This window comes from Labrenzia sp. C1B70 (genome assembly GCF_000475395.1).
GTDB classification, from domain to species: Bacteria; Pseudomonadota; Alphaproteobacteria; order Rhizobiales; family Stappiaceae; genus Roseibium; species Roseibium algicola.
In genome coordinates, this window is record NZ_AXCE01000002.1 from 114,934 (window position 1) to 229,374 (window position 114,441).

Annotated in this window: 104 protein-coding genes and 1 tRNA gene (2 of these 105 cut by a window edge); 60 read left to right on the top strand and 45 right to left on the bottom strand. The window is 59.1% G+C overall.

All coding sequences use genetic code 11. The features are described from left to right. From Q666_RS35240 to Q666_RS65825, 5 genes are all read right to left on the bottom strand, one after another. Positions 1–369: the start of an MBL fold metallo-hydrolase gene (locus tag Q666_RS35240; protein WP_022999239.1), read on the bottom strand. The gene continues 525 nt to the left of window position 1, outside the view; 369 of the gene's 894 nt are visible here — the first part of the coding sequence; it begins with the start codon at positions 367–369; the stop codon falls past the left edge of the window. A gap of 36 nt (positions 370–405) precedes the next feature. Next, positions 406–840, bottom strand: a complete 435-nt coding sequence (locus tag Q666_RS35245) for a DUF6691 family protein (RefSeq protein WP_022999238.1) — start codon at positions 838–840, stop codon at positions 406–408. 4 nt (positions 841–844) lie between these two features. After that, positions 845–1,273: a YeeE/YedE family protein gene (locus tag Q666_RS35250; RefSeq protein ID WP_031268741.1), complete on the bottom strand. Its 429-nt coding sequence runs from the start codon at positions 1,271–1,273 to the stop codon at positions 845–847. Between the two features lie 329 nt (positions 1,274–1,602). Continuing rightward, the gene (locus Q666_RS35255; RefSeq protein ID WP_022999236.1) at positions 1,603–3,678 is read right to left on the bottom strand and encodes a bifunctional DedA family/phosphatase PAP2 family protein; all 2,076 of its coding nucleotides are present in this window, start codon (positions 3,676–3,678) and stop codon (positions 1,603–1,605) included. A gap of 37 nt (positions 3,679–3,715) precedes the next feature. Next, on the bottom strand, positions 3,716–3,901 hold the full coding sequence (locus Q666_RS65825) for a hypothetical protein (protein ID WP_152533245.1): 186 nt from the start codon (positions 3,899–3,901) through the stop codon (positions 3,716–3,718). Here Q666_RS65825 and pap point away from each other — a divergent pair. Then, positions 3,900–5,366, top strand: coding sequence for a polyphosphate:AMP phosphotransferase (gene pap, locus Q666_RS35260; protein ID WP_022999235.1), 1,467 nt, complete (start codon positions 3,900–3,902; stop codon positions 5,364–5,366). The two genes, Q666_RS65825 and pap, sit on opposite strands and share 2 nt — an antisense overlap. A 255-nt stretch (positions 5,367–5,621) precedes the next feature. On the opposite strand, the gene Q666_RS35265 is transcribed toward pap, so the two are convergent. Continuing rightward, the gene (locus Q666_RS35265; RefSeq protein ID WP_031268739.1) at positions 5,622–6,800 is read right to left on the bottom strand and encodes an aminotransferase class V-fold PLP-dependent enzyme; all 1,179 of its coding nucleotides are present in this window, start codon (positions 6,798–6,800) and stop codon (positions 5,622–5,624) included. A 388-nt stretch (positions 6,801–7,188) separates the two neighbouring features. Between Q666_RS35265 and Q666_RS35270 the strand changes: the two genes are divergently transcribed. After that, positions 7,189–8,277: an N-formylglutamate amidohydrolase gene (locus Q666_RS35270; protein WP_022999233.1), complete on the top strand. Its 1,089-nt coding sequence runs from the start codon at positions 7,189–7,191 to the stop codon at positions 8,275–8,277. 11 nt (positions 8,278–8,288) lie between these two features. On the opposite strand, the gene Q666_RS35275 is transcribed toward Q666_RS35270, so the two are convergent. Further along, a complete protein-coding gene (locus tag Q666_RS35275) occupies positions 8,289–9,470 on the bottom strand; it encodes an FAD-binding oxidoreductase (protein WP_022999232.1) in 1,182 nt (393 codons plus the stop codon). Positions 9,471–9,591: 121 nt separating this feature from the next. Beyond that, a complete protein-coding gene (locus Q666_RS35280; RefSeq protein ID WP_022999231.1) occupies positions 9,592–10,809 on the bottom strand; it encodes an acyl-CoA dehydrogenase in 1,218 nt (405 codons plus the stop codon). 157 nt (positions 10,810–10,966) lie between these two features. Between Q666_RS35280 and gcvA the strand changes: the two genes are divergently transcribed. The 3 genes from gcvA to Q666_RS35295 all read left to right on the top strand — a co-directional run bounded on the left by gcvA (position 10,967) and on the right by Q666_RS35295 (position 13,897). Then, positions 10,967–11,890 carry a transcriptional regulator GcvA gene (gene gcvA / locus Q666_RS35285; protein ID WP_022999230.1) on the top strand — a complete coding sequence of 308 codons (924 nt, stop codon included), beginning with the start codon at positions 10,967–10,969 and terminating at the stop codon, positions 11,888–11,890. A gap of 266 nt (positions 11,891–12,156) precedes the next feature. Next, a complete protein-coding gene (gene yegS / locus Q666_RS35290; RefSeq protein WP_022999229.1) occupies positions 12,157–13,065 on the top strand; it encodes a lipid kinase YegS in 909 nt (302 codons plus the stop codon). Positions 13,066–13,162: 97 nt separating this feature from the next. Then, positions 13,163–13,897: a hypothetical protein gene (locus tag Q666_RS35295; RefSeq protein ID WP_022999228.1), complete on the top strand. Its 735-nt coding sequence runs from the start codon at positions 13,163–13,165 to the stop codon at positions 13,895–13,897. Between the two features lie 39 nt (positions 13,898–13,936). Here Q666_RS35295 and Q666_RS35300 read toward each other — a convergent pair whose 3' ends face one another. Continuing rightward, the gene (locus tag Q666_RS35300; protein ID WP_022999227.1) at positions 13,937–14,680 is read right to left on the bottom strand and encodes a hypothetical protein; all 744 of its coding nucleotides are present in this window, start codon (positions 14,678–14,680) and stop codon (positions 13,937–13,939) included. A 37-nt stretch (positions 14,681–14,717) separates the two neighbouring features. Then, positions 14,718–15,020 (bottom strand): hypothetical protein, encoded by a 303-nt coding sequence (locus tag Q666_RS35305; protein ID WP_022999226.1) that lies wholly within the window; start codon positions 15,018–15,020, stop codon positions 14,718–14,720. A 57-nt stretch (positions 15,021–15,077) separates the two neighbouring features. On the opposite strand from Q666_RS35305, the gene gmd reads away from it, so the two are divergent. From gmd to Q666_RS65410, 7 genes are all read left to right on the top strand, one after another. Then, positions 15,078–16,118, top strand: a complete 1,041-nt coding sequence (gene gmd, locus Q666_RS35310; RefSeq protein WP_022999225.1) for a GDP-mannose 4,6-dehydratase — start codon at positions 15,078–15,080, stop codon at positions 16,116–16,118. A 29-nt stretch (positions 16,119–16,147) separates the two neighbouring features. Continuing rightward, positions 16,148–17,071 (top strand): GDP-L-fucose synthase, encoded by a 924-nt coding sequence (locus tag Q666_RS35315; RefSeq protein ID WP_031268738.1) that lies wholly within the window; start codon positions 16,148–16,150, stop codon positions 17,069–17,071. Position 17,072: 1 nt separating this feature from the next. Then, entirely contained in the window at positions 17,073–18,242 is a 1,170-nt protein-coding gene (locus Q666_RS35320; protein WP_022999223.1) for a DegT/DnrJ/EryC1/StrS family aminotransferase, read from the top strand. 100 nt (positions 18,243–18,342) lie between these two features. Next, the gene (locus Q666_RS65400) at positions 18,343–19,332 is read left to right on the top strand and encodes a glycosyltransferase family 10 (RefSeq protein WP_081713159.1); all 990 of its coding nucleotides are present in this window, start codon (positions 18,343–18,345) and stop codon (positions 19,330–19,332) included. Between the two features lie 13 nt (positions 19,333–19,345). Continuing rightward, positions 19,346–19,906, top strand: a complete 561-nt coding sequence (locus tag Q666_RS65830; RefSeq protein WP_152533246.1) for an antibiotic acetyltransferase — start codon at positions 19,346–19,348, stop codon at positions 19,904–19,906. A gap of 131 nt (positions 19,907–20,037) precedes the next feature. Continuing rightward, positions 20,038–20,793 carry a glycosyltransferase family 25 protein gene (locus tag Q666_RS65405; protein WP_081713160.1) on the top strand — a complete coding sequence of 252 codons (756 nt, stop codon included), beginning with the start codon at positions 20,038–20,040 and terminating at the stop codon, positions 20,791–20,793. A gap of 49 nt (positions 20,794–20,842) precedes the next feature. Beyond that, a complete protein-coding gene (locus Q666_RS65410) occupies positions 20,843–21,700 on the top strand; it encodes an alpha-1,2-fucosyltransferase (RefSeq protein ID WP_081713161.1) in 858 nt (285 codons plus the stop codon). A gap of 60 nt (positions 21,701–21,760) precedes the next feature. Here Q666_RS65410 and Q666_RS35325 read toward each other — a convergent pair whose 3' ends face one another. From Q666_RS35325 to Q666_RS35335, 3 genes are read right to left on the bottom strand one after another with little or no spacing between them, the layout of a single operon-like run. Then, entirely contained in the window at positions 21,761–22,600 is an 840-nt protein-coding gene (locus Q666_RS35325) for an FkbM family methyltransferase (protein WP_022999222.1), read from the bottom strand. Between the two features lie 37 nt (positions 22,601–22,637). Beyond that, on the bottom strand, positions 22,638–23,699 hold the full coding sequence (locus Q666_RS35330) for a glycosyltransferase (RefSeq protein ID WP_022999221.1): 1,062 nt from the start codon (positions 23,697–23,699) through the stop codon (positions 22,638–22,640). Continuing rightward, positions 23,689–24,636 (bottom strand): glycosyltransferase family 2 protein, encoded by a 948-nt coding sequence (locus Q666_RS35335; RefSeq protein WP_022999220.1) that lies wholly within the window; start codon positions 24,634–24,636, stop codon positions 23,689–23,691. The genes Q666_RS35330 and Q666_RS35335 overlap by 11 nt, the downstream gene beginning before the upstream one ends. A 184-nt stretch (positions 24,637–24,820) precedes the next feature. Between Q666_RS35335 and Q666_RS35340 the strand changes: the two genes are divergently transcribed. From Q666_RS35340 to Q666_RS35365, 6 genes are all read left to right on the top strand, one after another. Further along, complete coding sequence (locus Q666_RS35340; RefSeq protein ID WP_022999219.1) at positions 24,821–26,449, top strand: long-chain fatty acid--CoA ligase; 1,629 nt, start codon at positions 24,821–24,823, stop codon at positions 26,447–26,449. Beyond that, a complete protein-coding gene (locus Q666_RS35345) occupies positions 26,439–27,257 on the top strand; it encodes an SDR family NAD(P)-dependent oxidoreductase (protein ID WP_022999218.1) in 819 nt (272 codons plus the stop codon). Before Q666_RS35340 ends, Q666_RS35345 begins: the two co-directional genes overlap by 11 nt. After that, positions 27,258–27,755, top strand: a complete 498-nt coding sequence (locus Q666_RS35350; RefSeq protein ID WP_022999217.1) for a MaoC family dehydratase — start codon at positions 27,258–27,260, stop codon at positions 27,753–27,755. Beyond that, entirely contained in the window at positions 27,749–28,735 is a 987-nt protein-coding gene (locus Q666_RS35355; RefSeq protein ID WP_022999216.1) for a nitronate monooxygenase family protein, read from the top strand. The genes Q666_RS35350 and Q666_RS35355 overlap by 7 nt, the downstream gene beginning before the upstream one ends. A 9-nt stretch (positions 28,736–28,744) precedes the next feature. Next, positions 28,745–29,980, top strand: coding sequence for an acyl-CoA dehydrogenase family protein (locus Q666_RS35360; RefSeq protein WP_022999215.1), 1,236 nt, complete (start codon positions 28,745–28,747; stop codon positions 29,978–29,980). Positions 29,981–30,200: 220 nt separating this feature from the next. Beyond that, positions 30,201–31,244, top strand: a complete 1,044-nt coding sequence (locus Q666_RS35365; RefSeq protein WP_022999213.1) for a phosphotransferase family protein — start codon at positions 30,201–30,203, stop codon at positions 31,242–31,244. 108 nt (positions 31,245–31,352) lie between these two features. On the opposite strand, the gene Q666_RS35370 is transcribed toward Q666_RS35365, so the two are convergent. The 3 genes from Q666_RS35370 to Q666_RS35380 form a co-directional block, all read right to left on the bottom strand. Continuing rightward, on the bottom strand, positions 31,353–33,467 hold the full coding sequence (locus Q666_RS35370; protein WP_022999212.1) for a 3-hydroxyacyl-CoA dehydrogenase NAD-binding domain-containing protein: 2,115 nt from the start codon (positions 33,465–33,467) through the stop codon (positions 31,353–31,355). A gap of 99 nt (positions 33,468–33,566) precedes the next feature. Then, complete coding sequence (tsaA, locus tag Q666_RS35375) at positions 33,567–34,031, bottom strand: tRNA (N6-threonylcarbamoyladenosine(37)-N6)-methyltransferase TrmO (RefSeq protein ID WP_022999211.1); 465 nt, start codon at positions 34,029–34,031, stop codon at positions 33,567–33,569. Between the two features lie 46 nt (positions 34,032–34,077). Continuing rightward, entirely contained in the window at positions 34,078–34,986 is a 909-nt protein-coding gene (locus tag Q666_RS35380; protein ID WP_022999210.1) for a helix-turn-helix transcriptional regulator, read from the bottom strand. A 287-nt stretch (positions 34,987–35,273) separates the two neighbouring features. On the opposite strand from Q666_RS35380, the gene Q666_RS35385 reads away from it, so the two are divergent. From Q666_RS35385 to Q666_RS35445, 13 genes are all read left to right on the top strand, one after another. Then, on the top strand, positions 35,274–36,209 hold the full coding sequence (locus Q666_RS35385; protein ID WP_022999209.1) for a branched-chain amino acid ABC transporter permease: 936 nt from the start codon (positions 35,274–35,276) through the stop codon (positions 36,207–36,209). A gap of 3 nt (positions 36,210–36,212) precedes the next feature. Continuing rightward, positions 36,213–37,547: a high-affinity branched-chain amino acid ABC transporter permease LivM gene (gene livM / locus Q666_RS35390; protein WP_031268733.1), complete on the top strand. Its 1,335-nt coding sequence runs from the start codon at positions 36,213–36,215 to the stop codon at positions 37,545–37,547. Then, positions 37,544–38,389: an ABC transporter ATP-binding protein gene (locus Q666_RS35395; protein WP_022999207.1), complete on the top strand. Its 846-nt coding sequence runs from the start codon at positions 37,544–37,546 to the stop codon at positions 38,387–38,389. Before livM ends, Q666_RS35395 begins: the two co-directional genes overlap by 4 nt. Continuing rightward, a complete protein-coding gene (locus Q666_RS35400) occupies positions 38,386–39,117 on the top strand; it encodes an ABC transporter ATP-binding protein (protein ID WP_022999206.1) in 732 nt (243 codons plus the stop codon). The genes Q666_RS35395 and Q666_RS35400 overlap by 4 nt, the downstream gene beginning before the upstream one ends. A 9-nt stretch (positions 39,118–39,126) precedes the next feature. Next, positions 39,127–39,495 (top strand): DUF6867 family protein, encoded by a 369-nt coding sequence (locus tag Q666_RS35405; RefSeq protein WP_022999205.1) that lies wholly within the window; start codon positions 39,127–39,129, stop codon positions 39,493–39,495. A 146-nt stretch (positions 39,496–39,641) separates the two neighbouring features. After that, positions 39,642–40,742 (top strand): branched-chain amino acid ABC transporter substrate-binding protein, encoded by a 1,101-nt coding sequence (locus Q666_RS35410; RefSeq protein WP_031268732.1) that lies wholly within the window; start codon positions 39,642–39,644, stop codon positions 40,740–40,742. Positions 40,743–41,225: 483 nt separating this feature from the next. Beyond that, positions 41,226–42,320 (top strand): ABC transporter ATP-binding protein, encoded by a 1,095-nt coding sequence (locus Q666_RS35415; protein WP_022999203.1) that lies wholly within the window; start codon positions 41,226–41,228, stop codon positions 42,318–42,320. Positions 42,321–42,401: 81 nt separating this feature from the next. Further along, a complete protein-coding gene (locus Q666_RS35420) occupies positions 42,402–43,502 on the top strand; it encodes an extracellular solute-binding protein (protein WP_022999202.1) in 1,101 nt (366 codons plus the stop codon). A gap of 107 nt (positions 43,503–43,609) precedes the next feature. Beyond that, complete coding sequence (locus Q666_RS35425) at positions 43,610–44,875, top strand: ABC transporter permease (protein WP_022999201.1); 1,266 nt, start codon at positions 43,610–43,612, stop codon at positions 44,873–44,875. 8 nt (positions 44,876–44,883) lie between these two features. Next, positions 44,884–45,738: an ABC transporter permease gene (locus tag Q666_RS35430; RefSeq protein WP_031268731.1), complete on the top strand. Its 855-nt coding sequence runs from the start codon at positions 44,884–44,886 to the stop codon at positions 45,736–45,738. A gap of 201 nt (positions 45,739–45,939) precedes the next feature. Continuing rightward, on the top strand, positions 45,940–47,169 hold the full coding sequence (locus Q666_RS35435) for a M24 family metallopeptidase (RefSeq protein WP_022999199.1): 1,230 nt from the start codon (positions 45,940–45,942) through the stop codon (positions 47,167–47,169). Between the two features lie 198 nt (positions 47,170–47,367). Next, positions 47,368–47,787 (top strand): hypothetical protein, encoded by a 420-nt coding sequence (locus Q666_RS35440; protein ID WP_022999198.1) that lies wholly within the window; start codon positions 47,368–47,370, stop codon positions 47,785–47,787. 29 nt (positions 47,788–47,816) lie between these two features. Further along, positions 47,817–48,590 carry a MinD/ParA family protein gene (locus tag Q666_RS35445; protein ID WP_022999197.1) on the top strand — a complete coding sequence of 258 codons (774 nt, stop codon included), beginning with the start codon at positions 47,817–47,819 and terminating at the stop codon, positions 48,588–48,590. Between the two features lie 36 nt (positions 48,591–48,626). Here Q666_RS35445 and Q666_RS64650 read toward each other — a convergent pair whose 3' ends face one another. Continuing rightward, positions 48,627–50,081 carry a serine/threonine-protein kinase gene (locus Q666_RS64650; protein WP_022999196.1) on the bottom strand — a complete coding sequence of 485 codons (1,455 nt, stop codon included), beginning with the start codon at positions 50,079–50,081 and terminating at the stop codon, positions 48,627–48,629. On the opposite strand from Q666_RS64650, the gene Q666_RS65835 reads away from it, so the two are divergent. Next, positions 50,080–50,328: a hypothetical protein gene (locus tag Q666_RS65835; RefSeq protein ID WP_152533248.1), complete on the top strand. Its 249-nt coding sequence runs from the start codon at positions 50,080–50,082 to the stop codon at positions 50,326–50,328. The two genes, Q666_RS64650 and Q666_RS65835, sit on opposite strands and share 2 nt — an antisense overlap. Positions 50,329–50,563: 235 nt before the next feature. Continuing rightward, a complete protein-coding gene (locus Q666_RS35450; RefSeq protein WP_152533249.1) occupies positions 50,564–52,327 on the top strand; it encodes a hypothetical protein in 1,764 nt (587 codons plus the stop codon). On the opposite strand, the gene Q666_RS35455 is transcribed toward Q666_RS35450, so the two are convergent. Further along, positions 52,303–53,028 (bottom strand): PP2C family serine/threonine-protein phosphatase, encoded by a 726-nt coding sequence (locus Q666_RS35455; protein WP_081713163.1) that lies wholly within the window; start codon positions 53,026–53,028, stop codon positions 52,303–52,305. The two genes, Q666_RS35450 and Q666_RS35455, sit on opposite strands and share 25 nt — an antisense overlap. Positions 53,029–53,387: 359 nt before the next feature. Between Q666_RS35455 and Q666_RS35465 the strand changes: the two genes are divergently transcribed. Next, entirely contained in the window at positions 53,388–53,744 is a 357-nt protein-coding gene (locus Q666_RS35465) for an STAS domain-containing protein (protein ID WP_161633217.1), read from the top strand. A 52-nt stretch (positions 53,745–53,796) separates the two neighbouring features. Next, positions 53,797–54,222 carry an ATP-binding protein gene (locus Q666_RS0132700; protein ID WP_022999190.1) on the top strand — a complete coding sequence of 142 codons (426 nt, stop codon included), beginning with the start codon at positions 53,797–53,799 and terminating at the stop codon, positions 54,220–54,222. A gap of 27 nt (positions 54,223–54,249) precedes the next feature. Here the strand turns inward: Q666_RS0132700 and Q666_RS35470 are convergent, their stop codons facing one another. Beyond that, a complete protein-coding gene (locus tag Q666_RS35470; RefSeq protein ID WP_022999189.1) occupies positions 54,250–55,110 on the bottom strand; it encodes a SpoIIE family protein phosphatase in 861 nt (286 codons plus the stop codon). 315 nt (positions 55,111–55,425) lie between these two features. Here Q666_RS35470 and Q666_RS35475 point away from each other — a divergent pair, with 315 nt between their 5' ends. The 7 genes from Q666_RS35475 (at position 55,426) to Q666_RS35510 (ending at position 62,892) form a co-directional block, all read left to right on the top strand. After that, complete coding sequence (locus Q666_RS35475) at positions 55,426–55,947, top strand: hypothetical protein (RefSeq protein WP_022999188.1); 522 nt, start codon at positions 55,426–55,428, stop codon at positions 55,945–55,947. Continuing rightward, positions 55,944–57,122, top strand: a complete 1,179-nt coding sequence (locus tag Q666_RS35480; protein WP_022999187.1) for a class I SAM-dependent methyltransferase — start codon at positions 55,944–55,946, stop codon at positions 57,120–57,122. The genes Q666_RS35475 and Q666_RS35480 overlap by 4 nt, the downstream gene beginning before the upstream one ends. After that, positions 57,119–59,503 carry a SpoIIE family protein phosphatase gene (locus Q666_RS35485; protein WP_022999186.1) on the top strand — a complete coding sequence of 795 codons (2,385 nt, stop codon included), beginning with the start codon at positions 57,119–57,121 and terminating at the stop codon, positions 59,501–59,503. Before Q666_RS35480 ends, Q666_RS35485 begins: the two co-directional genes overlap by 4 nt. A gap of 3 nt (positions 59,504–59,506) precedes the next feature. Next, complete coding sequence (locus Q666_RS35490; protein ID WP_051990044.1) at positions 59,507–60,052, top strand: ATP-binding protein; 546 nt, start codon at positions 59,507–59,509, stop codon at positions 60,050–60,052. A 31-nt stretch (positions 60,053–60,083) separates the two neighbouring features. Further along, on the top strand, positions 60,084–60,422 hold the full coding sequence (locus tag Q666_RS35495) for a hypothetical protein (RefSeq protein ID WP_022999184.1): 339 nt from the start codon (positions 60,084–60,086) through the stop codon (positions 60,420–60,422). Positions 60,423–60,963: 541 nt separating this feature from the next. Next, positions 60,964–61,659 (top strand): ribonuclease activity regulator RraA, encoded by a 696-nt coding sequence (locus tag Q666_RS35505; protein ID WP_022999182.1) that lies wholly within the window; start codon positions 60,964–60,966, stop codon positions 61,657–61,659. Positions 61,660–61,707: 48 nt separating this feature from the next. Next, a complete protein-coding gene (locus Q666_RS35510) occupies positions 61,708–62,892 on the top strand; it encodes an ATP-grasp domain-containing protein (protein ID WP_022999181.1) in 1,185 nt (394 codons plus the stop codon). Here Q666_RS35510 and Q666_RS35515 read toward each other — a convergent pair. The 7 genes from Q666_RS35515 to Q666_RS35545 all read right to left on the bottom strand — a co-directional run bounded on the left by Q666_RS35515 (position 62,877) and on the right by Q666_RS35545 (position 70,232). Further along, a complete protein-coding gene (locus tag Q666_RS35515; protein ID WP_022999180.1) occupies positions 62,877–63,866 on the bottom strand; it encodes a Rieske 2Fe-2S domain-containing protein in 990 nt (329 codons plus the stop codon). The genes Q666_RS35510 and Q666_RS35515 overlap by 16 nt on opposite strands. Continuing rightward, positions 63,863–65,011: a hypothetical protein gene (locus tag Q666_RS35520; RefSeq protein ID WP_023014430.1), complete on the bottom strand. Its 1,149-nt coding sequence runs from the start codon at positions 65,009–65,011 to the stop codon at positions 63,863–63,865. Before Q666_RS35520 ends, Q666_RS35515 begins: the two co-directional genes overlap by 4 nt. Then, positions 65,008–66,279 carry a coenzyme F390 synthetase gene (locus Q666_RS35525; protein WP_022999178.1) on the bottom strand — a complete coding sequence of 424 codons (1,272 nt, stop codon included), beginning with the start codon at positions 66,277–66,279 and terminating at the stop codon, positions 65,008–65,010. Before Q666_RS35525 ends, Q666_RS35520 begins: the two co-directional genes overlap by 4 nt. Beyond that, entirely contained in the window at positions 66,276–67,091 is an 816-nt protein-coding gene (locus Q666_RS35530) for an MBL fold metallo-hydrolase (protein WP_286133754.1), read from the bottom strand. Before Q666_RS35530 ends, Q666_RS35525 begins: the two co-directional genes overlap by 4 nt. A gap of 5 nt (positions 67,092–67,096) precedes the next feature. Continuing rightward, positions 67,097–68,083: an NAD(P)-dependent oxidoreductase gene (locus Q666_RS35535; RefSeq protein WP_022999176.1), complete on the bottom strand. Its 987-nt coding sequence runs from the start codon at positions 68,081–68,083 to the stop codon at positions 67,097–67,099. A gap of 2 nt (positions 68,084–68,085) precedes the next feature. Further along, on the bottom strand, positions 68,086–69,042 hold the full coding sequence (locus Q666_RS35540) for a 3-oxoacyl-[acyl-carrier-protein] synthase III C-terminal domain-containing protein (RefSeq protein WP_022999175.1): 957 nt from the start codon (positions 69,040–69,042) through the stop codon (positions 68,086–68,088). 212 nt (positions 69,043–69,254) lie between these two features. Next, entirely contained in the window at positions 69,255–70,232 is a 978-nt protein-coding gene (locus Q666_RS35545) for a GlxA family transcriptional regulator (RefSeq protein WP_022999174.1), read from the bottom strand. Between the two features lie 128 nt (positions 70,233–70,360). Between Q666_RS35545 and Q666_RS35550 the strand changes: the two genes are divergently transcribed. The 4 genes from Q666_RS35550 to Q666_RS35565 are packed head-to-tail and all read left to right on the top strand — an operon-like array spanning position 70,361 to position 74,841. After that, positions 70,361–71,071 carry a GntR family transcriptional regulator gene (locus Q666_RS35550; RefSeq protein ID WP_031268723.1) on the top strand — a complete coding sequence of 237 codons (711 nt, stop codon included), beginning with the start codon at positions 70,361–70,363 and terminating at the stop codon, positions 71,069–71,071. Positions 71,072–71,096: 25 nt separating this feature from the next. Continuing rightward, entirely contained in the window at positions 71,097–72,002 is a 906-nt protein-coding gene (locus Q666_RS35555) for a dihydrodipicolinate synthase family protein (protein ID WP_022999172.1), read from the top strand. Positions 72,003–72,004: 2 nt separating this feature from the next. Next, the gene (locus tag Q666_RS35560; RefSeq protein ID WP_031268722.1) at positions 72,005–73,504 is read left to right on the top strand and encodes an aldehyde dehydrogenase; all 1,500 of its coding nucleotides are present in this window, start codon (positions 72,005–72,007) and stop codon (positions 73,502–73,504) included. Continuing rightward, positions 73,501–74,841: an FAD-binding oxidoreductase gene (locus Q666_RS35565; RefSeq protein ID WP_022999170.1), complete on the top strand. Its 1,341-nt coding sequence runs from the start codon at positions 73,501–73,503 to the stop codon at positions 74,839–74,841. Before Q666_RS35560 ends, Q666_RS35565 begins: the two co-directional genes overlap by 4 nt. A gap of 22 nt (positions 74,842–74,863) precedes the next feature. Here Q666_RS35565 and Q666_RS35570 read toward each other — a convergent pair whose 3' ends face one another. After that, on the bottom strand, positions 74,864–75,886 hold the full coding sequence (locus Q666_RS35570) for a permease (protein WP_022999169.1): 1,023 nt from the start codon (positions 75,884–75,886) through the stop codon (positions 74,864–74,866). 90 nt (positions 75,887–75,976) lie between these two features. Between Q666_RS35570 and Q666_RS35575 the strand changes: the two genes are divergently transcribed. Then, positions 75,977–76,822 (top strand): LysR substrate-binding domain-containing protein, encoded by an 846-nt coding sequence (locus Q666_RS35575; RefSeq protein ID WP_022999168.1) that lies wholly within the window; start codon positions 75,977–75,979, stop codon positions 76,820–76,822. A gap of 15 nt (positions 76,823–76,837) precedes the next feature. Here the strand turns inward: Q666_RS35575 and Q666_RS35580 are convergent, their stop codons facing one another. From Q666_RS35580 to Q666_RS35595, 4 genes are all read right to left on the bottom strand, one after another. After that, positions 76,838–77,572: an SDR family oxidoreductase gene (locus tag Q666_RS35580; protein ID WP_022999167.1), complete on the bottom strand. Its 735-nt coding sequence runs from the start codon at positions 77,570–77,572 to the stop codon at positions 76,838–76,840. Beyond that, positions 77,569–78,300, bottom strand: a complete 732-nt coding sequence (locus Q666_RS35585; protein WP_022999166.1) for an SDR family oxidoreductase — start codon at positions 78,298–78,300, stop codon at positions 77,569–77,571. Before Q666_RS35585 ends, Q666_RS35580 begins: the two co-directional genes overlap by 4 nt. A 13-nt stretch (positions 78,301–78,313) precedes the next feature. After that, on the bottom strand, positions 78,314–79,417 hold the full coding sequence (locus Q666_RS35590; RefSeq protein ID WP_022999165.1) for an enolase C-terminal domain-like protein: 1,104 nt from the start codon (positions 79,415–79,417) through the stop codon (positions 78,314–78,316). Positions 79,418–79,479: 62 nt separating this feature from the next. Continuing rightward, positions 79,480–81,027 (bottom strand): trimethylamine methyltransferase family protein, encoded by a 1,548-nt coding sequence (locus Q666_RS35595; RefSeq protein WP_022999164.1) that lies wholly within the window; start codon positions 81,025–81,027, stop codon positions 79,480–79,482. Positions 81,028–81,447: 420 nt separating this feature from the next. On the opposite strand from Q666_RS35595, the gene Q666_RS35600 reads away from it, so the two are divergent. The 4 genes from Q666_RS35600 (at position 81,448) to Q666_RS35615 (ending at position 86,930) form a co-directional block, all read left to right on the top strand. Then, positions 81,448–83,058: an ABC transporter substrate-binding protein gene (locus Q666_RS35600; protein ID WP_022999163.1), complete on the top strand. Its 1,611-nt coding sequence runs from the start codon at positions 81,448–81,450 to the stop codon at positions 83,056–83,058. 185 nt (positions 83,059–83,243) lie between these two features. Next, a complete protein-coding gene (locus Q666_RS35605) occupies positions 83,244–84,200 on the top strand; it encodes an ABC transporter permease (protein ID WP_031268720.1) in 957 nt (318 codons plus the stop codon). 10 nt (positions 84,201–84,210) lie between these two features. Then, a complete protein-coding gene (locus tag Q666_RS35610) occupies positions 84,211–85,275 on the top strand; it encodes an ABC transporter permease (protein ID WP_022999161.1) in 1,065 nt (354 codons plus the stop codon). A gap of 2 nt (positions 85,276–85,277) precedes the next feature. Next, the gene (locus tag Q666_RS35615; protein ID WP_022999160.1) at positions 85,278–86,930 is read left to right on the top strand and encodes an ABC transporter ATP-binding protein; all 1,653 of its coding nucleotides are present in this window, start codon (positions 85,278–85,280) and stop codon (positions 86,928–86,930) included. Positions 86,931–87,025: 95 nt separating this feature from the next. On the opposite strand, the gene Q666_RS66665 is transcribed toward Q666_RS35615, so the two are convergent. Then, the gene (locus tag Q666_RS66665) at positions 87,026–87,148 is read right to left on the bottom strand and encodes a hypothetical protein (protein ID WP_022999159.1); all 123 of its coding nucleotides are present in this window, start codon (positions 87,146–87,148) and stop codon (positions 87,026–87,028) included. A 391-nt stretch (positions 87,149–87,539) separates the two neighbouring features. On the opposite strand from Q666_RS66665, the gene nspC reads away from it, so the two are divergent. Further along, positions 87,540–88,637 carry a carboxynorspermidine decarboxylase gene (nspC, locus tag Q666_RS35620; RefSeq protein ID WP_022999157.1) on the top strand — a complete coding sequence of 366 codons (1,098 nt, stop codon included), beginning with the start codon at positions 87,540–87,542 and terminating at the stop codon, positions 88,635–88,637. Positions 88,638–88,686: 49 nt separating this feature from the next. After that, a complete protein-coding gene (locus Q666_RS35625; RefSeq protein WP_022999156.1) occupies positions 88,687–89,925 on the top strand; it encodes a saccharopine dehydrogenase family protein in 1,239 nt (412 codons plus the stop codon). Positions 89,926–90,247: 322 nt separating this feature from the next. Here the strand turns inward: Q666_RS35625 and Q666_RS35630 are convergent. Beyond that, positions 90,248–90,324 (bottom strand) — tRNA-Arg (locus Q666_RS35630). Positions 90,325–90,634: 310 nt separating this feature from the next. Between Q666_RS35630 and Q666_RS35635 the strand changes: the two genes are divergently transcribed. Continuing rightward, positions 90,635–92,191 (top strand): cryptochrome/photolyase family protein, encoded by a 1,557-nt coding sequence (locus Q666_RS35635; RefSeq protein ID WP_022999154.1) that lies wholly within the window; start codon positions 90,635–90,637, stop codon positions 92,189–92,191. A 359-nt stretch (positions 92,192–92,550) separates the two neighbouring features. Here Q666_RS35635 and Q666_RS35640 read toward each other — a convergent pair whose 3' ends face one another. After that, positions 92,551–92,967, bottom strand: coding sequence for a septal ring lytic transglycosylase RlpA family protein (locus Q666_RS35640; RefSeq protein ID WP_031268718.1), 417 nt, complete (start codon positions 92,965–92,967; stop codon positions 92,551–92,553). 341 nt (positions 92,968–93,308) lie between these two features. On the opposite strand from Q666_RS35640, the gene Q666_RS35645 reads away from it, so the two are divergent. Next, positions 93,309–95,402, top strand: coding sequence for a GGDEF and EAL domain-containing protein (locus Q666_RS35645; protein WP_022999152.1), 2,094 nt, complete (start codon positions 93,309–93,311; stop codon positions 95,400–95,402). Between the two features lie 65 nt (positions 95,403–95,467). Here the strand turns inward: Q666_RS35645 and gyrB are convergent, their stop codons facing one another. The 8 genes from gyrB to mutM form a co-directional block, all read right to left on the bottom strand. Beyond that, complete coding sequence (gene gyrB / locus Q666_RS35650; RefSeq protein WP_022999151.1) at positions 95,468–97,921, bottom strand: DNA topoisomerase (ATP-hydrolyzing) subunit B; 2,454 nt, start codon at positions 97,919–97,921, stop codon at positions 95,468–95,470. Between the two features lie 132 nt (positions 97,922–98,053). Beyond that, positions 98,054–99,202, bottom strand: coding sequence for a DNA replication/repair protein RecF (recF, locus tag Q666_RS35655; RefSeq protein ID WP_022999150.1), 1,149 nt, complete (start codon positions 99,200–99,202; stop codon positions 98,054–98,056). A gap of 38 nt (positions 99,203–99,240) precedes the next feature. Then, positions 99,241–100,359, bottom strand: a complete 1,119-nt coding sequence (gene dnaN, locus Q666_RS35660) for a DNA polymerase III subunit beta (protein WP_022999149.1) — start codon at positions 100,357–100,359, stop codon at positions 99,241–99,243. A gap of 260 nt (positions 100,360–100,619) precedes the next feature. Further along, complete coding sequence (gene dnaA, locus Q666_RS35665) at positions 100,620–102,095, bottom strand: chromosomal replication initiator protein DnaA (protein ID WP_022999148.1); 1,476 nt, start codon at positions 102,093–102,095, stop codon at positions 100,620–100,622. Between the two features lie 154 nt (positions 102,096–102,249). After that, on the bottom strand, positions 102,250–102,660 hold the full coding sequence (locus tag Q666_RS35670) for a rhodanese-like domain-containing protein (protein ID WP_081713168.1): 411 nt from the start codon (positions 102,658–102,660) through the stop codon (positions 102,250–102,252). Positions 102,661–103,334: 674 nt separating this feature from the next. Beyond that, entirely contained in the window at positions 103,335–103,601 is a 267-nt protein-coding gene (gene rpsT / locus Q666_RS35675) for a 30S ribosomal protein S20 (protein ID WP_022999146.1), read from the bottom strand. A 175-nt stretch (positions 103,602–103,776) separates the two neighbouring features. Then, a complete protein-coding gene (locus Q666_RS35680) occupies positions 103,777–104,550 on the bottom strand; it encodes an enoyl-CoA hydratase (protein ID WP_022999145.1) in 774 nt (257 codons plus the stop codon). Positions 104,551–104,705: 155 nt separating this feature from the next. Continuing rightward, positions 104,706–105,599 (bottom strand): bifunctional DNA-formamidopyrimidine glycosylase/DNA-(apurinic or apyrimidinic site) lyase, encoded by an 894-nt coding sequence (gene mutM / locus Q666_RS35685; RefSeq protein WP_022999144.1) that lies wholly within the window; start codon positions 105,597–105,599, stop codon positions 104,706–104,708. Between the two features lie 241 nt (positions 105,600–105,840). Here mutM and ubiE point away from each other — a divergent pair, with 241 nt between their 5' ends. After that, positions 105,841–106,644: a bifunctional demethylmenaquinone methyltransferase/2-methoxy-6-polyprenyl-1,4-benzoquinol methylase UbiE gene (gene ubiE / locus Q666_RS35695; RefSeq protein ID WP_022999142.1), complete on the top strand. Its 804-nt coding sequence runs from the start codon at positions 105,841–105,843 to the stop codon at positions 106,642–106,644. 3 nt (positions 106,645–106,647) lie between these two features. Then, positions 106,648–108,228: a 2-polyprenylphenol 6-hydroxylase gene (gene ubiB, locus Q666_RS35700; RefSeq protein WP_022999141.1), complete on the top strand. Its 1,581-nt coding sequence runs from the start codon at positions 106,648–106,650 to the stop codon at positions 108,226–108,228. A gap of 23 nt (positions 108,229–108,251) precedes the next feature. On the opposite strand, the gene Q666_RS35705 is transcribed toward ubiB, so the two are convergent. After that, positions 108,252–108,872: a GntR family transcriptional regulator gene (locus Q666_RS35705; protein WP_022999140.1), complete on the bottom strand. Its 621-nt coding sequence runs from the start codon at positions 108,870–108,872 to the stop codon at positions 108,252–108,254. A gap of 81 nt (positions 108,873–108,953) precedes the next feature. Here Q666_RS35705 and Q666_RS0132710 point away from each other — a divergent pair, with 81 nt between their 5' ends. Continuing rightward, a complete protein-coding gene (locus Q666_RS0132710; RefSeq protein WP_031268715.1) occupies positions 108,954–109,424 on the top strand; it encodes an OsmC family protein in 471 nt (156 codons plus the stop codon). Between the two features lie 4 nt (positions 109,425–109,428). On the opposite strand, the gene Q666_RS35710 is transcribed toward Q666_RS0132710, so the two are convergent. Beyond that, the gene (locus Q666_RS35710; protein WP_022999138.1) at positions 109,429–110,052 is read right to left on the bottom strand and encodes an alpha-ketoglutarate-dependent dioxygenase AlkB; all 624 of its coding nucleotides are present in this window, start codon (positions 110,050–110,052) and stop codon (positions 109,429–109,431) included. A gap of 19 nt (positions 110,053–110,071) precedes the next feature. Further along, positions 110,072–110,905 carry a hypothetical protein gene (locus tag Q666_RS35715; RefSeq protein WP_031268714.1) on the bottom strand — a complete coding sequence of 278 codons (834 nt, stop codon included), beginning with the start codon at positions 110,903–110,905 and terminating at the stop codon, positions 110,072–110,074. 355 nt (positions 110,906–111,260) lie between these two features. Here Q666_RS35715 and dnaK point away from each other — a divergent pair, with 355 nt between their 5' ends. Together dnaK and dnaJ are read left to right on the top strand one after the other, a co-directional pair. After that, a complete protein-coding gene (dnaK, locus tag Q666_RS35720; protein ID WP_022999135.1) occupies positions 111,261–113,183 on the top strand; it encodes a molecular chaperone DnaK in 1,923 nt (640 codons plus the stop codon). A gap of 162 nt (positions 113,184–113,345) precedes the next feature. Next, a protein-coding gene (gene dnaJ / locus Q666_RS35725) for a molecular chaperone DnaJ (RefSeq protein WP_022999133.1) crosses the window boundary here: on the top strand, positions 113,346–114,441 show its 5' portion. Its footprint extends 35 nt past the window's final position; the window shows 1,096 of its 1,131 coding nt (coding positions 1–1,096); it begins with the start codon at positions 113,346–113,348; its stop codon lies off the right edge, out of view.

The following is a 114,441-nucleotide window of genomic DNA, read 5'->3' on the forward strand; positions in this document are numbered from 1 at the left end:
CTCCGTGCCTTCGTTGAACACCTTGCCGAAGGTTTCCTGGACGACGGTGATCTTGTCGCCGATGCCCAGCTTGCCGCCCAGTTTCTGCTGGATATACGGCGCTGCCGACAGGTGATCGGCATGAACATGTGTCTCGATCAGCCATTCCAGCTTGAGATCCTTCTCGCGGATATAGGCGATGATCTGATCGGCATGGTCATAGGTGATGCGGCCAGCGGCGTAGTCGATATCCATCACGCTGTCGACAACGGCGCAGGCGTTGGAAGCCGGGTCCTTGACCACGTAGCTGATCGTGTTGGTGGCCGGATCGAAAAAGGGTGTGACGTCAGGTTTGACACCCATGTCGACCGGATAGTTTGAGTTGCTCATAACAATCTCCCGTTTGTTTTTGCCGGCCGAGCCGGGTCAGGCTTTTGCGGGTTGCTGGCGATGGCCGAGGGCGATCATCCATCTTGCGGTCAAGATGCCGGCAACGATAGCACCGGCGGTCAGCATAGGCTCCATGCCCAGACCCAGCACCGGAACGAGACCACCCGGACAGAAACCGCTCAGGCCCCAGCCGATGCCGAAAACCGCGGAGCCGCCGATCAGTTTGGCGTCGAGATCGGTTCTCGAAGGCAGGTTGAAGCCCTGTGCCAGCAGCGGCGTGTTCATCCGGAAGACCAGACGATAGCCGATGGCCGTCACAAGCAGCGCACCGCCCATCACGAAGGCAAGGCTCGGGTCCCAGGTGCCGGCCACATCGAAGAAGTTCAGGACCTTGGCAGGGTCGCCCATGCCCGAGATCAGGATGCCGCAGCCGAAGAGGAGGCCAATGGCAAAAGCGGAAAGAAGTTTCATGCCGTTATCCTCCAAAGACGTGGCGGGTCAGGTAGACGGTCACACCCGCGGTTGCCATGAACGTGACGGTTGCCACGATGGACCGTGCCGACAGGCGCGAGATGCCGCAGACACCATGGCCGCTCGTGCAGCCGGAACCATAGGTCGTGCCGATACCGGTCAGAAAACCGCCGACCACCAGCAGCAGCGGTGAGGACGGCACGGTGATTTCCGGCAGCTGCCCGGTTACGCCAAGCATGATCAGCGGGCTGGCGACCATGCCGGCCAGAAAGGCGGCGCGCCAGGCCCAGTCCTGGTTGAACTGCGTGGTCAGAAAGCCGCTGGCAATGCCGTTGATGCCGGCAATGCGCCCGAGCACGGCCATCAGGGCAACCGTGGCAACGCCGATCAGCGTTCCACCCAGGAAACTCATAAGGGGTGTAAAGTCAGTCATGATGTGCCCTTGATTACGATATATTCAAATATATGAATATACGAAAAAAGTATCAAGGGGTAATTTTCGATCGCGCTTCCGGGACCGGGGAGCGGACACGCGAAAAACAAACTCGACCATTGGTGCCTAACCCGCTGGAATAACGGCATCTTTCGGCGTGAAGCGAAGCCTTGATCCGAATATGTCTCACAAGAGAATGGCGGCCCATTAGGACATTTTTGGGACCGCGTTGTGTGGAGGCTCAACAGATCAACCGTCTCTAAACCAGCGCAAGGGGCTGGTCCGGAACGTGTTGCAGGCACCAGACCCGAACTGCTGCGATGGCGAGATTACTGAGCCTGCGGTGCAGCCACGGGCGTATCTTTGGCAGGCACCCCGGACGCAGCCGGAGGTACCGGACCATAGCTGAAGCCGAGCACGACTTCCGTCCCGTCCGCTCGCTTTCGCGTTATCGCGCCAGGCAGCAGATGGGCCGGATTATCGGTCGGGTCCGGAGTTTCGATATCCGTTTTTGGACCGGAGAACTCGCCCATCGGGCGCAGGATATCCTCATGTACCACGCTGCCGAGGTAAAGCGGATGCAGGCTGCCCGCTTGCAGGATGGCATAGCGGCTCGGCCAGAGCCGCAGCACCCAGCGTCCGCTTTTGTCTGCGTCGGCGGAATGATCCTTGCGGATGAGAACGAGAGACGGTTGGCGACCGTTCTGGCTTCGGGGCAGGATCGGCAGGGAATCCGGCGGTGTCTTGCCTTCCACGAACCCGCCTGCACTCGAGAGGGACCATTTTGGCGGTTTCTGCCAGCCATCGGCTTCTGCTGCCTGGGCAAAGCGGTCCAGGGACCCGGTGTACTGGATCACCAGAGGTTCCTCGGTATCGCCATTCAGTTCGATCCGCTCAGCAGGCAATGCCCGCCAACCGCCTGCAAGCCAGCCCGTTGCTGTCAGAGCTTCGGTGTTGGTGCGCGGCTCGTAGATCTGAAGTGCCTTGTCATAGGTACCTGAAAGGTGCCAGGTGCCGAAGATGCCGAGTGTAGCAACGACGATGACGGCAAGTGTCGTCCGGCCGATCTTCTCGTTGTGGATCGGGCCGAACACGAAGGCGAAGGCCGAAACCATACCAATGCCGAACAACAGTCCGGCCAGGACGTCCGACATCCAGTGGGCGCCAAGGTAGACACGCGAAAAGCCGATGGTAATGACCAGTGTCGCGGTGATGGTGAAAATGCTGGCCTTGGCCCAACGGCTGAGATCGTGGGCGATCAACACGGCGCAAATGCCGTAGAGCACCGCGTTCAGCGTCGCATGGCCACTGGGGAAACTGTAGGCGTCGGCACCCGCATAAAGTTCGATCGGCCGCGAGCGATGCAGCATCAGCTTGAACAGGGGCACGAACATGGCGGTGCCGGCCATCGCGATGACGAAGCCGATGCCGCGTCGCCAGGCTTTCCTCAGGAACAGATAGGCGGCAACCGCAACTGTGACGGCGGTAACGACGATCCCGTCGCCGAGCGATGTCACGAACACCATGATCCGGTCGCCGACCGGCGTGCGCAGGCTGTCGAACAGGTTCAGGATGGCAAGGTCGGCCCGCACCATCGGTTCGCCGGGGGCGATTTCTCCGACGATCCAGAAGAAGGCCGGCAAGGAAATCAGCAGGATCAGCGCGGAGGCCAGCATGCCTGCCGAGCGTGGATGCGCGGGGTCGAAATTGCGCGCAATCCATTGGGATACCCGGTCCTGACGCCTGGCGAAGCGTTTGACGATGGCCGCATGGGTGTTGGGAAACAGCGGCAGGACAATCAGGATAAGCCAGCGGCCGAGCATCACCGCCAGGAAGACGATGACCAGGAGAGCGCCGAGCACCAGGGCCAGCCGTCCGCTGATCTGGCCGATGGCATCAAGTGCAGAACCTGCAATGATACCGGGGGCAATATGCACGATCGTCCAGGCGAAGGCGGAGGTGACGTTGACCACCGAAAAGCGGGTGAAATTCATGCCGGCCATGCCGGCGATGCCTGGAACCACCGATTTTACACCAGGCACGAAGCGGCCGATGAAGACGCTCTTGCCGCCGTGTTTCTTGAAGAAATTCTCGCCGCTTTCCACAATGTCCGCATATTTGTTCAGCGGCCACATGGTCTTGATCTTGTCCTTGAAGGTGTAGCCGATCCAGTAGGAGATCGCATCGCCTGCGGTCGCTCCCAGGGTCGTCCAGATGAACAGCGGCACGGGATCCAGCTTGCCGAGCCCGACAAGCGTTCCGGCGCCAACCAGCACCACCGTCGTCGGCACGAAAAGGCCGATCAGGAACAGCGCTTCGCCCATGGCGGCCAGAAAACAGATCAGACCTGCCAGGGACGGGTTTTCCGCGATGAAGGTCAGAACAGGATCAAGAAATTCGGTCACGGGGTCGGTCGTGTTGGTCGAGAAAAGTGAAAAACTGTCAAATGCCGGGTGCCTTCAAAGACGTGAAGGAAACGGTTACCGCTTCATATAGTTGCGCCTTCTTCCATCCGATAGCGAAAAATTGGAATCTCCTGCCATTCGGGAACATTGAAGCAAGAGATGGTTTTTTAAGTGCGGGTGTTTCAAGATGCAGCCAGTGCGTCTTTTCTTTTGAGGTCTTCATGTTTGAATCCGCCCGCCTGCCGCAGAACATGGACAAGAAAACCTTCAAGAAACTGGAGCCGCAGTTGCGCGAGGCGCTGCTGGCATCCCAGCTGCCCGTTGTCGAGAAACAGCCGTTCTCGACGATGATCCTGGTTGATGGCCTGGATGGCGCGGGCAAGGGCGAAGCGGTTGCCCGGCTCTATGGCTGGATGGATGCGCGCCATCTTGTCTGCAACGCCTATGGCGAATTGATGGACGAGGCCCGGCTACGCCCGCCGCTGTGGCGCTACTGGCGCGATCTGCCGCCCAAGGGCGAGACGGCCATCGTGTTCGGGAGCTGGTATCAGACCGTCCTGCGGGACTGGATCTACAAGAAGATCGACGAGGACGCGTTCGACAAGGCCCTGACCCGGATCCGCCGGTTTGAGGAAATGCTCGCCAACGAGGATGTGCTGATCCTGAAATTCTGGTTCTACCTGCCCAAGAAGGAACAGGAAGAACGGCTGAAGCGCATCGAGAAAAAACATGCCGCGCGCCATGTGCTGGCCGACTGGGCAGCGTTGAAGCACCACAAGAAGGCGAGTGAGGCCGGCGAAAAGATCATTCTGGAAACCAGCAAGGGCTACGCGCCCTGGTTTGTCATCCCCTCGCAGGATCCCGAGTACCGGGATGCCGCGCTGGCACAAACGGTTGCCAATGCCATGAAGCTGAAGCTGGAGGACGGCGAACCGCATTCGATTGCAGCACCTCCCGTGGTCGGCGGGCTGAAGCGCGAAACGGCGGTCGACACCATCGACCTGACGGAAAAGCTGGAGAAGTCGGAATACGAAGAGCTTCGCGACAAGTACCAGAAGCAACTGTCCGATCTGTCGGACATGAAGTCCCTGTCCAAGACGGGTGTTGTTCTGGTGTTTCAGGGCAATGATGCCGCCGGCAAGGGTGGTGCGATCCGCAGGGTGATCCGTCCGCTCGATCCGCGTATCTACAAGGTTCACCCGATCTCGGCACCGACCGACGAGGAAAAGGCTCGCCCCTATCTGTGGCGCTTCTGGCGGCGCGTGCCGGCCAAGGGACATTTCGCCATCTTCGACCGGTCCTGGTACGAACGCGTGCTGGTGGAGCGTGTCGAAGGCTACGCCGGACACGACGACTGGCTGCGCGCCTACAACGAAATCAACGAGTTCGAGCAGGAACTCACGGACTTTGGCTACATTGTCTGCAAATTCTGGCTCGCGATTTCCGAGGACGAGCAGCTGCGCAGGTTCAAGGCGCGCGAGGACACGGCCTACAAGCAGCACAAGATCACGGATGACGACTGGCGCAATCGCCTGAAATGGGACCAATACGCCATCGCGGCCGGCGACATGATCGATCGCACATCAACCCACTACGCCCCCTGGACGCTGGTCTCCTCCGAAGACAAGCGCCATGCCCGGATCAAGGTTCTGAAAACGATCTGCGACCGGCTGGAGGAGAAGCTTTAGGAAGAAAAAGACTTCAAAACGACCCTCATCCTGAGGAGGACCAGTCAGGTCCGTCTCGAAGGATGGGCCGCTTGTACCGGATTATGCTGCCATCCTTCGAGACAGCGCTGCGCGCTTCCTCAGGATGAGGACCGTTTTGCTGAAGGGACTGGTGAAAATGCCGCGCAGCAAGCATTGCCAGGCATTTGAACCTGTGTGGAAGGCGGTCGATCGCGCTCAAAATTCCGACATTTTCCAGGACGCGTGCCACCGTTCTCAGAGAGCCCCAGCCAGGTAATCCATCGCCGCCTGCACTCCGCCCCGCCCATGGGGAATGCCCAGTTTCTGGAAGCCGAGTTCGATGGATGACAACGTGCCGAGCAGCATGACGGCGTTGACGTGGCCCATGTGGGCAATGCGGATGCCCTTGCCGGACAATTCGCCGATCGTTCCACCGATGGTGACCCCGCAGACTTCCTTGGTGAAGGTCCTTAGCGCCGCTACGTCGCCTTCGTTGAACCGCACAACAGTGACGGAGTTCGAGCGGGCATGCGCGTCGGTGATGTTGAAGTCGACCGCGCCCTTTTCCGCCCAGACCGCAACGGCCCGCCGGGTTGCCTCACCCAGAAGGGCATGCCTGTGCCAGGTCTTCTCCAGCCCTTCCTCGAAAATGAGATCGAGAGCCTTGTGAAAGGCAAACAGAAGGTGCTCGGGCGGGGTTCCGCAGTATTTCTGGTAGTGCTCCGGCCCTTGCCGGAAAGTCCAGTCGGTGTAGTTGGTCCGCAGCTCCGCCGTTTCATGTGCCTTGTCGGCTTTCGGGCCGGCGGCAACAAAGGAGAGGCCTGGCGGGCACATCAGGCCCTTCTGCGATCCTGTCAGCGCCACATCGACACCCCAGGCGTCCATCTCGAACGGCATGCAGCCTAGTGAGGCAATGGTGTCGACCATGAACAGGGCAGGGTGTGAAGCTGCGTCGATCGCCTTGCGCAAGGCGGCAATGTCATTCCAGACCCCGGAGGCCGTATCGACCTGAACCACCAGGATGGCCTTGATCTCGTGGGCGGTATCCTGTTTCAGCCGTTCCTGCAGGTGGGCAGGGTCGACCCCCTTGTCCCAGGCACCCGGCAGAACCTCGATATCGAGGTCCAGCACGTTGGCAGCTTCTCCCCAGCCAAGGGCAAAGCGGCCGGACTCCAGCACGAGCACCTTGTCGCCACGCTTCAGCGTGTTGCACAGGGCGGCATCCCAGGCTCCATGACCGTTGGCTGCGTAGATGTAGGTCTTGCCTTCGGTCCGGAACAGACGCTGCAAACCGTGCAGGCAGAACCCGGTCGTTTCCAGCAGAGGGCCTTCATAAATGTCTACCGCCGGCCGGTGCATGGCCCGCAGGACTTCCTCCGGCACATTGGTCGGTCCTGGAATCATCAGAAATTCTTTGCCATTGCGAAGCGTCATGGCCGGGTCCTCGTTTGAAGGCAGATCCTGAACGGAAGGGGATGGGACGGCCTTGGCCGCCGAAAGATGTGTTGCTGTGAAAATTGCCCGCCTGCAGGCATCCGTCAAGACGCCAGTTGGTCAGCTCGCCGGATTAACATGCGCGATACGATGGTTTGTGCGACCGCGAAATAGTGTGGGAAAGAGAGCTTCGGACCGGAAACGGCTTTCACCCGGAAGCGGTGCAGGCAATAAGGGTTGGCAAGCTGCTGGAAACAATGATCTATTCGACCATGCCTTGTCGCGGGTGTGGTTACGTGTCTTCTGGTTGTAAAGAAAATGTCTTGTTTCCGTTAAGTAAATTCTCCAAGTTAGAGGCCGTTTGGTCTCGTCGTTTAGGCGTTGCAGCATGATCCTGGTTGAAGAAGGACAAAGCCCGCTGATTGTCTGCCTGCCCCATTCGGGCACGGAGATCCCGAACGCTGTCGAAAAAAGACTGAACGCCACGGGCCGTCTTCAGGCCGATCTCGCCTGGCGCCTGGAACGCGTGTTCGACTTTCACGGAGAGTTGAGCGCGACAGTGCTGCGCTCCACCATTTCCCGCTACGTTGTCGATCTGGACCGCGATCCCAAGACACCTGTCAGCGCTGCGCAGGATCCGACGCGCGCCTTGTGTCCCGCCACCACGCTGGATGGCAAGCGCATCTATCAGGAAGGCGAAGAGCCTGGCCCGACCGAGATCGAACAACGCACGCTGCTTTTCTATACGCCCTTCCACAAGGCCCTGCGCCGCCAGATCGACCGGCTTTTGCGAAGTCATCGCAAGGTGATCGTGCTGGATTGCCAGTCCATGCGTTCGAACATCAAGGGCGTTACCGAAAATGGACTGCCGCTGGTCAGTATCGGCACGGCGGGCGGAAAGTCGTGTGATCCGGACCTGCGCAATGTGCTGGTCGGCTCGTTCAAGGGGCGGGAAGGGTATACGGTCAGCGTCGATGAGCAGACCCAGGGTGGTTTCATCACCCATACGTTCGGTCGACCGGACCGCGGCCTGCATGCGATGACGTTGCTACTGGCACAACGCTCTTACCTGCGCCATGAGTCACCGCCTTTCGAGCCGGACAAGGTGCGAATGGCCCGTCTGACGGCCGTCCTGCAGGATGCAATGACGCGGCTGGTGGACTGGACGTCGGTGGGCGGTGCTTCATCTGGTCAGAACCAGATTGAAAGCCTGCCCTTGCCGGTGGAAGAGCCTCTGGTGGAGACGACGGACGCTGAAGACAGCGGCAGCAACGCTGGCCCGGTTACCGACAATGCCGAAGCGTTGACGGAAGGCGCGGCAGAAATCCCGGACGATATTTCGGCAGAAACGCCTGACGCGGCACTGGAAAAGGCGGAGATCAGCCCCGCCAATCCATTGACCCTGCCCAAGGTATCCAGCGCCCAGACGAGCAAGGTCGAGGACGGACCCGTCACGCCCTTGCTGGTGGCCGAGTAAGCTTCAGACGGTCAGACCACGTTCTTTTCGATAATCGGTGTTCCGGCAGCCAGCCGGTCGAACGCCAGCGGTGAGAGATCCAGCGTCTGATAGCCGCCTGTCACGACCAGTTCCGCAAGGCCGCGCCCAACCGCGGGTGACTGCTGCAGACCATGTCCTGAAAACCCGAGTGCCAGATAGAACCCGTCCAGCCCCTGCACTGCGCCGACAAAGGCGTTGTGGTCGAAGAGGTTCATGTCATAGCAGCCGGCCCAGGCAGCCCCCGGCCGGATTGCCTCGAAAGCGGGAACGCGCGTTGCCAGTGTCGGCCAGATATGTTCTTCGAAAAGGCCATAATCGACGTCGAAATCGTGGCAGTCCGGATCGCGATCTTCAGGCGGCGCCGAACCGCAGATATAGCCGGTACCTTCCGGGCGCGCATAGGTGCCGTTCGGATCGATCAGCAGCGGAAAACGCTCCAGCTTGTCCTTGCATTCAAAGGTAAAGACGCAGCGCTTTTTGGAAACGATCGGAACGTCCATTCCGGCCTGACGGCAAAGCTCGGCCCCGCCGGAAGCTCCGGCGCAATTGACGACGACAGGTGTCGACAGTCTCTCGCCCGTCGATAGCTCAACGCTCCAGCCGCCATTGCCGTCGGATGCCACCCTGGCCTTTGCGGCAATGTAGTCGACATCCAGCGACCGGGCCTTCTTGCGGAAGGCCTGCATCAGGCCATAGCCGTCGAACCAGCCTTCGCCTGTAACGCCATGGCAGCCTGCGGCGAGGTCGGAAACCTCCAGCCAGGGGAACTTTGCCTTGAGACCGTCCGGGTCAAGAAAGGCGATATCCGCGCCGAGCTGCTGCTGCAGGCGGTGATTTTCCTGAAGGATATTGAGCTTGTCGGGCGTTGCCAGGAACAGGTAGCCACCCTCGTGAAGATCGATAGCGGGCCTGTCGCCGTTCACGTTGAGCGCTGCTCCGATCTCCCGCAGAAAGCGGATGCCGTAAAGCGAAATCTCGATGTTGATGGCGCTGGAGAACTGCTGGCGAATGGACGCTGCCGAACGCGCGGAAGCGCAGGTTTCATAGGCGGGATCCGCCTCGATAACGACGATGCGTCCGGAAAAATCGTCGCGCATGGCCAGGTGGCAGGCGACGGACGAGCCCATGACGGCTCCCCCTACGATGACGACATCCGCAGTCTGGTCCGCCATGGAGCCTCCTCAAGCGCTGTCAGGAAAAACAACGGGCCTGCTGACGCAAACCCTTTTCAAGAGAACCGAACGAGAGACGGGCGGCTTGGCCGCCCGCGTCAAATGTCATGACTTCAGGGTCTTAGAAGAACGCCTGCAGGCCGGTCTGTGCACGGCCGAGGATCAGCGCATGAATGTCATGCGTGCCTTCGTAGGTGTTGACCGTTTCCAGGTTCTGGGCGTGGCGCATGATGTGGTATTCTTCCTGGATGCCGTTGCCGCCGTGCATGTCACGAGACTGGCGGGCGATATCCAGGGCCTTGCCGCAGTTGTTGCGCTTGATCAGCGAGATCATTTCCGGCGCCACCTTGCCGGCGTCGAACAGCTGGCCGACACGCAGCGCTGCCTGCAGGCCGAGCGTGATTTCGGTCTGCATGTCCGCCAGCTTCTTCTGGAAGAGCTGGGTCTGTGCCAGCGGGCGGCCGAACTGTTCGCGGTCGAGGCCATATTGACGGGCGCGGGTCCAGCAGTCTTCTGCAGCGCCCATTGCGCCCCAGGCAATGCCGTAGCGTGCGCGGTTGAGGCAGCCGAACGGGCCTTTCAGGCCGGAAACATTCGGCAACAGGGCATCTTCCCCTACTTCGACGCCGTCCATGACAATTTCACCGGTGATGGAGGCGCGCAGGGAAAGCTTGCCGCCGACCTTCGGTGCGGTGAGGCCCTTCATGCCCTTGTCGAGCACGAAGCCGCGGATGGCACCATCATGAGCTTCCGACTTCGCCCAGACGACGAAGACATCTGCGATCGGAGCGTTCGAGATCCACATCTTCGAGCCGGTCAGCTTGTAGCCGCCGTCGATTTTTTCCGCGCGGGTGCGCATGCCGGCCGGATCGGAACCTGCATCGGGCTCGGTGAGGCCGAAGCAGCCGACAAATTCGCCGCTCGCCAGTTTCGGAAGGTATTTCTGGCGCTGTTCTTCCGAGCCGTAGGCATAGATCGGGTACATGACCAGCGAGGATTGCACGCTCATCATGGAGCGATAGCCGCTGTCGACACGCTCGATCTCGCGGGCAACGACGCCGTAAGCGACATAGGATGCACCGGCGCAGCCGTAGTCCTCCGGCAGGGTAACACCCAGAAGGCCGAGTTCACCCATTTCGTTGAAAATGCCCCGGTCGGTCTTTTCCTCGCGGTAGGCTTCAATGACGCGCGGCAGCAGCTTTTCCTGGGCAAATGCGCGAGCCGTATCCTGGATCAGCTGTTCGTCTTCCTTCAGCTGTTCGCGCAGGTGAAACGGGTCCTGCCAGTCGAAGGAGCCGCCACCGGCCGGTGAGGACTTAACATTCGCGGGTGCGTTCATGGTCGTGTCTCCCAGGCCGTGATCCGGCCAATGATGTGCGGCCGCTTGACGGCCAGGGTCATTCTATTTCCTCTAGTCTTGCCTCAAATCCGTTTGCGTAAAAGCGAAACCTCGTCCATCATTCATGACAAAATGGAATGAAGTAGGGGAATTTGCCATGCGGCGCGCCTTCGTCCCGCCGGCAGACACGCTGATCGCGTTCGAATGTGCCGCCCGGCATCTGAGCTTTACCCGCGCCGCGGAGGAACTGCACCTGACGCAGGGCGCAGTGTCCAAGCAGGTTCGCCAGCTGGAAGACAGGCTGGGCGTCGAGCTGTTTCGGCGGGTTCGCCAGCGCATTGTCCTGACCGACGCAGGCCGGATCTACCTTCACGATATCCGAGGGGCGCTGGAACAGATGACCGCGGCCACGCGGCAGGTGATGTCCTATGCCGGCAGTGCGGACGTCCTCAACCTTGCGGTTCTGCCGACCTTTGGCACCCGCTGGCTGGCTCCGCGGATTGCCGATTTTGGGCGCCGGTATCCGGACGCAGGCCTCAATCTGAGTGTGCGCCTGCAGCCGTTCGATTTCGACGAGGAGCCGTTTGACGGCGCCATTCACCACGGCGACCCGGTCTGGGCGGGGGCGATCGCCGAACGGCTGTTCGACGAGGAAGTCATCCCCGTTGCCTCACGCGTCTTTCGCGATCGGCACCAGATCCGCACACCTGCCGATCTTGCCCGCGTGCCGCGCCTGCAGCTTGCAACACGCCCGCTTGCCTGGCGGCAGTGGTTTGATCTTGCAGGCGTGGAAACAGATGCCGCCTTCCAAGGCGCACGTTTCGAACAATTCGTCATGATCTCCGAGGCTGCGATCCACCACGCCGGAGCCGCGCTGATCCCGCGATTTTTCGTCGAGGCGGAACTGGCCTCAGGACGTCTCGTCCGGCTTTTCGACCTCTCCCTGTCACAGCAGACGGCGTATTATTTCGTCTATCCGGAGGGCCGGACGATGCGGCCGGTGGTGTCTGCATTCCGAAAATGGCTGATGGAGGAAGCCCGCACCGCACGGACGCGCCGGGAAACAATGCTGCCGGGCTGAAACAGGCGTCAAGACAGGGCGTCCCCACGACGGTTCCCCTGGACCCGACTTTTTAGTGATCGGCAGAAATTGAAACTGGTGGGCACATGGCCCACTTTTCGGCGGAACGATTGCACCTTGCCGGCGTTTTGCTCAAAGGCACCATTCGGAGAGACCAGTCCCGCTTTCAAACTGCCATAGCCCCGCCCCGGGTTATGATCTGCTGCCATGCCTGATGGCAATTTTCCCTGCTCGTGTAGGAAAGCAGCAGGGACAAGGAGACGTAATTGGAAAAGCACCATCTGCGCCTGATCCTCAATGGCAAGTCCGCCGGCCGCGACGATGTCCGCAGTGCGGTGGAGGCCGTACGGTCCATGGGCCACAATGTCTCCGTTCGCGTGACCTATGAGGCCGGCGATGTCGAGAGACTGGTTCGCGATGCCCTGCGCGATCACGAGAGCGAGCGGATCGACACGCTTGTCAGCGGCGGAGGCGATGGCACCTTGAACGAGGTTCTGGATGCGGCCCTGCATGATTTGCCCGAAGGGGAAAAGCCTCCCTTTTCATTTGCGGTTCTACCTCTGGGAACGGCAAATGACTTTGCCAATCACATTGGCCTTGATCCGGCGGACATCACCTCCTGCCTGCGGTTTGCCGTGCGCGCATCCGCCAAACCGACCGACATTGGCGAGGTCAACGGCTGTGTGTTCATCAACATGGCAACTGGCGGCTTCGGTTCACAGGTGACATCACAGACCGACCCGAACCTGAAGCGCGTTCTTGGCGGGGCTGCCTATCTCTTCACAGGTCTGCAGCGGTTTTCGGAACTTTCGGCCTGCGAAGCCCGTATCGAGGCGGACGATTTCTCCTGGGAGGGCTCGTTCCTGGCCCTCGCCGTGGGCAATGGCCGCCGCGCTGGCGGCGGCATTCGGCTGTGCCCCGATGCCAAGCTTGATGACGGCTTCCTCGATCTGACCATCGTTCCCTTCCCGCAGTCGGGCAAGGTCATCGACCTTTTGTCGGTGCTGCTGGACAGCGGCGTTGACGACATCAACGGCGGCCCGATCCAGCGCAAGGTGCGCAATCTGAAAATCGAGACCCAGCAGCCCGTGCAGTTCAATCTGGACGGCGAGCCGATGAATGGACAGTCCTGGCAGATTGGGATAAGGCACCACCAGATCGACCTCAGGCGCTGACGGTCGCCGCGCCCGGCAGCAGGCTGAAACGACGTCTTTCCGTCAGCCGTGCAAGGTGCGGGAAGGCGCAGGGCACGGCTTTCAAGAGACGGACAGCATGGACGAATACCAGCTCAAGAATTTCCTCAAATTCGCGCCTGCCAGGCTGGGGCTGGTGCCGAAAAAACACCTGCTCGTCCACATTCCCAAGAACGGCGGCATGTCGGTGCGCCATGCCAAGGCGCTGGAAGGCAATCTGGTTCTTGCCAACCGGCGCCGCCTGAAAAGCAAGGCTTATGCAAACGCGCTGATGACCTTCATGAAGGATCGCGGGCTTCATCCGGGCTACGAACATGCCCGGCTGCGGGATATCGACCTTTCGGTGCGTGCCGGCACGGTGCCGTTTGCCGTTGTCCGCAATCCGTGGGCACGGACGTTTTCCAGATTCAAGTTCTACCTGCAGACAAGCGGATCCCACGAGGCGGAATTCGATTTGACGGTGAAGGGGTTCGAGGAATTTCTGGAGACGCGCCACGAGTGGGGCAAGGTTGATTTCTTTTGGCACCGCGCCTCGCTCGGCTGGTACCCGCAAAGCGACTATGTGATCGACGAGAGGGGGCAGGTGGCGGTCAATATCCTGCGTCAGGAAAAACTGGGTCCGGAACTGGCAAGATATCTTGGGGCAGATGACACGCTCGAACAGCGCAATATCTCCCGCAATGCCCGTGCCGACCAGCGAAAATTCTACACCGACAGGAATATCGGGATCGTCGCCGACTGGTACAAAACCGAAATCGAACTGTTCGGCTTCGATTTCGATACGCCGGCAACACGGAACGTCTTTTTCAGCTGACCCAAGTGCGACAGTATATTGTGTGCTTGAAGATGCGCCTTACCCTGTCCGGGTCCAGACGCTGTTTCCATCGATAACTTCCTTGGTTATCCCAAGTGCATCGCGGTGTTCCCGGCCGATGTCGATCGCCACATAGTCGCGCCGCGCGCCGATGAACCTGTTCCTGAATTGTGCGGTAAAGGCATTCAGATCTGGGTTCATGTAGTTCAGCTGTTTTTCCGGATCGAGTGTCTCATCCATCAGCTCGGCACATCTTGCGGCGAAATCGCTGCGCAGGAAGGAAGGGCTGGTTCCGAAGATCGGCCGCTTCTTGTTGAGACCCTTGCCAAGATCCATTCCGAGGAATGTCCTGCGGCCGGGTTCATAATGATAGAAGGACCGGTAGCCCCAGTTCTTTTCCCGGGTCATCAGGCTGATCTGGCGAACGTTGCGTGTCATTGCCTTTCTGACTTCTTCGGGACGGACCTCCCGGTTCAGCACCCAGTCGTCTTCCAGGTGGAAGCACCAGTCCGCAACCGGCTGTCGCCAGAGCCAGCGGATTGCTTTTGTAAAGTGAGGCTTGTCAGGCTTGCGGGTGACGACATTGGCAAAATGCTGTTTGCAGATCTCCTCGCAGGCATCAACCTCCACAGGCCCGCCTTCAAAGGGATCGATGTTGACGTAAAGCGTTCCGATCTCGAAATGCCTGAACAACCGCTGTGAAAAGCTTGCCAGAGTTTTCTCCAACAGCTCAGGCCTTGCCCCCGAAACGAGGAGTACGTCGATTTTCACTGCGTCTGTCATCAAACCTGTCTGCAAATGAAGCCGGAAGTGACCACCTTTAATCCACCCGTGCTTGAAATCGCCTGAATGGGTCCGGCGGTTCGTTGCCGTCGCGGTTATGCCAAGCCATCAGCTCGAACGCCAGCGATCTTTGACCTGCGCGCTGCCATATCATTATGACTTTTGCTGTTGCCAGTGCATGTTCAACGCACTCGGAGGTCAGGGTTCTCTTTCTTTTGATTTTGGAACCGACTATAACGCCGGAATCTTCGGTGCGAATTGAGGTGCCGGTCGGACGCCAGCGAATGACCCACCGTTTGCGAACTCTCTCAAACACCAGCGCCGCAGAAATGAAACTCACGTCCGCATTGCTTCTTGAAGAAGCTCTCACGGAACTGGATTGAGACAAAAGAGTCCGATGCAAAAAACAGCTCTCATCACGGGGATCACTGGCCAGGACGGCGCCTATCTCGCAGAACTGCTGCTAGAGAAAGGCTATACGGTTCACGGCATCAAGAGACGGTCATCGTCGTTCAACACAGGACGGATCGATCATCTCTATCAGGACCCGCACGACCGTGATGTGAAGCTGCACCTGCACTATGGTGACATGACGGATTCCACGAACCTCATCCGCATCATGCAGGAAACGCAACCGGACGAAGTATATAACCTCGCCGCGCAGAGCCACGTTCAGGTATCTTTTGAAACCCCGGAATACACGGGAAACGCGGACGCTCTCGGTACCCTGCGCCTGCTTGAGGCCATCCGGCTTCTTGGATTGAGCGAGAAAACGCGCTTCTACCAGGCCTCCACGTCTGAGCTCTACGGCAAGGTACAGGAAGTTCCGCAGTCGGAAACCACTCCTTTCTATCCAAGAAGCCCCTATGCCGCGGCAAAGCTCTACGCCTATTGGATCGTCGTCAACTATCGTGAAGCCTACGGCATGCACGCCAGCAACGGCATCCTCTTCAATCACGAAAGCCCGATCCGCGGCGAAACCTTCGTGACCCGCAAGATCACCCGCGCCGCCGCCGCGATCAAGTTGGGCCTTCAGGACAAGCTATACCTTGGCAACCTGGACGCCGAACGGGATTGGGGGCATGCAAAAGACTACGTCCGCGGCATGTGGCTGATGCTGCAGCAGGACAAGGCGGATGATTATGTTCTGGCGACGGGCAAGACTACCTCGGTGCGTGATTTTGTTAATTGGTCATTCTCTGAAGTGGATATCGCGTTAGATTGGCAAGGTTCCGGGGTAGATGAAAAAGGGATCGATGCGGCAACCGGAAAGGTTGTTGTTGAGATCGACCCTCGGTACTTCCGTCCGACCGAAGTCGATCTACTGCTTGGTGATGCCACGAAAGCATTCGAAAGACTGGGCTGGAAGCATGATCGAAGTGTTCGCGATCTCATTTCGGAAATGGTTACAAGCGATCTTCGGGAAATGAAGCCTTAGTCTTAAATGCTTCAGGGATTCAGACTATAATGCCAAGAGTTTTGCTGACCGGCGGTTCCGGTATGGTTGGGAAGAATTTGCTCGCTCATGAGCGACCCGACAACCTTGAATTTATTGCTCCCGACAGCTCGAAACTCAATCTTCTGGATTTCTACCAAACCGAAGCTTTTCTGAAGCGAGAGAAGCCGGACATCATTGTGCACGCCGCCGGCGTCGTTGGCGGAATTCAAGCCAATATCGCGAGCCCAGTCCGCTTTTTGACCGACAATTGGAATATGGGCAGCAACTTGATTACGGCTGCTCGGTCTGCAGGTGTTCCTCAACTCCTGAATATCGGCAGTTCTTGTATGTATCCCAAGGATCAGGACACGCCCCTCAAAGAAGCTCAAGTTCTCAGCGCCTCATTGGAACCCACCAATGAGGGCTACGCTCTTGCCAAGTGTGCCGTTGCAAGGCTTTGCGAATACATCGTTCGTGAAACGCCAGAGTTTCAATATAAAACAATAATTCCATGCAACTTGTACGGACGCTTCGATAAATTTGATCCTGCTGTCTCCCATTTGGTCCCTGCTGTCATACGCAAAATTCATCAGGCAACAGTTGCCAAAAACAAAACGGTTGAGATCTGGGGAACAGGAGAAGCGCGCAGAGAATTCATGTTTGCAGAGGACTTGGCGGACGCAGTAGTTTTCTTCTTGGGTAAGTTTGAGAAGCTGCCGAATGTAGCAAATGTTGGTGTTGGAAAAGACTTCACCATTAATGAATACTACGAAATAACATCTAATGTTATAGGCTATTCCGGCAAATTTACGCATGATCTGACCAAGCCGGTAGGCATGAAGCGAAAATTGCTAGATGTCAGCCTGCAGTCCGAAATGGGCTGGAAGCCCAAGACGAGCCTGAATGACGGTATTCGCCAGACCTACGAATATTTCCTGTCCCTTGGAGAATGAAATGAATTACCCACTTGCAAGTACAACCTGGGACGAGCGTGAATATGAGGCGCTTCAGCGAGTAATTGAGTCCGGCATTTTCACAATGGGGAAAAAAGTCGCTGAGTTTGAACAGGAATTTGCAAGATTTGTAGGCAGCAATCATGCAGTCATGGTCAATTCCGGCTCTTCTGCAAATTTGCTCATGGTTGCGGCGTTGCGATATAGGTCGAACGCACCCATTCTGCCGGGCACGGAAGTAATTGTCCCCGCAGTGTCCTGGAGTACCACCTACTATCCCCTTTATCAGTATGGGCTGAAACTTAGGTTCGTTGACGTCGACGCTGAAACTCTGAATTACGACCTGGAACAGTTGGAAGGGGCAATCACGCCCGCAACTAAAGTCATCATGGTTGTAAATCTACTCGGAAATCCCAATGACTTCACAGCTATAAACAAAATTGTCGAAGGCAGGGACATCTTGCTACTAGAAGACAACTGCGAGTCTTTAGGTGCACTTTTTGATGGCAAACAAGCTGGTACGTTCGGACTCATGGGAAGTTACAGTTCGTTCTTCAGCCATCACATCTCCACAATGGAAGGTGGCTTGATCACTACCGACGACGAAGAACTATATCATATTCTTCTTTGCCTTCGTGCACACGGTTGGACGCGAAACTTACCAAAAGAAAATCATGTCGCTCCAATGAGCGATAATCCTTTCGAGGAATCGTTCCGGTTCATTTTACCTGGTTACAATGTACGCCCTCTGGAGATGAGTGGCGCAATAGGGCTTGAACAACTTAAGAAGCTTCCAGACATGGTGCTTGAGCGTCGGAGGAATGCTGAAAAGTTTCGTGATTTGATGGAAAAGTACCCATTCCTGAGAATTCAACGGGAAATTGGCCAGAGCAGCTGGTTTGGGTTCGCATTCACCGTCAGATCAGACATGGGCTATGATCGAGGGCAGATCATTGCTGCAATGAACAAGTCAGGTATCGAAGTACGCCCTATCGTCGCCGGTAATTTTACAAAAAACCAAACGATGAAGTGGTTTGACTATTCAATTTATGGCGAGCTCAAAAATGCAACCGAACTAGACCGCCATGGTTTCTTTATCGGAAATCATCATTATCCGATGAATGAGGAGTTGAATCTACTGGAATTGATTTTAAAACAAATAAACAAATAGAAGAATTTTTCAATAAGTAAAAGCATTCAATTTTTTAGGGGGATGTATATAGCATGTATTATACTAAATATTCTAATTCAAGTTTCTGTTGGAGCCAATAATGAAAACTGCTGGTTTCTTATCTTCTGCTCAGAATTGGCATTGGGAACGACAATTTCCGCAGTCTATCCCTGTTTGGGGCGACATTGAATTCATATTTTCAGGTGATTTCGAAAAATGCGATGTATTGATTGTATTTGATGGTCTCCCTGATCATTATTGTGGAAATATTAGTGCGAAAAGTTGTGTATTCGTTGCCTCGGAACCTTCTAACGTCAAGATATATCAAAGTGAATTTCTGTCACAGTTTGATCTCGTTTTAACCACGGATAGAAGCTGCAAACATGGATCTGTGCAATTCGGCCAAACTGGCTTGCCTTGGTTGGTTGGAGCTTGGTCAAATCAAGGTGCGTTACTGAAAAAGCCTTTGAATTTTGATTTTTTTGAAAATTTTTCACCTAAGAAAAGTAAACTTGTGTCCGTAGTATCATCGGATAAAGCATTCACGGAGGAACATAGAGCAAGGTTGCGATTTGTAGAAGCATTGAAGGAGCATTTTGGAGAAAAAATTGATTACTTCGGCAGGAATATTAATACCTTTCCAGACAAAATGTCTGTCTTGTCAGAATATAAATATCATATAGCTTTGGAAAATTGCGCCATTAAAGACTATTGGACTGAAAAAATATCCGACTCTTTCTTAACGATGACGCTTCCAATTTATCACGGATGTCCCAACATAAGCGATTACTTTGAAGTAAACTCGTATAAAGAAATAGATGTTTACGATATTCAAAACTCAATAAAGAAAATAGAATGTATAATTAGCAAAGAAGTATCAGAGTTTGAAATCGCTGATCTTAAAGAAAGCCGCCGAAAAATTTTATATGAATACAATATATTTTCAGTATTAACTAATATCTTGAAAAGCGCTCAGTTTGCAGATTGCGGGCCGAGACGGAGAAGGACACTAAACTCTGAAAAATTTTTTCGAAAGAATAAATCTGTATTAAAACGAATGCGAAAACGCCTCGTGCAGAGATTTTTCTGATGAGGGAGAGGAAATGAAGATTTTTAAAAAACGAAAAACAGTACCTGATCGTTTCCATAGCACAACAAAGATACAAACTAGTGCTCGGATAAGTCGAGATACTGTGGTGGGGAGTTATTGCTACATTGGCGATCGTTGCGACGTTACCAAGGCGACCATCCAGAATTATGTTTCGATAGCAAATAATGTATCTATCGGCGCTGGTGAACATATATTAAATGAAATTTCTACCAGCAGCCTTTTCTATGATGAGCCCTACAAGTTACTTACCCAAGGTGATAGTTTAGTTTGCAGCGATGCGTGGATTGCTGTTAATGCGGTGGTCAGGCGCGGTGTAACGATCGGCTTCGGTGCAGTGGTAGGAGCTAGTTCTTTTGTGAATGCCGATGTACCCAATTTTGCAATAGTAGCCGGTTCTCCCGCGCGTATCATTAGATATAGATTTCCACCAAGCATTCAGGCACTAGTTCTGCAAAGTGAGTGGTGGGTTCTAGATTTTGAGGATGCAAAAAAAGCTATTCATGAGATAAAAAGATCAAAACTTTATCAGGATTTTATTGCAAAAAGTCGCTAACGACTAGATTTTCGCATTCCGTCACCTAGTTCAAGGTCGACGTCAAACATTTTTTTGACAGTAGTGAATGAATTTTATTTTTTTGTGATATCATTTATTTCATCATAAATGCGACGTCCAGAGAATTGTAGATGAACTTTGAAACGAAAACTTATGTTGTGAACTTGAGGCGTTCAAGAGAAAGGCGTCTCGATATGAAAACAAAGCTTGAATCTGAAAATGTGAATTTTGAATTCTTTGAAGCTGTTGATGGTAAATTAGAAAATCACGAGCTTTTTGAGCGATACGATAAGCGACGTTCTCTAAGAAATCATGGTTTTGAATTGTCTGCAGGAGAACTAGGTTGTTACGCTAGTCATTTCCTATTATGGGAAAAATCAATTCAAGAAGATATAAATATCCTTATCTTAGAGGACGATATTAATTTATGCCAAAATTTTACTGCGGCAGTGGAATTTGCAGAACAGGAAATCGAAAGATTTGGGTTGATTAGATTTTCTGCTCACAAACATAGAAAAATTGCGATTTGCAAAAAATCAGAAACTGGCATGAGAATCGTTCGATTCAAAAGAGGCCCTCATGGTACATCAGCTTATATGATTTCCCCAGTGGCAGCGAAAAAGCTTGTTAATGCTGCAAAGGTTTGGTTTGAACCTGTTGATGTTCACCTAGACCGTTTTTGGAAGCATGGTGTAGGCAGTTTCGGTGTTCAACCATACCCTGTTCACCACATGGAACTGTCTGCGGTTAAATCAGAAATCTGGCAAGGTGAGCGACGAGGAAGTCGGTCAGCTAAGTTTCGTCGAGAGGCCCGGTTAATTCGAATGAAAGATTCGATCCTAAGAAGCTTGGCTAATATTGCCTATACCGGTCGTTGGATAGAGTAGTTAAATTACCAGCTTCGGAAATGATTTTAGAAACTACGAAAGTAAAAAATTGATAATAGTTCAGATAACCGGCGGTCTCGGTAACCAGATGTTTCAGTATGCGTTAGGCCGTTCTCTATCAGAAATATCAGGAAAAAACCTTAAATTAGATATTTCAGCATACCAGACTTATAAAACGCACAATTTTTTACTTGATAAATTAAATACACAGTATGAAATTGTTGCTCAAAAAGAGGTCGAACAAATTTTCGGAGCCAAGAAAAGGATTTCGCTCCCATTCATTTCATCTAGTAAAGTAAAAATTATTAAAGAAACAGAACTATCTTTTAATCCGAATATAATGAACGTAAAAAAAGATGCGTACTTCATTGGATATTGGCAAAGTGAAAAATACTTCAAGAATGTTAGAAGTAAAATACTAGAAGAATTCCAGCCAAACGAGAAAATTTCTAGAAAACGAACAGAAATATTGAACGAGATAAAAAGCTCCCGTTCACCAATTTCGGTACACATACGGCGTGGGGATTACGTAAGTAATATTAAAGCTAACAATATACATGGAACCTGTGAGCCAGAATGGTACAAATCTGCAGCTAATATTATTAAAAATTACTTTGAAAATGTGACGTACTTTGTTTTTTCTGACGATCCAGATTGGGTTAAAAGAAATATACGTTTTGATCAAAAGACAATATTAGTTGAGCCGGATGTAGATGGTAAGGATTATGAAGACCTGTATATGATGTCTGCTTGTGATGGTCACATAATAGCCAATAGTACTTTCAGTTGGTGGGGAGCGTGGCTAAACTCGAAGTCTAATAAGCGAGTAATTGCGCCTAGTCGATGGTTCAAGTCTCAAACTATTAAAAATGTAGATTTAATACCAGAAGATTGGATTTGTCTGTAGATTGAAAACCTACGTAGTCCAAATTTTATCACTAAGAAGATATCGATATACATAACATATCTAAAATTTCGAAAATGTATCAAGGCCTCTCACAAACAGCGCCGTCAGTCTCTTCGTTGAAATCTTTTCAAACCTGAACCCCCGCTCAACCAGAAAATGGCACACGGCTGGCAGTGTGGGTTCTTTGGTGAGGCCGCGTTCGGGGCCGCAGTCGACGCAGATGTATTGGACGCGGTCCAGGATCCTGGCGGCGCCTTTGAGGATTTCGGGTTCTGCCCCTTCGCCTTCGATCTTCAGCAGTTTGATTGAACGGATGTCATTTTCTTCGCAGTAGTCGTCGAGTGTGGTCGTCTCGACCTCGACAACAGAGCCGTAGCCTGAAAACTCGATCAGAGACGAATCGGCCGTGTCCGACTTTTCGTAGAATTTGAGCGTCGTCTTTTCGTGCCAAAGGGCCCGTTGTTCGACAACACCATCCGGGTTGTTGAGCTGGCAGCAGGCTGCCTCGTTTCGGCCTGGTTCGAAGGCGATGTAGCGAACTGATTTGCCTTCAAGGCGCAATCCGAGGCCGATTTCGCCTATGTTCGCACCACAATCGATGACCACGTCGCCGTCTGAAATCGTTGCCGGGTCGATGAAATAGTCGTCCAGAAGGCCCTTGGTTCTCGGCTGAACACCGTGACGGTAGAAGCCGACGCGTTCGCTGTGAAGAAAGGAGATGTCCTGGCCCTTATCGTCCCGAACGCGGAAGACTGGTTCATCTGAAACAACCTTGATGTTCCAGCGCTTCTTGCTCCGCAGCGCATTCGAGAACGTGACATACCAATTGAAAAGCTTTGCGAAGGTGTGCCGGTTCGGGTGACGGACGATGAAATTGTATAATCTTTTTTTCTTTTTCATGTTCGCGCCTGCGTGGGTTGCCTTGCGGTAATCGGTGTCAGCTCTCGAAAAGCAGCGTGGAATAGGTCTTGTAAATGGCGTCTTCGGAAAACCGGCCTTCCAGGCGGCGTTTGCCACCTTCAACCAATGGATTTTCCTGATCCGGCTTGCTGAGCAGCTGTTTGACCGACCCCACCAGCCCATCGACATCCCCGCAGGGGGACAGCAGCCCGGTCTTGCCGTGGTCGATCAGCCAGCTTGGGCCGGGCGAGGCGGTTGCAACAACGGGCAGTCCGGCGGTCCAGCCTTCCAGGACAACGTTGCCGAGCGGTTCTTCGTCGGTCGGGCACAGCAGGATATCGGCAGCTTTCAGGAAAGGCGAGGGGTCGCGTTGCCAGCCGAGAAAGTGGACACGGTCCTGAACGCCGAGGTTTGATGCCAGCGCCTTCATGTCGGACATCAGCTCACCGTCGCCGATCAGCCAGGCATGAACGGTCTCCGGCAGGCCGGCGACCGTTTGAATGGCAAGGTCGAAGCGCTTGCGTTCGACGAAACGGCCAAGGTGGATCAGCACCGTGGCGTCTTCGGGCGTGTTGTAGTCTGCCCGGTCGACCGGCTTCAGATCCGTGGGCAACGGATCGACAAAGTTGCTGATCACATGGGCACGTTCCGCAGGCCAGCCCATTTCGATGGCCTGGCGAATGATCTCCGGCGTGTTGCCGATCAGGTCCTCGACGTTGCCATAGGTGTGAAAGCCGTCCGGCCAGTCGCCAAGACGCAGGAAGGTGCGCATGTTCGGGCCGGGTTTCGGCATCCATTTGCTGGCCGGGCTCATCCAGCCCATGGTGGAACGCGCGCCGAATGCCTTGATCTGGCGGGCAATGTCCCAGCGGATGACATGGCGTTTCAGGTGCGAGCGGCTGAAGGTCATCTCGCGCACATCGCAGTGTCTGGCAAGGTCGTCGCGCCAGGGCCGGTCCTTTCGGATGAAGGCGATCTGCTCCACGCCCCGCCGGGCAAGGGCGCCTGTCAGGCGCACGAAGAACCGTTCTGCCCCGCCATCAACGCCAAGATGAATATGGGCGAGTTTTTTAGGCTGCATCTGCGTGTCAGTGACCATCGATCACATCGTAGTAGTTATGCGCCCGGCCCAGAAGTCCGCGCAGGTTGCCGGAGCCTTTCATGAGACGGATCAGGCCATAGTAGAAGAGTTTCTCGCCGCGCTTTCTGGCGAAGGGTTTCAGCACGAAACCGACGATTGTCGCCAAGAGCCCGAAGAACATGCGCCGCAGGCTTTTGGGAATGAAATGCAGGGCGGCTTTCAGCCGGCCTTCGCGCAGCACGATGTTGAACGCGCCGGAGGTTGCCGCCATGTGCATGCGGCTCAGCAGGCGGCCGGTGGTGACGCGCGAAGCCGGAATGTCCTCCTCGACGAAGGCATCATCCACCCAGATCATCTTTGCGCCCGCCGCGTGGGTGCGGCGGAAGAAGTCGATATCCTCGCTGCCGAAGGTCAGGCGTTCGTCGAACCGCAGACCAAGACCGTTCCGCGCGATGATACGGCCGCTCAGCAACACGTTGTTGGTCGGTGCTTCGGTGATGATCGAGCCGGTCGGCCGGGGCTTCAGGAGCTGCGATTTCCACCAGTGCGGGGCCGGCTTTTCATAAATCCGGCGCACGGGGCCGTTGGCGACTTCGGCCTCGTGTTCCAGGCAGGCGGCCAGAAGTTTCTCGATCCAGTCCGGTTCTGCGCGTTCGTCGTCATCGATCAGCGCCACCCAGTCCGGATTGTGTTCCAGCGCCGCGTCCAAGGCCGTGTTGCGGGCAAAGGGGATGCCCTTGCGTTTTTCGTGATGGAAGAAAACCGGCAGAGACAGCTTCTTCTTCACATCTTCTGCTGCAGCACCTGTGAAATGCGGCACGGGATCGTTTTCCACAACGACGATCGCCATCTCCGTGTTCGCGGGCGCGATCAGATTGTCGAGGCTATCCAGGCACGCCTGCAGCATTTTCGGCCGCTGCGCGGTGCAAACGGCAATGACCAGTTTCTGGGTCATGAAGGGGTCTCAACCATTCCTCTTGGGTTGGGCAGGGTTTGGCGCATGTGCCTGCCGCTGTCAAAGGGTTTCGGGAAAAGCCATCCGAGGAAATTGACCTTTCCAGCGCGTCAGCCGCGCGCTAGGCTTCCCCTTCAACCCTTTGAGGGACCGTATGAAGCGGCCGTGTTCTGGGAGGAAACACATGAAGGGAATGATGATGCACCGTCCGCTGAAAATCGCGGACCTCATCACCTTTGCAGCGGATACCTATCCGGCCGGTGAGATCGTGTCAGTGAGGACGGAAGGCGATATTCACCGCACCACCTACAAGGAAACCGCCGGCCGGATCGCCCGGCTGGCACATGGCCTGAAGGCACTCGGCATCGCTGAAAGCGACCGGGTGGCGACACTTGCCTGGAATGGCTACCGCCATTTCGAGCTCTATTATGCAATTTCCGGCATCGGCGCCATCTGCCACACCATCAATCCGCGGCTTTCAGCGGAACAGATGATCTATATCGTCAATCACGCCCAGGACCGGGTGCTGTTCGTAGATCTTACCTTCGTGCCGATTGTTGAAAAGCTGCGGCCGCATTTTCCGGCAGATCTGCGGATCGTCATCATGACGGATCGTGCGCATATGCCTGAAACGACACTGGAAGGTGTGCTCTGTTACGAGGAAATCCTTGACGGTCAGCCGGGTGAAATCGACTGGCCGGATTTCGACGAGGATCAGGCCGCCGGGCTTTGTTACACTTCTGGCACGACAGGCAATCCGAAGGGCACGCTCTATTCGCATCGCTCCACGGTGCTGCATGCCTACGACATGTGTGTCACCATTCCCCGGGTCCTCAACGAGGGCTCACGCATCTTGCCGGTGGTGCCGCTGTTTCACGTCAACGCCTGGGGCCTGCCCTATGGCGCGCCGCTTTCCGGCTCCAGCCTGATTTTCCCGGGTGGCGCGCTGGACGGCAAAAGCCTGTTCGACCTGATGGACCGGGAAAAGGTCTTCTCCGCCTGGGGCGTGCCGACTGTCTGGATAGGTCTCATGAACGAGATCCGCCAGCGCGGCCGCATTCCCGAAGGCTTCGGCGATATCGTCGTTGGCGGATCGGCTGCCTCGCGCTCTCTGATCGAGGCCTTCGAAAAACAAGGCATCAATGTCTGCCATGCCTGGGGCATGACGGAAATGAGCCCGCTCGGCACCCAGTGCAACCTGCCGCCGGAGATGGCGGATTTGCCGTTCGACCAGCGCATCGACAGGAAGCAGAGCCAGGGGCGGCGGATCTTCGGTGTCGACATGAAGATCGTCGATGATGCCGGCAATCGCCTGCCGCATGACGGAACGACCCCGGGCCATCTCTATGTGCGCGGCAACACGATCACTTCCGGCTATTACGAGGATCCGGAAGCCTCGAAACCCGTGTTCGACAAGGAAGGCTGGTTCTGCACCGGCGATATCGCCGCCATCAGTCCTGAAGGCTTCCTGACGATCACGGACCGTTCCAAGGACCTCATCAAGTCGGGCGGCGAATGGATCAGCTCGCTCGACCTGGAAAATATCGTCATGTCCCATCCGGGCGTGGCGAATTGCGCGGTGATCGCGGTACCCGATGCCAAGTGGGACGAGCGTCCGCTGCTCATCGTTCAGCCGTCGGACGAGGCGCAGCCGCAGAAGGAGGAGATCCTCTGCCATCTGGCGGAACGGGTCGCCAAGTGGCAGGTGCCGGATGACGTCGTCTTCGTCGATGCATTGCCGATGACGGCAACGGGCAAGGTGTCGAAACTCACCTTAAGAAAACAGTTTCCGGAGGCACCGCATGACGCCTGATCACTTGTTCGGCCTTGGCGGCAAAACAGCACTGGTTACAGGTGGTGCGACCGGGGTCGGCCGCATGGCCGCCGAGGGGCTGATGGCCGCGGGTGCGCGGGTGATGATCGCCAGCCGCAAGTTGGAAGCCTGCCAGGGGGCTGCCGAAGAGCTGAACGCGCTCGGCTATTCGGGAAAGGCGGAAGGCTTTGCCGGAGATGTTGCAACGGAAGAAGGTGTTGCGGCGCTGGTGGGCGAAATCGGCAAGCGCACCGGCAGCCTGGAAATTCTGATGAACAATGCCGGCACAAGCTGGGGCCAGCCGCTTGGCGACTTTCCCTATCACGCCTGGGAACGGGTGATGCGGGTGAATGTCACCGGGTTGTTCCAGCTGACGCAAGGCCTGTTGCCGCTTCTGGAAGCTGGCGCGAGCGACGACAATCCTGCACGGGTCGTCAACGTCGGCTCGGTCATGGGGGAAACGGCCCATGGCGACAGGGCCTACAGCTATGCGGCATCCAAGGCTGCTGTTCATCATCTGACGCGGATCCTTGCCAAAGAGCTGGCGGCACGGCGCATCACAGTCAATGCGCTGGCCCCGGGACCTTTCGTCAGCAACATGACGGCCTTTGCAACGGCGGACGAGGATGTCCGCTCGCGTGTGGGAGCCCAGGTGCCACTCGGCCGTGTCGGCCGGCCGGAGGATATCGCAGCCGCCATGCAATATCTGTGCGGGCGAGGCGGGGCCTATATCACCGGCGCCATCCTGCCCATCAGCGGCGGCATCAATGTGGAAACCGGGCCAGACCTCTTCCAGGAGGCCTATTGAGTGAGCGCTGATACGCTGTCACGCACCCTTGCCGCAAGCGAGCTGGAAACGCTTGTCGGAACGGAGGTTGGCGTGTCTTCCTGGTACCTGATCGACCAGGCCAGGATAGACGCTTTTGCCGAGGTGACGCAGGACCACCAGTTCATCCATGTTGATCCTGAAAGGGCGGCGGAAACACCTTTCGAAGGTACGATCGCGCACGGGTTTCTGACGCTGTCGCTCCTCTCCGCGATGGGGGTTGAAGCCCAGCCGAAGATCAAGGGCGCAACGATGGGTATCAATTACGGTTTCGACAAGGTGCGTTTTCTTGCACCCGTAAAGGTGGGCAGCCGGGTCCGCGGGCGGTTTGTCCTCGCCCGTCTTTCAAGGCCGAAACCGCAAGAGGTTGATATCGTCTGGCAGTCGACGGTGGAGATCGAAAACGGCAAGCGGCCTGCGCTGGTCGCCGAATGGCTCAACAGGTTCTACCTGGAAGGAGAGGCGGACAAAACATGTTGAAGGCAAGATCCCTTCCCAAGGCTCTGCAGGGCTTGAGGCTTCCGGCTGTTGCGGCACCACTCTTTATCGTCTCCTGTCCGAAGCTGGTGATCGCCCAGTGCAAGGCCGGTATTGTCGGCAGTTTTCCGGCCCTCAACGCAAGGGACGAGCCTGGCGGTCCGGTTGTTCTGGAAGCCTGGCTGAAGGAGATCACCGAAGCGCTGGACCGGCACAACCAGGAAAATCCGGATCAGCCTGCCGCGCCTTTCGCGGTCAACCAGATCGTCCACCGGTCCAATGAGCGACTGGAGCGGGATGTCGAGATCTGCACGCGGTGGAAGGTGCCAGTCTGGATCACGTCCATGGGCGCGCGGGTCGAAGTGAACGAGGCGGCCCATTCCTGCGGTGGTATCGCCCTGCATGATGTCATCAACAACACCTACGCAAAAAAGGCCGTCGAAAAAGGCGCCGACGGGCTGATTGCGGTGGCGGCAGGGGCAGGTGGTCACGGTGGCCCGCAGTCGCCTTTCGCGCTGGTGCGCGAGATCCGGGAATGGTTCGACGGTCCACTGCTTCTGGGCGGGGCCATCTCCACCGGCGAAGCGCTGCTGGCGGCCCGCGTTCTGGGTGCCGATTTTGGCTATGTCGGCTCGCCTTTCGTTGCGACGGAGGAAGCCAACGCGGACCGGACCTACAAGGACATGATGGTTGCAGGCGGGGCCGAGGACGTGCTGACGTCCTCGCTCTTTACCGGGCATCCGGCCAACTACCTGAAAGGCTCCATTCGCAAGGTCGGTCTTGATCCCGATCATTTGCCGGACGAGTGGGATGTCAGCGTCATGCCGGACGACAGCCCCAAGCCGAAGGCCTGGCGGGAAATCTGGGGCGCTGGTCAGGGCATCGGCGCGATCAAGTCCGTCGGGCCGGCAGCCGCCGTGGTCGAGCGCCTGGAAACCGAATACCGCGCCGCCATTGAGCGACTGCGCGCCGATATCTGTTAGGGGGAAGTGATGGATCTTGGAATGACCGACCGGGTGCGGCCGCTGATCGAGCAGGTGCGCCAGATGGTGGAAACCGAAATCGCTCCTCTCGACCGGGAATATCACGAGGAAGTCGGCCGCCACCCGTCCGGTGACCGGTTCCGGATGACGGATCGCCAGCTTGAAATTCTGAACAGCCTCAAGGCCACGGCCAAGGAACGCGGGCTCTGGAATTTCTGGCTGACGGACAGCGAAAAAGGCTTCGGCCTGACGACCGTGGAATATGCCTATCTGGCCGAGGAAATGGGCAAGGTCGGCATTGCCGCGGAAGTCTTCAACTGCAATGCCCCCGACACGGGCAATATGGAAGTGCTGGAGCGCTACGGCACCGAGGCTCACAAGGAAAAGTGGCTGAAGCCTCTGCTTCGGGGCGATATCCGCTCGGCCTATCTGATGACGGAGCCCGATGTTGCCTCCTCGGATGCCACCAACATCGCGCTGACGGCTGTGCGCGATGGCGATGCCTGGGTGCTGAATGGCGACAAGTGGTGGGCAACGGGTGCGGGCGATCCGCGCTGCGCGCTCTACATAGTCATGGCCGCAACCGATCCGGATGCCCACAAGCACAGCCGCCATTCCATGTTCCTGATCCCGGCGGATGCCGAGGGCATCGAAGTGCTGCGGCCGATGCATGTCTTCGGCGCCGACGATGCGCCGCACGGCCACATGCATATCCGCTTCACCAATGTGCGGGTGCCGCAGGAAGACCTCGTGCTGGGTGAAGGTCGGGGTTTCGAGGTTGCACAAGGACGCCTCGGTCCGGGCCGCATTCACCACTGCATGCGGGCCATCGGCCAGGCGGAAAAGGCGCTGGAACTTCTGTGCAAGCGAGCCATGGGCCGGGAGGCCTTCGGTAAGAAGCTGATGGATCTTGGCGCCAATTACGACATCATCGCCAATGCGCGTATGGAAATTGAAATGGCCCGTCTGCTCTGCCTCAAGGCAGCCTGGGTGATGGACACACAGGGCACCCGTGCCGCGCAGCCGTGGATCAGCCAGATCAAGGTGGTGGCGCCCCTCACCGCCCTGAAGGTGGTCGACGAGGCCATGCAGGTGCATGGCGCCGCCGGCATCAGCCAGGACTTTCCATTGGCGGCCATGTGGACACACCTGCGCACTCTTCGCTTTGCCGACGGTCCCGACGCCGTCCACCGTCGCCAGGTTGCGCGCACGGAGCTGCGGAAATATTCCAACGGGAAGCTTTGAGGATGGACTTTCTTCAGGTTTCTATCAGGAGCGACTGCCACGACGCCTTACCTCTCCACCTCCTCATCCTGAGGAGCCGCCCTTGCGGCGTCTCGAAGGATGGGCCCCTTGCTCCAGATTTTGCCGCCCATCCTTCGAGACAGCGCTGCGCGCTTCCTCAGGATGAGGAGGTGGGGAGGAAAGCGGCCGATGGACTGGTTCAAGGAATGGGTTTTACCACATGGGCGTCCCGCTCATGACCCCGGGCACGGACCTCGACCTCACGGCCCTCAGTAGCTGGCTGGAAGGGGCTCTTCCCGGCTTCAAGGGCCCGCTCAAGGCCGAGAAGTTCAACCGGGGGCAGTCCAACCCCACGTTCCGGCTCAGCGCAGCGTCTGGTGACTATGTCCTTCGCCGCAAACCACCCGGCGTGCTGCTGAAATCAGCGCACGCGGTCGAGCGTGAGTTCCGTGTGCAAAAGGCGCTGGCCGGGTCGGATGTGCCGGTCGCACGCATGCATGTCCTGTGCGAGGACGACAGCGTGATCGGGTCTGCGTTCTACGTCATGGATCTCGTCCGGGGCCGCAATTTTGATGAGCCGCGATTGCCGGATCTGGATCCGCAAACACGGCGCGGCATCTATGACGAGCTGAACCGCGTCCTGGCGGCCATCCATGGCATTGATCTGGAAGCGCGCGAGCTTGCCGATTACGGCCCCGGCGGGAATTACTACCGCCGCCAGATCGACCGCTGGACCAAGCAATACCGGGCAAGTGAAACCGGCCCTATTCCCGCGATGGACGAACTCATTGCCTGGCTAGACGCCAATGTGCCCGAAGACGACGGACGGCGCACGCTGGTGCATGGCGACTATCGCATCGACAACCTCTTGTTCGCGGTAGATGGGCCAGCCTGCGTTGCCGTGCTCGATTGGGAACTGTCGACCATCGGCCATCCGTTTGCCGATCTGGCAGCCTTGATCATGCAGTGGCAGCACCCGCCCGGGACCGAAGGCCGGGGGCTGGCCGGCGTTGACCGGAAGTCGCTGGGCATTCCGGAAGACCAGGACTTCATCGACGCATACTGCGCCCGCATGGGCCTCACCGGCATTCCGGGTTTCGGTTTCTACCTGGCCTTCGCCTTCTTCCGCATGGGGGCGATCCTGCAGGGCGTCAAGAAACGCGCCCTCGACGGAAATGCCTCCAATCCGGAGCTCGGTCTGAAGCTGGGCGAGAGCGTTCCGCACTACGCCGCTGGCGGCTTGAAGGCGGCCCGACAAGGCTAGACACCCTCCAGAAAGCCGCAAGAGGCTCGTCCGGGGTGACATCTTGTGTGGTGGCGTATGCTTTTCCCCATCAACACCGCGCGCAGCGGCGCGGTTTGCCGCCCTTAGTCACCCCTTCGCGTTCATCTCCGCAAAGGTTCCACCAGTTTCGGCGATCTGCCGCAGGAGAGCCGGGACTTTCCAGTAGTAGGCGTCTTCCTTGGCATACTCTTCGATCCGGCGAACCAGTTCACCCGCGCCGATGACATCTGCCGTGTGCAGCGGGCCGCCGCGGAAACGCGGGAAGCCGTAGCCGTTGAGAAAGACGGCGTCGATGTCGATGGGGCGAAGCGCGATGCCTTCCTCCAGAACGCGCACGGCTTCGGAAATCATCGCGGTCATGAAGCGGCTGACGATTTCGTCTTCGGTGAAGCTGCGCGGTGTGACACCGGCCTTTTCCCGTTCCGCATCGATGATCGCGAGTGCTTCCGGGTTCGGCCGGGAACCCTGATCATCGTAGATGTAGAAACCCTGACCGGTCTTGCGTCCGAACCAGCCGTTCTCGCAAAGTCGGTCGGCAATTGGAATATAGCGTTCCTCGGCTGGGCGGGTGGCGGCGCGGCGCTTGTTGGCGGCCCAGCTGATGTCGAGCCCGGCAAGGTCGGCCACCTGGTAAGGCCCCATGGCAAAGCCGAAGTCGCGCATGGCAGTGTCGATCTGTTCCGGCGAGGCGCCATCCATCATCATGTAATCGGCTGCCTTCTTGTAGAAGGTCATGATGCGGTTGCCGATGAAGCCGTCGCAGACGCCCGAGCGCACGGCGATCTTCTTCAGTTTCCTGGCCAGTGCGAAGCCGGTCGCAACCACGTCGTCGCCGGTCTTGTCGGCAACCACCACTTCCAGAAGCCGCATTACGTGGGCGGGCGAGAAGAAATGCAGGCCGATGACATCCTGCGGACGGGAGGTCGTCGCGGCGATCTCGTTGATGTCGAGATAGGACGTGTTCGAGGCAAGCACGGTGCCCGCCTTGCAGACCTTGTCCAGCGTCTGGAAGATGTCGCGCTTGACGCCCATGTCCTCAAAAACGGCCTCGATGACGAGATCTGCATCTGATAACGCGCCAAGATCCGTCGAGGTGCCGAGTTTTGCGGCCAGAATGTCGTCGCGGCCAGCTTCCGAAAGCTTGCCGCGTTTGACCGCACCGTCAAGGTTCCTGGTGATCGTCGCAACACCGCGGTCAAGTCCGTCCTGGTCGCGTTCGGTCAAGGTTACGGGCAGGCCGGCCAGCAAGATGGCAGTTGCGATGCCGGAGCCCATGGTGCCGCCGCCGATGACGCCGACAGAGTTGATCTCGCGCGCGGTCGCGGTGGCTTCGGGGATCTTGGTGACGGCGCGTTCGGAAAAGAAGGCGTGGATCAGGCCGGCCCGCTGGAGGCTTGCCATGCATTCCTCGTAGAGCCGGCGCTCTTCCTTCATGCCGTCGCGGATCGGCAGGTGGCAGGCTTCGACGGCATCGACGCATTTGTGCGGCGAGAACAGCAGCGGCTGGCTTTTGGCAAGCTTGGTTCGCATCGCCTCGATGGCGGCGGGATCCGATTCGGCGGTCAGATCACCCGTCTTGCGGTTCGGCAGATCACCGGCCAGAAGATCCTTGGCGGAGGAGAGGGCAACGTCACGCGGATCGCCTTCAACGATCCGGTCGATCAGGCCGTTGGCCAGGGCCTCGTCGGCGCTCATCGGCTTGCCGCTGGTAATCATGTCGAGAGCCGTCGCGATGCCCGCAAGCCGGGGGGCACGCTGGGTGCCGCCGGCGCCCGGCAGAATGCCGAGCGTCACTTCGGGCAAGCCCACCTTGGATCCCGTCAAGGCGACGCGCGCGTGGCACGACATGGCAACTTCCAGGCCGCCACCAAGCGTGGTGCCGTGCAGCACACAGACGATCGGCCTGGAGGCGCTTTCGATGAAGTTGCACAGTTCGGGCAGCCACGGGTCGAGCGGCGGCTTGCCGAATTCGCGAATGTCGGCACCGGCAATGAAGGTCCGTCCCTTCGCATAAAGCGCGATCACCTCAACGCCGTCGGTCTGCTGCAGGGTTTCCACTGCCTGCCACAAGCCGGAGCGGATCGCGTGGGAGGCAGCATTCACCGGCGGATTGTCGAGAGCGATGAGGCCGACAGAGCCGTTGATCTCGATCGAGACGACGTCGTTGATACCGGTTTCGCCGGCAGGGGTTTCCGTAGGCATGAATTCCTCCCAGGGCGCCAGTCGAGGCGCGAATTTTGGGCCGGATTGTCAGGTCCGGGCAGAGCTTGTCAAGGTGACCGAAGAGGGCAAGTGAAGTGTTCAGTCCTTCGGCGGCGCTTTCGGTGTGAAGGCACAGCGGTCAGGTTTCAGGTCGATAAGCGGGGTGCCGTCGAGGCAGTCAAGCCCGCGCACGATCAGGTTCGGACCATCGACGGAAACGAGTTTTGCCAGAACGGTGCCGATCGGGTTCGGCCGGACGGGCGAGCGCAGGGCAAAGGTACCGAAAATGTTGTCGCTATGTGCCGGGTTCTGGACGATGAGGTCCCGCCGGGCCTTGTCGAGCCAGTAAAGCAGTTCAATCCTGTCGTATTCTTCGATGCCCTTCAGTGCCGGGACCCAGGGCTCGAAAATCTCGATCCGGCACTCTGGTCCGTCCACCTTGCCCTGACGCGGGCAATCCTTGCGGTCTTTCCAAGGAGTGTGGATCCTGCCGATGAAGAAGAGCCTTGCATCGTCCGGTTCCTGGATCGGAACCGAAATTTCATGCGGGCGGATATCGCTCATCGTTGTCTTTCCTGAATATATGCCGGAACACTGAAGGCGGCGCGGGTCAAGCGGACAACCAGCGGACGGAGCCGTGGCCGGCCAGGTCATAACCGCCGAGCGCCGCGGCCTTGTCCCGGAACTCTGACGTTCGTGCAAATTCGAACAGCATCTGAACAGGCGGGGTGAAAAAGGAGCGCCGGTCGATAAGCAGGTCGAAGCATTCCTCGGCCAGCGGCACGAAGGCCAGCTTGAAAGTTCTTGCCGCGGTTTCGATGCCGAGCGCGGCATCGGCTTCACCGGCGGCAACGGCCGACGCCGCATCGTTTTCCGTGTGGGCGGTGGCAGGGCCGGTGGTCAGATCTGCTTCGCTCAGGCCGGCATCGGCAAGCAATCTGGAAAACAGGAGGGCAGTGCCGGTGCCCGGCTGGCGCATGGCAACGCGCCTGCCTTTCAGATCGGCAACGGATCGAACAGTCGGCGCAGCCTCCCGGGAAACCAGAAGGCCGCGTTTGCGGGATGCCCAGCTGATCAAGACCGCGTCCTTCAGGCCCAGCTCGCTGATTGACGCGACATTCCAGCCGTTTTCTTCCGGCAGATGCAGGCCGGCAAGGGCGGCGTCTCCGGCGGCAAAGCGGTTCAGACCGTCCGCGCTGCCGTTGCACAGCATGGCCAGTCCGCAACCGGAAGCATGAACCGCCCAGTCCAGCAGGGGGTCGTGTGATCCGGCCAGAACGCCCGGGCGTTCCGGTGTCGCGGCGGCAGTCGGACCTTCGATCCAGGACCGCAGTTCGGCTGCGGGAAACAGGAGTTTGCCCGTGATTCGCCGATGCGGGATCTCGTTGGCGGCGGCAAGGTCGTAAACCTTGCGTTCCTTGACCCGCAAAAGGTCGGCCACTTCCTTCGTGGTCAGGAACTGAAGCTGCTGTGTGCCGGTGTCGTGCAAGGTGTTGCCCATGATTGATTCAAGGGACATTATCGGAGGAACTTCCGGAGAGACAAGACTGTCCGGAAAGACTTCGTCTGGTCGGTTTGACGGATAAAGGAAACCGTACCGCCCGGGCCGGATTTTTCTGACCTGATTTTTTAAAAAGTGGAATAAATTTCCTCAAAGTTCGAAAAGAGGAAATCTTTTATTTTTATCTTTTGCCGGATACGAGAGGAATTGTCTCACCTCGCGTGACTTGCTAATGAAGCTTTAATGAAGGCAAAAATGCCTCGTTCAAAGAAGCAGCAATGGCTTCCGGGGGTAACAAAAAGAATATGGATTACTTTCTACAGCAGCTGATCAACGGCGTGACGCTAGGGTCGATCTACGGCCTGATCGCCATTGGCTACACGATGGTGTACGGCATCATCGGGATGATCAACTTCGCCCATGGTGACATCTTCATGGTCGGCGCCTTCATCGCGCTGATCTTCATCGTCGCTTTCGGCATCACGGCAGGCCTGCCAGTGGCGCTCCTCATTCTGGCGCTGATCGGTGTCCTGGTCATTTCGATGGCCCTGACGGCGGCCTGGGGATGGACGGTCGAGCGGATCGCCTACCGCCCTCTGCGCGGCTCCTTCCGCCTGGCACCGCTGATCACGGCGATCGGCGCTTCCATCACGCTTCAGAACTTCGTTCAGATCTCGCAGGGCGCGCGCAACAAGCCTCTGCAGCCCTTGATCTCCGGCGGCTTCACGCTGAGCGACGGCGGACCGGACGGAACCGGCTTCATCGTGCAGCTGTCCTACACGCAGATCCTGATCATCGTGGTGACCGTCGTTTTGATGGTCGGCTTCACCTTCCTGATCAACAAGACCTCTCTGGGCCGTGCGCAGCGCGCCTGCGAGCAGGATCGCAAGATGGCGTCGCTCGTCGGTGTCAACGTCGATCGGACGATTTCGCTGACCTTCGTCATGGGTGCAGGCCTTGCGTCCGTCGCAGGTCTGATGTTCCTGCTCTACTACGGCGTGATCGACTTCTACATCGGCTTCCTGGCCGGTGTGAAAGCCTTTACCGCTGCGGTTCTTGGCGGTATCGGCTCGCTGCCGGGTGCCATGCTCGGCGGGTTGTTGATCGGCCTCATCGAGACCTTCTGGTCCGGCTATTTCTCGGTCGAGTACAAGGACGTTGCCGCCTTCTCGATCCTGGCGATCGTGCTGATCTTCATGCCCGAAGGCCTGCTCGGCAAGCCGGAAGTGGAGAAGGTCTGATCCATGTCAGCAAAATCTGAGAACCTCTTCATGGTGTCGCTCAAGGATGCGGCGGCCGGGGGTGCGATCGCGCTTGCCCTGTTCGGTGTCCTGATCGGCATGAAAGCCGAGGTCGCAAGCGGCCTTGGCGGTCAGCTCGGCATTGAATACCGCTGGGCAGCCGTTGCCATTGCAGTCGCCATCGTCTTCGGCGGGCGGCTGCTCCTCAACCTGTTCGTCTGGAAGGCCGACAAGCCTGTCACCGAAACGGCGAAAGGTTTCCTGCCGAGCGCCAAGCCCCTGGCCAAACTCGGCAAGTTCGCGATGCCGGTGTTTCTGATCCTGGCTGTGGTCCTGCCGTTCCTGCTGATGTCGGCCTATGGATCGCGCGGGTCGCGCCAGTATCTCGACCTTGCCATTCTGGTGACCACCTACGTGATGCTCGGCTGGGGCCTGAACATCGTGGTCGGTCTCGCCGGCCTGCTTGATCTGGGATACGTCGCCTTCTACGCGGTCGGTGCCTATTCCTACGCGCTGCTGGCTCAGTATTTCGGCTTCTCCTTCTGGATCTGTCTGCCGCTCGCCGGCATCCTGGCCGCTTTCTGGGGTATCATCCTGGGCTTCCCGGTGCTGCGTCTCAGGGGGGACTATCTTGCCATCGTGACGCTGGCCTTCGGGGAAATCATCCGGGTGGTCCTGCTCAACTGGTATGACTTCACCGGTGGCCCGGACGGTATCTCCGGCATTCCGCGGCCGAGCTTCTTCGGTATCGAATTCGAGCGCGGCCCGGGCGGATTCGCCGACACCTTCGGTCTGGAATACAATTCCATTCACCGCATCATCTTCCTCTACTACCTGATCCTGATCATGGCTCTGGTCACCAACTTCGTGACCATGCGTCTGCGCAAGCTGCCGGTCGGGCGGGCTTGGGAAGCCCTGCGCGAAGATGAAATCGCTTGCCGCTCGCTCGGCATCAACACCACCAACACCAAGCTGACCGCTTTTGCGCTCGGTGCGATGTTCGGCGGTTTCGCGGGCTCGTTCTTCGCCACCCGGCAAGGCTTCATCTCGCCGGAAAGCTTCACCTTCATCGAATCCGCGGTCATCCTGGCGATCGTCGTTCTCGGCGGTCTCGGCAGCCAGATCGGTGTCGTCATCGCCGCAGTCGTGATGATCGGTGGTTTCGAGTTCTTCCGCGGACTGGAAGAATACCGCATGCTGGTGTTCGGGCTTCTGATGGTCGTCATCATGGTCTGGAAACCGCGCGGCCTCATCTCCACCCGCATGCCGTCGATAACCCTCAGCGGCAAGAAGGCCAAGGGCATCAGTGCCGACCTCGTTCAGGAGGGCCACGGATGAGCTCCTGGGATACAAACCCCGTCCTGACGATCGAGCATCTGACCATGCGCTTTGGCGGCCTGGTCGCCATCGACGATCTGTCGTTCAATGTCGGGCGCGGCGACATTACCGCCCTGATCGGCCCGAACGGGGCCGGCAAGACCACCGTCTTCAACTGCGTTACCGGCTTCTACAAGCCGACCGAAGGGCGGGTCGTGATGAACCGCACCAACGGCGAGCATTACCTGCTCGAGCGCATGGCGGATTTCCAGATCTCTGCGAAAGCCAAGGTCGCCCGTACCTTCCAGAACATCCGCCTGTTCGGCGGCATGACCCTTCTGGAGAACCTGATGGTCGCGCAGCACAATCCGCTGATGCTGGCTTCGGGTTATTCGCTTGCGGGTATCTTCGGTCTGGCAACCTTCCGCAAGGCGGAGCGTCAGGCAGTCGAAAAGGCACGTTACTGGCTGGAAAAGACAGCGCTCATCGACCGGGCGGACGCCCCGGCCGCTGACCTGCCTTACGGCGACCAGCGCCGTCTGGAAATTGCCCGGGCCATGTGCTCCGGTCCGGAGCTGCTGTGTCTGGACGAACCGGCTGCAGGTCTGAACCCCAAGGAAAGTGGCGAACTGAACGCGCTCCTGCAGTACATCCGCAAGGAGCACGGCACCTCTATCCTTCTGATTGAACACGACATGAGCGTTGTGATGGAAATTTCGGATCACGTCGTGGTTCTGGACTATGGCGAGAAGATCTCCGACGGCACGGCGGCCGCAGTGAAGGACGATCCGAAGGTGATCGCAGCCTATCTGGGCGTACCGGACGAGGAAGTCGACGCCGTGGAAGAGGAGGTCGGCATATGACAACCTCCAACCACCTCCTGGAAGTCAGGAACGTCGAGACCCACTATGGCAAGATCATCGCGCTGCGCGGTGTCGATCTGACCGTCGACCGGGGCGAGATCGTCTCCCTGATCGGGGCCAACGGCGCCGGCAAGTCGACGCTGATGATGACCATCTGCGGTACGCCGCAGGCCAGCTCCGGCCAGGTTATCTACGACGGCGAAGACATCACCCGCATGCCCACCCACCAGATCATGCGCAAGTCGATTGCGCAGTCTCCGGAAGGGCGACGGATCTTCCCGCGCATGAGCGTGATGGAAAATCTGATCATGGGTGCGGAAATGGCCGGCAACCACGATCTGGAAGCCGGACTTCAGCGCGCCTTCGACCTGTTTCCGCGCCTCAAGGAGCGCCGGAACCAGCGCGGCGGTACGCTTTCGGGCGGTGAGCAGCAGATGCTGGCGATCGCCCGGGCCCTGATGTCCAACCCGCGTCTTCTGCTTCTGGACGAACCGTCTCTCGGCCTTGCACCGCTGATCGTGAAACAGATCTTCGATGCTATCCGGGATCTCAACCAGAGCGACGGTCTCACCGTCTTCCTGGTGGAGCAGAACGCCTATCATGCGCTGAAACTGGCACACCGGGCCTACGTGATGGTGAACGGCAAGATCACCATGTCCGGTTCCGGAAAGGAACTGCTCGCCCGCGAGGACGTGCAGGCAGCCTACCTCGAAGGCGGAAGACACTAGGAGCGCGCTATGGGTATTCTTTATCAGACCAGTTTCGGCGTGTTTCTCGTCCTGCTGTGCTGCCTTGGCGGCGGCGCGGCCTGGATGACGGGACGTGCCTGTGCCAACACCTGGCGGCCGCTTTATGTGCTGTTCTGGTTCGTGTTCCTGTTGAGCCTGGCGATCAGGTTCCTGACCTTCGCCCTGTTCGACGGAACGCTACTGTCGGTGCACTATCTGGTTGTAGACTATCTCATTCTGCTTGCAATCGGCCTGGCGGGATGGCGGTATACACGCACCAACCAGATGACGACGCAGTATGTCTGGCTTTACGAAAAGACGAGTCCCTTCAGTTGGCGGTTGAAGACCGGCCAGACGGACAAATACGCCAAGGATTGAGAATTCCGGAGGTGCGTTTTCCGCACCGATGGGGAACCGGCTGGGAATGGACGAAAAACAACAAGAATCGTCCCTGGCCCGGCCAAAACGGAAGCACGGGCTTCCATTCCAAGTGGTCCAGATAACTGGAACCAGGGGAGTTGATGATGAAAAAGTATCTTTTGGCTAGCGTTGCTGCAGTTGCCGGTGTGGCCATGTCCACCGCCGCTTTTGCAGACATCGTGATCGCAACTGCAGGCCCGATGACCGGCCAGTACGCCTCCTTCGGCGCGCAGATGAAAGCCGGTGCCGAGCAGGCCGTGGCGGACATCAACGCAGCTGGCGGCGTCAATGGTGAACAGCTGGTGCTGGAAGTGGGCGACGATGCCTGCGACCCGAAACAGGCTGTTGCCGTTGCCAACCAGATGGTCGGTAAAGGCGTGGTCTTCATGGCCGGTCACTTCTGCTCGGGCTCTTCCATTCCGGCATCCGCCGTTTACGCGGAAGAAGGTATCGTCCAGATTTCTCCGGCTTCCACCAACCCGAAGTTCACCGACGAACGTCCGGGCCCGGGCACCTTCCGCGTTTGCGGTCGTGACGACCAGCAGGGTCAGGTTGCCGGTACCTATCTGGCAGAGGAATTCGGCGACAAGAACATCGCCATCGTTCACGACAAGACTGCCTATGGCAAAGGCCTCGCCGATGCCACCAAGGAAGTCATGAACGCTGCCGGCAAGAACGAAACCCTCTACGAAGCCTACACTGCCGGTGAAAAGGACTACACCGCGCTGGTTTCCAAGCTGAAGTCGGAAAACATCGACGTTCTCTACGTCGGCGGTTACCACACCGAAGCCGGCCTGATGAAGCGTCAGATGGTCGACCAGGGCATGAGCACCGTTCTCGTTTCCGGTGATGCACTCGTGACCGACGAATATTGGTCGATCACCGGCCCGGCTGGCGAAGGCACTCTGATGACCTTCTCTCCGGACCCGCGCAAGAACCCGGAAGCTGCTCCGGTCGTGAAGGCGCTTGAAGACGCCGGCAAGACCGCTGAAGGCTACGCGCTCTACACCTACGCCGCCATCCAGGCTTGGGCAGCAGCTGCCGCAGCTGCCGGCTCCACCGAGTATGACGACGTTGTCGGCGCCCTGAACGACGGCGACTTCAAGACCGTTCTCGGCGACCTCTCCTTTGACGACAAGGGCGACGTCACCCTGCCGGGCTACGTCTGGTACGAGTGGAAAGACGGCCAGTACGACTACAAATAAGTCGTATACGCTGCAAGGTTGATGCTTTGCGTCAGGCCCCGTCCGGCAGTTGCCGGGCGGGGTTTTTTGTTGCCCGCACGGTGCCCGCGTCTCCCTTGTCGCGCTATTTTCCGCATGACGCAGCCAGAGCATTCCGTGACGTTCTACGGCTATTGGTGCAAGTTGGCTTGCGCGAAACTCTTCTAGAGGCACAACAAAGAACATCGTTGTGTAGTAAAGATTGCCGAACCCGGAGAAAGATATTTCTTTCTTCGGGCGCTTCTTCTTGAGTAAAAAATACGGCTTCATACCGCGCTGCAAAATATTAAGTCGGCGCCTGACTAAAAAATATCCAAATTTTTTTCATAACCCCTTTCCAAAAGGCAGTAATTTTGTTTTTCTATGCGCGTTCGCACACATCGATAGCTCTTCAGGAACAGAGGTTACCTGGAGGTTATTGGTCGTGCGTCTAATAATAATGATAGAAGCTGACTTGGGGACACAATGGCGAACACACGGGGCGCTGCTGTTAAGTATGACAGCGTTCAAAAGAGCTATGACGGGGAAACCCTGGTCGTAAAGAACCTCAATCTCGATATTCCGCCGGGCGAATTCCTGACAATGCTCGGCCCGTCCGGTTCCGGCAAAACCACCTGCCTGATGATGCTGGCCGGTTTCGAACCGGCAACGCATGGCGAAATCTACCTGAACGACCGTCCGATCAACAACGTGCCCCCGCACAAGCGCGGCATCGGCATGGTGTTCCAGAACTACGCCCTGTTTCCGCACATGACGGTGGCCGAGAACCTCGCCTTTCCGCTTCAGGTGCGCGGTGTCGGCAAGGCTGACCAGCAGGAAAAGGTCAAGCGGGCTCTCGAGATGGTCGAGCTCGGTTCGTTCGGCAACCGCCGTCCGGCACAGCTCTCCGGTGGTCAGCAGCAACGCGTCGCAGTGGCCCGTGCCCTGGTGTTCGATCCGGAGCTGGTGCTGATGGACGAGCCGCTCGGTGCGCTCGACAAGCAGCTGCGCGAGCAGATGCAGTACGAGATCAAGCACATTCACGAGAACCTTGGTGTCACCGTCGTCTACGTGACCCACGACCAGACTGAAGCGCTGACCATGTCGGACCGCGTGGCTGTGTTCAACGATGGTGTCATCCAGCAATTGTCGACGCCGGACGATCTCTATGAAGATCCGAAGAATTCCTTCGTCGCCCAGTTCATCGGTGAAAACAACAAGTTGAATGGCAAGGTCGTCGAGATCAACGGCTCTGAGTGCCTTGTTGAACTCGATGACGGCACTAAGCTTAAGGCTGACAAGGTCAACGTGTCCGCCGTCGGCGACAGGACGACCCTGTCCCTGCGGCCGGAACGGGTGGAGTTCGACACCCACGACACGATGGACAATCTGGTCAACGGCCGGATCGAGGAACTCATCTACCTCGGTGACCATATCCGCGTTCGCATGAACGTGGGCGGCAACGACGAGTTCATCGTCAAGGTTCGCAACCGCGGAGAAAAGCGCAAACTCGCCGTCGGCGAGACAGTCCGCGTCGGCTGGGCGCTGAACGACTGTAAAGCGCTCGATGCGGTTGTCTGAAATCGCCCGGCGGCCGGCAACCGGCCGCCAGCGACCACAACGGAAAAATCCGTTAAATCCTAAAAGAGGGAGCTAACTCACATGAAGCTCAAAACTGTAATTCTCGCAGGCACCGCTCTGGCATTTGCCGGCAGCGCGGCCATGGCGAAGGACATGACCATCGTTTCCTGGGGCGGTGCCTATCAGGCCTCCCAGAAAAACGCCTACGCCGATCCGTATGTCGCGGAAAACTCCGACATCAACGTGATCTGGGACGAGTCTTCAAACGAGGCTGTCGCCAAGCTGCGCGCCATGAACGAAGCTGGCAACATCACGTGGGATCTGGTCGACGTGGTTGCTTCCGACGCGATCCGTCTGTGCGACGAAGGCCTGGCACTGGAAATCGATCCGGACACCGACCTTGCCGATGCACCGGACGGTACCAAGGCTTCTGAAGACTTCGGCGACCTGCTGGTCTCCGAGTGCTTCATTCCGCAGATCGTCTACTCCACCACCTTCGGCTATCGTTCCGACATCGCCGAATGGAACGGCAAGGAGCCGGACGACATCTGTGACGTGTTCGATCTGGAAACATTCCCGGGCAAGCGCTCGCTGGAAAAGCGCCCGATCAACAACATGGAATGGGCTCTTCTGTGCGACGGCGTGCCGAAGGAAGAAGTCTACAACGTTCTTGAGACCGAAGAAGGCCAGGAGCAGGCATTTAAGAAGCTCGACACCATCAAGGACAACGTCGTGTGGTGGTCTGCTGGTGCGGAAACCCCGCAGCTTCTGGCCGACAAGGAAGTCGTGATCGGCTCCACATACAACGGCCGCCTGTTCTCCCTGATCGAAGAGCAGAAGCAGCCGGTCAAGATGCTGTGGGACGCTCAGGTGTTCGACCTTGACGGCTGGATCATTCCGGCCGGTCTGCCGGAAGACCGCCTCGCCATGGTGAAGGACTTCGTCAAATACGCCACCGACACCCAGCGTCTGGCGGATCAGGCGAAGTACATCTCCTACGGCCCGGCTCGCAAGTCCTCGGCACCGCTGGTTGGCAAGCACGCCGACCTCGGCATCGAAATGGCTCCGCACATGCCGACCGACCCGAACAACGCCAAGAACACCTTCCTCTATAACTACGAGTGGTGGGCGGATTACCGGGACGACATCGACGCCAAGTTCCAGGCGTGGCTGGCCCAGTAATCAACTGATGCTGTTCGCGTTCGGATGAACGCGGACAGATGAGAAACCGGTCCGGGTGAGGCGATGCCTCACCCGGATCTTCCAACGGATTTGCGGAAGACTGTTTCATGAGCGATACCCACGCGGGCGAGGTTCTGACGACGCAAGACGGCAAGCCGCTGAAGGCGGCCCTTGCCAAGGCGCTGCGCCGCGAGAAGCTGCGCGCCCTGGCGCTGATTGCGCCCCTGCTGATTTTTGTCCTGCTCACCTTCGTTGCCCCGATCGTGGACATGCTGTTCCGCTCGGTCGAAAACGGGATCGTGGAAGACACGCTTCCCAAGACCGTCATCGCTCTACAGGAGTGGGATCCAACCTCCGGCAATGTGCCCGATGAAGTTGTCTTCGCGGCGCTTTACGACGACCTGGTCGTCGCCGTCGAAGAAAAGACCCATACCCGCCTCGGCTCACGCCTCAACTACGAGGAAACCGGCGTTTCCAGCCTGTTCCGCAAGACAGGGCGCGGCGTCAAGCGCATGGACGAAGCCGGTCCCTACAAGGAACAGTTCATTGACCTCGACAAGGACTGGGGCAATGTCGAGACCTGGCAGGTCCTCAAACGGTTCTCGCCGCGCTATACGGCCGGCTATTTCCTGAATGCCTTCGACGCGCAGCAGACCGCGAACGGGATCGAACTGAAGCCGGAAGACGAACGGATCTACATGTTCCTGTTCGGCCGCACCCTGTTCCTGTCTATCGCGATCACTGTGTCGTGCCTGCTTCTTGGCTATCCGATCGCGTTCCTCTTGTCGGCCTTGCCGCTGCGCTCCTCCAACCTGCTGATGATCCTCGTGCTTCTGCCGTTCTGGACATCGCTTCTGGTGCGGACGTCGGCCTGGAAGGTGCTGTTGCAGCAACAAGGGGTGATCAACGACTTCCTTGTCTGGACAGGCATCATCAGCGACGCCGGACGCCTGGTCATGATCAACAACCAGACCGGCACCATCATCGCCATGACGCATATCCTGCTGCCGTTCATGATCCTGCCGCTGTATTCGGTCATGAAAACCATTTCGCCGTCCTATGTGCGCGCGGCCAAGAGCCTTGGCGCCAACGACTGGACCGCGTTCTGGCGGGTGTATTTCCCGCAGACCGTGCCGGGCATCGGCGCGGGTGCCGTGCTCGTCTTCATTCTGTCGATCGGTTACTACATCACACCGGAACTGGTGGGCGGAACGTCGGGCATCTTCATTTCCAACCGGATTGCCTACCACATCTCGTCGTCGCTCAACTGGGGTCTGGGCGCAGCGCTCGGCACGTTGCTGCTCGTCGCGGTTCTGGTGCTCTTTGTTGTCTACGACAAGATCGTCGGCATCGATAACGTGAAACTCGGATAGGTGGCGGCATGAGTGCACTTCCTCCCTACGCGTCTCCTCTCCAGCGGACCTGGTACTATACGTTCCGGGTGATCTGCGGGCTGATCTTCTTCTTCCTGATCTTCCCGATCCTGGTAATCCTGCCGCTCAGCTTCAACGCGGAGAACTTCTTCACCTTCACCAAGGCGATGCTGGCTCTCGACCCGGCAGGCTATTCCTTCAAGCACTACCAGGACTTCTTCACCAATCCGGACTGGCAGCAGGCGCTGACCAATTCGGTGCTGATCGCACCTGTCGCCACCATCTTGGCGACGGGCTTCGGCACCCTGGCGGCCATCGGCCTGTCCCAGTCCCATGTTCCCTACAAGTCCGCGATCATGGCAGTGCTGATTTCGCCGATGATCGTGCCGCTGATCATCTCGGCGGCAGGCATGTATTTCTTCTATTCGCGCATCGGCCTGCAGGGCACCTATTGGGGGGTTGTTCTGGCCCATGCCGCGCTTGGAACGCCCTTCGTCATCATCACGGTGACGGCGACACTGGTCGGTTTCGACCGCAGTCTCGTGCGGGCGTCGGCCAGCCTGGGCGCCAACCCGGTTACCACCTTCTTCAAGGTGCAGATGCCCCTGATCATTCCAGGTGTCGTCTCCGGAGCGCTGTTTGCCTTCATCACCTCCTTCGATGAAGTGGTGGTGGTGCTGTTCCTGGGATCCGCCGGGCAGAAGACATTGCCCTGGCAGATGTTCACCGGCCTTCGCGAACAGATCTCGCCGACCATCCTGGCGGTGGCATCCCTGATGGTGGCCATTTCCATCTGCCTGTTGACCGTACTGGAGCTGCTGCGCCGCAGGTCCGAACGCCTGAGAGGTCTGTCCCCGGGCTGATCCCGGGCGGGCGCGAGGAGCGCCCCGCTGCTTTCAAGGTGAGCCGGTGGCGGAACGCCAGTCACCGGGTGGAGACAGGGTCTCCCGGTAGCAAGACATTTTGAATTTGGGCCTGGCGGGCCGGCTTCTTCGCGGAAGCCGGCCCGTTTTGCGTTTCAGGCCCCCGGAAACCGAAGCTCGAACGAACGGAAGGAGCCTTCAATGAGCAACGACATGATCCGCATTTATGAAATGAACAATGGCGAGAAGGCGTTTTCGCCCTTCTCGGCTGCCGAAATGGACAGCCGCCAGGCAAAACTCCGCAAGCTGATGGCGGACCGGCAGATCGATGCCGCCCTGTTCACCTCCTATCACAACATCTGCTACTACTCCGGCTTCCTCTATTGTTACTTCGGCCGCAAATACGGCTTTCTGGTCACACAGGACAAGGCAACCACGATTGCGGCCGGTATCGACGGTGGTCAGCCCTGGCGCAGGACCCACGGCGACACCGTGATCTACACCGACTGGCGCCGGGACAATTACTTCCACGCTATCCAGGCGTTGCTTGGGATGCCCAATCCTGGGGTCAAGCGCATCGGCATCGAGTTCGACCACGTCTCCCTCGACATGCTGAAGCTTCTGGAGGTCGCGCTTCCGGGCGTGGAGCTGGTCGACATTGCCGCCGACGCAATGGCGCAGCGCACGATCAAGAGCGCAGAGGAGCACGTGCTGATCCGCGAAGGCACGCGCATCTGCGATGTCGGCGGCGCGGCTCTGGTGGAGGCGGTTCAGGCCGGCGTTCCCGAGCACGAAGTCGCCATGGCCGCGACCAATGCCATGATCCGGGAAATCGCGAAGTCCTTCCCGTTCGTTGAGCTGATGGACACCTGGACCTGGTTTCAGTCCGGCATCAACACCGACGGAGCGCACAACCCGGTCACCAACAAGAAAGTGGAAGCCGGCGATATCCTCAGCCTCAACTGTTTTCCGATGATCTTCGGCTATTACACGGCGCTGGAGCGGACCCTGTTCTGCGAATATGCCTCCGACGAGCACCTGCGGCTTTGGGAGATCAACTGCCATGTCCACCGCGAGGGACTGAAGCTGATCAAGCCGGGCGCGCGCTGCTGCGATATCGCAAGCGAGCTGAATGACATCTACCGTAGCCACGATCTCCTGAAGTACCGCAGCTTCGGCTACGGCCATTCCTTCGGTGTGCTCAGCCACTACTACGGCCGTGAAGCTTCAGTGGAGTTGCGTGAGGATGTCGACACGGTGCTTCAACCGGGCATGGTCGTCTCCATGGAGCCGATGATCATGATCCCGGAAGGCGAAGCTGGAGCAGGCGGTTACCGGGAACACGACATCCTGATCGTTTCGGAAACCGGGGCTGAGAACATTACCGGTTTCCCGTTTGGACCGGAGCACAACATCCTGCCGAAACGATAAGGCGGCAAACTTTCCGGTGTTGGGAAGAACACTGGCGGCAAGGTGCGGGCATCTTGCCGCCAGTGACGGTCTCGAAAGGAACCCGTCGCAATGCAGCAAATGCTCCGGGGCGATCGCAGGACCCTTCAACAAACATCTTGGGTTACCCGGCAAGGCATGATTTAACCGGGCTATCTTCGAGCGCCTGCGGAGGGCTGAATGACCTCATCCGACACCATGAAACCTGCTCTGGCCAGCCTGGCCCGGACCTGTGAAGCGATCGCCAACGGGCGCTTCGACGAGGTCGAGGAGCTTTATCAGGTGATCACGGACGAGGGTGTCGAAGCCGATATCCGCGCTTTGGCGGAAACCTTTTCAGGCATGGTGGTGCAGATAGAGGCACGCGAATTCCATTCCAGCCAGCTCATTGCGGAACTGACGGAAACCAAGCGCCAGCTGGAAGCGGCCGAAGCGAAGCTGCGCAAGGAAAATGCCGAGCTGAAAACCCGGCTGGACAAGTTCGAAGTCACCTACGACAAGGAACAGGCGCAGGCTGAAATCGAACAGGTGAGCGATTCCGACTATTTCCGCTCCCTGCAGTCCCGCGCCAAGGATCTTCGATCCCGGTACAAGTTCTGAACTTTCAAAACATCCTTCGAGATTTATCCGTGACCAAAATCATTTCCACTCATTCCTATCGCGGCGGCACGGGCAAATCCAACGTCACGGCCAACCTGGCCGCGGTGCTTGCCCTGCGTGGTCACAGGGTCGGCATTGTCGATACGGATATCCAGTCCCCAGGCATTCACACCCTCTTCAAGGTCGATCTCAACACGGTCAACAACACGCTGAACAACTACCTGTGGGGGCATTGTTCGGTGACTGATACGGCGGTCGATGTCACGGAAAACGTGGTCGATGGCGAGGGCAACCCAACGGTGCCGGACGGTGGCAAGGTCTTTCTGGTGCCTTCATCGATCAAGACCGGTGAGATCGCACGGATCCTGAAGGAAAAATATGATGTCGAGGATCTGAACCGGGGTTTCGTCGATCTCTGCCGAGGCCTGGAACTCGATTATCTGCTGATCGATACCCACCCGGGCGTCAACGAGGAAACACTGCTTTCCATCGCTATCTCCGACGCGCTGCTTTTGATCCTTCGTCCTGACATCCAGGACTATCAGGGCACCGCAGTCACATTGGAACTGGCGCGCAAGCTTGAGGTGCCGCAGCTGTTTCTGGTGGTCAACAAGGCTCTGGAAACCTTCGATTTCAACGAGTTGGCACAGCGCATCTTTTCCAACTACCGCACGCCGGTGGCAGCTGTCCTGCCGTTGTCGACGGATCTCATCCAGATCGGCAGCACAGGCCTGATCAGCACCCAGCAGCCGGATCACGGTTTCACGCGGGCAATCGAGACGATCGTCGATTCCATCGAGTGATTACAGTTGCAGGCCAGGTTGCCGGGTGGTCTCGGCTCAGTCCTGCATTTCAAACAGGCCCTTCAGGAAACTGTCGACGTCTCCAAGGCGTTTGTTGCGGTCGAACGCGAGCGCCTGGCGCAAGGTGTTCCAGGCTTGCGGGGAGAGCCCCTCGACAGGCGCCGGCACGAGACCTTCCCGCGCGACTTCGTCTATCGGCCGGAACTGGAACGGATGGCCGCCGGTCAGGATCTGGTACGTGATGCAGCCAAGCGCAAAGATATCATCGCGGGGATCACGGTCCGCGCGCCGGAATTGCTCGGGGCTTGCGTAGGCCGAGGTCAGGCTATCCCGGATCGGATGGTCCGCACTGGCGGTTGCCGCGGCCGCCAAGCCGAAATCAAGGAGTTTGATCGTGCCATCCGTCAGCAGAAAGATGTTGCCGGGCTTCAGATCAGAATGAACGACGCCCCGGCTGTGCGCATGGGACAGACCTGCACAGGTGCCGCGCAGGACCCGGGCGCATTCGCCCAGTGGTAGAGGTTTGCCAAGGGCCCGCCCGATCCGGCGGTCCAGTCCCACGCCGTTTAGCTGCTCCATGACGATAAACACATCGGCCTTGTCGCGATCGAAGTCGTACACGGTGGTGATATTCGGATGCGCGAGTGCCTGAGACTTGCGCGCCTCGGCCTCCAGAAGCCGCACGGCTTCGGTGTCGTTTCGATAGTTCTCTTTCAGAAGCTTGATGGCGACATAAGGCTGGTCGTGAGCGGCCTCCAGGCGCCGGCGATCAACGGCTGAATAAACGTGCCCCATGCCGCCGCTCCCGATCTCGGTGTCCAGAATGAACCGGTCACGCAAAATGGAGCCGACACCGGCGCGTTTCACCTGGGGTGTCGCCAGCTTGTTGACGTCGAGACTGTCTCTTTGTCCGCCGCCGGAAACGCGGCGCGCGTCGGAACGAAACCGAGCACTTTTGAATTCGGCCAGATATTTGTCCAGTTTGCCGCTGTCGGCTGGAGGTGGTGGTTCTTCGGCGGCATTTGCGCGTCGACTGCGAAAGCCGGCGTAGCCCGCAACGAGTGAGGTCAAAATGGCCTCGTCCATCTTGCCCCGTGTTTCGTCATTTGCTGTCTCGCCACCCGTTGCCCCGGCTGGCTCGTTCAACAATGGCAATGGCGGCAGGTTTGCAGGGGGCATTGCTGCCTGCTCAGGTGCGGGAGCCGATGCCGGTTCCTGCTGTGTGCCGTGAACAGCATGTGGACGTGGCGGATTGTCTTTTACGTCGTAACCGGAAGGTTTGGCATCGCCCGCCGGCAACTGGTTCTGCAGTCTCTGACCGAGCTCGTTCGGAAGGTGGCCCGCTTCGACAAAATCCCGGATTGCCTGCCGCGTTTCATCAAGGGCGTTCGCTGATTGCTGTGCACCGGTCCGCAGCTGCTTCGACAAGGCGTCATAAGACAGCTTGCCGGACACGAAGGCGGTTATCAGCGTGTGCGTGGCGGAGGTCATGTCTGACGTCAAATCTGCAGGATCCCTGGCGACAATTCGGCCCGAAGCTTTTCTTGGCCCCGGAACAGGAGCAGCGCAAGCCGTTGGGGCGACAAAGGTAGAGCTGGGAAAACGCGTGGGGTATGGTTTGCCAGCCGACGCTCAGTATGCGCGCTGCAGTCGTTTTGTTCCAGTTGGCTTCGCGCATTTTTGCCTGGATGACCTGGGCGTTGATCGGATCGTCGAACGATCCGGGGGCAATTTTTGAAACGCCTATCCACCCCTGATAGATTACCCGAACGGCAGGTGATTTATTGGCGAGGGATGAAAGAGGAATTGACTGCGCGCAACCTTGAAACCGGCTCTGCTACACCCTGACCCGCTGCAACGGTGCGTTGGGACCAGGGGTATGAAACCGACGGCAATATCGTGATCGCGCAAGCCGCATTCATCTTCATGTGAATTTGAGTGGAACTTACAATCATCAATAGGGGTTGATCGAAATGACCGGGGAAGACGACATCAAAGGCGGGATCGCCAGCTTCTCGATTGGCCTCGGAAACAAGGGTCACGGTGCAGTCCCGATCAAACCGGCACCACCTTTCAGGGTGCTGATCGCAGGAGACTTCGGCCTTGCGGCCACCGGCGTGGCTTTCAACATCACCGGCCAGGACGTCGAGGAAATCCTGGAACAGAAAACGCCATCCTTTTCCGTCTCGGCGGTCAATATGCTCGGTTCGCATCCACCCGAGCTGGAAGAACAGGTCTCCTTCGCGCGCCTGAAAGATCTGGATCCGACAAAACTGCTGCGTGGATTTCGCTTTGTGCGGGATCTTGAGGCGGCTTCCGGTGACCAGGATCAGCTTGCCGTTCATGACCAGCGTTACGACAAGATCGGCAAGTCGGCACTGGATGAGCAGAAGTCATTGCTGGAAAGACTGCTGAAAGACGACGAATTGCCGACTTCAGAGCAAGGCAAGCGTAAGGAAAACGCTGCCTCGAGCAGCAGCAAGGGAACCGAGGGGCTCGACGCCCTCCTGTCGATGATCCGCACTCCGGAGGAAAAGGCTGCTCCTGGCGAAAGCGGCAGTGCCGCGAAAACCGCCGTGGACGCCTTCATTCAAAAGACGCTCCAGGAAACGGGCCAGGTTTCAAGTGCACCCGCCGAGGGGAAAAAGAAGGATGCGCCAGCCGATACGCTGCAGCTGGAACAGGCGCGTCTCTTCTTCGAAAGCCCGAAACTGAGCAAGGTGCTGCTGAACTGGCATGGATTGAACCTGCTCCTGAGTGAAGTTCCGTTCGACCTGCCGCTGGAACTTCATCTCCTTCAGCTCGATCACGATCTTGATGCCGTCGATCTGCAGGAGGTTCTGGGCGAAACCGGCGAGGCCCTGCAGGCAGAACTCTACGATATCGCCCTGTTTGCGAACGAAATCGGCCTTGGCCCACGCGACACGGAACGGCTGAAGGTGCTTGCGCGGGAATGCGCCGAAAGCGACACGGTCGGGCTTGCCGCGCTTACCGGGCACTTTGCCGGAGTACCGGGTGAGGAAGTTGCCGACATCGAAACGCCACATCAGTTGCTCGACAAGCCGGGCTTCGAAGGTTTTGCAGGCCTGAGGGCCAGCGATGCCGCCTCTCACTTGGCACTGTTCTGGAACGATGCCCGGTTGACCGCCAAAGAGGACGGTGCGCCGGCGCTGTTTGTGTCGGGTGCTTTTGTCGCCCTTTCCGAAATACTGGTCCAGCTTGAAACTGAAGTGTTTCCGCGGCTCCCCGTCGGCATGCCGAAGGATTACGATGCGCTGGAGCTTGTCGAAAGCCGATCGATGGGCGGTGAAGTTGCCATGGCAACACGGTTTGCCGTCGGTTCGGACACGGCACCGTCGCTCGCACTTGCCGGCATCAACGTGCTGGAGGGCGTCGCCAACAGAACCAGCCTCGTATTCCGTCGGGCCGTGACGGTCCAGCCCGGCGAGGACGGTCGGGGGGCACTGGATCAGGCCCTACTGGTGTCTCGCCTGTTTTCCCTGTTCCAGGAAGCTCTCGGCGAGGCGGTGTTTGCAGGGCAGGATGCTGACGAGCGCGAGGCTGCGGTCGCAACGAGCCTGGAAGTCCTGAGCAGATCCCTCTCAGACAAGGTCACTTTCGAAGTGGAACGAATGGCGGTGGAAGATCAGGATCTGATCGGCGTAACGGCATTCGTGCAGGATGGTTGGGCCTCGGGCCAGCAGCATTCCTTCTATCTGCCGGCTTCCGGCGGCTGAGCATCTGTTTCCGTCCAAACGGTTATCACCGTGATGTCGTCCGAGGATCCGCCTGCCACAGCGCGCGAAACAAGCCGGTCAGCAAGACCGGAGGTTCCCTCGGTGGCCATCCTGGCCAGCGTGGTTTCGTCCATGCCTTTCAACAGTCCGTCGGTGCAAAGTACGAAAACATCGTCGGGCATCATCTCCAGCGTTCGGCGGTCAAGCTGAAGCGTGTTGTGGATGCCGACAGCGGCAGTCAGCCGTCCGGCTTTGTCGGCATGGTCCTCCGAGATGAGGAACAGTTGCTGCTGGCGCAAAAGGTAAAGACGCGAATCTCCGGCCCAGATGCAGCTGGCTTGTGACCCGCTGATGATCAGGCTGAGACTTGTCGTGCCTGAAATGTCTTGTTCGGGGAGAGCGCGAAAACCGGCGTAAAGGCCGTGATTGACGTGGTTGAGCTTGGCTTCCAGGGCAATCTGCCGGGTTTCGTGGCTGCTCGGCGGCATGTTGATCAGTTGCGAGATGGCGTGAACCGTCGCACGGCTGGCGACGTCACCCTCTCTGTGACCGCCCATGCCATCGGCAATCGTGAAGAGCCCATGCGACGGGGCCGCAAAGTGGCTGTCCTGATTGACCTTGTGTCGGCGTCCGCGCCGGGTCGCTGCTTCGGATCGCAGCAACGCAACAGCGGCAGAAGTGTCGACCGTATTCAAACGCACGTTCTCCCGAGTAAGGGCCGCAGGACCAGTCCGGGTTCGATCTTAACGCGCGGTCATTCTCCGGAAAAGAAGTCTCCGGTTTCCAGCCAGGCGCCGGTCATGCTCCTCTGGATGAGGTGACCCGTCGCAGGGCCTGGATAGCTGTCCCCGGTAAGCAGACCGAACGCGAGCCGGATCGAGAGTGGCTGGGAAGCATGCAAAATTTGCTTATCCCTGGTCTCGTAGCCTTTCGCGTGGTGCGCCTTTATAAAATGTACAAGTTTCACGCCGAAATTGCGTGGCAGATGCTTTCATCGGTTGAAACCGGAGGCTGCCGGCTTTTTGCAGTCCGGGCACTGATGCAGATTTGGGAAATGGCAATGACCGTAGACGTCGCAGAAATCACCATCGGCCACGAGACGGACGACGACCTGATCGTTGTTCGTCCTGTCGGCAAGCTGGACACGCTCAGCGCAAAAACCTTCGAAACCTACCTGAAGAACCTGATCTTGGAAAAGCCGGCAACCTTGCTGATCGACATGGGGCAAGTGGACTACGTCACCAGTTTCGGGCTGAGATCACTGTTGATCGTTGCCAAGCTTCTGGCTCCTTCCGGAGACAAGCTGGTGCTGTTTCAGGTGAACCAGTCCGTGGTCGACGTCCTCAAGATCTCCGGCTTTCTGAAGATCATGCAGGTGGCGGAAAGCCGGGAAGACGCAAAGGCGCTGGCGGGTTGAACGAAGCTCACACCCGGCAGCTTGAATTGAACAACGTCCGGCAGGGAACGGGATGGTGGATCTCGAGACGGTGACAGTTCGAAACGACCTGGAGGACCTGCCGGCGGTCTATACCGTGCTGGAGAGGTTCTGCACAGGAGCGGGCCTGTCCGACGCGGTCCGCCGTACCCTGTGCCTGGTCGTTGAAGAGCTGTTCGCCAATACCGTTGCCTACGGCTATCCGGATGGCGGCAAGGACCAGATCGCGGTCACGGCGGCGCTTGGGCCGACACACGTCAAGCTCGTCCTGTCCGACAGGGCGAGACCATTCGACAACAGCGGCATGCCGTCCGGTCCACCGGAAGCGGACACAGTCGAGGACATGGGCATTGGCGGTCTGGGCCTTTATCTGGTGCACCAGCTGGCCGATGACGTGGCGACCCAACGGATCGGAAACGTCAACCACACCACGGTTCTGGTGCCTCGCGACAAGGATTGACGGGCGCCTTGCTGCAAGGCGGTTCCCTCAGAAAGCAAATTCCATCATGGAGAAATCGTCCGGCAGGGGCGCATTGTCGTGGAATGTGGCCAGCCAGTCGTAGATGGCTTGAGGGACGGTTCCGTCCACGGATTTCGATTTGTCCGCGAGCTCGGCCCAGGTCAGCGTCCGGCCATCCGCATCCTCGATTTCGTAGGTACCGTCGCTGATGACAAGCAATCGGTCGCCCGGGCGAATGTCGAATGTACCGCCATCGAATTTCATATCTGGGATGGCGCCGATAACCATGCCCTCCGGCGTTCCGAGGCCGATGACGTCCAGCCCCGATGCCGAAGGCCGCATGAGAATGGCAGCAGGGTGGCCGCCGGAGGCATAGGCCAGTTGCCGGGTCGAGCGCCGGTAGACGCCATACCAGATGGTGAAGAACATGTTGTTCTGCCGTTCCATCGGAAAGGCATTGTTCAGTTTGGCAAGAACGTTTGCCGGGTCACGAAAATCGGTACCCCCAAGCGCATTCGAGCGCAGCACGTTGATGATCGCGACAGACAGCAATGCGGCCCCGACACCATGGCCGCAGACGTCGATCAGGTAAATTGCGAAATGATCGTCGTCGAGGTCGTGATATCCGAACGAATCACCGCCGAGTTCAGTGGACGGCACCAGAAGCCAGTCCGCTTTCGGGGCTTCGGGACGCCTTTCCGGCAGGATGGAATAAACATAATTGCCGGCATCACGAAGCTCCGCTTCCAGGCGTTCCTGGGTGCGGGTCAGCAGGATGTTGTATTCGGCCAACTGGTCTTCCACGGCCTCGCCATGTTCGATCGTTGCCTCGTAAAGCAGCTTGAGGTCGTCATGTTCAGCGCGCAATTCCTCAAGTTCTCTGCGCACTCGCGCGAGTTCGCCAGCGGAAGTGTCTGGTTGGGCAGCGGCGCCAAAATTACTGGTGCTTGTCATGTTGTAAATATGATGCCTTTACGGACGCGCGGTGGAAACCCAAAGTTTAGAGTTCTGCTGCTATGTTAATGAAGCAGAAAACATTGGAGCAATCGCGGTTGATATATCCTTGGCAATGAGCGACACCGTATTGTTAAATACATGAATTATCGATGACACGAGTCCAATCGGCCAAAATTTCCAGCTTTCTCGTATAACAGAAGTGCATCGCTTTGAGGTGCAATTGACCACGCCAGCGGGGGAATAAAAATGCAGGCACCTTCTGAAGGCATATCATCAAATTCCGGTCTGCCGCAGATGATTCACCTGGATTTGGACATCAAGGATTTTTGCACCGACTGGACCCATTGCGATCTCATGTCGGGATACATTGCCCGGATGGTCAGCCACAACCGGCTGGATTCGCTCCTGTTTTCCAATCTCTATTCGTCGGCTTTGAACGAGCTGCTGGAAGCGGTGTACCGCACGCACGGCTCAGGCGGCAAACTGCAATGCGCGGTTCAGCGCGACGGCAATGTCGACAGGATCGAACTGACTTTCCCTGCGGACGAAGAAACCTACAAGATCTATGAGACCGCCATTGCGAAGGTCAACGGCGAGGACGCCGAAACGCTTTATCTGGAAGCGCTGTTTGCCGACGCCGAACCGGATGCGAGCCTGGGGCTCCTGGAACTCGGCGTCGATTACGGCGCCCGGCTCGCCATCGGACGGAGCGAAGACGGCCGCATGAGCCTGGTTGCAGAGCTCGTGCTTGAGGACGACACAGAATGATCGCTGATAATATGACACAGGCCTTTCAATGGACCTTCAACGAGAACGATCAGGAGTTCTCGCTCCATGGCAGCTTGCGCCCCCAGCGGGCCGAGGAACTGCATGGCTGCTTTTCCGCGATGGAACAGTCCGTCGCCAAGGTGAGCGGAAAATTCTACGTCAACGTCAGGCGCCTGGTGCGCATGAACAACGTCGCCTTCCACGCATTTGCCGGCAAGATCCTGGATCTTGTGCGCAACCGCAGCGATCTGAGCGTTCATGTGACGACGTCGAGTGTCGTCGGCTGGGCAACGCGCAAGTTCGCCGTGCTGGAGACGATGTCCGACAAGATCACCGTCAGCGAATACGACAACGAGTTCTACCCGGGACAGTCCTTCGTCGAGGACAGTGAATTCATTCATGTCCTGCGGACACAGACCAAGCTTACCTGGCGCCATGAGAAGGAACTCCTTCGCCGCCACGGCCTGAAGCCGGGGATGCAGGTGGCCGACATTTGCTGCGGCATCGGCGATTTCGCCGTGCTCCTGCAAAAGGAGTTCGAGCCGGACCGGCTTGTCGCGCTGGACCATTCCAGATCCAGCCTCGACTACGCACGCCGCGTCGCCGCCGACTTCGGCATCAAGGGCATTGACTATGTCTTTGGCGATGCTGCGGACATGCTGCTGGAGGACAATCAGTTCGACTTCGTGACCTGCCGACATTCCCTGCAGGTGTTCGATCAGCCGGAACTGATCCTCAAGGAGCTCTACCGTATCTGCAAGCCGGGCGGCCGCATTTACGTGACCAACGAAAAGAACTCCCATTGCCTCGGCGAACCGAGATCGGAGTCTATCCAGTGGACTTATAACGAGGTCGCCAAACTCTGGCACCATTTCGATATGGATATCGAAATCGGCCCGAAATGCCGTCGCCTCCTGATCGACGGTGGTTTTGAAAACGTCACCATCGGCTCCTTCATGGTCACCAACACCGACGGCGACCCGCAGGATTTCGCCGATGTCATCGCCTCGTGGAAAAATCTCTTTGCCGGCAAAATGGCGCAGGAACGCGGCGACAGCCCCGAGTTCATCGAACGCTTCGCCAAGGGTTTTGATGATCATATTTTCGCAGCGCTCCACCCCAAGGGATATGCGGGCTGGCCGATCTGGGTTGCCTCGGGGCGTAAGCCGCTATGAATGCACCGGTAAAGAGCCCTCAGAGTGAAAAGCAGATAGGTCGCTTTTCCCTGCGAAGCTTTCGCGCCAAGTTCATTCTTGTCGTGGGCGTGGCGGTGCTGTTCGATCTGGCGCTTGCCGGTGGCATTGGCATCTGGAACGTGCAGAAGCTGTCCAGGGATGCAACGGAGCAGGTCGGTGAAGGCCTGACCACCGCGACCGAAGACTATCTGGAAACCTACATCGATACGACTGCGTTCCGCGCCGACCTTCTGATCGAGCGCGTTCATTCGGAACTTGCGACGCTTGCCTCGTCGATGCAGACGCTGATCGACCACCCGGATATCCAGGAAGCGGTCGGCAACACGATTGAGGGCAGTTCGGAGTTTTCCTCCGCACTGGTCTACGACGAAAAAGGCGGTTGGTCGCAGAACACCGAGGGTGTTCCTTCCGCAGTCAGCGTCTGGGGCTATTTGCTCGATGAAGACAAGAACCCGCTTCCCAAGGCCGCGGATGAGCTGAAGAACAGCTCCTTCCTCAGCCTTGTCGGGCCTTCGATGATGTCGACAGGCGCTCCCAAGCTGCAGATCTATTATGTCGGCCCCAAGGACGCGTCGATCATGCGCGCGACCCCTTATTCGGAGCAGGCGCAGACATTCGACCTGCTTTACCCCGGCCATAACGAGGGCGCGAACTTCTGGGATTTCTTCTTTCCCGGGGTCTACGAAGGTTGGCAAGGCTGGATCAAGGATCCGTCTTCCAAGCCGGTTGAATCCAATATCGTCACCACAGCTCCCTACATCGACGCGATCACGGGCAAGCTGATCGTCAGCTTCTTCCATCCCCTGTGGACGCAGGATCGCAAGGATGTTGCGGGCATGGTCGCGGTCGACATCACGCTCGAACAGCTGACTTCACTCGTCGAAAGCCTTGAGATTTCGGAAAGCGGCTTCGGCTTCCTGACGATGTCCGACGGCAACGTGGTGGCAACGCCGAAAGCCGGCGAGGCGACACTGGGTCTGGTTTCGAGCGACGTCAGCGGCCAGGGTGTTACCGGCGTGAACCGGAACCTCAAGGAAAGCAGCCAGCCCGCCATTTCTTCCCTTGAACTCAGTGCCAAGGACGAGACCGTCATCAAGCACATCTTCCTTGAAAATGACGGTGAAGAGGTCCCCTATCTTCTGGTCCTCAAGCAGCTCAACCCGACCAACCTGTGGGATGGAACCGGCATCACCTCGGAAACGATGACGCTGGGCTTTGTCGTTTCCGAACGCGAGATCTACCAGTCGCTGATCGATGCCACCAACAACATCTCCGAGGCGACGGCCCGCATCCTGAACTACCAGCTGATTGCCTTCTGCGTCAGTATCTTCGTGGTGTTCGTTGCGGTCTATGCCATTTCCGGCCGTATCACCAAGGGCTTGTCGCAATTGGCCGCCGCGGCGCGCGCGCTGCAGAACAAGGATTACTCGGTTCGCGTTGCTATTCCGACCCGCGACGAGGTTGCGGCCGTGGGGCTTGCGTTTAACCGGATGGCGGAAGAGATCAGCTATCACACGGAGAACCTTGAAAATCTCGTCGAGGAGCGGACCAGGAAGCTGGAAACAGCGAACCACGAGATCGGCGAGCTCAACAAGCGGCTGAAATCGGAAAACCTGCGCCTCGGAGCCGAGCTGGATGTCGCCAAGCGCATTCAGGAAATGGTTCTGCCACGGTTGAGCGAACTGGAAGTCATCCCGCAGATCGAGATTGCCGCCTTCATGGAACCGGCAGACGAAGTCGGCGGCGATTACTACGACGTCCTGTTCGACGGCAGCCGCATCAAGGTCGGTATCGGCGACGTGACAGGCCACGGCCTGGAAAGCGGCGTGTTGATGCTCATGGTGCAGTCGGTTGCCCGTGCGCTTCAGGAGAAGGGGGACAAGGATCCGATTGCCTTCCTGGATGTGCTCAACCGCGCTGTCTACAAGAACATCACCCGTACCAATTCCGACAAGCACCTGACCCTTGCCTTCGTCGACTACGAGGACGGACAGGTCACCTTGTCCGGCCAGCACGAGGAAGTGCTGATCATTCGTGCCAATGGAGAAACCGAGCGGATCGACACGATGGACCTCGGTTTCCCGGTTGGGCTCGAGGCCGATATTTCACCCTTCGTGGCCACACTGGATCTTGCGTTCGGACCCGACGACATCCTGATCCTGCATACGGACGGGATCACGGAAGCGGAAAATGCGAAGGGCGAGATGTATGGCCTCGACCGGCTTGCCCAGAGCGCCCATGAAAATCGCGAAAAATCCGCTAAAGGTATTGCCGCGGCGGTCATTAATGATGTGAAGTCGCATATCGGCGACTACAAGGTATTTGATGACATCACTCTTGTTGTCTTGAAGCATAGGTAAGGCATGGTCGAGGATTTTGGAGAGACGGCTGCTTTGAACGGCGGAGACGCGAGACAATTTTGTCTCACGCTGATGGCAGAGCCGCTGGAGCTGAGCTGGCATCATTGCGGCCTGACATCGGATTTTATCGGGGAATATTTCAGCAGGGCTTGCGGCAAAGGCATCGATCCTGTCGATGCCCGCCACAGCATCAGTTACATGATCAACGAGATTCTGGAAAATGCGATCAAGTTCCGTCACGGCGGCGACATCGCGATTCACAGCTCGCTGGAAGAACAGACGTTTGAAATCCGGATCGTGAACCGGATCGACCAGGAAACGGCCGTCAAGTTTCAGGGTCACCTGAAAGCCCTGCTCGACCGCGAACCGGGAGAGCTGCTCCTGGAACGCATCGAGGAGAACGCCCTCAACCCGGACTCCTCCGGCTCAGGCCTGGGTTTGCTCACACTTATGAGCGACTACGAGGCCAAATTGGGCTGGTCTTTCGCGTCTGAGCGTGTAAGTGAAGGCGTTGAGTTGACGACATATGCTTCTTTGCGACTTTCCTGATCGCTGACATATTCCAAAGGAAGAAATCACAATGGAAATCAGCACGAACGATTACCGCGTTTGGACTGAAGGCTCCGCCATCCACTACGAAGGAACGATGCGGCTTTCAGGAACAGATGCCTACGCACCTATTCTTGACATCATGAATTCCGTTCTGGCGGCCAAGCCGGAACTCATCACCATGGACCTGACAAGCCTGGAATTCCTGAACAGCTCCGGCATCAACCTGCTCGCAAAGTTCACGATCGAAATCAGAAAGCAGCCGGAAGTCGGCGTTCGGGTTCTGGGCTCCAAGTCCATTCCCTGGCAGTCGAAATCACTCCGCAACCTGCAGCGTTTGCACCCGGCGCTTGAACTGACGATTTCCTGATCCCGCACACACGCGCGTGAGGACGTGCTGATGCAAGCGCAACGGAAATGCCCGCAGACTTCCGGCCTCGGTTTCAAGAAGGCCGGATGAATTGCGCATGTCGCAAGCCTAATATCCGTTCTCGTTGCAACAGGCTTTCAGTCGTCCCGCCAGTCTCCCGGACTTGATAGAGAAAATTTCGGCAAGGCCATCCTGATCACGGCGCAGGTCGCAGCTGGCGCTATCAGTGCCGTGAAGGTTGCCTGCAAAGTGCCGGTCTAGTGATCGGGCAGGGTTTGCAATCCTGCTCGGAGCCTCAGGCCATGAAGTTCCTGTCGCGGCGGTGCAGGGCTTTCCACCGCTCGTAATCCGCCAGGCCGGTTCCTGACTTTCCCGTTTCAAAAATCCCTTGGCCGGCAATGCGATCCGGCGGAATATGCCGGTTGATCCGCCGGCTCCCGTGCCGCGGGCAGCCCACTCCTGGCAGGACAGGCGGCATCGCTTTTTTGGATACCGTTTCTGACCTGCTACTTCTTGTCAGCGCCATCTTCCGGAGGCCTTAATGACCCTGTCCGCTGAAGCCGTCGAAATCCTGAAATCCGTCAGCACGGCGACACTCACCACGATCCTTCTGAAAAAGGGACTGCGCAACGTCTGGATCCGCGGGGCAATGCCGCTCGATCGCTCCAGACCCCGGATCGTCGGGCCGGCATTTACCCTTCGTTTCGTGCCTGCGCGTGAGGACCTGGCAACGCCCGCTTCCTGGGGCTCTCCCATTTCAACACGTGCGGCCATCGAGGAGATGCCGGAAGGATGCGTCGCGGTCATCGATGCGATGGGCATCCGCGACGCCGGTGTCTTCGGCGATATCCTGTGTGCCCGTATGCGCAAACGCAATGTCGCTGGCATGGTCACAGACGGCACAGTGCGCGATCTGGCCGGTGTGCTGGCGTCGGATCTGCCGGTCTGGTGCAGCGGTGTCTCGGCCCCGCCTTCGGTAGCCGGTCTAACCTTCGTCGGCTGGCAGGAAACCATCGGCTGCGGCGGTGTTGCGATCATTCCGGGCGATATCATCGTGGCAGACGGCGATGGTGCGGTCGTGATCCCAGCAGCCACGCTTGATGACGTGCTGAAAGAAGCCCCGGAACAGGAACGCATGGAGGCCTGGATCGTCGAGCAGGTCGACGCAGGTGCGAAGCTGCCGGGCCTTTACCCGATGAACGAGGAAACCAAAGCGCGCTACGAAGCCGAACGCTGAGGGGCGTCGGATGCCGGGATCTGCATTCGATAAGGGAATCTGACGACGATGCAGCGCGGCTGCCATGCCTCTTCCGGCCAGACTGTTCTGATAACGGGTGCTCGCGCGCCTGTTGCCCTGCATCACGCCCGGCTGTTTCATGCCGCTGGTTGGCGTGTTGTTCTGGCCGATATGCCCGCGCGCCCAGTCTCCCGGGCAAGTCGTGCCTGCGCACTCTATCAGCGTCTGCCATCGCCAAGGTTTCATCCGGAAGATTTCACTGATGCGCTCGAGGCGCTGATCGAACGCGAAAAGCCGTCCCTGATTGTCCCGACCTGCGAGGAGGTCTTCTACCTGGCGGCAATCCTGGAGAGGCGTGGCCTTGGGGCAGAGCTGTTCGCGCCAGGTCTCGACCTGCTTCAGACGTCCCATAACAAGCATGATTTCATCAAGCTGTGTGAAGGGTTCGGGATCGCCGTGCCCGAAACACGGCTGCTGACGTCTCTGCAAGATGTCACCGACCTTGGCAAGCATGCCGAAAGCCTTGTGTTCAAGCCCGTCTGGTCGCGCTTCGCCGGTCAGGTCCTTGTGTCGCCAGCGTGCCGCAAGTTGAAGCAAGTGGTGCCGAGCGCTGCAATGCCCTGGGTTGCCCAGGAACGATTGGAAGGAGACGAGATCAGTGCCTACGTCCTGGCGCGCGACGGCAAGGTGCTGGCAGTGTCGATGTACCGTTCGCTATACCGGGCCGGTGCTGGCGCGGGGATCTGTTTTGAACCGGTAACGGACCCGGCAACACGGGCTTTAATCGAAACATTCGTCGGGAACACCGGTTGGACCGGGCAGGTTTCGTTTGACCTGATGCGCCTTGAAGACGGCTCTGTGCGCCCGCTGGAATGCAATCCGCGCGCGACCAGCGGCCTGCATTTTTTCAAGGACGCGGACCGGTTTGTCCGCACGCTTTTGCAAGGTGGTGACGAAGTCTTGCCGGATGTAACGGGCATTCAGGCCGTGCGGCTGGCCATGTGGGTCTACGGTCTGCCTTCAGCGCTCCGCTCACGAGGTTTTGCCCGTTTCCGGGAGGTCCTCGGTGCCGCCGAGGAGATCCTCCGAACCAAGGACGATCCGTCGCCGGGGCGTGCGCAAATACCCGCCTTGCTGGAAATTGCGACCATAGCCATGCGCAACCGGATCAGTCTTCAAAGCGCCACCACGAGGGACATCGAGTGGAACGGGCCGGATCAAAGTTCGATGTAGGCACTTCTGGGGGACGCTGCCGCACCTGGCAGCTCGCCCTCTTCAATTGCCTCGATATCCCTTCGTAAATAGTCGAGCGGTCCGATCAGAGGTTTTGCGTCCGGAAAGCGCGCCGCGTTTTCAAGCGAGGATTTCAACACGCGGCGGTCTTGTTCCAGAGCGATGTGGAACATCGGCTGGAACATCCAGGACTTGACCCGGTCGAGCAGACCCTCGTTCGGTCCGATCAGGCAACCGATACCTTCGACAAGTCCGTCGGCCGCCTGCCGCAAATGGAAGGTGGTTGCCAGTGCAAGGCCGTTTTCGCCCCAATATTCCAGCTCGGCGATGCCGGGAAAGCGATACCGCCCGACAGTCCGCACCCGCCCGGCTTCCAGCAGCCTGCTGATCAGGCCGTGCTGCCGGTCCTCCCCGGTATAGACGGCCTCGACCCAGCCAGGCCCACCGGTGATATCGACCCGAACCCGATGCCGCTTGCTGCTGAGGCCGCGCAGCAGGCCCTTGTGGGTGAAATGGGTATGGGTCGCATCGAGGATGTTTTCGGCAGCATCGATCAATGTCGAGTTGGTGCTGCTGCGCACAAGGCGCACCACTGTCTTTCTGCCTTCCATCGGGTGTAGGTAAGGTTCACCTGCGGGGTCTCCTTTGGAAAGAAAGACCACGCCGTCCTTCACGAAGGTCTTGAGGCCGGGAATCCGGTACCCCGGCACGTCGCCCATGTGTCCCGGAATGACGGTGCAGCGTCCGCCGCCGTCAAAACGCCAGCCGTGATAGGGGCATTCGATCTCGCCTCGGACGACCTTTCCTTTCGACAGTTCCATCAGCCGGTGCGGACAACGGTCGGCCAGAGCCGAAATGCCCGACGCGCTCTTGAACAGCACCACAGGTTCGCCGCCGAATTCGACACGGGCCGGTCGGCGCTTCAAATCCTTCACGAGCGCCGCGGCCTGCCAGAAATCCTTTGATGAAGTCATAGGTCGAAGGCCTCCAGAAGGGGAATGCCGATGCGCGACAGAAGTTTTTCGAGGCTCCGCACTGCCAGTTGCCTGCGCCGGGACAGATGGCCTGAATAGACGGCGTTGAACTCGATTTCCGGTTCTGCCCCGCGCAGCCGTTTGAAGTGGCCGGCGCCCGCGCTCATGTTGAAAAAGAGAGTGTGCCGGTCTGCAATGTCCTGGCCTGCCGCCATGACCAGCCGGTAGAGCCCGTCTTTCAGCGGCAGGCGGGTGTCGTATCCAACCAGCGGCTGCGTCAATGTGCGGCCGTTGGCAAAGAAACCGGCCACCGCCACCAACTGGCCGCTGTCATCGCGATAACCAAGCAGTTGGAACAGGCCTCTGCGGTGGCATTCCCGGATGTAGGTTGCGGTGTACTGCGGATTGAGCGGTGTGTACTTGTCGAGATAGAGCATCTTGTAGAGCTCCGCGGCACGGTCAAAATCCGAGGCCTCGAAGCTGTCGTTTTCCGCGAGCCGATAGGGCGTCTGTTGCATCAGCCTTGTGTCGTAGTGGCGGTTTTGCGTCGGCCGTCCTGGCGTTTGGTCACCGGAGTAGAGATAGATCCGTCGTGCCGCCAGAAGCCTGAACCCAGCTTGCCTGAGGGCGTTCATCGATGACCGGTCCGCCCGGCCATTGAGCGAGCGGATGACAATGGCATGCTCCGGGTGGCGCTGAGACAGGGTTCTGGCGATCTCGCGGGCTGCGGCTGCATCGATTTCCGGCACCGGGTTGGTCGACAGCAGCCAGTTGTTCACCTGCACCTGTCGATCAAGCCCGCTGGCCGCGATCAGCGGCGCACAGACCCGGATCAGCGGTCGTACCAGATGGTAGGTCAGCGGCGACTTCAGGAAATTGCGCGTTTCCTCGATTGCATAGTCGATATAGGCAGCGCTTGGTGAACATATGTAACACGTCGGCGGACGGCTCGGTTCGTTGATCGTCACTGGAAAACACCGCCCAGCAATCTCCAGCGAGCTGACACGCGTCGTGAGGTTGGCAACAAGATCAGGCATGGCAAAGTCGTTGCACAAACGCACGAAAGCATGAACGGTCTCTGGTGCGTTGCTCACACCTCCATTAGCCGACGTGTCCCGCATGACCGGATCCCGCGCTGTGGTCATGATTGAGCCTGCCGCCTAAACCGGCTTTCCACCCGCCGCAGCTTGCGGGTGCTTTCCAGGGGCAGCCTTTCCCGGCGGAGCGAAATTGCAGGCACGAGGCCCAGTGCGCTCAGGGTTTTGCCAAGTGCCGCCAGGGCCGCTTCAGCGCTCGTCTCCGCCACCTCCGGCGGGAGCTGCAGGGTCACCGATCCATCTGCTTCCTGCACAAGCCGAAAATCGGATATCTCGCGCGAGGCATCCAGAACCGAATTGCGCAGGATGTCGGGCGTAACCGGCACTTCCGTTCCCGCGTCGCTGGTGAAGAGAAAGATATCGTCCATCCGTCCGATCACTTCATCAACCGTCTGAAGCGGCGAGCCACAGGAGCATGGTGTCGACGACAGGCGCAGGAGATCGTTCATCCGGTATCGCGCCATGATCTGGAAATCGCGGCGAAAGCCTGTCACCAACGGAGTGACGAGATCGTTTGCGACCGGCTCAAACTCGAAAAAATTGGCATCCTCGGCAAGGTGCAGACGGCCATGGGCACACGTCACGGCGAAAAGGCCTTCGGTTGCCATGTAGATCTGCCCGAGGGGAATGCCGAACCTCTTTTCGACAACGACCCGGTCGATCGGGTCGAGCGTTTCCGCCCCTGCATAAAGCTTGCGAGGGGCAAGTCGGTCCGACGTTTCCGCCAGGTGCCGCAACACCCTCGGCGGCGCGACGATGGTCGTCGGATTGAAGGTTTCCAGTTCGTCCAGCCAGGAAGCGATGCCATGGCGCAGATCGAAGAACCGCAAGTGCAGTTGCCGCAGTCTGGCAGGGCTTTCGTAAAGCGAGGAGGACTGAGGCAGGATGATCGCAACCCGTTCCGGATGCCAGAGAAAGCGGGGTAAGGTCTTGGCCAGAATGGTGCCGAGCCAACGGAACCGCTCCGGTGCGGAAATGGCATAGAGGCCGCGGTTGCCGCTTGTGCCCGTACTGGCTCCGATGTTGATCCCGTCGATCTCGCCGCCTGCCTCCAAGGCCCGCCATCCGGCCTCGGCGGTGATCCGGGCCCTGTTGAAGGCCTCGAACCGGCTCATCACGATGGCTTTGTCGATCACAGGCAGTTTGTCGAGGCGCGGCGGCGCGTCGCGGTAGAAATCGACCTTGGGAAGCGACTGGCGCAACCAGCCATCCAGTCGACGTTTCTGCCAGTCCTCGAAAGCCTTTCGAGATCGGCCACTGCGGCCGGTCCAGAGCGTTTCGGCAAAGGCAATGCCAGTCTGAAGGCGCCCGTTCATTCCGAAGCCTCCGGCAAATCGTATGGACTGTCGGACGGATCGTGGCACAGCAGAACATCGCCGCCTTGCTCCCGGAAGGCGGCAACCCGGCGGCTGCTTGCGGCAAGTGCCCGGCGATCCGAAGCGACAAGAGCCGCGGGCAGTCCGGGGGCCTTGCCGGGATCAAGCGCTGCCGCACACCACTGGGTATCGACCGCATAAAGCAATGGCACCGGCTGTGCGGCAAAGCAAATGCCGAAATGGCCTTCCGCATGACCGGGCAGATTGACGGCCAGCGTCTCACCATCCCCAAAGAGATCAGCCCCTTCGCCGAGCCCATGGGGAGCTGGCTTGACCGGCAGTTGGTCGATATCGACGATCCGGCTGGAGAGATCCTGCGGCAGCAACTCGTCAAAGACGCCGTGGCGCAGATTGGAAAACCTTGAGCGCGCCTCGATACGAGCGTGAACTGCTGCCTTCGCATAGATCCTCGCCTTCGGGAATAGGTGAAGCGCGGCAACATGATCGGCGTGGAAATGGGTCAGCACGATGGCTGCAACATCTGCTGTGCTTGCGCCAAGGCGATCAAGCACGCGGGTGGGCTGGTGCTCTTCGATCAGCCTCGGCCGGAGCAGACTGGCATAGATCCGAAGCGGCAGACTGCGCCCGGCACCTTCTGTGACCCGGGGGCCGTAACCTGTATCGATCAGCACCAGTCCAGCGGTCGCGTGCTGGTAAACCCCATAGCGTACCTTGAAGCGAAGCGGGTGACGCCCACCACTACGGACCACCAACCGCTCCGGCGCGGAAACAAACGCGCTGTTTGCAAACACCGGGGTCAACGGGCTTTCCCTTCGCCAAGTGTTTTTGCAAGACCGCTTTCGAAGTCGATCTGCGGTCGCCAGTCCAGCAACCGCTCCGCCTTGGAAATGTCGAGGCTCTGCCGGAAGGCGAAGAGGCCGAGCGTATAGGGTGTCGCCAGAGGTTCGCCGGCGCCAGGCATAAGCAGACTTGCCGTCTCCAGAAGCCTGGCCACCAGGACAGCCGGGGCCAGGGAGCGGTTCTGCCAGCGAACCGGAATGCCCTTGGCGGCACAGACACGCTCGACAATGAAACGCACCGGCAAAGGTTCGCCTCCGGAAATGTTGAACGTCTCGCCTTCGCATTCCGGAGAGGCTTCAAGGGCCGTCTCGACGGCTGAGAGCAGATCATCGACATGGGTCAGGTCGATGGAGGCAGCTCCATTCCGGAAAACCGGCAAGGGCCGCTTCCGGGCTGTGGCGAGCAAACGCGGCAGGAGTGTCGTGTCCCCCGCACCATAAAGGCCGCGTGGACGCAGGTTGATCGGGCCAAGGTCGGGGCGGGTCAGTACCAGCCGTTCGGCCTCGGCCTTTGTCGCCGCATAAGCGTTGATGGGCGGCGGCAGCAGCGCGTCTTCCCGGACGTTCTCCTTGTCCTTCATCTCGAAATAGACGGTGGGCGAGGAAATGTTGACGAACCGTCGCACGCCAAGTTTTTCCGCAAGATCAAGCAGGTGTTTTGTCCCGGTGACATTCGCCGCCACGAAGGCGCTTCGTGGTCCCCAGGGCGCGGAGAGCGCCGCGCAATGCACTATGGCGTCGACCGGACCAAGAGGCGCGATCTGATCCTTGGCGCAGGGGTTGGAAAGATCCATGCGAACGACGTCGAAGCCCTCGGCCTCAAGGTGCTGACACTGCAACTCGCTGCGGCCGAGAGCGATCGGGTTGGAGCCTTTGGCGCGCAAATGACGGATCAGGGCTCCGCCCAGAAATCCCGTTGCTCCAGTGATCAGCAAGCGCCCCATGGTCAAACCTCAAGGGCCATGCCGCCGAAGGTCACACCGGCCGATGTCCCGAGCAACAGCACGCGCATGCCGGGCTCGATCCGGCCCTGGCGCCAGGCAATGTCGAGCGCGGTTGGCAGCGATGCTGCAATCTGGTTGCCGTGGGTGCAGCCGATGTCGACCACCCGGCTGCGCTCCATGCCGGTTTCCCGGATCATGTGCTCCAGCGCGAGCGGGCTTGCCTGGTGGGGAACGACGAGGTCGATATCCTGCCGGGCCCATCCGGCTTTCGACAGCAACTGGTCGACGAACTGCGGAAAGTGCTTGTGCGTGACACGGAAGAGGTCCTTGCCGTCCATGTGAAACACGGCATGCCGGGCGAAGGACTCTCGGTCCTTGTGAAAATCGAACCGTGTGCCTCCTGCCCCGATCTCGCATGCGGCGTAGGCGGAAGGGTAGGTTCGCAGCAGCGCGGCCGCAATGCCCGGGCCATCATCGCCTCCTGTCGTCAGGACGACTGCAGCCGCTCCGTCGCCGAACAGGGCGGCAACATCGGGCTGGTCTTTCCAGGGCAGCGCGCGCGAGGCGATGTCCGCGGCAAACACCAGCACCGACGTTGCTTGCCCCAGCGCAAGTTTGTTGGCGGCAAGCTCGAAAGCGGTCAGGAAGGAAAGACAAGTCGCATTGACGTCGAAGGCCGCCGCCGTGCCATCGGCAAAACCCAGTCTCTGCATCACCAGTGGCGCGGTTGCCGGCAGGGTCTGGTAGGGAATTCCGCACGCACCGAGGACGAGATCGACGTCCCGAGGCGTTTGGCCTGCCTTTTCAAGCGCGGCTTGGCAAGCCGCAACCGCCAGATCTATCTGGCTTTCCTCTGCTGCGACAAACCGGCTTGAAACGCCGGACAGTTTTTGAAGATGTCCGGCAGGAAAGCCCAGCTGAAGATCGAGGGTTTCCGAGGTGACGGACTTTGCAGGCAAGGCATGTCCAGTGCCTGCAATTCTGACGGGAAGAATGGATGCGGCCTCCGTTTGCGCTCCGGTCCGGACCGGCTTCAGACAAGGATCTAAGTCACGGGCCGAGGACACGCAAGGAGGATGGGGCATAGGACCAGGCGGAGAAGCCGGAACCGGCTTGCCAGGAATAGGGGCCGCATTTCAAAACGCGGGCAGATTGCAGCCCCAGGACCCGGTCATGCCCTTTGAAACGCAGCCTGTGTTCCCGCGGAGCAAAGACGCTGATTGTGCGGTGTCACGCCGAACCTGTTTTGATAGGTGCGGATGAAATGCGAAGCGGATTCGTAGCCGCAGGCCAGGGCGATCTCAGACACGGACCGTTCGGTCTGCAGCAGAAGATTGCGGGCACGCGTGAGCTTCTGGTCTATGGCAAATCGTTTCGGCGACACCTTCAGGTGTTTCTGGAACAACCGCTCGAGCTGCCGGGTGGAAATGCCGATCTTGCGGGCGATCTCGGATGTCGGCAGGTAATAGGGCGCGCTTTCGTTCAGCAGACGAATTGCCTCGGCAATATGCGGGTTCCGGATTCCGTGCCGCGCCTGTAGCGAAATCTGCTGGGCCGCGTTGGCGGGCCGAACTCCGGAATAGACCATCATGTCCGCGATCGCCACCGCCAGGTCCGTACCGTGGGCTTCGCCGATCAGGTGCAGCATCATGTCGGTCGCCGCGGTGCCGCCGGATGCGGTGACGAAGGCCTCGTCCGTGACGAATACATTCTTGCACAACTGCACGTCCGGAAAGGTTTCCTCGAAACTATCGTGGAACGACCAGTGAATGGCTGCACGGCGGTCGTTCAACAGGCCAGCCTTGGCAAGAATGTAGGCGCCCGAACAGATAGCACCGATCTGGGTGCCCCGGGCACGCTCCCGCCGCAGGAAGCTCAGCACCTCCGGCGCAGCCCGGTCGCCGACATTCTGACCGGAGATCAGGAACAGGCTGGAGCGCGCGGGCAACGGACCGAGGCCCTGATCCACCAGCGTCACGGTTCCGTTGGAACAGACCGCCCTTTGACCATCGGGTGAAGCCAGTCGCCACCGGTAGATTTCCTCTCCCTGAAGCAGGTTGGCGATACGCAGCGGCTCCACCGCGCAGGCGAAGGCGATATGCGAAAAATCTTCAAGCAACAGGAAGGTGACGTCAGTGGTTCGGGACATGTCGCTTTTCTCCGGCCTCTGTCGCCTCTGGCCGATCGGGGCCTTTCGGGCGCATGTATTATTATTGTGTTGATATTGTACACATCATGTATACAAACGAGTCAACTGAATTCGGAATGGAGCGTCACATGCCCCCTGTACGCGGCACGGCAAAGTCGAATGCCTATGAGGATCTGAAACGCGCGATCCTGACGTTGGAGCGCAAGCCCGGCAGCCCGCTTGAAGAAACCGATCTGTGTGATCTCTACGGCCTCTCCCGGACCCCTTTGCGCGAGGTGCTGCAGCAGCTGGCGGGTGAAGGCTATGTCACGCTGCAGCTCAATCGGGGTGCGCGCGTTTCCGACATGACCCACTACACGCTGCGGGACTTTTTCCTTGCCGCACCGCTGATCTACAGCGCCGTGCTTCGGCTCGCCGCGCAGAACGCGACGCCGGCACAGATCGAGGAACTGCGTCAGGCTCAGAAAGAATTCCGGGCCGCCATGGCAAGTGGCGACGTGATTGAACGGGCACTTACAAACGACCGTTTCCACCGCATCACCGGCCACATGGCGGGCAACAGCTACCTGCTGGCGAGCCTTGACCGGTTGCTGATCGACCATACCCGGATCGGCATGACCTTCTTCCGCCCCAAGTCCGGTGCGAAGGAAGATCGCCTCGAGCTGGCCGGCCGCCAGCATGACGAGATGATCGAGGCGATCGAGCAGGGCGACGACAACCGCGCCGCGGAACTGGCGCTGGAGCACTGGGCTCTCTCGCGTGACCAGATCGAACTGTTTGTCATGCCTGAAGGCCTGGAAGCTCCGCTCGGCATCCCACCCAAACTCAAATCCGCATGAGGCAGACACCGCGATGACCCCAATCATGAAGTTCGAAGGCATCTACACGCCCGTGGTCACGCCCTATGACGGCGAAGGCAACGTGGTCTGGGATGCCCTGGCCGCTGTTGTCGACCATCTTGTCGACAGTGGTGTGCACGGCCTGATTTCCGGTGGATCAACGGGCGAAAACTATGCCCAGACCGTTGAGGAACGTCTCGAACTGGCGCGCTTTACCGCGCAAAAGCTTGCAGGCCGCCTGCCTCTGATCGTGGGAACGGGAACCATGAGGACACCGGATTCCATCGCGCTGGCGGAAGGGGCCGCGGAGATCGGGGCCGATGCTATTCTGGTGGCAACACCGCCCTACTCGGTGCCGACCGAGAGGGAAAACGCGCTCAATGTCCTGACCATCGACCGGGCCGCCGATCTTCCGATCATGCTCTATAACTATCCGGGCCGGATGGGGGTGAACATGGGCGAGGAATTCCTCGACCGGGTTGGCCGTTCGCGCAATGTCTGCGCCATCAAGGAAAGCTCTGGCGACATCAACCGCGTCCACCTTCTGGCGCGCGACTACCCGCACATCCAGATGTCCTGCGGCATGGACGATCAGGCGCTGGAGTTCTTCGCCTGGGGGGCACGCAGCTGGGTGTGCGCCGGCTCGAATTTCCTGCCCGAAGAACATGTTGCCCTTTACCGGGCCTGCGCCGTCGAAGGGGATTTCAGCAAGGGGCGGCGGATCATGTCGGCAATGATGCCGCTGATGCGCGTGCTGGAACAGGGCGGCAAGTTCATTCAATGCGTCAAGCACGGGGTGGAAATGAGCGGGCTCTATGCCGGTCCGCCGCGCCCGCCGTTGAAGGCACTCAACAAGGACGACAAGCGCCAGCTCGACCAGGTCGTCCGGGTTCTGAAATCCACCATTCAAGACATCACGGCGGGAGAATGATCATGACCGACCTTCTGACGCGCGAGGAATACAAGGCGCTCGCTGCCGGCCTGACCTTGCCGACAAATGCTTTCATCGACGGCTCTTACCGCCCGGCGGCATCGGGCAAGACCTTCGAGACGGTCAATCCCGCCACCGGCGAGACACTTGCCTCCGTGGCAGCCTGTGGTGCAGAGGATGTCGATTTCGCAGTGCTGAAGGCCCGGGAAGCCTTTGAGGACGGCCGGTGGTCGAAGCTGCATCCGTCGGACCGCAAGGACACGCTGATCCGCTTTGCCAAGCTCATCACCCGCAACCGGCGGGAGCTGGCCGTGATGGAGAGCCTCGACAGCGGCAAGACGATCTACGATTGCGAAACCGTGGATGTGCCGGAGACGATCCATTGCCTGAAATGGCACGCAGAGGCGATCGACAAGATCTACGATCAGGTCTCGCCCGCCTCCGATGATCACATCGCCATGATCGTGCGCGAACCGGTTGGCGTCGTCGGGCTGGTTCTGCCCTGGAACTTTCCGCTGCTGATGCTCGCGTGGAAAATCGGTCCGGCGCTGGCGGCAGGATGTTCGGTCATCGTCAAGCCGGCCGAAGAAACATCGCTCACCGCCCTGCGCATTGCGGAACTTGCCATGGAAGCCGGCATTCCGCGGGGTGTCTTCAATGTCGTTCCCGGCTCCGGTCCGGACGTCGGTGAACCGCTTGGCCGGCACATGGACGTCGACATGATCTCCTTCACCGGCTCGACGGAAACCGGCCGCCGGTTCCTGCGCTATGCCGCCGACAGCAACCTGAAGGAGGTCGTTCTGGAAATGGGCGGCAAGAACCCGAGCGTTGTCCTGAAGGACGCGGAAAATCTCGACCGGGTGGCTGCTCATGTCGTCAATGGCGCGTTCTGGAACATGGGCGAGAACTGTTCGGCAAGTTCCCGCCTGATCGTGGAAGAAGACATCAAGGAAGCGGTGCTGGAACGCATTCTGGCCCATGCGCGGGAATGGACGATGGGAGATCCCCTTGATCCGGAGCATCGTGTCGGTGCGCTCGTCTCCAGCGATCATTTCGCCAAGGTCAGTTCCTATCTGGACAAGGGCGCAAAGGTGTTGATGGGCGGCGGCAGCCGCGATGGCGCCTTCGTCGAACCGACCGTTCTGGAAACCGATCCGGTGTCCACCATTGCGCGGGAGGAAATTTTCGGTCCGGTCTTGAGCGTTCTGACCGTAAGAAGCTTCGATGAGGCTATCGCGCTGGCCAATGATACACAGTACGGCCTTGCCGCCTCGATCTTCACCGGCAACGCCAGAAAGGCGCTGCGTGGTGCCCGGGCGATCCGGGCCGGCACCGTGACCGTCAATTGCTTTGGCGAAGGCGACATCACCACGCCGTTCGGAGGGTTCAAACAGTCCGGTTTCGGCGGGCGGGACAACAGTTTGGCGGCACACGACCAGTACACCCAGCTGAAGACCATCTGGCTGGATCTGTCCGACGACGAGGACGAGGCCGTCGGATGACGAAACGGGCCGCCGACACTCTGCCGAACCTGCAAGGCCCGGCGGCCTGGAACACCATCCTGCCGAAGCAACAGCCCGCGCAGGTGCTGAGCGAACAGATCAGCGCGGATGTCACGATCATCGGCGCCGGTTTTGCCGGTCTGTCGGCGGCGCGGCGCCTGCTCCAGTCAGACCGAAATCTCAAGGTTGTCGTGCTCGACGCTTGCCGGGTTGCGGAAGGATCGGCCGGACGCAATTCCGGATTCATGATCGACCTGCCGCATGAACTGACATCGGAGGATTATGCCGGTAACGGTGACGACAAGTCTCTGATCGCCCTCAATCGAGAGGCAATCGACTTTGCGCGTGGCGCGGTCGAGGACTACGGGATCGACAGGAACTATTTTGATCCGGCAGGCAAGATCAACGGTGCGGCTAGCATCAAGGCCGATCATCATAACCGCAGTTATGCCGACCATCTGACGAGCCTCGGTGAAAAATATGAGCTGCTCGACCGCCAACAGATGGCGGACCTGACCGGAAGCAGACACTACGTTGGCGGACTTTATACCCCCGGTACGGTCATGCTGCAGCCTGCTGGATATATCCGCGGACTTGCCGCCGGACTTCGGCGGGAAGGCGTGCAGGTTTTCGAGCAAAGCCCGGTCCTGTCTTTCACCAGGGAAGGCGAAGGCTGGAAGGTGGAAACGCGATCCGGATCCGTTTCAACGGCAAAAGTCATCCTCACGGTCAATGGTCATCTGGAGAGTTTCGGTTTCGAACGAGACCGGCTGATGCAGCTGTTCCTGTTTGCCGTCATGACGCCCGAGCTCGACAGTGAGGCGTTGAAGAAACTTGGCGGCCAAAGCCGCTGGGGCATCACGCCATCTGATCCGATGGGGACGACCTTGCGCCGGATCGACGCCGGTCAGGGTGGAAACAGGATCGTTACGAGAACCTGCGCCGTCTTGAAACCCGACATGCGGCTGACACCGGCAAGCGTGGAACGTGCGGCCCGTGTCATGCAACGCAAGTTCGACCGGCGGTTTCCGCAGTTGGCAGGGTTGAAGATGGAATACAAGTGGGCAGGACACCTTTGCCTGTCGCTGAATGGTGTCGCGGTCATGCGAGAACTAGAGCAGGACGTGTTTTCCGGTTGCGTGCAAAATGGTCTCGGCACCGCACGCGGAACCCTGACCGGCATGGGCGCTGCTGATCTTGCGCTGGGACAGACCAGCAGCATCACCCGTCATTTCGGTGCTGAGGCCCGGCCGAAAAAACTGCCGCCACAGCCATTCCGGGAAATCGGCGCCAATGCCGTGCTGCGCTGGAAGGAATGGCGCGCGGCCGAGGAATGATCCCGGCCAGAGGCCGACCGGGTCAGTAGACCCATTCGAACATATAGCCCGAGATCAGTGACCCGGTAACGGCAAGCGCCAGGTAAAGCAGGAACGGGCTCAGTTTCAGCACGGGAAATATCGCAAGCGCTCCCCAGATGCTGACAACACCTCCTGAAACCAGAAACGCCATCGCCGCGCCGGGCGACATGCCGTTGTCGATGAGACCGCGGGTCAGCGGCAAGGCCGCATAACCGTCGATATAGGCCGGTGCGCCGACGAAGACGGCGGCGGGTATGGCCCACCAGGTGTTCGAGCCAAGATAGGCTGCCAGCGATCCCGGGGTCAGAGCTGCATTCAGCGCATATTCGGCAAAGAAGGCCGGGATCAGGCAGATCAGGATCAGCCGTGTCGTTGCCGCTGCCTGCCGCGCGAAGGCCTTGCGCCGGCTGCTGTTGCGCCAGACACGCGGTTCAAACGATGTCGCGCCGTCACAGCACCGCGCCATCAATTTCGCGGCGAGCCCACCAGACCGCAGCGCCGCTTCACCGCTTTGCTCACGCGTGAGCGCTGCTGTGACGGATCCGCCAAATACACCCAGAGCGAAGGCTGCCACGGTCTTGCCGACTGCAAAGGTAATGCCGAGGGTCGCCGCCGTAGTCGCCAGCATGGCCGGATCGGTAATTGGCGAGGACAGCCAGAACGCCATGACCGGGGCAAGGGGAACCCCAGCTGCCAGCAACCCGGCCATCAGAGGCAGGATCGTCACCCCGCAGACCGGCGTAATCGCCCCCATGGCAGACGCCACGAGGACCGCGCGCATGAGCCGTCCTTCAAACGCGCGGCCGATGATCCTGTCGGCACCGCTGGCCATGATCCAGGCCGTGAGGGCTATGCCCGGCACGACGAGCGGGGCAACTTGAAGGAGACCCTGTCCGGTGAACAGGATCCCCTGTTTGAAGAACTGCGGCCACAGCCAGACAAGCCCGGCGAGAAGGCCAGCTCCGGCTCCGGCGGCAATTTTTCGGGATCCAGAAAACGTGGCTGTTGCCGTCTGTCCTTCCATGAAGGCCTCCAGTGATTGACGGCTTCAGACTAGGCGTGATCTAAGTATTGGTGAAACGAATATCTTAAATGTCAGATATTGAAAAATTGGATGAACAATCTCGACAGTGAACTCCTCCGAACCTTTCTGGCGGTCGCCGGGACGGGCAGCGTCACTGAAGGTGCCCGCCTGATCGGCCGGTCACAATCGGCAACCAGTCTTCAGATCATGCGCCTTGAAGAGGTGATCGGGCGGGATCTGTTCGAGCGGACCGGCCGCGGTGTGACGCTGACGGAGACCGGGCAGCGCCTGATGCCGGTCGCAAGGGATGTGAAAGAACGGCTGGATGCCGTCCTGAGGGAAATCACCGCCGATGGTTTGCGCGGAAAGCTACGCCTCGGCATTCCTGACGATCATGGCCAGGCAAAGCTTGCGAAGATCCTGTCTGCCTTCGCACAATCGCACCCGCAGGTGGAGCTTGAGGTAACCTGTACGATCAGCACCGATTTCCCGGAACTGCTGTCCAGGGGAAAGATGGATCTTGCCGTCTACGAGGTTGAAACGATCGGCAGGAACGAAGAGGTGGTCTTCGAGGACCCGACCTGCTGGGTAATGTCGCGTTACCGGGATCTTCTGGCCGAAGAGCCGGTTCCGGTCGCCCTTTTCGACAGCGCCTGCTGGTGGCGTGAGGCGGCCCTCAAGTCGCTTGAGGCAAGAGGGAGGCCTTACCGGATTGCCTTTTCAAGCCAGAGCGTGTCGGGCGTAACGGCTGCCGTGGAAGCGGGTATTGCGATTGGGCTTCTGGGGCGGTCTACTCTCGCGGGCCACCTCAAGGTGCTTGGCAACGAGCATGGGTTTGCCTCGACACCCATGTCGAAACTTGTCATCGGCGTCGCAGCCAGCGCCAATCAGGATCTCGTCAGGACAATGAAGTCCGCTATTCGGCAGGCATTCTGAACCGCTCCAAGCCCTTCAGGGCAAGCTCAACCTGGTCATTCTGCCACCGTCGACCGTGTAGACCTGACCGGTGACAAAACCGCTTTCGTCCGCTGCCAGGAAAGCGACCAAGGCGGCAACTTCCTCCGGCTTGCCCGTCCGGCCAGCCGGGTGGATCTTGCCAATATCGCGCCGGAAGGCATCTGGATCCGGGGTCGCCTTGATGAATTCGAGATTGAGTTCCGTATCGATCCAGCCTGGCGCAACCGCGTTGCAGCGGACGCCGTCCTTGCCGTGATCGACCGCAACGGCGCGCGTCAGGCCGTGAAGCCCGGCCTTGGAGGCGGAATAGGCAGCATGCAGCGGATTGCAGCCGATGCCTTCGATGGAGCCGACATTGACGACGCTTCCGCGTGTCTGGCGCAAATGCGGCAAGGCATATTTGATCATCAGGAAAGGCGCGGTCAGATTGACCGCCAACGAGTGCTGCCAGTCGGCGAGCGACATGTCTTCGATCGCCGCTTCCTGCATCAGGCCGGCATTGTTGACGAGCACATCCAGCCTGCCGCCTTTCGTTACCACGTCTTCGATAATGCGGGCAGGGGCTTCCATGTCGGCAAAATCCGCCTGGACATGCTCAAACTCCGGATCCTCGCCGCGCTGGGCCGTGAAGACCCTGGCACCTTCATTTTGCAAGCGCCGGGCAATCGCACGACCAATGCCACTTCGCCCGCCCGTGACGAGGGCAATCTTCCCTTCGAACCGCATCATGACACCGGTTTTCCGCCGTTGACCTCAACCAGCGAACCACACATGTAGCGCGCGGCATCGGAGGCAAGAAACAGAACGACGTCCGCGATATCATCCGGCCGCGCCACCCGGCCAAGCGGAACGGTCCTGCCGAGTTCGGCAATCGCCGTTGCGGGGTCAAAGCCGCGCTTTTCGAACCCGGTCCGCAGCATCGGTGTGTCGACCTCGTTCGGGCAGACGGCATTGATGTGGATGCCCTGGTGGGCATGGTCCCGGCCCATGCACTGGGTCAGCGAAGCGATCGCCGCCTTGGTCATGCAATAGACAGCGTGGTTCGGGCCCGGGTGAACACCCCAGCAAGAGGCGATGTTGACGATGGCCCCACCTCCGGCCTCCGCCAGCAACGGGATACCCGCCCGGCAGATACGGAAAGGAGCTTCGACATTGACCCCGACCGACAGCGCCCAGTCTTGATCGGTGGTCTCGGTCACGGGACCACGGGTAATGACGCCGGCGTTGTTGATGATGATGTCGAGGCCGCCAAGTGCCTTGGCCGCCGTGCGGGGCAGTGCGTCTGCATAAGCCGGGTCGAGCAGGTTTCCCGAAATCCGGACTTCCGCAGCAACGGCATCGCAATTCCGGTCGGCTGCGGCCACGCGTGCCCCTTCTGCCCGCAGCATGTCGGAGATGACTTTGCCGATCCCGCCGGCGGCGCCCGTCACGAGGGCACGTTTGCCTTTAAAGCGCATATCGGCCTCCAGATCAGAAAGTAGCTATCGCCGTGCCGAACAGGGTCTCATCCGGTTCGACACCAAGGCCCGGGCCTTGTGGCAGGGCAATGTGACCGTCCCGGATGCGCACGCCTTCGCCGATGGAATAACTGCCCTCGATCATGGGCTGCGCAAGCCAGACCCCTTCCAGCAGAGACGGCTTCACCGTGGCAGCTACATGGGTACAGGCGGCGGCGATGATGTCGCCGCCCCAGGCATCGTCGCAGGTATGCGGCAGCGAGACGGCTTCGCAGATATCCCGGAACGCAGCCATCTGCTGCAGTCCGCCGATCCGGGTCACTTTCATGCCGAATCCATCGACCAGTCCGCGCCCGGCGGCACGGATGACCGTTGCCAGGTCGACACCGTTCTCGTCCATGTAAAGTCCATGGTGGATCTGCGGCCTGATCTTCTCCAGGTCCTCGATCCGGTTGCAGGGCTGCTCCAGAATGAACGGAATATCCGGGCATTCGCGACTGACGCGCAGCGCGTCTCGTGTGGTCCAGCCTCGGTTGCCGTCGACCGCAAGACGCATGCCGGATCCGGCGATCTTGTCCCAGACCCTGCGGATCGTCTCGATATCGCGCTCGACGTCCTTCCCGCTCATCTTGATCTGCAGGCGCGGGTAGCCTTCGTCCCGTTTTTCCGCGGCAATGCTGGCGATCTCTTCGGGAGCACCGACACCGGTTGCGTAATAAGAGGGAACGCGTTCAGCCGCGACACCACCGAGAAGGTCGGCAACCCTAAGACCAAGATGTTTGCCGAGCAGGTCATGAACGGCAATGTCGATTGCAGCCTTTGCGTAGTTGTGCCCGTTGAGCTGGCCGTTCATGAGACGGCTGATCGTCAGGGGCCGAACGTCCTGGCCAATCAGCGCAGGGGCGATCTGCTGCAGTGCCGCCTGCGCTCCACCGGAATGCGCTTCGGCGTAAGTCGGGCCGACAGGGCAGGTTTCCCCCCAGCCGGTAAGCCCGTTGTCCGCGGTCAGCTTGACCAGGGTGGTCTGGAGAGACCAGACCTCGGCGTTTGCCATCTTGTAGGGGCCGCCCTTGACCGGCAGGTCATGGCGGAAGATCTCGACAGACTTGATTTTCATGAACCGCCTCGCAGGGCAGAAGAGAAAGCACGGGCAGCCCGGTTTTTGGCCGGTACCGCGGTTCAATAGTCCTGGTTCAGCGCATCTGCCGCCGGGATTTCACGCTCGCGCCGCGCGATGTAGTCGAGAAGGGCCTCGTTTTTGGCGGTCTCGAGAGAAGGCTCCTGATACTCGGACAGAAGCTTGCGGGCGATGCCAAGCGCCCGTTCCGTGATCTCCACTTCTCCCTCGGCCTTCCATTGCTCGATGGAATTGTTGTCGAAGGTCTCCGGCATGAAGAACGCCCGCTGGAAATTCTCCTGGGTGTGCGGGTGCCCCAAGTAGTGGCCTCCGGGGCCGACGTCGCGAATGGCGGCAAGGCCTTCGTCGAAATCATCCCAGCGCGGGCCCTCCGCCATGCGGTAGGCCATTGCGCATTGCTCGGCGTCGACAATGAACTTGGCAACCGAGCAATGCATCCCGGCCTCGTTCCAGCCGGCCGCGTGCCAGATGTAGTTGGCACCCGAATGGATAACGGCGCTCAGCGTTGCTGCGCTCTCATACCCGGCTTGCGCGTCAAAGGTCTTGGCACCGCCGAGCGAACCGGAAGTCCGCCAGGGCACATCGTAGAACCGCGCCATCTGCCCGATCATGAAGTTCATCAGGCTGATCTCGGGGGTGCCGGCCATCGGCGCACCGGATTTCATCGAGACCGTCGACAGATAATGCCCGTAAATCGCAGGTGCGCCCTTCCGGATCACCTGCGTGTAGGCAAGCGCGCTCAGGGCTTCCGCGTTGAGCTGGGCAACGGCGGGGACGACGCTTGCCGGGGTATTGGCTCCGCCAAGCACAAAGGGGGAGCAGAGCACGGGCTGGTTTCGTTTCGAAAAGGCCCGCATTGCGCCCAGCATGGTCTCGTCCCAAACCAGCGGAGAATTGCCGTTGCAGTTTCCTGTCGTGACCGGATGGGTCTCCAGATAGTCCTCACCGAACAGGATCGCGCACATTTCCATGACATCTTCGGCGTTCTTCGGGCTTGTCGTCATGCCCATGAAGGTCTTGTCCGAATGCTTGATCGAAGAATAGGTGATGCGCAGGTGCCGATGGCTGATGGGGTGGTCGTACGGCTCCACGATGTGGTGGGCGCTTGAATGCAGGGCCGGCAGCATGTGGCTGAGCTTGTGGAACATGGCCAGGTCCGCAAGCGTGGGATTGCGCCGCTGATTGTCGAGATCACGCAGAAATGGTGCCCCGGTCATCGGCACGAAGATCGAACGATCTCCTCCAAGCGGGACATTCTTTGCCGGATTGCGGGCATGATAGGTGAAGCTGGATGGGATCGAACTGATGAGCTCACGCACCAGCCCCCGGTCCAGGTAGACCCTCTCACCCTCGACCTTGGCACCGGCCCGCTTCCAGTCTGCAAGGGCAATCGGATCGCGAAAGACGATTCCAACCTCTTCCAGGATTGCCATGGAGGCATCGTCCAGCTTTCGGATCTGCTCTTCGTCCATGGGTTCGCACAGGGGAAGGGTGCGCCGCAGACCGGGCAGCATGGTATGGTCGGGAGCGGTGCGAATAGCCCGGCGGCCGGCACGGCCGCCGCTGCGGCTGCGTTGGGCAACACTCATCTTGTTCTCCGGTAATCGGTTATTTTGACAAGAAGAATGCGCCCGATTTACCGCCCGACAGTGCCGAAATACGAACTGGCACTGCATTTTCCGACATTGTTGGAGAATAATCGTTTTTCATCTAAAAGAATTATCTGAGATCTGTCTCAGTAGACCAGAATATACGCGCGTAGCATTTTCCGTGCCTGTCTGAAAATCAAAAATCATTCATAATAATGTTGCTGTGCACAATATCTGGGCAACCAGTCAACATTAAACATTTTAAATGAGGAATTTACCCATGGGGGTGGCCGAGCAGGGGCAGTTCGTGTTTTGCTATGTAAATGTCGCAAATGAGCATCATGGTTACAAAAAAACAACGGATGCTACGTTTGGGAAATTGGCAAGTGACTGTTTAAGAAGAACCGGAAGGGGAGACAGATGACGAAGTCCAAAGATGCCGAGATGCTCGAAAGGCTTGAAGCAGCGGCCCGCACGGGAGGGATCAGTAAACGTGATTTCCTTCGCTATTCCGTGCTGGCCGGACTGACAGCAAGCACCGCAACAGGCCTGTGGTCGACCGAGGCGAAAGCCCAGCCCAAGCAGGGCGGGACGTTCCGCTGGGGGATCCACGACGGCAACACCTCAGATTCTCACGATCCGGGCACCTATCTGACCCGCGTGATGATTTTCCTCGCCCACACGCACCGCAGCTACCTGACGATGATCATGGGCGACGGGTCGCTTGGGCCGGATCTTGCCGACAGCTGGGAAGCCAGCGAGGATGCGTCCGAATGGACCTTCAAGATCACTGAAAACGCCGAGTTCCACAGCGGCAGGAAACTGACGGCTGACGATGTCATCGCATCGCTGAACCACCACCGCGGCGACAAGACAACCTCCGCAGCCAAGGCGCTGCTGACGGATGTCACCGACATCACCAAGGATGGCGACTACACCGTTGTCGTGAAGCTGTCCGGCGGCAACGCCGACTTCCCATGGCTGATGACCGACTATCACATGGCGATCTGCCCGGCCAACGACGACGGCACGATCGACTGGCAGTCCGGCGACGGCACTGGTCCCTACAAGATCGACAACGGCGAGTTCGGCGTCCAGTTCAGCCTCAGCCGGCATGACGGCTGGCACCGTGAGGGCGCCTATTTCGACAAGGTCGAGCTGATCACCCTGAACGATCCGAACGCTCGCCAGACGGCACTTGTGACCGGCGATGTGGATGCGGTCTCGCTGATCGAGCTGAAGACCATGGGTCTGCTGCAGCGCAATCCGAACATCAAGATCCACAACATCCCGTCCGCGGGCGCGATCACGCTGCCGATGTTCTGTGACACGGCACCGTTCGACAATCCGGACGTGCGCAACGCGCTTAAGCTGGCCATGAACCGGGATGACATCATCGAGAAGATCACCTTCGGTGCTGCCACCAAGGGCAATGACTTCCACCATTCGCCGGCCCAGCCTTACTGGCCGGACGACATCCCGCAGCGTGATTACGATCCGGACCAGGCCAAGTCCCTGCTCAAGAAAGCGGGCGCGGAAGGTCTCACGGTCAGCCTCAGCACCGCGGACAGCGTCTATGCGGGTGCGGTCGACATGGCGGTACTTTATGCCGAACACGCCAAGGCGGCGGGTATCAACATCAATGTCGTGCGTGAACCGAACGACGGTTACTATTCCGACGTCTGGCTGAAGAAGCCGTTCTGTCTCGTGTCCTGGGGCGCGCGTCCGACACCTGATGTCATGTACACGCTGGCCTACAAGAACGATGCGGCCTGGAACGAGTCTCACTGGAAAAACCCGCGCTTCAACGAGCTTCTGCTTCAGGCCAAGGCCGAGTTGGACGACACCCGGCGCGCGGAAATGTACCGCGAGATGGCGATGCTGGCCCGGGACGATGGCGGCACCATCATCCCGTTCTTCAACAACTTCGTTTACGCCAACAGTGCGAAGGTGGGCACGCCCGAGAAACTGGCTGCCAGCTGGGAAAATGACGGCGCGCGTGCCGCCAGCCGCTGGTGGTTCGAGTCCTGATTGAGGGGTTAGGCGGCGGCTGAGGCCGCCGCCTGCAATTTGGCCCTGCCCCGGACGCGGGACGGGCCGACCTGGACGGACAGGGCTCCTGCCAACGCAAAGCAAAAAGAGCTGACAGGAACCTGCCCGATATGTGTCCGGCGGCGCTATGTGCCGTGCCGGGCTTTCCTATTCTGGAGGGACAAATGGGGGACATCCTACAGCTGGTCCTAAAGAGACTTGGCTTAGGTGCGATCACGCTACTAGTGGTCTCTATCCTGATCTTTTTTGCAGTTGAACTGCTGCCCGGCGATATTGCCCAGGCCGTTCTTGGACAGGGAGCAACGCCTGAAACTGTCGCCGCCCTGCGAGAGAAGCTCGGCCTCGACCAGCCCGCGATCCTGCGATATTTCCAATGGCTCGGCGGTGCACTCACCGGTGACTTCGGCGTCTCGCTCGTCTCTGGCGAGCGGGTCAGTGCTGCCATCAGCGACCGGTTCGTCAACACGCTTTTCCTGGCGACCTATGCGGCTGTCATCGCAGTGCCGGTTTCCATCGTTCTCGGCGTGATTGTCGCTCTCCTGCGCAATACCCTGTTCGACAGGGTCGCCAACGTGGTCACGCTGACATCGATTTCCTCTCCGGAATTCTTTCTCGGCTACATCCTCATTCTCTACCTGGCGGTCAAGACCAACTACTTCCCCGCCATTGCCAGCCTCAGCGCGGACATGAGCTTCGGGGATCTGTTGCATCGAACCTTCCTGCCGGCGCTGACCCTGGTGCTGGTGGTGACGGCGCACATGATGCGCATGACACGCGCGGCGATCATCAACCTTCTGGCCTCGCCCTACATCGAGATGGCGCGGCTGAAAGGCGTTCCGCCCTGGAAGGTGATCGTCAAACACGCTCTGCCCAACGCCTGGGCGCCGATCATCAACGTCGTCGCACTCAATCTCGCCTACCTCATTACCGGCGTGGTTCTGGTGGAAGTTGTCTTCGTCTATCCGGGCGTGGGCCAGCTTCTGGTGGACGCGGTTGCCAAACGCGATTTCCCGATCGTGCAGGCCTGCTGTCTGATCTTCGCGGCAACCTTCATCCTGCTGAACCTGGCAGCCGATGTGGGCGCGATCCTGACCAATCCGCGTTTGCGGCATCCGAAGTAAGGGCAGCGACATGAGCACATTCGTTATTGGCTACTATGCGCTGCTGATCGGGGCTTCCTGCCTGGCGGCCTATTTCAACAAGCGCAAGATCTTCATTCTTGTCTTTTCCCTGACGATGATCTCGTTCATCGCGGGGATCATCGGCGGCGCTCCGGCGCTGCGGTTCATCACTACGGCTGCCGGTCTTCTGGCACTGGCCGCCGGGACATCCTTCGCGTTCCGGGAGTTCCTGATCATCATCACGCCCGCCGGTGTCTCCAAGGAGTTGCGGACCGCACCTCTCACGGCCGCCTTCGGCATGTTCGTGATCTTCACCTACGCCATCGCCGGGGTCTTTGCCCCCGTGATTGCACCTTTCGGTGAAGCGCAGGTCATTTCGTCGGCCTTTGCACCGCCGGATGAAACCATGCTTCTGGGGGCCGACCAGCTCGGCCGCGACATGTTCAGCCGCATCATCTACGGCGCGCGCAACTCTGTCGGCCTCGCGCTGCTGGCAACCATGCTGGCCTTCTTCATGGGAGCATTTGCAGGCCTGCTTGCCGCCACCAAGGGCGGTTGGTTCGATCAGCTCATCGGCCGTGTCGCAGACGTCATCATGTCGGTACCGTCACTGATCTTCGCCCTGCTGATGCTCAGTATCTTCGGCACCAACCTTGTGGTGATCGTGATCGTCGTTGCCGTCATCTATTCGCCACGCGTCTTCCGCCTTACCCGGGCGGTTGCCGGCAACGTGGTGGTGATGGACTACATCGAAGCGGCCAAGCTGCGCGGCGAGGGCACCTGGTACCTTATCCGCCGGGAAATCCTGCCAAACTCGACAGCACCACTGATCGCCGAATTCGGTCTCGAATTCTGCTTCGTGTTCCTGCTGATCGCAGGCCTGTCGTTCCTTGGCCTCGGCATTCAGCCGCCGACCGCCGACTGGGGCTCCATGGTGCGTGAGAACGCGACACTGATTTCCTTTGGCGAAATGACGCCGCTGATCCCGGCGGCCGCCATTGCGCTTCTGACTGTCGCGGTGAATTTCGTCGTCGACTGGATGCTGTTCCGGTCTTCCGGCCTGAAGGAGGTTTGAGAATGGTGCCGAAAAAAGACGTACTGCTTCGGGTCACCGATCTCCGGATCGAGGGATACTCGGACGAAAAATGGGTCGAGATCGTTCATGGCGTCAATCTTACCCTGCACAAGGGGGAAGTGTTGGGGCTAATCGGAGAATCGGGTGCCGGCAAATCGACCATCGGCCTCGCCTCCATGGGCTTTGCCCGCGACGGCTGCCGGATTTCCGGCGGCTCGATCGAGTTCGACGGCATGGAACTGACGACGACGCCGGAGAGCGATCTCCGGGCGTTGCGCGGATCGCGCATCGCCTATGTCGCCCAGTCGGCTGCTGCCTCGTTCAATCCGGCACACCGGATTATCGACCAGCACACGGAAGCCCCGATCCAGTACCGCATTCAAAAGCGGGTCGAGGCGCAGGAAGACGCCATGGAGCTTTACGAGCGGCTGCGCCTTCCCAACCCGAACGAAATCGGCTTCCGCTATCCCCACCAGGTCTCTGGCGGCCAGTTGCAGCGCGCGATGACCGCCATGGCCATGGCATGCCGGCCGGATCTCATCATCTTCGATGAGCCGACCACCGCGCTGGACGTGACCACGCAGATCGAGGTTCTGGCGGCGATCCGGGACATTGTCGACCAGTTCAACACCGCGGCGATCTACATCACGCACGATCTGGCGGTGGTGGCGCAGATGGCCGACACCATCAAGGTGCTGCTCAAGGGCGAGGAAGTCGAAGAGGCGCCGACCGAGCAGATGCTCGGGTCTCCCAAGGAGGACTACACCAAGAGCCTTTGGGCCGTCCGCAGCTTCCAGCGGCCGCAGAAGCAGCGGCCGACCGAGGCAGGTGCCATTCCGATCGTTTCCGTGCAGGGAATTGATGCGGCTTACGGCAAGACCAAGGTGCTGGATGATGTCTCCTTCGACATCTATCCGGGCATGACGGTTGCGGTTGTCGGCGAATCCGGTTCCGGCAAGTCGACGACGGCGCGCTGCATCACCGGTCTGTTGCCGCCCACCAAGGGGCAGATCCTGTTCAAGGGCGAGCCGTTGCCGCCGCGCTATCAGGACCGCAGCAAGGATCAGCTTCGCCAGGCGCAGATGATCTACCAGATGGCCGATACCGCACTGAACCCGAAGATCAGGATCAGCGAGATCATCGGTCGTCCGGCCCAGTTCTATGGCGGGCTGCACGGCGCGAAACTGAAAAACCGTGTCGACGAGCTTTTGGACCTGATCGAGCTGGACCCGTCAAAATTCTACAATCGTTATCCGCCGGAACTTTCCGGCGGCCAGAAACAACGTGTCGGCATTGCCAGGGCCCTGGCGGCCGATCCGGCCTTCATCATCTGCGACGAGGTGACGAGCGCGCTCGACCAGCTCGTGGCGGAAGGTATCCTGAAGTTGCTCGATCGGCTGCAGCAGGAGTTCAACCTGGCCTACATGTTCATTACCCATGACCTGGCGACGGTGCGCTCCATCGCGGACGAGGTTGTGGTGATGCAGCGCGGCAAGGTGGTGGAGCAGGGGCCGAAGGACGAGATGTTCACGCCGCCGCATCATCCCTACACGGATCTGCTTCTGTCTTCGGTTCCCGAAATGGATCCGAACTGGCTGACGACGCTTCTGGAAGAGCGCGGCACCGATGCCATTGGCGAAGCCGCCGACGTCTGATCGCAGGCGGTTTGCCTGCCTTGAAATGCAATCACCCCCGGAGGTCGCTCCGGGGGTGATTGAAACTCTGCCGACTTTTCGTCAGGCGTGCGGGATCAGCCGACCATCAGGTAGCCGGAAAGAGCCATCGCACCCACGATAACGGCGTAAACGCCAACAAGCGCCGGCCAGGAGCCGCTCTGTGCCTTGTATTCGCGAATGAGATCGTCCCGGGTCATGCCGACCTCCAGAATTTGCCCAACTCTTGAGCGGGCTGGTGAATATTTGATCTGCCGGACAAATACGGGAGGAAAGTTAAGATTTCAATGAGTGAAAGCACGAATCTCCCTCCTATTTTTGCATAACTGTTCTGCGTTCCATTCACGTAAAGCATAGCAACTCGGTGAAACCGGGAGATTGCGGCTCAACCGGCTGACCGGCTGTAGCAAGAAAGACGCCTCGGGCCCTTGCAAGGTCCTGCATGGAGACGGTATCCGTCACGCCGACAGCGAAGCTGGAACGCCTTGTGGCGAACCGGCCGGTCCGGACAACCGGGCAACCGGAAATCGCTCCCAATCACCTGTCCGCGCGGCCCGAACCGGTCGCAGGCAAAGATGGCGACGGAACCAGATGATCGAGACACCCTACTATCTGATCGACAAGGCGAAGCTGCTCCGCAACATGGAGAAGATCGCCTACGTTCGAGAGCGGTCTGGCGCAAAGGCCCTGCTGGCGCTCAAGTGCTTTGCCACCTGGTGTGTTTTCGACTTCATGCGCGAGTACATGGACGGCACCACTTCGTCGTCGCTGAACGAAGTCCGGCTGGGGCATGAGCGCTTCGGCAAGGAAACCCACGCCTATTCCGTGGCCTATGCCGACTACGAGATCGATGAAGTGATCTCCCATGCCGACAAGATCATCTTCAATTCCATCAGCCAGCTGGAACGGTTCGCGGACAAATCCGCAAGCATCGTGCGCGGGCTGCGTCTCAACCCGATGGTCAGCTCCTCCAGTTTCGACCTTGCCGACCCGGCCCGGCCTTTCTCCCGCCTCGGAGAATGGGACGTCGCCAAGATTGAAAAGGTCATGGACCGGATCAGCGGTTTCATGATCCATAACAACTGCGAAAATGCCGATTTTACGCTGTTTGACCGCATGCTTGGCGATATCGAGGAAAAGTTCGGCGGGCTTTTGAGCCGAGCGCAATGGGTGAGCCTTGGGGGCGGTATCCATTTCACGGGAGACGACTACCCACTCGACCTCTTCGCCGACCGCCTCAAGGCCTTCGCCGAAAAATACGGCGTTCAGGTCTACCTGGAACCGGGCGAAGCCTCGATCACCCGGTCGACCACACTGGAGACGACGGTGCTGGACACGCTCTTCAACGGCAAGAACCTGGCCATCGTCGATGCGTCCATCGAAGCTCATATGCTCGATCTGCTGATTTACCGCGAGACCGCGAAGGTGACCCCCAACGAAGGGCCGCACAGCTACATGATCTGTGGCAAGTCCTGCCTTGCCGGCGACATATTCGGCGAGTTCAACTTCCCTGCCGAACTCAAGACCGGTGACCGGGTTTCCATTCAGGATGCGGCGGGTTACACGATGGTCAAGAAAAACTGGTTTAATGGCGTGAAAATGCCCGCGATTGCGGTCAAGGAAGTGGACGGAACAGTCCACGTTGCTCGTGAGTTTTCATACCAGGACTACGAGCAAAGTCTGTCTTGAGACTTGAACCCCGAACACCCCCAAGGTCCAAGGAAGGTATCTTTATCAAATGAAAAAGACTGTTCTCATCATCGGCGCCGGAGGTGTCGCTCAGGTGGTGGCGCATAAGTGCGCTCAGAACAATGATGTTCTCGGCGATATACATATCGCCTCGCGCACCAAATCCAAATGCGACGACATCATCGCAACCGTGCATGCCAAGAAGGCGCTGAAGCAGCCGGGTGTTCTGGAAGGACACGAACTCAACGCTCTGGACATTGCCGCCACCAGCGCGCTGATCCGCAAAACCGGTGCGCAGATCGTCATCAATGTCGGCACCGCCTTCCTGAACATGTCCGTCCTCAGCGCCTGTCTGGAGACGGGAGCGGCCTATATCGACACGGCCATTCACGAAGAGCCGGGCAAGATCTGCGAGACCCCGCCCTGGTATGGCAACTACGAATGGAAACGGGCCGAGGAATGCGCCGCCAAGGGCGTCACCGCCATTCTGGGCGCCGGTTTCGACCCGGGCGTCGTCAACGCCTATGCCCGCCTTGCCAAGGACGACTATCTCGACAAGGTGACCGAGGTCGATATCGTCGACATCAACGCCGGCAGCCACCAGCGCTATTTCGCCACAAACTTTGATCCGGAGATCAACTTCCGGGAGTTCACCGGCACGGTCTATTCCTGGCAGCAGGGCAAGTGGCAGGAAAACAAGATGTTCGAGATCGGCAAGGAATATGATCTGCCGGTGGTCGGTAAGCGCATGGCCTATCTGTGCGGCCACGACGAAGTGCATTCCCTGGCAAAGAACATGGACGGCGCGGACGTCCGGTTCTGGATGGGCTTCGGCGAGCACTACATCAACGTCTTCACCGTTCTGAAGAACATCGGCCTCCTGTCCGAGCAACCGGTCAAGACGGCGGAAGGACTGGAAGTCGTACCGCTGAAGGTGGTCAAGGCGTGTCTGCCGGATCCGTCTTCGCTGGCGCCTGAATACACCGGCAAGACATGCATCGGTGATTTCGTGAAGGGCACGAAGGACGGCAAGGAGCACGAGGTGTTCATCTACAATGTTGCCGACCACAAGGAAGCCTATGAGGAAGTCGGCAGTCAGGGCATTTCCTACACTGCCGGCGTTCCGCCGGTCGCGGCCGCCATGCTGATCGCCACCGGCGAATGGGACGTGAAGAAGATGGCCAACGTGGAAGAACTGCCGCCGCATCCCTTCCTCAGCATCCTCAATCGCATCGGCCTGCCGACCCGCATCAAGGACGCCAACGGCGACCGCGCCCTGGAGTTCTAGGTCCAGGCCTTTTCCAACTGATCAACCTGCGCAGCCCCGGTTACCACCGGGGCTGTTTGCGTTTCAGTCGACAGCAAACGGACTGCAAAGTGCCCTCAGGCCTCGCCCACGAACAAAAAGCCGTTCTTTCGCAAATAATCCTTCAGCCAGCCAGCCAGCCAGCCAGCCAGCCAGCCAGCCTGTCTGCCCAGCCGGTCGTCTGAGCGCCCGATTTGGTCGCTTTGAAAATCAGGTCGGGAAGGGTGTTCACAGAAAGGCAAAAACGCCCATCGCAGCGAGCCAATGCCCAATGGCAGATTACGATACTGAAAGTCAGGAGAATTGGCGCACCCGACAGGATTCGAACCTGTGACCTCTGCCTTCGGAGGGCAGCGCTCTATCCAGCTGAGCTACGGGTGCTCTTCGCGCGCGCATTGGCTGCGCGGCGGATAGAGGGGTCTGATACAAGATCCGGCGATCCGGGGCAATCGCTTTCTGAAATTTTGGACAAGATATCGGCGGGGTTATCGGGGCTGGATGAACGCCGGGTTATCTGCGCAGCTGCCGGTGGTTTTTGGGTGCTCGAGCCTGGCCGGTTAGGGAGAAACTGGCCGGACAGAGTAGGGCGGGTAGCGTTTGATCCGGGAGCGCGAGGAAAAAATGGCCGCAGAGGTGATAGGGCGGCGGGGTTTGTGCGTAGGAAGGCCAGGACTGGAAAAAACAGAGCCCCATGACCGAGACCAACCACTGCCGTTCGCTTGTACTTGTGCTGGGAGACCAGCTGAGCCTTGACCTGTCCAGCCTGAAGCGGGCCGATCCGGCCCACGACAGGGTGCTGATGGTCGAGGTGATGGTGGAGGCCACTTATGTGCGCCATCACAAGAAGAAGATTGCCTTCCTGTTTTCCGCCATGCGCCACTTCGCCGAAGAGCTGAAGGAAGCCGGCTGGACGGTGGATTACGTCAAGCTGGATGACCCTGCCAACAGCGGCAGCTTCAAGGGCGAGGTGAAGCGCACCTGCGAACGCCTGCGGCCACAGCGGATGGTGGTTACCGAACCCGGCGAGTGGCGGGTCTTGGAGGACATGCGCTCCTGGTCCGACGCTTTCAGCCTGCCGGTGGAGATCCTGACCGACACGCGGTTCTTCTCAACGGTGGCGGATTTCCGGGCGTGGGCGGACGGACGCAAGCAATTGCGCATGGAATATTTCTACCGCGAGATGCGCCGTTCCACCGGCCTGCTGATGGACGGTGACAAGCCTGCGGGGGGCAAATGGAACTATGATGCGGACAATCGCAAGCCCGCGCAGCCGGACCTGTTCATGCCAGAGCCGAAACGCTTTAAGCCGGACGCAATCACGCAAGAGGTGCTGGACCTGGTCGCCAGTCGATTTTCCGGGCACATAGGCGATCTTGAGCCATTCTGGTTCGCAGTGACCCGCAAGGACGCGGAAGAGGCCTGTGAGCACTTCCTGGCCGACATGCTGGCCGATTTCGGAACCTATCAGGATGCCATGCTGAGCGGCCGGAAGTTTCTGTTCCACTCGGTCCTGTCGGCCTATCTGAATGCCGGCCTGCTGGATGCCAAGGTGCTGTGTGGGAAGGTGGAAGAGGCATGGAAAGCGGACAAGGTTCCGCTCAATGCCGCCGAAGGGTTCATCCGGCAGATCCTTGGCTGGCGGGAATATGTGCGCGGCATCTACTGGCTGAAGATGCCGGACTATGTCGACAGCAACGCACTTGGCGCCGACCGTCCGTTGCCCGATTTCTACTGGACCGGACAGACACGCATGCGCTGCCTGTCGGAAGCGATCGGCCAGACCTTGGAAGAAGCCTATGCCCACCACATTCAAAGACTGATGGTGACAGGCAATTTCGCCCTTCTGGCGGGCGTCAGGCCGAAGGAAGTGCATGAATGGTATCTGATGGTCTACGCCGACGCCTATGAATGGGTGGAAGCGCCCAACACCATCGGCATGAGCCAGTTTGCCGATGGTGGGCTCCTCGGCTCCAAACCCTATGTATCGAGCGGCAACTATATCGACCGGATGTCGGACTATTGCGGCGCATGCTCTTATGACGTGAAGCAGAAGACGGGGCCAAAGGCCTGTCCGTTCAATGCGCTTTACTGGGACTTTCTGGACCGCAACAAGGAGGTGCTCAAGGGCAATCCGCGGCTCGGTCAGCCTTACGCGTCCTGGGACAGGATGGGGGCGGAAAAACAGCAGTTACTTAAGGAAAGTGCTGCGGACTTCCTGAAACGTCTGCTCGAGGGGGAGGAGGTCTGAAACTGGCGCGTCCGCGTAAGCAAAAAACAGAGGCTATCGAGGGCAGTTTCGAGCCGGTTACGGCGGGATGAGGAATGTTACAAAAAAAACGCGCAGCCGTTAGACTGCGCGAATAAAGTTACTGTGCACGTGGCCCCATCGACCACGGCGGCAACTCTAGCGGCATCTTTCTCGATTGTCATTACCGTAAAATATTTTATTTTTTGATTCACTGTAATGCGACTGATCGTTATTCATACTGAGTCATATATGAAATAATGTGTCGTACAAATTAATTCATTAAATTCAGCGCTTTAAATTTGTCATACAATTTGGAAGCGCCGTTGCGGCAAGGAAATGTTGTCTTTCCTGCCGCAAATTTATTGGCAAATTTGCTTATATTCGGAAGAGATTTTCCCGGCTTTGCTGGAAAGTTTTACGCGCGTGATGCCTCTACGGACAAAGCCGAGCTCTTTTGCTGCCGCCCAGGTCACATCTATAACACGGCCCTTGGCAAAGGGGCCCCGGTCGTTGATACGCACCGTGACGGTCTTTCCATTGGCAAGATTGGTCACATCCACCAGCGTACCGAAGGGCAGGCTCCTGTGGGCTGCGGTCAGTTGGTTGGGGTTTGCGCGTTCACCACTGGCGGTGGTGCCGCCGAGCTTGTACCAGGACGCTTTCCCGCACTGTTGATAGACGCCCGCCTGAGCACCGCTGACGATACCTGCTGCTGCAAGCAAGGCACCCGCCAAGGCAACGCGCGATAAGTGCCGCGCGAGAACAATTCTCTTCATGATAGTCCCCCTGGGGCAAGTGAGCCCGCCCCGATCGATCTTGAACACAGTTTCGTGACGACGCTGGTAACATTCCGCAGCGGCGCCTTTGCGTCGTCAGGGTGATCAAAATGTGGCAGTTTTCGGGGCAAATGAGGCGTTAGTATAAAATAAACATAAAATTTTAAATACATTTGCAATAGTCGCATTAATTTTTGATTTACTATAAAAATTCTAAGAGTTGTGGGTAGTTTTTCTGTTTCGGTTTTGCCAACTGAACTGTGTTAGTAATTTTTACATAGGAACGGCGCATGTGTGTATTGATTAGCGCCATTTTAACGGCAATTTGAAAGGGCGGTCTGGTGCAAGTCAGCCATCGGTTCTTAAGCGACCGGCTGGAACAATCCGGTCGTGCGGAAAATAATAACCTTACAGGCTTCCACACGTCCCTGCTGGAGGTTCTTCCTCATGCTGCGGCCTACGTCGCGCAGGATGGCAGCGTCCTTGTTCACAACAAGCAGATGAAAGCGCTTTGCGCCGCAAAAGGCGTCTTTCCGGTGCCGGTCAGCCTGCCGTCGCTTTTGTCGGAAACAAGCTGGCGGCGGTGCGAGGCGGTGCTGTCGGCGGCTTTCAGCGGTGTTCCCGCGCAGGCGAGCGGGGCCATCGTGCTGCAGTCGGGCGAAACCTTCTGCCACCACATGATTTGCACATCCTTTGTCTCCCTCTCGGGCGAGCGCCAGGCTGTCCTGGTCCAGTTCGATCTGGAAGAACACGGCCAGGACGAGATCGTTACCCTGCCAGAGCCGGCGCGAAATGAAATCCGCTCCGCAAAGTCCGCAAGGGATCTCGATCTTCTGGAGCATTTTCCGGACGACGTTCTTGTGTTCGACGGTTCCGAAAGCCTCGATGAAATGGCGGGAAAGCTGCTGAAGCTGATCAACAGCGACTATGAAATGGACCTCTTGGCCGAAGCCCTGGAAAATCTGGAAGGCGAACTGCCGCAGACCTTCTATATTCCGGAAAATCGAAGCTTCCAGGCAGCAGGGTACGTGACCGATCGCCAGATGTGCGAAGTGCGGCTCGTTCCCATTCCCGGTGTGGTGAAGAGTAAGCCGGGCATGGGTGCCTCAATGGCGGTTATCCGGCGCAATGTCGACTGCCCTCAGGAAACCGCCGAAAACAGGCGCCTGGCGTATCTCGACCCGCTGACGGGCCTGGAAAACCGCCGTGCCTTTACCAAGGCCTTGAAACGTGAGCTGACCCGGCTTGCCGCAGAAGACGAAATCGGCCTCGCCGTTCTTTACATCGATCTGGACGAGTTCAAGAAGGTCAATGATCTTGGTGGCCACGATGCGGGTGACGACATGCTCCAGCGTGTCGCGGCTTGCCTGCGCCTGACCTTGGGTGAATTCGGGACAGCCGCCAGGATCGGCGGTGATGAATTTGCCGGCATGGTGCCGGTGGTCAACGAGGAAGCCGCTCTCGATATTGCCGAGGAAATTCTGGCCGGTTTTGACCGTATCCGCCTGGAGGTGGGGGACCGGGTGTTCACCATTGGCGGGTCCATCGGTGTGGCGTTCCTCGACAGCAATGTGAAGCTGCGTGAAGGCGATGCGGCAGCTCTTCTGGGGCTGGCCGACCGGGCATGTTTGCGCGGCAAGCGATTTGGCGGCCGTTCCGTGCAGGTTCATTCGGTGCAGCCGCAGGATTGCGAAGGGGCGGGTGGTGAGCTGGCGGATCTACCCGAGCCGGGAAGTTTTCGCGGCAACGAGCTGACGCTCTATGCGATGCCCATCGTCTGCCTGAAACGGAACAGGGCCTGCGGTTCCGAAATCCTTCTGCGCCTGCAGGGGGACCGCGCCCGGGGCCTGTCTTCACGTGCCTGGATCTCGGCTGCGGAACGCTCCGGTTTCATTGCACAGGTGGATGCCTGGACGCTGGACAAGGTGCTGGACGCGGCAGAGCGCAATCCCGACCGTACCATCCTGACGATGAACGTCTCGGCTGAATCCGCCCGCGATCCGATCTTCCGTGACGGGCTCTATCATCGTTTGTCGGTCAATCCGCTGCTGGCATCCAAGCTGTGTCTTGAAATCGCGGAAAAGGATTTTCTGCGGGAGCCGGCGAGTGTTCAGGCGTTTTTCAAGTTCGTGAACGAACTGGGGTGCCAGACCGCCATTGACGACTTTGCCGGACACTGGCCGGTTCTGTCGCGGTTGACCAACCTGCGTGTCGAATGGCTGAAGCTTGAATCGAGCCTCACTCAGCAGGTGGTGGAAGAGCCCGCCAAGGCGGCCATCCTGAACGGGCTGGTACGCGCCGCCCACGAGCTCGGCATCAAGGTGATCGCCAAACATGTGGAAACGGCGGAAGAGGCCAGTCTGCTGAGGGAGCTCGATATCGAGGCGGCACAGGGCTACTTCTTCGGTCGGCCCGAGCCCTGGCCCGGCGGTTGAGCGAAACCTGAAATCGTAAAAAAAAGCGGCGCTATGCGCCGCTTTTTTGTTTGTTTGCCAGGGCTTTAGATGTCGAGGTTGGCCACGGCCAGGGCATTTTCCTGGATGAATTCGCGCCGCGGATCGACCTCGTCTCCCATCAGTTTGGTGAAGATGTCGTCTGCGTCGTCCGCCTCGCGCACCTTCACCTGCAGCAGGGAGCGGACATTCGGGTCGAGCGTCGTTTCCCAGAGCTGTTCCGGGTTCATCTCGCCGAGACCCTTGTAGCGCTGCAGCGAGATACCCTTCTGGCCGGCGGCGTAGATCTGGTTCAGCAAGGCGCGAGGCCCCCGAATTTCCGTCGAGATATCCTTGCGCCGCAAGACGGCGGCCTTGCCGTAGATCTCGTTCAGATGGGCTGCGTGTGCTGCAAGGCGGCGTGCGTCCGTGGAGCCAAGCAGGGCAGCGTCAATCGTTGCGGCTTCCTGCACGCCGCGAACCATCCGTTTGAACACAAGGCTGCCGTCGTCCCGCGCTTCGCCGGTCCAGCCCCGTTCGAATTCGTCGGCCAGGATGTCCATCCGGCGGGCGATATAGGCGGCAGCTTCCTCAGCCTTGCCCCGATCGTCCAGGATCTCCGGTGTCAACGCACCCGCAATCGCGGCCTGTTCGACAACATCGCGGTTGTAGCGTGAATGCAACCCGTCGAAGATGTCGGAAATGGTCCGTGCGGTTTCGGCGACGGCACGAAGGTCCTGACCGGTGCGAACCTCGCCGTTGGCAAGCGTCAGCGAAGCTTCGTCCAGACCCTGTCCGATCAGATAGTCTTCCAGCGCCTTCTGGTCTTTCAGGTACTGTTCGGACTGGCCGCGCTTGACCTTGTAGAGCGGTGGCTGAGCAATATAGATGTAGCCATTTTCGATCAGCTCCGGCATCTGGCGGAAGAAGAACGTCAGCAGCAGGGTGCGAATGTGCGCGCCGTCCACGTCAGCATCGGTCATGATGATGATCTTGTGATAGCGCAGCTTCTCGACGTTGAATTCTTCCTTGCCGATGCCAGTTCCAAGCGCCGTGATCAGCGTGCCGATTTCGTTCGAGGACAGCATCTTGTCGAAGCGTGCCCGTTCCACGTTGAGGATCTTGCCGCGCAGCGGCAGCACGGCCTGGTTTTCGCGGTGACGGCCCTGTTTGGCCGAGCCACCTGCGGAATCACCCTCCACCAGGAAGAGTTCGGCCTTGGAGGCGTCGCGCTCCTGGCAATCGGCAAGCTTGCCGGGCAGGGAGGCGATGTCGAGGGCGCCCTTGCGGCGCGTCAGCTCGCGTGCCTTGCGGGCGGCTTCACGCGCGGAGGCAGCTTCCACCACCTTGGAGACGATCGTCTTGGCCGGCGCGGGGTTTTCCTCAAGCCATTCGCTCAGGATCTGCGAGATCAGGTTTTCGACCACCGGACGCACTTCGGAGGAAACCAGCTTGTCCTTGGTCTGGGACGAGAATTTCGGATCCGGCACCTTGACGGAAAGAACGCAGGTCAGGCCTTCGCGGCAGTCATCGCCGGAAAGGTTCACCTTTTCCTTTTTCATCAGGCCGGTTGCTTCCGCATAGCCGGTAACCTGCCTGGTCAGCGCAGCCCGGAAACCGGCAAGGTGGGTACCGCCATCGCGCTGCGGAATGTTGTTGGTGAAGCACAGCACATGCTCATGATAGCTGTCGTTCCACCACATGGCGGCTTCGACCGTGATGCCGTCACGCTCGGCCCGCATGTTGATCGGCTCCTCGATCAACGGATGTTTGGCACGGTCCAGATAGCGCACGAACGCTTCCAGGCCACCTTCGTAGAACAGCTCCTCGACCTTGTCCTCAACGCCGCGCTTGTCCGTCAGGATGATGCGGACGCCGGAGTTCAGGAAGGCCAGCTCGCGCAGCCGGTGTTCAAGCGTGCTGAAATCGAACTCGGTCTTGGTGAAGGTTTCCGGTGACGGCAGGAAGGTCACCTCGGTTCCTTTTCTGCCGTTGGCCGGACCAACCACCTTGAGCGGTGCCTGGGCATCGCCATGGGAGAAGGTCATGGAGTGTTCTTCGCCGTTTCGCCAGATGCGCAGTTCCAGCTTTGTCGACAGCGCATTGACCACGGAAACGCCCACGCCGTGCAAGCCGCCGGAGACCTTGTAGGAGTTCTGGTCGAACTTACCGCCCGCGTGCAGCTGGGTCATGATGACCTCGGCAGCCGACACGCCTTCTTCCGGGTGCAGGTCCGTCGGAATTCCGCGGCCGTTGTCGGAAACCGTAACCGATCCGTCCGGGTTGAGCGTCACGGTCACATGGTCGGCGTGGCCGGCCAGCGCTTCGTCGATGGCGTTGTCGACCACCTCGTAGACCATGTGGTGCAGACCGGAGCCGTCATCGGTGTCGCCGATATACATACCGGGCCGCTTGCGCACGGCATCGAGGCCCTTGAGGACCTTGATGCTGTCGGCGCCATATTCGGCACCGCCATTGGTTTCGGGGGTCGGGCTGCTCTCAGGCGTGGACGTGTCGCTCATGCGAATCAATCACCAATCGATTTATCTTTTCCACCCCCGTTATACGGGGTTCCGGCGGGGGTTCAACCACGTGCCGGCCATAGCCAAGCCAGCGAAGGGATTCTGGTGGAAAACCATAAGATTCCGGCGGATTTAAGGGGCCTCGCCTCGCTTCAGCAGGCGCCCCTGGTGCTCCCGGATCTCAAACACTTCGGCTTCCACCGGCAAAGCCTCGAAAAGGGCCTCGTCCGTACCGGTCATGAAGACTTGTCCGCCAAGGGAATCCAGCTTCGAAAACAGGGCCGAACGACGGTCGGGATCGAGATGCGCGGCGACTTCATCAAGCAGCAGGACAGGCGTCATTCCCGACACCTTTGCCGTCAGTTCGGCATGCGCAAGGATAAGGCCTATCAGCAGCGCTTTCTGTTCCCCGGTCGAGGATTGCGAAGCCGGCATCGCCTTGGCTGCGTGATGAACGGTGAGATCGCTCAGATGCGGTCCGTTGAGCGTGCGCCCGGCGGCCCGGTCGCGGTGTCGGCCGTCCTGCAGCATCTGGCGGTAGCGGTCCTCCCGGTCGGAGGCGCTCAAACCGGCAGTTTCCGCCTCGAAGGCACCTTCGAGGGAAACTGAAGCATGGGGAAACGGCAGGTCCTGGGCCGCCTGGCCGGCAATCATCCGGCTGAGCAGGTCGACGGTCTCTGCCCTGGCGATGGAGACGGCGGTGCCGAGCTCGGCGACCTGCTGTTCCAGCGCGCTGAGAAAGGCATCGGAGCCGCCCTGATCGAGAAGGCGATTGCGTTGACGAAGGGCGTTTTCGAAGTCGCTGACCCGGCGGCCGTGGGTCGGGTCGATCGCCAGCGTCAGCCGGTCAAGAAAACGGCGACGGTCGGAGCCGGGGCCGGTGAACAGCCCGTCCATTGAAGGCACGAGCCAGAGCACCCGCATGTAGTCCAGAAGACTTTCCGAGCCGCGAACTTCCTCGCCGTCGATACGCACCTTGCGCCCGGAGGTGCCGGCCACCAAGCCTGTGCCGATTTTGGTTTCGAACCCATCCAAGAGAACTGTTGCGGCAACGCTCCAGCTGCCATCGCCGTCCTTGCGCGCAATGTCGGCAAGGGCCGCCCGGCGCAGGCCGCGGCCGGCAGTCAGAAAGGATATGGCTTCCAGAATATTGGTCTTGCCGGCGCCATTGGGGCCGACGAAGGCGACCATCCTGGCCGCCATCGGCAATGTCAGCGTGCTGTAGTTGCGGAAGCCGGTCAGCGACAGACGGGTCAGCCGCGCCGTCCGGTAATCTGTCATGACCCCACTTCCGCTACTGTTTGGGCGTGCCGGCTAGATCAGACCCGCATCGGCATGAGAACGAACAGGCAGTCGTCGACCGTGTTGTCCTGAATGAGGGTCGGCGAGCCGCTGTCCGCCAGACGGAACAGGGCCGTATCGCTCGACAGCTGGTTGGCAATGTCGAGCAGGTAGCGGGAGTTGAAGCCGATTTCCAACGGATCGGCATCATATTCGACGGCAAGTTCTTCCGTCGCGCTGCCCGAATCCGGGTTGTTCACGGTCAGCACCAGGCGACCTTCGGTTAGCGACAGCTTGACGGCACGGCCACGTTCGGAAGAGATCGTCGACACGCGGTCGACAGCTTCCTTGAACTCGTCCCGGTCGACGCGCATTTCCTTGTCGTTGTTCTGCGGGATCACCCGGCCGTAGTCCGGGAAGGTGCCGTCAATCAGCTTGGACGTCAGGATGACGGAGCCGGTCGTGAGGCGGATCTTGGTATCGGAAAGCTCGACCTGGACATTGGCTTCCGGGTTCTCGAGCAGTTTCTGGATCTCGCCAACGGTCTTGCGCGGCACGATGATGCCCGGCATGCCGGCCGAACCGGAAGGCGCCGGCACTTCTGCCTGGGCCAGACGGTGGCCATCTGTGGCAACAGCGCGGAACTGGAGACCGGAGCCCGCGTCTACCGTGTGCAGGTAGATACCGTTCAGATAGTAACGGGTCTCTTCGGTCGAAATCGCGAACTGGGTCGCGTCGATCAGCTTGCGGATATCGGCGCCTGTCAGTGCGAAACCGTGACTGAAGTCGCCCGCGGTCAGGTCCGGGAAGTCGGTTTCCGGCAGCATCTGCAGGGTGAACTTCGAGCGACCGGCACGGATTTCCAGCGTGGCGTTGTCGCTGGTGGTTTCCAGAACCACCTGCGAGCCTTCCGGCAGCTTGCGAACTATGTCGTAGAACATGTGTGCCGGAACGGTGGTCGCACCCGGCAATTCAATCATGGCCGGAACGCTTTCGACGATTTCCAGATCGAGGTCCGTTGCCTTCAGGTTGATCGCGCCGCCATCGGCGCGCAGAAGAACGTTCGACAGGATCGGAATGGTATTCCGGCGTTCGACCACGCGGTGAACATGGGTCAAGGACTTGAGGAGGTCGGTCCGCTCGAGGGTCGCTTTCATACTCTCGTTCCGTACTCATGAAGCGCCTGGCTGAACTGCCGGGCTGATTGAATATTCTTGGCTCCGGTGTGGAGCGGGGTGGACGACACTGCCCTTAACCGGCTCCAAAAGCAAGGGGGCGTTCTGCCCGAACGCCCCCAATTTTGGTAGAATATCGTGTATTTTAACCTTGGTTTAGCGCGATCCGGGATCAGGCTGGCGGATGCCCGTATGAATTCAGGCAGGCATCCGCAAAAGGCCCGTTTCCGAAGCTTGCCGCCTCAGGCGTCAAGCATGCGCTTGAGCAGTTCCAGCTCCTGCGCCAGGGCATAGTCGGCACGCGCCATTTCCTCGATCTTGCGGACAGCGTGCAGAACCGTTGTGTGGTCCCGGTTGCCGAACCGGCGACCGATTTCCGGCAGCGAGCGCGGGGTCATCACCTTGGCAAGATACATGGCGATCTGGCGCGGGCGAACGATGGTCCGGGTACGCCGGGCCGACAGCAGATCCGCCTTGGTGACATTGTAGTGTTTGGAGACCACCCGCTGGATGTCCTCGATCTTCACCCGGCGCGGCTCGCTGGAGCGAACCAGGTCGCGCAGGGTCATCTCGGCCATTTCCTGCGTGATCGGCTGGTTGGTCAGCTGGTTGTGCGCGATCAGCCGGTTGAGCGCGCCTTCAAGGTCGCGGCCCGAGGAGGCAACATGGCGCGCGACGTAATCCAACACACCTTCCGGAACGTCGAACTGCGGGTAGGTCTTGCGGGCCGTATCGACGCGCGTGGCCAGGATGTTCCGGCGCAGTGCGAAATCCGGTTCCTGAATGCCGACCACCAGGCCGCCGGACAGGCGTGAGCGGACACGGTCGTCGAGAGTATCAAGTTCGGACGGCGCGCGGTCTGCGGCCACGATCACCTGGCGGGCCCCGTCGATGAGGGCGTTGAGGGTGTGGCAGAACTCCTGCTGCACCTGCTTGCCGTGCAGGAACTGCATGTCGTCGATCAGCAGAAGATCGATCGTGCGCAGGTTCTCCTTGAAGGCCAGTGCGGACTGGGACTTCAGGGCGGCAACGAATTTGTACATGAAGTGCTCGGCCGTCAGGTAGAGCACCTTGCGACCGGACGCCCGTGCCTTTGCGGCCACGGCTTGCATCAGGTGGGTCTTGCCCAGACCGACGGAGGCATGCAGGTAAAGCGGATTGAATGTGACCGCGCCGCCGGCAGCAACCTGCCGGGCCGCAGCCAGGGCCAGATTGTTGGACTCGCCTTCGACAAAGGTCTCGAATGTGTATTTCGGATCGAGCGCCGCACCTTGCAGTACATCACGAGCGTTGTCCGAGCTGGTCTCACCTCGGCCGAGAGCCGCGGTTGCCGCCTGGGCCCGGGTTACCTGTGCCGCGTCGGAAAGTGCGTCGGAACGGGTTTCTGCAGCCGCCGGCTTGCTGCCCTGGGGTGCTGCGAGGCTCGGCTTGGCAATCGGGGTCTGACGTGGGCGGATTGCGCCGCGTACCGTCAGTTCGATGCGGTGAACGTTGTCACATTCACGCTGCCAGAGACCCATCAGCTGATCGTTGTAATTGTTCTGAATCCACTGCTTCAAAAACCGGGTCGGAACAGACAGACGAACGGTGCCGTCCTGATGTTCCTCGAGGTCTACACGTGCAAACCAGCTGGTAAAAACATCATCGCCCAATTCTGCGCGAAGTTGCTTCTTCACCCGTTTCCACTGTTCGGAGCCGCCTGCCTCCTGAACCTGCATGTCATCTGCCTCCTGTAAATGTGAAGAACAGTCCGCCACAGCCGTTCTTCGACGCCTTGCTGCTTTTGCAGCATTATAATGTCCCTTTTGGGACGGTTATTTATATGGCGAAGGAAAATCTCCCTTCACCTGACCCTGTCGATGGGCAGGGTAACTAACTTTGAATCCAGGGCAATCCGGCGGCCTTCCAGCCGGACTGGGTCCCACGGTGGCCATCCGGGCCGAGTGGGCCCTCGAAACCATCGGAGATATTGAAGCACTGCGTAAAGCCGGCCTGCGTCAGGGCGATCGCAGCTGCCTGGCTCCGTGCTCCGGAGCGGCACAAGAAATAGATTGGCGCGTTCCGGTCAAGTCCTTTTTTGACGAGAACATCAGAAACCGATTCCGCGAATGCCGGATTGGGTCCGGTCGACGGAAAGCTCTGCCATTCGGCCAGGATCGGCTCCTTGCCGAGCGGACGAAGGTCCGGCACCCCGACAAAGGACCATTCGGCCTGTGTGCGCACGTCGACAAGAATTGCTTCCTGCTGCTCGGCAAGACCGTCAAAGGCCTCCTGCGCAGTCACATTTCCTGCATATCCACCCTGAAATTGCAAAGCCGCCCCCTTCAATAGCGTGACGCTATTGATCAAAAGTATTCTTCAAGATTTTCTTGAGAAAGAAGAAGGTTACTTCAGGCTAAATGCCCGAGTGTTCGAATACGCTAACGTATTCATTCCGTGAACTGGATTTGATGTGCTCAGCGATGGTCCGGTTTAACTTTTTCATTGTTTTCCAAGCACCGTCTTTAAGTTGGTCGCTGGTCTTACCCGCCAGCCGTATTGTTAATATACAGACCGCGACCGAAGGGGCAACAGCGGGTTTTTGCGAATGGCGGAAAGTGCCGGTTTCTCCCCCCGCGTCACTGTGTTTTTGGCCCCTGCTGGCGAGCGAGCAAATGTGTTTTACCGCAATGACTTTTCGCTCTGAAGCGCCCTGTCACATTTCAAAAACAACAATTTCAAAAAAAATTTCGGAACTGATAGCTTGACTCGTATCGAATCCGGATTGATCGCCTTCTCTCAATGGTACATGTGCGTAAATATCTGAAAAATAAACGTTTTTCCTGACACTATTATACTCGGTAGAAATTGCAATATTGCGCGTATGAGTTGTCAAATTTCGTCATCCACAAAATTGCGTGGCTAAAAAAAACCCGGCACTGTGGCCGGGTCTTTTTAACGGTCGTATGACGGGTCGGTTACGCGCTGAGTGCCTTGATACGGGCATTGAGGCGGGAAACCTTCCGGGAGGCCGTGTTGGCATGCATCGTGCCTTTGCCGGCAGCACGCATGATTTCCGGCTGCGCAACCTTGAAGGCTTCGTTTGCAGCGGCCTGATCGCCGGAAGCAATTGCTTCCTCAACCTTGCGCAGGAACGTGCGCACGCGGCTGCGACGGTCTTTGTTCGTGGCCGTCCGGCGGGCAATCTTGCGGGCCGCCTTCTTGGCCGATGGTGTGTTGGCCATGGGCTCTATCCTGATCGGTAATTGGGACTAGTGTCCGGTGGCGATCGGGACAAGGGAGCCAAAGCTGCAAGACCCGATCAAAAAACAACGGCGGCGGAAAACCGCCACCGATTGGGCGCTGCTTATAATCGCGCTTTCGGACGCCGTCAACGGCTTTATCGTTGAACGCCGTAGTTTATTTGTTCCGGAACTGCGGCGTACGTTTCTCGGTGAAGGCGCTCATGCCTTCGTTCTGGTCTTCCAGGGCAAACAGGGCCTGGAACACGCGCCGTTCGAAGCGGACGCCTTCCGACAGGGTGGTTTCATAGGCCCGGTCGACACTTTCCTTGGCCATCATGACGACAGGCAGAGAGAAATCGGCGATCTTTTCAGCCGCTTTCAGTGCTTCTTCAAGCAAGTCGTCCGCCGGAACGATACGGCTGACGAGACCGCTGCGCTCGGCTTCTTCCGCGTCCATCATGCGGCCGGTCAGGACCATTTCCATGGCTTTGGACTTGCCGACGAACCGCGTCAGACGCTGAGTGCCGCCAGCGCCCGGAATAACGCCGAGCGTGATTTCCGGCTGGCCGAACTTGGCCGTGTCCGCGGCAATGATGAAGTCGCACAGCATGGCCAGCTCGCAGCCGCCGCCAAGCGCATAACCCGCCACGGCGGCGATGATCGGCTTGCGGTTGCGCGAAACCCGGTCGAAGGGCGTGATCAGGTCCGTCTGATAGGCGGACGAAAAATTGTGCGGCTGCATTTCCTTGATGTCGGCACCGGCGGCAAAGGCCTTTTCCGAGCCGGTGATGACGATACAGCCGATCCGCTCGTCCGCATCGAACCCGTCAAGCGCCGTGCCGAGTTCGGCAACCAGGGCCGAATTGAGTGCATTCAAGGCTTTCGGCCGATCCAGAGTGATCAGACCGACTTTTCCGCGTTTTTCGACGCGGATGTTCTCATATCCCATGTTGCCCGCTCCCAGTGCTGGAAACCGCGGCGGGCCGGATGACCAGGTCTTTCTCGAGCCCGGCTCCTGGTGCCTGCGGTTTCCTGGACGTGTACTTCACCGGCAATGCCTACCCGAGGTCGGGCGGGTCTGGCAAGCTTGACCGATAGGACAAGTCAGCTCTGGCAGGCCGGGCAGTAGAAGGTTGACCGGTTGGACTGGACCAGCCGGGCGACGGTGCCCTTGCAGCCCGGTGTCCGGCAAGCTTGGCCTTCGCGGTCGTAGACGGCAAACGAGTGCTGAAAGTAGCCAAGTGTGCCGTCTGCCTGGGTGTGATCGCGCAGCGAGGACCCGCCTGCCCGGATGGCATCTTCCAGGGTGGCGCGGATATTGGCGGCCAGTTCTTCCGCCTTTTTTGTCGGCTTGCCTGTTTTCGTCACCAGCGTGCCGGCAGCCCGTTCCGGGCTGAGCCCGGTGCGCCAGAGCGCTTCGCACACATATATGTTGCCAAGGCCCGCAATCAGTTTCTGGTTGAGCAGGGCCGCCTTCAGCGGCGTCTTCCGGCCATTGAAAAGTCGCGCCAGTGTTTCGCCGCCAAGGTCGTTGCCGAGAGGCTCCAGGCCGAGCTCACGGAAAAAGGGATGGTCTGCGAGCACGGGACGGGCAATGAGATCCATGAAGCCGAACCGGCGCGGGTCGTTGTAGACGATCCGGGCTCGCCCGCCGTCAACGGTCTCCAGATGGAAGACGACGTGGTCGTGTTTGGGGTCTTTGCTGCGCGCATGGGCAAAAGCGCCTGGCGTATCCGCGGAAAGATCGTTTTCGATCCGGAACGATCCAGACATGCCAAGGTGCATGACCAGCACATCGCCGCTGTCGACATCGCCCAACAGGTATTTCGACCGGCGCGACAGCACGGTCAGCCTTCGTCCGGTCAAGCGGTCGGCGAAACCGTCCGGAAAAGGAAAGCGCAGGTCCGGCCGGTTCTGGTCGACCTTGGCAATAAGAGCCCCTTCGAAAGTGGGGGCAAGGCCGCGCTTGACGGTTTCGACTTCCGGGAGTTCGGGCATGAGAGGTCTGGTATCCGCTGTCATGGCAGGCTATAGGCCTGCGGCATATGGTTTTTGGTGGCCGGCACAGATAGCGCTCGCCAATGGCTTGTACTATGGTCCGGCGCACTTTGAAGATAGTTTCGAAACGGCAATCCGCCAGCTCTTTCAACAGGTGGCTTGTCCAACGGGTAAGAAGTGATCGAACCCGCCGCCGCCCGGCAGTCTTGTCGCGGCGCGGGGTGATCTTGGAGGCGCTTTCATGACGCAACAGGCACAGGGGCATTCGGCCAGGTCGAACCGCGCACCGGAAGAAATGCCGACCAGTTTCGGCTTTACCAAGGTTGCCGAAGGGCAAAAGCAGGCACTGGTGGACGATGTGTTTCACAAGGTTGCCGAGCGCTACGACCTCATGAACGACCTCATGTCCGGCGGCCTTCACCGGGTCTGGAAGGATGCCATGGTCTCGTTCCTGGCACCGCCCAAGACAGCTGCCTCCAACTGGCGGCTGCTGGATGTGGCCGGCGGAACCGGCGACATCGCCACCCGCGTGGTTCGCCGGTCCAATGACACAGCCCGTGCCGTGGTGTGCGACATCAACGAAAGCATGCTCGGCGTCGGCCGCGACCGGGCCGAAAAGGCTGGTCTGTCGGATCTCATCACCTTCAGCCAGGGCAATGCCGAGGAACTGCCGTTTCCCGACAAGAGTTTCGATGCGTATACGATCGCCTTCGGTATCCGCAACGTGCCGGACATTCCCAAGGCGCTGCGGGAAGCGCGCAGGGTTCTGAAACGGGGTGGCCGTTTCATGTGTCTGGAGTTCTCCGAAGTCGACGTGCCGATGCTCGACAAGGTCTATGACACCTTTTCCTTCAACGCGATCCCGGCCATGGGCCGCTGGGTGACAGGGGACGGTGACCCTTACAAGTATCTGGTGGAATCGATCCGCAATTTCCCGAACCAGGAACGTTTTGCGGACATGATCCGCGAAGCCGGGTTCGAGCGTGTCGGCTACCGCAACTACTCCGGCGGTATCGCCGCCCTGCATTACGGCTGGAAACTCTGATACATGGCCCTTCCCGTGATGCCTTTTCTCCGCCTGGCGCGGGCGGGTTTCGTGATGGCGCGCGAGGGCGTTTTCGGCCTCGTTTCGCTTCCCGACCTGCCGGCCGGGCCTCGGTTCGCCATTGCCATGGCGCGGCTTCTGGAGCGTCGGTCGGTTCGCAACAAGCGGGCAGACCTTCGCCTGTCCGACGCGCTGAACAAGCTTGGGCCGTCCTATGTGAAGCTTGGTCAGTTCCTGGCGACCCGGGCCGATGTGGTCGGCAAGGAAGCCGCTCGCGAACTGTCAGCCCTTCAGGACCGGTTGCCGGCGTTCGATCATGATGCGGCCTGCGCCGCGGTAGCCGAGCAGCTCGGCAAGCCGCTCGATGAGGTCTTCGTGTCCTTCGGCGAAGCCGTTGCCGCTGCCTCGATTGCCCAGGTTCATCCGGCCGTGATCCTCGATCAGGACGGCACGGAGCGAAAGGTTGCGGTCAAGGTGCTGCGGCCGGGCGTTTCCCGCCGCTTCCAGCGCGATCTTGAAAGCTACTACCTCGTCGCTCGCCTGGCCGAACGGTTCCATCCGCCCTCGCGGCGCCTTCGGCCGGTTGCGGTCGTGGACACGCTGGCCCAGTCGGTCGCAATGGAAATGGACTTCCGTCTGGAGGCCGCGGCCCTGTCGGAAATGGCCGAGAACACCGCTGACGATCCGGGGTTCCGCGTTCCGGCTGTCGAGTGGCTGCGCACCGCCAAGGGCGTGTTGACCATGGAATGGATCGACGGCCGCAAGATGTCGGACGTCGAGGGCCTCAAGGAAGATGGCCATGACCTGGAAGCGCTGGGGGCTGCCGTCATCCAGAGCTTCCTGCGCCACACGCTGCGCGACGGCTTCTTTCATGCAGACATGCACCAGGGCAATCTCTTCGTTGAGCCCGACGGCACCCTGGTTGCCGTCGACTTCGGCATCATCGGCCGTCTCAACAAGCGCGAACGCCGGTTCCTGGCAGAAATCCTGTTCGGCTTCATCACCCGCAACTACCGACGGGTGGCGGAGGTGCATTTCGAGGCCGGCTATGTGCCCGCGCATCAGGATGTCGACATGTTCGCCCAGGCGATCCGTGCCATCGGCGAGCCGATCCACGGTCACGATGCCAGCGAAATCTCCATGGCCCGCCTGCTGACCCAGCTGTTCGAAGTGACGGAACTCTTCGAGATGAGCACCCAGACCCAGCTGATCATGTTGCAGAAGACCATGGTCGTGGTCGAAGGCGTGGCGCGTTCGCTCAATCCCAATCTGGACATGTGGCGGACGGCTGAACCCGTTGTCGGCACCTGGATCAAGGACAACCTTGGTCCGGTCGGCAAACTGCGTGATGCCGGTGATGCGCTGTCGGCACTGGCGCGCATTGCCAACGACATGCCGCTCTTTGCCGACAGGATCGGTCGGATGTCGGAAGAGCTGGAAAGGATGACACAGGGCGGCCTCAGGTTCGATGACGAGACCGCAGAAGCAATTGGTCGTGCAGAGGCACGTCATACCCGCTCGGGGCGGGCTGCCTTGTGGGTCATTGCCGCCTGCGCGGTCGTGGCGACCTACATGCTTTTCTGAGGTTCGGCTGGCACTCTGAAGGTTCAGCCGGGCATTGCGTCCAGCAATGTCTGTCGCGCGTCCGCGATATGGCGGGCCAGAATGTCTGCCGCCTGGTCTTCCGCGCGTGACTTCATCGCTGCCACCAGGTCTTCATGGTCCTTCAGCCACCTGTCGGTGAGTGTCGGCAGAACGCCGTAGCCGGCAATGTGAATGCGGCAGGTCCGCCGAAGATCCTCGATCATCGCCAGCTCTCTTGGGCGTCTTGCAGGCATATAAAGGCTCTTGTGAAAGGCCCAGTCGCCGTCGGCCCACCGGTCGGTTGCCGCGTCTATGCTGGAGTGGGCAAGGGCTACTTCGATCTTCACAAGATCGTCTGCTTCCAGCCGCCGGATTGATTGCCGCAGGCAATCGGTCTCCAGAAGCACGCGCAGATGGTAGACCTCATCAATCTCCGCGGGGGTAAGACTGATCACTCGAGCCCGTCGATTGCGCTCAAGGTCGATCAGGCCCCGGGCGGCCATCAGCTGCAGGGCATCGCGCACGGGAATGCGACTGACCGAAAAGCGGGCAGCAAGCTCTCCCTGTTTCATTTCCTCACCCGGCCGGAAGATCCCGGAGATGATATCGGTTTCAAGCGTGGCTGCGATTTTTTCTGCGGACATGGCGCCTCCCGAAATTTCAATAGAGCCTTGACAGCAGCCTGTAAATCAAAAATGTATAAATGTATACATTTTGGAGGAAGCATGAGCAAAGAGCACGGCTACACAACCCTCATCCACTGGACGGGAAACCGGGGCGAGGGGACGAGGAGTTACAGGTCCTATGACCGGACCTGGGAGATACGAACACCTGGAAAGCCTCCGGTTTCCTGTTCGAACGACCCGCTACTGGGGGGAAATCCCGCGCTCCATAATCCGGAGGACTTGCTCCTGTCCTCCCTGGCGAGCTGCCACATGCTCTGGTACCTGCATCTGGCAAGCGATGCAGGCATTGCCGTCATGGGATACGAGGACGCGCCGGAAGCGACGGGGGAAACCGAGCCCTCGGGTGCTGGCCGTTTTCTGCGCGCTGTGTTGAAGCCGGTCATCACCGTGCCCAAGGGCACGGACCTGGCAACGGCCGATGCAATCCACCACGAGATCCACAAGGTTTGCTTCATCGCCCGCTCGGTGAATTTTCCGGTGAGCTTCGAGGCAACCTACGTGGCAACGTAGGAATTCAGGGCGGAGTGACGCGCCGAAGGGTCAGGTTGATCCGGCCGCCGTTTTTCAGAAGCGTCGAAGTTCCCTTTAGCACGCGGTCGATACCGTGAAAGGCCAGTCGAGCCTCACCGCCAAGTACGACGACGTCACCGGATTGAAGGCGGAAGGATTTGGTCGGATCCTTCCTGTTCACGCCGCCAACACGGAAGGTGGCGGTGTCTCCCAGGGAAACCGAGACGACCGGGGCTTCGAACATCTGTTCATCCCTGTCCTGGTGCAGGCCCATGCGGGCACTGGGATCATAGAAATTGATCAGGCAGGCTTCGGGTGGTGGCGCCGTTCCGGCAACGTCCTTCCACAGGTGCGTCAAGGCATCCGGCATGGCTGGCCATGGCTGGCCGGTTTCGGGGTGCGCCGGCTGGTAGCGATAGCCTCGGATATCCGACACCCAGCCGAGCGGCCCGCAGTTGCTCATGCGCACCGAAAATGGCTTTCCGGTTTTAGGCATTACCGGCTGGAACAAGGGCGCTTCGGCAACGATCGCTCGGATATGTGCCAGGAGCTGTTCCTGGCCCTCGCGGTCGAAATAACCCGGCAGATAATAAAGTCCGCTCAGGCCGTTTATGGGAATTTCCTGCATGGTCAATTGTCGCCGGTCGTTAGTCGCCCCCGCCGCAACCGCTGCAGCCGGAGCTGCCACCGCCGCCTCCGTCACCGCTGCTGCTGGTGCCGCAGCCTGAGCTGCATCCGGAAGAATTTCCACCGGTCGATTTCTTGAAGAGGATGATCAGCACCACGGCGATGATGAACAGGGAAATAAGGAACTCGGCCGTGTGCATGGTGGCCCAGTGCCAGACCATGTTGCGCAGTCTCTCGATGAGGGTATCGCCTTGCGCCTCGCCATGGGCAAAGGCCAGCCTGGTGCCCAGAAGCAGTGACATGACGGCCAGCAGGGCGCAGTGGACGGCGGTGGGCGCATTCGCAGCCTTACCGGCAAGTCTTGCGACCTGGTTCGGCCAGTCCGGCTTGCGGATGATCCACACATCCTGCGCATTCACGCGGACAAAGCCCGGTGCGTTGCCGAACCGGATCTCCTCCGGTGGCCAGATGTCCACAGGCGGGGCGCCGAATTCCGACCGGTAGAGCCGGAGCGTTCTTGCATAGGCCTGCCGGAATCGGACTTCCTGTTCCGGACCGCCTTTTGTCGGCATGTGATGCAGTGGACCTTCGAGCGCTTCCTTGAATGGGCCCCAGTAATGTCTGGTGTAGGTCAGGTGCAGATGCCAGGCCTGGTCCACTTCGTCGCTCGGCGTCACGATGCCTTCACCAAGCCGGCTGAGATAGGCAAACCGCAGATATTCGACAACGACCCGTCCCGCAAAGCTTTTGCTCCAGCCATTGTCTCGGGCAAGGCGCGCGGAGAACGGGAAATCCGCTTCCACATCGTCCGGGTGGCAGGCTTGAAGCCGATTCCAGAGGCTGGGATCTCGCAATTCGGGTCTCCTTTCCGCGTTGCCATTGCGGTGACGGGGCGATGTTAACCGTATTGTCCGCAAGGTTTGAGCAAAACCTCGCCTCCATGTGCCGATTGCATGTGGAATTCGCAAAGCTGACAATGCTGGTAACGATCTGGGAAGAAATATCGGCGAAGAACGGAAGGTCTGTGAAATGTCAGTGGACAGATGTCTTGCAGGCAAAGTTTCATCCACCTATATAGCGGTCAAGCTTCGCGCCAAATCATGAGCCTAGCGTTCTGGCGCGATGTCCGGGGGAACCCGGAACCCAACTGAGAGGAGCCGGAATGACGCCTTTTTGGGTCTATCCGGTTTGCTAGAAAGAGAGGCAGATATGGCAAAGGTCATTGGTATCGACCTCGGCACGACGAACTCGTGCGTCGCCGTCATGGACGGCAAGGATTCCAAGGTAATTGAAAACGCAGAAGGCGCCCGCACCACCCCGTCGATGGTGGCCTTCTCCGACGATGGCGAGCGTCTCGTCGGCCAGCCGGCAAAACGCCAGGCGGTCACGAACCCGACCAACACCCTTTTTGCAGTCAAGCGCCTGATCGGTCGCCGGTACAGCGATCCGACCGTCGACAAGGACAAGAAGCTTGTCCCGTTCGAAATCGTCAAGGCCGACAATGGCGACGCATGGGTGGAAGCCAACGGCGACAAATACTCCCCGTCCCAGGTGTCCGCTTTCATCCTTCAGAAGATGAAGGAAACCGCAGAGAGCTATCTCGGCGAAAAAGTGACCCAGGCGGTGATCACCGTTCCGGCATACTTCAACGACGCGCAGCGCCAGGCAACCAAGGATGCCGGCAAGATCGCGGGTCTTGAAGTCCTGCGCATCATCAACGAGCCGACGGCAGCAGCGCTTGCCTACGGTCTCGACAAGAACGACGGTAAAACCATCGCGGTCTACGACCTTGGTGGCGGTACGTTCGACGTCTCCGTCCTGGAAATCGGCGACGGTGTCTTCGAAGTGAAGTCCACCAACGGCGACACCTTCCTCGGCGGTGAAGACTTCGACATGGTTCTCGTCGACTACCTCGCGTCCGAGTTCAAGAAGGACCAGGGCATCGACCTGAAGAACGACAAGCTGGCCCTGCAGCGCCTGAAGGAAGCTGCGGAAAAGGCGAAGATCGAACTGTCGTCCTCTTCCCAGACCGAAATCAACCTGCCGTTCATCACGGCGGACGCTTCCGGTCCGAAGCACCTGACGCTGAAACTCACCCGCGCCAAGTTCGAGTCGCTGGTTGAAGATCTGGTCAAGCGCACCATCGAGCCGATGAAAGCCGCTCTGAAAGACGCAGGTCTTGCTCCCGGTGAAATCGACGAAGTGGTTCTGGTCGGCGGCATGACCCGCATGCCGAAGATCCAGGAAACCGTGAAGACCTTCTTCGGCAAGGACCCGCACAAGGGTGTGAACCCGGACGAAGTCGTGGCCATGGGCGCTGCGATCCAGGCCGGCGTTCTGCAGGGCGACGTCAAGGACGTTCTGCTGCTCGACGTGACCCCGCTGTCGCTCGGCATCGAAACGCTTGGCGGTGTCTTCACCCGTCTGATCGATCGCAACACGACGATCCCGACCAAGAAGAGCCAGGTGTTCTCGACCGCTGAAGACAATCAGACGGCCGTGACCATCCGCGTCTTCCAGGGTGAGCGCGAAATGGCTGCGGACAACAAGATCCTCGGTCAGTTCGACCTGGTCGGCCTGCCGCCGGCACCGCGCGGCGTTCCGCAGATCGAAGTCACCTTCGACATCGACGCCAACGGTATCGTCAACGTGTCCGCGAAGGACAAGGGCACCGGCAAGGAACAGCAGATTCGCATTCAGGCTTCCGGCGGCCTCAGCGACAGCGACATCGACCAGATGATCAAGGACGCTGAATCCCACGCCGATGAGGACAAGAAGCGGAAGGAACTGGTGGAAGCCAAGAACCAGGGCGAATCCCTTGTTCATTCCACCGACAAGTCCCTGAAGGACTACGGCGACAAGGTTTCCGAGGACGACAAGTCCGCGATCGAGACCGCGCTCGCCTCCCTGAAGTCTGCTCTTGAAGGTGAAGACCTGGAAGACATCAAGGCCAAGACCCAGGCTCTGGCAGAAGCTTCCATGAAACTTGGCGAAGCCATGTATCAGGCAGCTCAGGCTGACGCCCAGGCAGAAGACGGCGAGGAAGCTGATCCGAAAGCCAAGGCCGAAGACGATGTCGTTGATGCGGATTTTGAAGAAGTCAAAGAAGACGACGACAAAAAATCCGCATAACCGAAAAATACCAGCCAGCCGTGTTCCGGCTGGCTGGTCCAATCCTGGCGCCGGTCGCTCGACTGCCTGATGAAAGGGCACTTGTGCGCGGCGCCTTCGCCGTAATTGGCGCCGGCATTTGCCAGGCCGCCAGCGGTGCAACAACAAGACCGGAAGATCTTGATGTCGAAACGTGATTTCTATGAGGTGCTGGGTGTTTCGCGTGAGGCGGACGAAAAAGCGCTGAAAAGCGCCTACCGCAAGATGGCCATGCAATTTCACCCGGACCGCAATCCGGGCGACGAGGCCGCCGAAGCCAAGTTCAAGGAAGTCAACGAGGCCTATGACACGCTGAAGGACAGCCAGAAGCGTGCAGCCTATGACCGTTTCGGCCATGCGGCCTTCGAAAACGGTGGTTTTGGCGGCGGCGGTGCCGGTGCCCACGACTTTTCCTCCACCATGTCCGATATCTTCGAGGAATTCTTCGGCATGGGTGGCGGCGGTGGCCGCCGGTCGGGCGGACGCGAACGTGGCGCGGACCTGCGCTACAATCTGGATATCACGCTGGAGGATGCCTTCACCGGAAAGACGGTGGAGATAGAGGTTCCCACCAGCGTTACCTGCGACGATTGCTCCGGTTCGGGCGCAAAGCCCGGAACCAGCCCGACTACCTGCCGCACCTGTGGCGGGGCAGGCCGCGTGCGTGCCGCGCAGGGCTTCTTCACTCTGGAACGCACCTGTCCGAGCTGTCAGGGACGCGGCCAGGTGATTACCGATCCGTGCGAAAGCTGTAGCGGCTCCGGACGCAAGACCCAGGAGCGCACGCTGTCGGTCAACATTCCGGCCGGTATCGAGGACGGAACCCGTATTCGGCTGGCAGGTGAAGGTGAAGCAGGCGTGCGCGGTGGCCCCGCGGGCGATCTCTATATCTTCCTCTCCATAAGGCCGCACGAGCTTTTCCAGCGCGACGGCGCCGATCTTTACTGCCGCGTGCCGATTTCCATGTCGACCGCGACCCTGGGTGGTCAGTTCGACGTGCCGACGGTCGAAGGGTCGACCAGCCGCGTGAAGGTGCCCGAAGGCACCCAGACCGGCAAGCAGTTCCGGTTGCGCGGCAAGGGCATGCCGATCATGCGTTCCAGCCAGCACGGTGACATGTATATTCAGGTCACGGTCGAAACACCGACCAATCTGACCCGACGCCAACGTGAGCTTCTGGCGGAATTCGAGAAGGAATCCTCCGGTGAAAATCACCCGGAATCGGCTGGGTTTTTCTCCA

Bases quoted from the DNA above. Each gene is read 5' to 3' on its own strand.
- Q666_RS35245 (WP_022999238.1), bottom strand. From the start codon at position 840: ATGAAACTTCTTTCCGCTTTTGCCATTGGCCTCCTCTTCGGCTGCGGC.
- Q666_RS35250 (WP_031268741.1), bottom strand. From the start codon at position 1,273: ATGACTGACTTTACACCCCTTATGAGTTTCCTGGGTGGAACGCTGATC.
- pap (WP_022999235.1), top strand. From the start codon at position 3,900: ATGTTTGAATCCGCCCGCCTGCCGCAGAACATGGACAAGAAAACCTTC.
- Q666_RS65825 (WP_152533245.1), bottom strand. From the start codon at position 3,901: ATGAAGACCTCAAAAGAAAAGACGCACTGGCTGCATCTTGAAACACCC.
- Q666_RS35265 (WP_031268739.1), bottom strand. From the start codon at position 6,800: ATGACGCTTCGCAATGGCAAAGAATTTCTGATGATTCCAGGACCGACC.
- Q666_RS35270 (WP_022999233.1), top strand. From the start codon at position 7,189: ATGATCCTGGTTGAAGAAGGACAAAGCCCGCTGATTGTCTGCCTGCCC.
- Q666_RS35275 (WP_022999232.1), bottom strand. From the start codon at position 9,470: ATGGCGGACCAGACTGCGGATGTCGTCATCGTAGGGGGAGCCGTCATG.
- Q666_RS35280 (WP_022999231.1), bottom strand. From the start codon at position 10,809: ATGAACGCACCCGCGAATGTTAAGTCCTCACCGGCCGGTGGCGGCTCC.
- gcvA (WP_022999230.1), top strand. From the start codon at position 10,967: ATGCGGCGCGCCTTCGTCCCGCCGGCAGACACGCTGATCGCGTTCGAA.
- Q666_RS35295 (WP_022999228.1), top strand. From the start codon at position 13,163: ATGGACGAATACCAGCTCAAGAATTTCCTCAAATTCGCGCCTGCCAGG.
- Q666_RS35300 (WP_022999227.1), bottom strand. From the start codon at position 14,680: ATGACAGACGCAGTGAAAATCGACGTACTCCTCGTTTCGGGGGCAAGG.
- gmd (WP_022999225.1), top strand. From the start codon at position 15,078: ATGCAAAAAACAGCTCTCATCACGGGGATCACTGGCCAGGACGGCGCC.
- Q666_RS35315 (WP_031268738.1), top strand. From the start codon at position 16,148: ATGCCAAGAGTTTTGCTGACCGGCGGTTCCGGTATGGTTGGGAAGAAT.
- Q666_RS35320 (WP_022999223.1), top strand. From the start codon at position 17,073: ATGAATTACCCACTTGCAAGTACAACCTGGGACGAGCGTGAATATGAG.
- Q666_RS65400 (WP_081713159.1), top strand. From the start codon at position 18,343: ATGAAAACTGCTGGTTTCTTATCTTCTGCTCAGAATTGGCATTGGGAA.
- Q666_RS65830 (WP_152533246.1), top strand. From the start codon at position 19,346: ATGAAGATTTTTAAAAAACGAAAAACAGTACCTGATCGTTTCCATAGC.
- Q666_RS65405 (WP_081713160.1), top strand. From the start codon at position 20,038: ATGAACTTTGAAACGAAAACTTATGTTGTGAACTTGAGGCGTTCAAGA.
- Q666_RS35325 (WP_022999222.1), bottom strand. From the start codon at position 22,600: ATGAAAAAGAAAAAAAGATTATACAATTTCATCGTCCGTCACCCGAAC.
- Q666_RS35330 (WP_022999221.1), bottom strand. From the start codon at position 23,699: ATGGTCACTGACACGCAGATGCAGCCTAAAAAACTCGCCCATATTCAT.
- Q666_RS35335 (WP_022999220.1), bottom strand. From the start codon at position 24,636: ATGACCCAGAAACTGGTCATTGCCGTTTGCACCGCGCAGCGGCCGAAA.
- Q666_RS35340 (WP_022999219.1), top strand. From the start codon at position 24,821: ATGAAGGGAATGATGATGCACCGTCCGCTGAAAATCGCGGACCTCATC.
- Q666_RS35345 (WP_022999218.1), top strand. From the start codon at position 26,439: ATGACGCCTGATCACTTGTTCGGCCTTGGCGGCAAAACAGCACTGGTT.
- Q666_RS35355 (WP_022999216.1), top strand. From the start codon at position 27,749: ATGTTGAAGGCAAGATCCCTTCCCAAGGCTCTGCAGGGCTTGAGGCTT.
- Q666_RS35360 (WP_022999215.1), top strand. From the start codon at position 28,745: ATGGATCTTGGAATGACCGACCGGGTGCGGCCGCTGATCGAGCAGGTG.
- Q666_RS35365 (WP_022999213.1), top strand. From the start codon at position 30,201: ATGGGCGTCCCGCTCATGACCCCGGGCACGGACCTCGACCTCACGGCC.
- Q666_RS35370 (WP_022999212.1), bottom strand. From the start codon at position 33,467: ATGCCTACGGAAACCCCTGCCGGCGAAACCGGTATCAACGACGTCGTC.
- tsaA (WP_022999211.1), bottom strand. From the start codon at position 34,031: ATGAGCGATATCCGCCCGCATGAAATTTCGGTTCCGATCCAGGAACCG.
- Q666_RS35380 (WP_022999210.1), bottom strand. From the start codon at position 34,986: ATGTCCCTTGAATCAATCATGGGCAACACCTTGCACGACACCGGCACA.
- Q666_RS35385 (WP_022999209.1), top strand. From the start codon at position 35,274: ATGGATTACTTTCTACAGCAGCTGATCAACGGCGTGACGCTAGGGTCG.
- livM (WP_031268733.1), top strand. From the start codon at position 36,213: ATGTCAGCAAAATCTGAGAACCTCTTCATGGTGTCGCTCAAGGATGCG.
- Q666_RS35395 (WP_022999207.1), top strand. From the start codon at position 37,544: ATGAGCTCCTGGGATACAAACCCCGTCCTGACGATCGAGCATCTGACC.
- Q666_RS35400 (WP_022999206.1), top strand. From the start codon at position 38,386: ATGACAACCTCCAACCACCTCCTGGAAGTCAGGAACGTCGAGACCCAC.
- Q666_RS35405 (WP_022999205.1), top strand. From the start codon at position 39,127: ATGGGTATTCTTTATCAGACCAGTTTCGGCGTGTTTCTCGTCCTGCTG.
- Q666_RS35410 (WP_031268732.1), top strand. From the start codon at position 39,642: ATGAAAAAGTATCTTTTGGCTAGCGTTGCTGCAGTTGCCGGTGTGGCC.
- Q666_RS35415 (WP_022999203.1), top strand. From the start codon at position 41,226: ATGGCGAACACACGGGGCGCTGCTGTTAAGTATGACAGCGTTCAAAAG.
- Q666_RS35420 (WP_022999202.1), top strand. From the start codon at position 42,402: ATGAAGCTCAAAACTGTAATTCTCGCAGGCACCGCTCTGGCATTTGCC.
- Q666_RS35425 (WP_022999201.1), top strand. From the start codon at position 43,610: ATGAGCGATACCCACGCGGGCGAGGTTCTGACGACGCAAGACGGCAAG.
- Q666_RS35430 (WP_031268731.1), top strand. From the start codon at position 44,884: ATGAGTGCACTTCCTCCCTACGCGTCTCCTCTCCAGCGGACCTGGTAC.
- Q666_RS35435 (WP_022999199.1), top strand. From the start codon at position 45,940: ATGAGCAACGACATGATCCGCATTTATGAAATGAACAATGGCGAGAAG.
- Q666_RS35440 (WP_022999198.1), top strand. From the start codon at position 47,368: ATGACCTCATCCGACACCATGAAACCTGCTCTGGCCAGCCTGGCCCGG.
- Q666_RS65835 (WP_152533248.1), top strand. From the start codon at position 50,080: ATGTCTGACGTCAAATCTGCAGGATCCCTGGCGACAATTCGGCCCGAA.
- Q666_RS64650 (WP_022999196.1), bottom strand. From the start codon at position 50,081: ATGACCTCCGCCACGCACACGCTGATAACCGCCTTCGTGTCCGGCAAG.
- Q666_RS35450 (WP_152533249.1), top strand. From the start codon at position 50,564: ATGACCGGGGAAGACGACATCAAAGGCGGGATCGCCAGCTTCTCGATT.
- Q666_RS35465 (WP_161633217.1), top strand. From the start codon at position 53,388: ATGACCGTAGACGTCGCAGAAATCACCATCGGCCACGAGACGGACGAC.
- Q666_RS0132700 (WP_022999190.1), top strand. From the start codon at position 53,797: ATGGTGGATCTCGAGACGGTGACAGTTCGAAACGACCTGGAGGACCTG.
- Q666_RS35475 (WP_022999188.1), top strand. From the start codon at position 55,426: ATGCAGGCACCTTCTGAAGGCATATCATCAAATTCCGGTCTGCCGCAG.
- Q666_RS35480 (WP_022999187.1), top strand. From the start codon at position 55,944: ATGATCGCTGATAATATGACACAGGCCTTTCAATGGACCTTCAACGAG.
- Q666_RS35485 (WP_022999186.1), top strand. From the start codon at position 57,119: ATGAATGCACCGGTAAAGAGCCCTCAGAGTGAAAAGCAGATAGGTCGC.
- Q666_RS35490 (WP_051990044.1), top strand. From the start codon at position 59,507: ATGGTCGAGGATTTTGGAGAGACGGCTGCTTTGAACGGCGGAGACGCG.
- Q666_RS35495 (WP_022999184.1), top strand. From the start codon at position 60,084: ATGGAAATCAGCACGAACGATTACCGCGTTTGGACTGAAGGCTCCGCC.
- Q666_RS35505 (WP_022999182.1), top strand. From the start codon at position 60,964: ATGACCCTGTCCGCTGAAGCCGTCGAAATCCTGAAATCCGTCAGCACG.
- Q666_RS35510 (WP_022999181.1), top strand. From the start codon at position 61,708: ATGCAGCGCGGCTGCCATGCCTCTTCCGGCCAGACTGTTCTGATAACG.
- Q666_RS35515 (WP_022999180.1), bottom strand. From the start codon at position 63,866: ATGACTTCATCAAAGGATTTCTGGCAGGCCGCGGCGCTCGTGAAGGAT.
- Q666_RS35520 (WP_023014430.1), bottom strand. From the start codon at position 65,011: ATGACCACAGCGCGGGATCCGGTCATGCGGGACACGTCGGCTAATGGA.
- Q666_RS35525 (WP_022999178.1), bottom strand. From the start codon at position 66,279: ATGAACGGGCGCCTTCAGACTGGCATTGCCTTTGCCGAAACGCTCTGG.
- Q666_RS35535 (WP_022999176.1), bottom strand. From the start codon at position 68,083: ATGGGGCGCTTGCTGATCACTGGAGCAACGGGATTTCTGGGCGGAGCC.
- Q666_RS35545 (WP_022999174.1), bottom strand. From the start codon at position 70,232: ATGTCCCGAACCACTGACGTCACCTTCCTGTTGCTTGAAGATTTTTCG.
- Q666_RS35550 (WP_031268723.1), top strand. From the start codon at position 70,361: ATGCCCCCTGTACGCGGCACGGCAAAGTCGAATGCCTATGAGGATCTG.
- Q666_RS35555 (WP_022999172.1), top strand. From the start codon at position 71,097: ATGAAGTTCGAAGGCATCTACACGCCCGTGGTCACGCCCTATGACGGC.
- Q666_RS35560 (WP_031268722.1), top strand. From the start codon at position 72,005: ATGACCGACCTTCTGACGCGCGAGGAATACAAGGCGCTCGCTGCCGGC.
- Q666_RS35565 (WP_022999170.1), top strand. From the start codon at position 73,501: ATGACGAAACGGGCCGCCGACACTCTGCCGAACCTGCAAGGCCCGGCG.
- Q666_RS35570 (WP_022999169.1), bottom strand. From the start codon at position 75,886: ATGGAAGGACAGACGGCAACAGCCACGTTTTCTGGATCCCGAAAAATT.
- Q666_RS35575 (WP_022999168.1), top strand. From the start codon at position 75,977: ATGAACAATCTCGACAGTGAACTCCTCCGAACCTTTCTGGCGGTCGCC.
- Q666_RS35580 (WP_022999167.1), bottom strand. From the start codon at position 77,572: ATGATGCGGTTCGAAGGGAAGATTGCCCTCGTCACGGGCGGGCGAAGT.
- Q666_RS35585 (WP_022999166.1), bottom strand. From the start codon at position 78,300: ATGCGCTTTAAAGGCAAACGTGCCCTCGTGACGGGCGCCGCCGGCGGG.
- Q666_RS35590 (WP_022999165.1), bottom strand. From the start codon at position 79,417: ATGAAAATCAAGTCTGTCGAGATCTTCCGCCATGACCTGCCGGTCAAG.
- Q666_RS35595 (WP_022999164.1), bottom strand. From the start codon at position 81,027: ATGAGTGTTGCCCAACGCAGCCGCAGCGGCGGCCGTGCCGGCCGCCGG.
- Q666_RS35600 (WP_022999163.1), top strand. From the start codon at position 81,448: ATGACGAAGTCCAAAGATGCCGAGATGCTCGAAAGGCTTGAAGCAGCG.
- Q666_RS35605 (WP_031268720.1), top strand. From the start codon at position 83,244: ATGGGGGACATCCTACAGCTGGTCCTAAAGAGACTTGGCTTAGGTGCG.
- Q666_RS35610 (WP_022999161.1), top strand. From the start codon at position 84,211: ATGAGCACATTCGTTATTGGCTACTATGCGCTGCTGATCGGGGCTTCC.
- Q666_RS35615 (WP_022999160.1), top strand. From the start codon at position 85,278: ATGGTGCCGAAAAAAGACGTACTGCTTCGGGTCACCGATCTCCGGATC.
- Q666_RS66665 (WP_022999159.1), bottom strand. From the start codon at position 87,148: ATGACCCGGGACGATCTCATTCGCGAATACAAGGCACAGAGCGGCTCC.
- nspC (WP_022999157.1), top strand. From the start codon at position 87,540: ATGATCGAGACACCCTACTATCTGATCGACAAGGCGAAGCTGCTCCGC.
- Q666_RS35625 (WP_022999156.1), top strand. From the start codon at position 88,687: ATGAAAAAGACTGTTCTCATCATCGGCGCCGGAGGTGTCGCTCAGGTG.
- Q666_RS35635 (WP_022999154.1), top strand. From the start codon at position 90,635: ATGACCGAGACCAACCACTGCCGTTCGCTTGTACTTGTGCTGGGAGAC.
- Q666_RS35640 (WP_031268718.1), bottom strand. From the start codon at position 92,967: ATGAAGAGAATTGTTCTCGCGCGGCACTTATCGCGCGTTGCCTTGGCG.
- gyrB (WP_022999151.1), bottom strand. From the start codon at position 97,921: ATGAGCGACACGTCCACGCCTGAGAGCAGCCCGACCCCCGAAACCAAT.
- recF (WP_022999150.1), bottom strand. From the start codon at position 99,202: ATGACAGATTACCGGACGGCGCGGCTGACCCGTCTGTCGCTGACCGGC.
- dnaN (WP_022999149.1), bottom strand. From the start codon at position 100,359: ATGAAAGCGACCCTCGAGCGGACCGACCTCCTCAAGTCCTTGACCCAT.
- dnaA (WP_022999148.1), bottom strand. From the start codon at position 102,095: ATGCAGGTTCAGGAGGCAGGCGGCTCCGAACAGTGGAAACGGGTGAAG.
- rpsT (WP_022999146.1), bottom strand. From the start codon at position 103,601: ATGGCCAACACACCATCGGCCAAGAAGGCGGCCCGCAAGATTGCCCGC.
- Q666_RS35680 (WP_022999145.1), bottom strand. From the start codon at position 104,550: ATGGGATATGAGAACATCCGCGTCGAAAAACGCGGAAAAGTCGGTCTG.
- mutM (WP_022999144.1), bottom strand. From the start codon at position 105,599: ATGCCCGAACTCCCGGAAGTCGAAACCGTCAAGCGCGGCCTTGCCCCC.
- ubiE (WP_022999142.1), top strand. From the start codon at position 105,841: ATGACGCAACAGGCACAGGGGCATTCGGCCAGGTCGAACCGCGCACCG.
- ubiB (WP_022999141.1), top strand. From the start codon at position 106,648: ATGGCCCTTCCCGTGATGCCTTTTCTCCGCCTGGCGCGGGCGGGTTTC.
- Q666_RS35705 (WP_022999140.1), bottom strand. From the start codon at position 108,872: ATGTCCGCAGAAAAAATCGCAGCCACGCTTGAAACCGATATCATCTCC.
- Q666_RS0132710 (WP_031268715.1), top strand. From the start codon at position 108,954: ATGAGCAAAGAGCACGGCTACACAACCCTCATCCACTGGACGGGAAAC.
- Q666_RS35710 (WP_022999138.1), bottom strand. From the start codon at position 110,052: ATGCAGGAAATTCCCATAAACGGCCTGAGCGGACTTTATTATCTGCCG.
- dnaK (WP_022999135.1), top strand. From the start codon at position 111,261: ATGGCAAAGGTCATTGGTATCGACCTCGGCACGACGAACTCGTGCGTC.